This window comes from Cutibacterium equinum (assembly GCF_028021195.1).
Classification (GTDB): domain Bacteria; phylum Actinomycetota; class Actinomycetes; order Propionibacteriales; family Propionibacteriaceae; genus Cutibacterium; species Cutibacterium equinum.
Map to the genome: position 1 here is coordinate 287,343 of NZ_CP115668.1, position 113,699 is coordinate 401,041.

The window sequence follows — 113,699 nt, forward strand, 5'->3', positions numbered from 1 at the left end:
ATATCCCGGTGACCCGCTGAACGTGCCGGGCCTGCCCGGTGGTTCTCATCGCTCTAGACTTCACCCCATGATCTCCGTGGACCCCGCGAACACCAATCCGCATCCTGCCCGGACCCTTGTCATGGGCGTGGTCAACGTCACTCCCAATTCCTTCTCTGATGGAGGTATGTGGGCCGATCCCGAGGTGGCCATCCGCCATGCCCGTGACCTCGTCGCCCAGGGAGCCGACATCATCGACGTTGGTGGTGAGTCCACCCGACCGGGCACCGACCGGACTCCTGAGGATGAGGAATTGCGTCGCGTCATGCCAGTCGTCAAGGCCATGGTCTCCGACGGGGTCACTGTCTCTGTTGACACGATGCGTGCCGGTGTCGCCAAGGCGGTCGTCGAGGCCGGGGCCACAATCGTCAACGACGTCTCCGGTGGCAAGGCCGACCCGGGCATCCTCAACGTTGTTGCTGAAGCCGGCGTCGACTACGTGCTCATGCACTGGCGTGGCCAGTCGGCCACCATGCAGGATCTCATCCACTACGACAACGTCGTCGCCGACGTCATCAGCGAAACCTCCCAGCAGGTCGACGCCGCCATCGCCGCCGGAATCGCTCGCGAGCGCATCATCGTCGACCCGGGCATCGGATTCTCCAAGACCCCGGAGCAGAATTGGCAGCTCGTTGAGGCCGTCGACGCCTTCCAGGAAGGTTTTGAGGATCTGCGTGTGTTGTGGGGAGTCAGCCGCAAGCGCTTCCTGGGTGAACTCCTTGCCGACGACGGCCAGGACCGTCCTGCCCTGGAACGTGACGCCAGCACCATGGCCCTGTCGACCTACTTCGCCCTCCATCGTGCTTGGTGCGTGCGGACCCACGAGGTCCGCGCCAACCGTGACGCCATGGAGACCGTCGCCCGCATCCGGGCCTGAGACTGCGGGTTGAGTCTGGGCATCTCCTCGCAGTCGCCGCCGACAAGGCCGATTGTGGCTGTGCGGGTAATCTTCCGTCATGACCGACGGACAGATCACTCTGACGGGAATCCGCGCCCACGCCCACCACGGCGTCCTCGCCAGCGAGCGTGAACTCGGACAGCCGTTCAGTGTCGACGTCACCCTCGACGTCGACATGGACACTGACTCTGACGATCTCACCAAGGCCGTCAACTATGCGACGGTGGCGCAGCAGGTGCTCAACGTTCTCACCGGGGAGCCGGTGAATCTCATCGAAACCCTGGCTGGCAGGATTGCCGACACAGTACTTGCGATCAGCCAGCGAATTCGCCATGTCCACGTGACCGTCCACAAGCCACATGCCCCAGTCGGGATAGCTCTCGACGACGTGGCCGTTACGTGCCGAAAGGATGCCGAGTGAAAACTGTCTTCAGCCTGGGTTCCAACACCGGGGATTCTTTTGCCCATCTGCGTGACGCTGTCGGTCTCATCGCCGACACTCCCGGCATTGACGACGTCGTCGTCTCGCCGGTCTACCTCACCACGCCCGTCGGGGGAGTGGAGCAGGACGACTTCCTCAACATCGTCGTCGTCGCCACCGCAGAACTTCCGCCGTCGGTCCTGCTGGAACGCGCCCGCGTCATCGAGGAGGCCCACGGGCGCCAGCGCACCATCCCGAATGGTCCGCGTACCCTTGACGTCGACCTCATCGCGGTTGGCGACGAGACCATCTCCACCGACGATCTCACTTTGCCGCACCCCCGCGCCCACGAGCGTGCCTTCGTCCTGGTGCCGTGGTCCGACGTCGACCCTGAGGCCGAATTGCCCGGGTACGGCCGGATCGCTGATCTGCTGGCTGCCTTCGACGCCGACGAGCTCGCCGGGGCCGTCAAGCCTTATCCGCGCCAGATTGACGTGCCGGGTGTCACGGTTGCGAGAGGATGGGACGAGAGGAACGACGAGGAGGATGTATGACACGGAGCCTGCCACCTGACTGGGATGACGACCGACGCCCCGACGACGGCGATGATCCCCACGGCACTCTCGCTCCGACCGATTGGAAGATCATCATCGTGGCAGCCCTCTGCGGAGCTGCCTTGGGGTGGTTCGTCCTGAGCGTCTACAAGGTCAGCGACAACACCGCCCCGATCCTGCCCTGGTCACTCCCGGTGGTCGTCCTCGTTGTCGCCATCGCGACATGGGGTTATGCCAGAGCCTTCCGGGCCAAGGTCGTCGACCCCAAGCAAGAGGTTGAGGCCAACCAGGGCCTCGTCTCCCTGGCCCTCGGGAAGGCGATTGCCCTGTCGGGTGCAGCCCTCGTCGGGGCATGCATCGTGTACGTCCTCACCTACGTCTGGCACCTCAATATTCCTTACCCCCGTCAGCGGACGATCATCGGGGCCGTGACGGCTGTCGCCTGCGCGATCATGACGTGGGCCGGGTGGTTCCTCGAGAACGCCTGCAAGGTGCCGAAGGCCCCGAAGACTCGAAGAAACACCCCAAGGGGTGACGGCAACCACAAGATCGCGACTCGCCGGTATTCAATGCTTGACCACAGGCTCAAGGGGCTGTACTTATCGACGCTTCGTGAGATACGATGAATCGCGTGAGCGGCGTGCATGGTCTCAAACGGGTTGACAAGGATACTGGCGAGCGTAAAGGTGTGCTCGTCATTCTCATCGTGGCAACGGTTGTTGCCGTTGCGTGCGGAGTAATTCCCTCCATCTGGGCGGCCCGAGCTGGAGTGCTCGTGGCCCTCGTCGGGGCGTGGATCTCGGTGTTCATGGCATGGCGTCAGGTCGACGCCATTCGCCAGATGCATTACGAGACCCTCAAGGAGTTTCGTCACGCTGCTTCCGAGCAGGAGAAGCGTCACCATGCTGAGTCCATGGAGATGATCGACACCTTCTCGCGTCGTGTCGGCTCCATCTCGAAGACCCTCGCCGAGACCCGCGCCAAGCTGGACCGCGCCGAGAGCGAGCTGTCGACCCTTCGTGGTGACAAGGCTGCTCTGCAGTACAAGGTCACCGCTGGCAACAAGAAGGTCGCCGCCCTCGAGTCGCGTATCACCGAGCTGGAGACCGAGCTTGACGCCCTGCTGGCTGACGGGCGTTCCGGACGCATGGACACCCTGCGCACCGTCACTGACGCGGGCGTGCCCACCGCTGACGAGATCTGGGAGCGCGGAAACGACGCGACCATCGCTGATCTGTCCCGCGTCGCCTTCCCGCGTTTGTCTGACGAGACTCGCGCGGCCCGCCGCCAGGCCTGACACTCAGCCGCCCAAACCCTCATATGGGGCCCAGTCATGTGGCTGGGCCCCATGGGCGTTGTCCAAACGGGCTCCATGTAGGTGGCGTCCTCAGGAACCTTGATGGCTGTGGGCAGACGTGCCTCCAGCGCCCCGTCCAGGCGTGGCACCCGGTCCAGGATCTGACGGCACAGGTCTGAGGACACCTCCACGTCGCCGTGCAGGGTCGCCAGCCGGCAGTAAACGTCACCCTGGGGCCTGGCGGCAATAGGCGCCCTGGGTCCTTGCGGCAGTCTCAGCCCAGCTCAGCTCGTCGTAAACGGCGAGTCCTGACGGGTTCCCAGGTCGACGCCGTTGGCCCGGGAGACAGGCCTAGAGAGGCCGTGAGCGTCAACCATGTGTGTGGGAATGACGGCGACGTCTCGGGCCCCTGTGGCGCCATTGAGAACCTCGCACAGCCGGGGGAGGAGGGGCTCAGGCTTGTCGAGCCATTGTGCCAACGGGGGCACCAGTCCTGCTCCGGATGGGTCTTGAGTCCTCCGATGCGCGTGGTCATGGGATGAATGCGATTTTCTGAGCATGATTGCCGCATCGTCCGTGATTCTTCAATCGCGGAAGCGATCTGATTCTCCAAGTCTGGGTCACCACAGCGATGCCTCAGCCAGGACAAAAATGTGAGGTGGAAGGTGATTCTGCTGAACTCTACGAGCAAGGTCTGCAGCCATGTCACCGGAGTCGGTACAGTAATCCCCATCGCCTCTTCGATGGCATGTGTTGCGCCAGCCTCACCGGTGAAAGACGCCGTCCAGTCATGATGTGAGGCAACCCTGAGAACCTGTCGGTAATCCCGAACTCCGAAGAGTTTTTCCTCCCCGCGATGAAGGTTGCCGACATTCACCTGCGCCGAGGTGATGAGATCGTCGTCGACGGGTGTGGCAATGGTGGCCAGGCCAGGCCCGTGGGGGTGCGCACGCCCGAGATCAAGCCGAACCACCTCGTATTTTCCGCCAGATTTTGCTGTCGGAAGTTTCTGTGGAAGTTGTCAGCATCGTCGATGTGACGACGAACAAGATGTTTCGCGCGGAACTGAACACACCCCGAGGATGCGCCATTACGCGCTCAGATGCATCTCCTGGCCTCTCATTCGATAAAAAAACAGGAGTTGCCTTGTGGTTTTCTGCGTCATGAACATAAACTGTGACGAGAAGGCCGAGGTTGTATCTACGGCGCCAGAGTGAAAGGAATGCCATGGCACAGCGTGTGCGTGTTGATCTTGTCGATGATGTGGACGGAAGCCCCGCCGAGGAATCCGTCAATTTCGCCCTCGATGGCGTCAACTACGTGATCGACCTGTCTGCAGAGAACGCCTCCAAACTGCGCGACGATCTGTCCAAGTGGACTGCCAATGCTCGTCGCACTGGCGGACGCCGGACCCGTGGTCGTCGCCCCACCGGAGGCCCGACCGCCAGCGAGGTTCGTCAGTGGGCCAAGGAGCAGAATCTCGAGGTCTCGGAGCGCGGACGCGTCTCCAATGACATTCGTGAGGCCTACGATCGCGCTCACTGACCCCAGTCGTGGGAACGCCTGACAAGGCGTGTTGGTGGCGACGCCGGAGCAACAAAGCTCCGGCGTCGCGCTGTTGTGCCCCGGTTGTGCCAGTGGCGTAAGCGGGTATCCCAGATCTGTCGTTGGCGGTTATTAGACTGACCACACAGGCCGGCGGTCCAGTGCCGTCGGTTGGTTGCATGAAGGTTTCACGCGACCGCGGGTGGATCTTTCTGCCGGAGTCTTCCGGTGGTTGATCTGCGCCACATACAAGGAGAGTTCATGTTCGAACGGTTCACCGATCGGGCCCGTCGGGTCGTCGTCCTGGCCCAGGATGAGGCCAAGGCCCTGAACCACAATTACATCGGCACCGAGCACCTGCTGCTCGGGCTCATCAGCGAGGGGGAGGGCGTTGCCGCCAAGGCTCTCGAATCGCTGGACATTTCCCTGGAGGCAGTCCGCGCCCAGGTGGAGGAGATCATCGGTCACGGCACCTCGACGCCGACTGGTCACATTCCTTTCACCCCGCGCGCCAAGAAGGTCCTTGAGCTGAGCTTGCGCGAGGCCCTCCAGATGAATCACTCCTACATCGGTACCGAGCACATCCTGCTCGGCCTGATCCGTGAGGGAGAAGGTGTCGCGGCTCAGGTGTTGATCCGCCTTGGCGCCGACCTCAACACGGTGCGCAACAGCGTCCTGCAGTTGCTGCAGGGCTACCAGGGTGACGAACGTCAGGCCGCCACCTCCGGTGCCCCAGAGGCCGGCCCGCAGCAGTCCTCGGCGACCATCCTCGATCAGTTCGGTCGCAACCTCACCGACGCCGCTCGTGACGGCGAACTCGACCCGGTGATCGGGCGCGAGAAGGAGATCGAGCGGGTCATGGTGGTGCTGAGCCGCCGTACCAAGAACAACCCAGTTCTCATCGGTGAGCCCGGTGTCGGCAAGTCCGCCTGCGTCGAGGGCCTGGCCCAGGCCATCGTGCGCGGGGACGTCCCCGAGACCCTGCGCGACAAGAAGATTTACTCGTTGGACCTTGGCTCCATGGTGGCCGGATCGCGTTACCGCGGTGACTTCGAAGAGAGGATGAAGAAGGTCCTCAAGGAGATCAAGAACCGCGGTGACATCATCTTGTTCATCGACGAGATTCACACCCTCGTCGGTGCCGGTGCTGCTGAGGGGGCCATTGACGCCGCGAGCATGCTCAAGCCGATGCTGGCCCGTGGCGAGCTGCAGACCATTGGTGCGACGACCCTTGACGAGTACCGCAAGTACATCGAGAAGGATGCCGCCCTGGAGCGTCGTTTCCAGCCGATCCAGGTGGCAGAGCCGTCGATCCCGCTGGCCATCGAGATTCTCAAGGGCTTGCGTGATCGCTACGAGGCTCACCACAAGATCACCATCACCGACGAGGCCATCACCTCGGCGGCCAACCTCGCGGCCCGCTACATCCAGGATCGCTTCCTGCCTGACAAGGCCATCGATCTCATCGACGAAGCCGGCGCCCGGATGAACATTCGCCGCATGACGGCCCCGCCCGACCTTCGCGAGTTCGACGAGCGGATCGCTCACATGCGCGTGGAGAAGGAAGCCGCCATCGACGCCCAAGACTTCGAGCGTGCTGCCGGGCTGCGTGACGACGAGAAGAAGCTTCTCGCCGAGCGTGAGGCCAGGGAGGAGGAGTGGAAGCAGGGCGACGAGTCGGTTCCGGCCGTTGTCGGTCCTGACGAAATTGCCGAGGTGCTCTCCGGAGCCACCGGTATCCCGGTGTTCAAGCTCACCGAGGAGGAGTCCCAGCGACTGCTCCACATGGAAGACGAGATCGGCAAGCGTTACGTCGGCCAGGAAGACGCCGTTAAGGCGTTGTGCCGCTCCATCCGGCGCACCCGAGCCGGCCTCAAGGACCCGAAGCGTCCGGCTGGTTCGTTCATCTTCGCCGGCCCCTCCGGCGTCGGCAAGACCGAGCTCACCAAGGCACTCACCGAGTTCCTCTTCGGCGATGAGGATGCCCTCATCACGTTGGACATGAGCGAGTACTCCGAGAAGCACACGGCATCCCGGATGTTCGGTTCCCCGCCTGGATTCGTCGGTTACGAGGAGGGCGGTCAGCTCACCGAGAAGGTGCGACGCAAGCCGTTCAGCGTCATCCTCTTCGACGAGATCGAGAAGGCTCACCCCGACATCTTCAACTCGTTGTTGCAGATCCTCGACGAGGGCCGTCTCACTGACGCCCAGGGGCGCGTGGTGGACTTCAAGAACACCGTCATCGTCCTGACGACCAACCTTGGTACCCGCGACATCTCCAAGTCGGTCAACCTTGGCTTCTCCAAGGCCAACGACGCCGAGTCCAGCTACGAGAAGATGAAGGCCAAGGTCACCGAGGAGCTCAAGGGACACTTCCGCCCCGAGTTCCTCAACCGCCTCGACGAGATCATCGTGTTCCACCAGCTCACCCAGCCCGACATCCTGCGGATCGTCGACCTCATGGTGGGCCAGCTGGAGGAGCGTCTGGGCGACAAGGACATGGGCATCGAGGTCACCCCGGCCGCCAAGGAGTTGCTGTCCAAGCGCGGCTTCGACCCGCTGCTGGGTGCCCGTCCGCTGCGTCGCACCATCCAGCGCGACATCGAGGACGTTCTGGCCGAGAAGATCCTCTTCGGCGAGGTCAAGCCCGGTCAGATCGTGGTCGTCGACGCCGCCCCGGAAGGTTCCGAGGAGCCGTTCGTGTTCAACGGCACCCAGCGTTCCGAGCTTCCCGACGAGGTGCCGGAGGAACTCACCTCCTCGGCAGCCGACAACAACGACGGCCAGCAGGACTGATCGCCAGAGCACAACGGCTGCGGCCCGGCGCATGGAGCGTCGGGCCGCAGCTTTTTGTATGTGGTTGTCAGGGTTTGACCAGCACCGCCTGAAGGGCGAAGGACACCAGCCAATGGGTGGCCATGAAGTCGCCGTCAGTGATCTGGGAGGCCACCGCGCTGATCTGACGGTCGGTGGCCACCTCGATGCGACGACGGGCGTCGTCGTCAAGCCAGCCAGAGAGCACCCGCAGTTGCCAGGCCCGCGACAGGCTCAACCCGTACAGGTGGGCGAGCCTGCCGTCGGTACCGTCGGTCACCTCGGCGACGTCCAGCAGGTTGTCGTCAGCGTGTCCCAGTCTCGGCAGGAAGGCATGAAGCCAAGCCGCGAACTCATCGGAGCGGCCCTCAACCTGGTAGACCCGGGCCATGAGGTGAGCCTCACTCAACGCCGCCGACAAGAAGTCATTGCCGCTGGGCTCCCACGAGGACGGGTAGTCGGTGTCGGCGTCGAAGAAGCGATGTGAGTGCTCGACAATGGCCTCGACGACGTCTCCACGCCCTAGCGACTGGGCGGCATCGAGGCACAGGCCGACACCGAAAGCAGTGTTGTCATGGATTCCGGTGCGCACCGGGAAGGTCATCGTCGGCAGCCAGGCCAGCAGATTGTCGAAGATCTGCTGTTCGAGGATTTCAGTTGCGGCCGCCCACTGAGCCGAAGTGCTTGTCTTGGTGGCCAGAGCGGAGCACTTGGCGGACAACAGGGCCGCCCACCCCCAGCCGTAGGGACGCTCGTACCCGCGATGATCCCGCAGATACTCTGCCTCCACCTGAGCGTTCTCACTGGTCAGGCGCGTATTAAGAACAGCTACGAGCTCGTCTACAGTTGCGCGATCGATCGACTGCTCTGCGTGCTCGAGCAAGGTGAGGGCCGACCACTGCATGTGGGCCGAGGAATGCCAATCCAGGCAGCCGTGGAAACACGGGTGGAGACGCCAAGGGGTGACATCGACGTCGTCGGGCCCCTGGGATTGGTGGGCCGATCCCCACGGGAAGGGCCGGTTGAGGCCGTCAATGATCGTCCTGGCCCATCCTTGGGCGTAATCGTCAAGGGTCACAGCAAACCTCCTGGGAAGCAGCACAGATACATAATAAGAATGTTGCACAACAATAGGGGAACAGCAGTGGGGATCTGCGCCTTGATCGGACCATAGCTGTCGTCAAGTTCAAGCAGCGCTGCCGGGACCAAATTGAAGTTCGCAGCCATCGGGGTGCACAAGGTGCCGCAGAATCCAGCCAACATGCCGATCGCAAAGATGGCAGCCATGTTGCCGTCGAAGTGCTGGATGAGCAGTGGCCACCCGACGGCGCCCGTCATCACCGGGAAAGCCGCAAAAGCGTTGCCCATAATGAGGGTGAACAGGGCCATGCCGATGCAGTAGACGCAGACCGCGGCGAACAGGCTTCCCGAAGGGAGGATCCATGAGGTGACGCGTCCTACCGCGTCACCAACTCCGGCGTTGTTGAACAGTGTGCCCAAAGTTGCCAGGAATTGCGGCAGGATTGCCGCCCAACCGATATGTCCGAGCAGCCGGTCACCTTCCTTGAAGGCCACTATGGGGGAGCGCACCTTGAACATGATCATGGCAACGACCAGGGCGATCAGTGAGGCAGCTCCCAGGCCGATGATGGTCGCCATACCGGTCTCCAGCAGCGGATTCCCGCCAAAGGACAGGTCGCGCATGCCGGCCACCGCGAAGACAGCGGCGATGATCGGGATGATGAGGGCCGGCACGAAGAGTTTGTTGCCAAACGTCTCGGAGAGCTTCTCTCGCTCGGCGTCCGTGGTGGTGTCGGTAGATCCGTGTCCCGGGAAGCCGGAGGCTGCCAGCACCACCACCAGCAGTACAGCAATACCTTCCACGAGCGCCGGTGCTGTCTTGTTAACCACAAAGGTGCCGTAGCCAAAGCAGAAGGCCAGGATTGCCCAGAAAGCTGCTGATCCGAACCGCTTCGTGTCATCGCGGTCGCGCAATCGGATACCGGCGACGATGAGAAACAGGACTCCGCATAGCCAGTAGAACCATTCGACCTTGATCATTCGCGGATCCCCTGCTCGGGATTGCCGCCCGAGGGCAGGCTGACGGTGTGGCCGGGTTCAACAGTGGTGTCGACGTCGATGTCGTCGCCACCTTCGGCTGCCATCCGGGCGAGTTTGCGGTCCAGCAGCCACATCCGTGGAGCATGGATAAGGAAGGCGCAGATTGCCGTCGGGATGGCCCACAAGGCGATCTGGAGAGCCTCGAGCTTGAGGTTATAGGTGGCATCGACGAAGCCGGTAATGAGCAAGATCGACCCGATGGCGATGAAGACGTCCTCGCCGAAGAACAGTCCGATGGTGTCGGCCGAGGAGGCATACGAGCGCAGCGTCTCGCGCATCTTGCGGGTGTAGCGAGGGTGGTTGCGTCGGGCTGCGGCCTCAGCCATGGGCACGACGAGAGGACGCACCGCCTGGGCCGGTCCGCCGATGGACGACAACCCCAGTGCGGCGGTGATCTGACGGACCGCGAGGTAGACGGTGAGGAGCTTCCCGGCGGTCATCGACTTCATTTTCGACATGAGACGTCCGGCCTGTTGCATCAGACCGTGGCGTTCGAGCAATCCGATGACGGGCAGGACGACGACGAAAACCGTTACTGATCGAGAACTGGCAAACCCGGTTCCGAAGGTCTCGATTATTTTGACTGGCGACATGCCGGAAATGAGGCCGGCAGCGATACCGGCGATCGCGACCACGAGCATGGCGTTGAGCCGCAGTGCAAAGCCGATGACGACGATCGCCACGGCAAGTAATACCCACATGATGTGCTCCTCTCCTGGGTGTTTGTCGGGAACCTTGTCGTGTCACTTTAGAAGCGGAGTGTGTCACGAGTATTTCCGATCTCCACAGGCGGAACGGTCGAGACGATGAGGCAGAGTGCGGCAGTCTTAGATCATGGCAACTGTTGATCTCAACGCAGACATGGGGGAATCCTTCGGCTCGTGGACGATGGGTGACGACGAGTCTCTGCTGGAAATCGTCACCTCGGCGAATGTGGCCTGCGGGTTCCACGCCGGCGACGCCGTCGTCATGGGACGCACCTGCCAAGCTGCCGCAGAACACGGGGTGTGCGTGGGAGCCCACGTCTCCTATCGGGACCTTGCCGGATTCGGCCGTAACTTTATCGACGTTGACCCTGGACGACTCCGTGACGAGGTTATTTACCAGTTGTCAGCGCTGCGTGGGGTTGCTGCGGTTCATGGTGCATCGGTGCGCTACGTCAAACCTCATGGCGCCTTGTACAACACGATCGTCCACCATGAGGCGCAAGCCAAGGCCATTGTCGAGGCGATTGTGGCCGTCAATTCCGCCACGGATGCTGACCTGGCCATCCTTGGTCTGCCCGGTGCCCTCGTCCTTGACCTTGCCGAGCAGCAGGGGGTGCGAACCCTGCGCGAAGCTTTTGCTGATCGTGCCTACAACCCGGACGGCACCTTGGTGTCGCGCCGCCAGGAGGGGTCGGTACTGCATGACGCCGACGAGGTTGCCCAGCGGGTCGTCACACTGGTGACCCAAGGGACCGTGACCGCTGTCGATGGCACCGAGGTGAGCATTCAGGCCGATTCGGTGTGCGTCCATGGTGATACCCCGGGGGCTGTCACCATGGCCACCGCGGTGCGTGACCGTCTTGCCGCTGCCGGTGTCGACCTGCGAGCCGCTGCATGAGACTGTTGCCAGCTGGGCGCACGGCGGTCCTGGTCGAGTTGGACGACGCCGGTCAGCGGCGACGCCTGCACCACGCCCTGAGTGATCATCCGGCTGATGGAACGGTGGATCTCGTCCCGGCCCAGACGACGGTCCTAATCCAGGTGGAGTCTGCTGACCTGTTGCCGGGGGCCGTCGCCCATATTCAAGACCTGCTCTCGGGGGGATTGGACGCGGTTGAGGAGAGAGCACGCGAACCCATCCCCGTGTCGGTGCGATATGACGGACTCGACCTGTCCGACGTAGCAGAACTGCTAGAGGTGACCACCGACGAGCTCGTGAAGCGGCACACCGACCAGCTGTGGACAGTAGAGTTTGCCGGGTTTATGCCCGGGTTTGGATATATGTCTGGGTCTGACTGGCCGTACCGGATACCGCGTCGCTCCAGCCCTCGAACCCGGATCCCGCCGGGCAGCATCGCCCTGGCTGACGGTTTCACCGGGGCTTACCCGCAGGCATCCCCGGGTGGGTGGCAGATCATCGGGACCACGGACGCGAAACTATGGGACGAGAAAGCTGACCCGCCGGCCCTCTTGTTGCCGGGGGCTGTCATCACATTCGAGGCGGTGACCTCATGACGTACTTCGTCGTCGAGATGGCCGGCCCGAGAACCCTTATCGAGGATGCTGGACGTCGCGGTTGGGCTCATCTGGGGATCAGCGGCTGCGGGGCGTGGGATCGTCGCGCCTACCAGCAGGGCGCTCGTCTCGTCGGGAACACCGCTGGTCTCGGGTGCCTGGAAGTCCTGCTTGGACCGATACGTTTGAAGTGCGTCGGAGGACCCGTTCTTCTTGCTGTGACAGGGGCAGACGCCCAGGTCGATCTGAATGGATCACCCCGTCCCAGCGGCCGTGGTTTTCTTGTCACCGATGGTCAGACGGTGACGGTCGGTGTGCCCGCAACCGGGTTACGGAGCTATGTGTCGATCACCGGAGGAATCAGCGCGACTCCGACCTTTGCCAGCGTCTCGGCCGATCCGACCCGAGGAATGGGACCGGCCTCCCTCAAGACCGGAGACATCCTCCCCATTGGGGATGGGCTAGCTGGTGTCATTGCCACGGAGCCTGTCGACGTCGCTCCGGCGTCTCAAGAGCTTGTCTTGCACGGTGTCTGGGGGCCCCGCGACGACTGGTTCACGAGTGCTGGCCAACGTAGCCTCGAGGAGACGACGTGGCGGGTCGGAGAGGCGAGCGACCGCGTCGGGACGCGGCTGGTAGGGCCATCCCTAGAACGAGCGGTGACGGGGGAACTGACGAGTGAGCCGGTGGTGCGAGGGGCGATTCAGGTGCCCACCTCAGGGGTGCCATTGATCTTCGGACCGGATCATCCGACCACCGGTGGGTATCCGGTTATCGGGGTCATTGATCCTGACGACGCCGACCGGCTTGCCCAGGCCCGCGCTGGGGTCGTTGTGAGGTTCGCGATGTCCCACAGTGACGTTTAATGCGCTGACGTCTTATCTGAAAGCATAACTCCTAGTCAGGAGCCTATTTTGTGGCTCCTGAGCGCTCCTGTGGGGCTACGCTGGCGCCTTCCCAGGGCGATCCGCAGGGTATCATCGAGCTTCGGCTCAACCTGTTCTTCCATAGGAGACCTCTTGTCGTCCGAGCAATCGTCAGTTGCGAATGTCGATCACCTTGCCCGGGACCGAGATGGAAATGTCGTCACCGAGAAGCAGGCCTGGAATGCCCTGTGGGCCTTCCTCATCGGCTTCTTCATGATCCTCGTTGACACGTCGATCGTCACGACCGCTCTGCCAGCGACCATCCGCGCCCTCAACACCAACCTCAACCAAGGCGTGTGGATCAACAGTGCCTATTTGCTGACCTACGCCGTCCCTCTGCTGATCACCGGACGTATGGGTGACCGATGGGGTCCGCGTCGCATGTACCTCATCGGCATGGCCATCTTCGGGGCGTCCTCGCTGGCGTGCGGTCTGTCCCCGACAATCGGTCTCCTCATCGCTGCCCGCGCGGTTCAGGGCATCGGTGCTGCCTTCATGACACCGCAGTCCCTGTCTGTGATCACCCGGCTCTTCGCGCCGGAGAAGCGCGGAGCCGCTATGGGCATGTGGGGAGCTACTGCGGGTGTCGCCAGTTTCGTTGGCCCGGTCCTTGGCGGCATCCTGGTCGACACCCTGGGATGGGAGTGGATCTTCTTCGTCAACGTTCCGATCAGCATCGTCGGCCTGTGGCTGGTCGTCCGGAATGTCCCTGTGCTGGAGACTCACGGTCACTCCTTCGACTGGCTCGGTGTCGTCTTGTCGGGTATCGGAATGACCTTGCTGGTCTTCGGTATCCAGGAAGGTGAGCAGTACAACTGGGGGACGATCACCGGCATCATTTCGGTGCCCTTGCTCATCATCCTCGGCGTGGTTTTCATGGTGATCTTCGTCTTGTCCCAGGCCGAGTGGGCGCAGCCCTATCTGCATCCGCACGCGAGCGACTTCGAGCCGCTGGTCCCGCTGCGTCTGTTCACCAAGCGCAACTTCTCCCTCGCCAATGCTGCGACCTTCCTGGTCGGCATGCTCGTGAACGCCTACGTCTTGCCGACAGCCATCTACCTGCAGAGCGTGCGTGGCAAGTCCCCGACGATCGCTGCCCTTCTGCTCATACCGACTGCTGTCGTGTCTGGTTTGTTGTCTCCTCTGGTCGGACGAGTTCTCCAGCGTCGCCGGTCGGGCCGGATGGCCGCCATCGGCGTGGCTCTCTACGTGATTTCCTCGATCGGGTGGTGGCTGTTCACGGTGCCATCCACCCAACTGTGGGTATTCCCGGTGCTAGCTGCCATCGGCGGTGTTGGTGCGGCCCTCACCTGGAGCGCGATCTCCTTGGTGGGTACTGACGACCTCGGCCAGGCCGACGCCGGAGCCGGTTCGGGAGTGTTCAACGCCACCCGCCAAGTCGGTTCGGCCCTGGGTTCGGCCTTCATCGCCATGGTGATGGATGCCCGCATCAGGGCGCGTCACGATCTGGGGCGAGGCCTTGGCGAGTCCATGTTCGTCACCATCACCGCCGGCACGATCTGCGTCATCGTCTGTGCCTCGTTTGCGAACTTCAAACGTGCACGTGAGCACAATTCCTGACGGCGGCACTCGTGCTTGCGACTGATGGACGGTTCTGAGGTGCCTTTTCGCCTGCCCCGTAGGATGACTCCATGAGGATTGCTATCGGAGGTTTTGCTGGTCTTATCGGCACAGCGCTGGTTCAGCGGCTGCGCAAAGACGGACATGAGGTCGTCACGCTGACGCGTCATGAAGCCATTCAACCCTCTGATCGCAGGTGGGACCTCGACACCTTGTCCATCGCCCCGCCATTCCTCGACGATGTCGACGCCGTGGTGAACTTGGCCGGAGCACCCATCGCTGAGGGACGCTGGACCGACGAACGCAAGACTCGCATCCTGGCATCGCGCATCGACTCCACCCGTCTCATCGTGCGCGCCCTGGCATCCTCGCCACGCTGCCGGGTCTTCCTCAACGGATCGGCCGTGGGCTACTACGGCCCACATGGTGACGAATGGGTCGACGAGAATGACCCCGCTGGTGAAGGGTTCCTGGCCGAAGTCTGCCAGCGATGGGAAGCAGCCGCCTTCTCCGCCCCTGAGGGAGCGCGCGTGGCAACCCTGCGTACCGGTCACGTCATGAGCTCCTTCGGCGGCATCCTCGGCAAGCAGCGCCCGCTCTTCCAGTTCGGATTGGGCGGGAAGGTCGGTGACGGCAGTCAGTACATGTCGTGGATCAGCCTCCACGACCACGTGTCGGCCATGATGCGCATCCTCACTGACGATTCCATCAGCGGGCCGGTCAACCTCGTAGGGCCAAATCCGTGTACCAACGCCGAGTTCACCAAAGCGCTGGCCAAGGCGATGCACCGGCCTGCGGTACTGCCCTTCCCGACCCCGGCGGCGAAGATGGTCTTCGGATCCCAGCTCGTCGACGAGGCACTGTGCTCTGGGCAGAGGGTCAAGCCCGCCAAACTTCTCGATCACGGGTTCGAGTTCCGTGACACCTCCATCAGCGAGTCGATCGCCTCAGCACTTGCAGGACGCCGATGAGTCAGAACAACCAACGCCCAGACACCTTTTCCCGCCCCGACGAATGGGGTTCATGGGAGGACAAGCCGCAACAAGGCGAACCGTCCTGGGAACCTCCCCAGCCAGATGCCAGGCGGGTAGACCACAAGCCGAAACCGGAACCCGAGCCCTACCGCTCAGCCGAGGTCGATCCGTCATGGGAACCACCGTCGGCCTCCTACCAGCAGGCAGCCCCCAAGCCCGTCGCCCGCGCGAAGCGACCCAGTGACGCCCCGGTGGTCACGTGGACCCTCATCGGCATCTGTGTCCTGGTGTGGGCAGGAGAGTTGGTCAGCCCTCAGATCAGCGACGCCGTCGTCCTGGCACCGTCCCAGGCGTTCCATGAACCGTGGCGATTCGTCACCTCGATGTTCGGGCACGCGCCGAGCATCTTTCACATCGGGTTCAACATGTACGCACTGTGGGCCTTCGGTCGGTCGCTGGAACCCTTCCTCGGGCGGGCCCGCTTCCTCGCTGCCTACCTCATGTCCGGGCTGGGCGGGGGAGTGCTGTTCTGCCTGATGGCCTCGCCACACGGTGACGGCACCGTCCTACCGAATATGTACGACGGTGTCGTTGGTGCATCCGGTGCGATCTTCGGCCTGTTCGGAGTTCTGCTCATCGTCCAGCGCAGGCTCGGGGCGTCGACTCGTGAACTGTGGATCCTGCTGGCGCTCAACGTGGCACTGCTGTTCTTCATCTCCGGAATCGCATGGCAGGCCCATCTCGGCGGATTCATCGTCGGACTGGCATGCGGCGTCATTTTCTTCGACGATCCCAAACGCGTTCAGGCAGGCAAGTCACCCCAGACCTGGCCGAGGATGGCGATGGTGTTGGGTGCGCTCGTGGTCTTGGTGGTGCTGAAGTACTACATGCTCTGAGCTAATCGAGTAGGCCAGCTCGCTCTACGAGGACAGCTACCTGCACCCTGTTCGACATGCCGAGCTTGGTTTGGATGTTCGCCAGGTGGGACTTGACGGTCCCAGCAGCCAGATAGAGGCGTTCGCCGATCTCAGAGTTCGACAATCCTTTGGCCGCTTCAATAGCGATGTCGCGCTCCCGGTCGGTGAGCTGGGAGAGCTGCTTGGCGGCCGTACGACGCCGACGACGGGACGGATCGGTGCGCACGGTGTCGAGAAGTTGCTTGGCGCTGCGCGGTGACAGCACAGCATCTCCTGCGGCAGCAGCCTTGATGGCCGTGGTGATCTCCTGCGGAGCGGCGGACTTGAGAAGAAACCCTGAGGCTCCGGCATTGATCGACGACATGACGGCGGCGTCGACGTCCCAGGTCGTCAGAACGACAATCTGAGGTGGTTGCGGATCGGCTCGCAGTGTTGCCGTGGCTGCCACGCCGTCCATTCCGGGCATGCGCAGATCCATGAGAACGACATCTGGTCGCAATTCACGGGCCATGCGGACAGCGTCCTCGCCGTCTCCTGCTTGCCCCACGATCGTAATGGAGTCGTCGTGCCCGACGATTGTCGACACAGCACTGCGTGCCAACGGATCATCATCGACGAGGAGAACGGTAACCATGCAACGCATGGTATCCGCAGGGACTCCGGCGTCAGGCGCGGCGGTCTCAAGAAGCGTTGCGCCACGGGATGGAAACTCTGATGGAAAACACCCCGTTGTCGGCAGTCCAATGCACGGTGCCGCCGAGCAATTTGGCTCTTTCCGTGATACCTGGCAGGCCACGTCCTGAGCCCTCTGATTGCCTGCCTTCTACGACCGGGTTGGAGCATTCGATACGAACCCCGTCGGTGGGTGAAGCACGGACCTTGAGAGAGGCAGTTGTCCCTGGGGCGTGTTTGGCAGCATTGGTCAGCAGCTCCTGGACGGTTCGATACACAGCTCGGGAGAGAGCGGGATCAGCAGAGTCTGCCTCGGAGACGTAAATCGATGCCGTGATCGGCTGACCGGAACCAAAAGTGTCTTCCACGACTTCTGCAAGTTTTGACAACGGAAGATCTGGCGCCGGCGACATGGGTTCGGAGAGCAAGGAGAGCAAGGACCTCAGCTCAGACATCGCCTTGCCCGCTGATTCGCGCAGTGCCTTGGCGCTGTCTCCGTGGGGGGTGCCTTCGAGCTCAGTCTCCAAGGATGCGGCCTGCAGTGAGAGGAGGGACAGCGAATGCCCCAGTGAGTCGTGGACCTCTTGGGCAATCCTGTCGCGCTCTTGACGGCGTGAAACCTCATCATCGAGTCGGGCCGCGCGTTGGTGAGCTGCAGACAGGTTCCGACCCGTCATGACGGCTTCCCGGCGAGAACGGCGAATGAGACCAGCTCCTATCCCGATGACCACGAATGTTGCCGCAACAAGAAGAGCCGTGAGGATAGAAATGGTGTTGGGCGTCTGCGGTGAGGTGTTTGCCTGAAATGCCGACGCTGTGAGCGACGCCCCGACAGGTTGCGCCCGACTGTCAGCAATGACGTCGATAACGGTTGTCACAGCCACCAGACCGGTGCACCACCATGTCGCGGGACCACGCCGTCGGCCGAGTAGGGCTGCCAGGGCAATGAGGGTAGGTACTGGCCCAATGGGCAGAGCCGCGGTGCCGACCGCAGCGGCGATCGTCAATCCGAAGGGGAACCTGTGACGCCAGACCAAGGCCGTTGCCAGGGCGACGTCCAGGATCAGCGAGACAACGATCACTGCGGCGTCAATGTCGGATCCGGCCGGAGTCCCACTGCGATACCCTGCCGGCGAGAACACGATGCTGACCAAGCCAGCGAGGACACTGACCAGGACCAGAAGGATGGTCCGCCATATCGCTGGACGGCTGTCGTGACCGACCTTCTGAAACGTGAACACGGCAGTCATGTTACGGAGTCGACCTCTACTCGTGACACCGCCGTTCGGGTGAGGTGAGGCGGCCGATCGCCAGATACGGTTGTGGCCGTTTGGGCGATGTGGGACGGGGGTGTCCAGCGGTGGACTTGATACATCAATTGAGAACACCTCAGGAGTGATCGTGACCCAGTCCAATTGGAACAGCCAGTCCCAACCACAGCAACCGCAGTCTCCACAGCCCAAGCCAAAGAAGCCGCTCTACAAGCGTGTGTGGTTCTGGCTGCTCGTCATCGTCGTTCTCGTTGCCACCGTTAGTGCGCTGACAAGTGGCGGCGACAGCACCGACCCCACGACGAACGCTCCCGCGTCAGGTGAAGCCAAGACGGCCGACAAGACAGCCAAGAAGCCCGAGGGCAAGAAGGCCGCCGATAAACCTGCCGTAGAGACGAAGCCGACTGAGCGTCTCGTTCTGGAGAAGGGCTACAAGTTCGTAAACGATGAGTTCAGCCCAATGGTGACGGGCACAGTTTCAAACAACTCAGACAAGCCAGTGAAGCTGCTCGTGACGATTACCTTCAACGCCTACGACGAGTCGGGGGCCAATGTTGGCACGTGCACGGACTCGACAGAGAGCATTGACGCCAACGGGAAATGGAAATTCAAGGCGTACTGCCTCGACCAAGACGTCGCAAAGGTCAAGTTCAAGGATCTGTCGGGATTCTGATCCCGTCATTGTGGTTCTGGTGGCGGCCTCTTGTAGGAGAGGCCGCCACACCCATGCCGTCAGACCCCCAACAACATTGGTCCGGCAGGTCAATCATCTCCCTCCATCACCTCGCCGTAGAGACGGCTGGTGTGCAGTGCAATGTAATTGATCTCGGCCTTCGTCAGCTCGTCGCCTATCGCCGTCGAGATACTCTTGGCCACCTCAAGAGCCGCCGAAGTAGCCTGCGGGTAGCGATCCGACATGAGACCTATGATGTCCAGGTCGATCCGGGAGAGCTGCTTGTTATCCGCAGCCCGAGCGAATAGATAACGAAGATGCGTGACGAATCGTGAGGCACTCATGGATGACCGGTTGATCTCGACGTGCCATAGTTCCTCGAGCTTGGCGAAAACCTCCGAGATCGCCTGAGCCATCGTCACGGTGCGCGACAAACCTTTGCCATCCCACTGATGGTTGATGAAATGCAGCGCAAATGCCACCCACTCCTCGGATTGCAGGTGGATGCCAAGAGCACCATCAACAATCTCGACGGCCTTGCGGCCCAAGCTCGCCTCGTCGGGGTACAGCTGCTGAACCTCCCAAGTCAGGGGGAAGTCGATGACGACTCCGCGCTCGGCTCGCTGCACTGCCGTTACGAGGTGATCCAGCACCGGCAGCATCATGCGCTGTGCATTCGGGATCCTCAGCTCCTCCTGAGCCAGCTCGACGATCGCCTGTGCCACCCGCACCTGGGTGTGAGTGGCGTTGCACAGAAGCGAGGCAATCGCGGCCGTTCGGTAGGTGCCCTCCGCCAGATATCGCTGGGCCGATGAGGCGTCGACGACCTCGCCGCGGCGCCGGCCAAAACCGATCCCGCGAGCATTGACGACCATCTGCGTCCCGGAGCGGTCGACGCCGAGAAGGACATTGTTGTTGTAGACCTTCTCGACGACGACGTGCTCGGGACCAAGGTTGGTCAGGCAGTGTTCTGGAGGGAGCACGGGGTTATCCTGCGCTGACAGTCAGCACCGCCGCCGGGTCGTCGCTGCGCTCGGAGACGGTGAAGTCTGACCCATTCGTGATGACCACAGGAGAGATCATCGACGGCACCCGCGGCTTGACGTTGTCGAGGTCGACGCTCAAGAGCGGGTCGCCGACGCTGACGGTGTCACCGTCCTTGACGTGAGCGGTGAACCCTTCGCCCTTGAGGTCGACGGTATCGATGCCGACATGGACGAGGATCTCGGCCCCGTTGTCAGCCTTGAGACCGATGGCGTGCAGGGTCGGGGCCACCAGGGTGACCTCGCCGTCGATGGGAGAGGCAAACTCTCCCGATGCCGGGTCTACCGCGAACCCGGGACCCATGTGCTTGCCGGCGAAGACCGGGTCAGGCACTTCGGTGATGTCCAAAATGGTTCCCGACACGGGCGCCGCGACCTTCAGGGTCTTGTCCTTGTGGCGCTTGTGAAAGAGGGGCATGTCGATTCCTTTCAGTCGTCGATTCCCAGTTCGGCGTTGATGGCGTTCTTGTAGAGGATGGCCTTCGCTCCGTAGACGGCTTGGACGCCGCCACCGACGTCGAAGACCTCGGTCGCTCCCAGGTTCTTGAGCCTGGCCTTGTCGACCTGGTCAGCAGCCGTCACCGAGACGCGCAGACGGGTGATGCATGCATCGACGTCCTCGATGTTCTCGGGGCCGCCTAGGGCGGAGATGATCTGCGTCGCTGCCTGTTCAATATCGTCATTGCCCCGCTCAGACTTGTCAGCGGGCTTGCCGGTTGACTTGCCGACGCTCGGTGCGGCAGCAGCCATGGTGTCCTCAAGGTGTCCCGGAGTCGCGATCTTGAACTTCTTGATGAAGAACATGAAGGAGAAGTAGTACAGGGCGAACCAGATGGCGCCGATCGGCAGGACGTACAACCAGTGGGTCTTGGACTCGCCCTGCAGGACGCCGAACAGCAGGTAGTCGATGGCGCCACCGGAGAAGGTGTTGCCGATACGGATGTTCACGAGGTCGGCAACGAGGAAGGAGATGCCGTCCAGGAAGGAGTGGAACACGTAGAGCAGGGGAGCCACGAAGAGGAACATGTACTCGATCGGCTCAGTGATTCCCGTCAGGAAGGATGTGAAAGCCACAGAAGCGAACAGGCCGGTGTACTTGGCACGGCGTCCCTTCGGCACGCACTGCCACATCGCCAGACATGCGCCCGGCAGGCCGAACATCATGGTGGCAAAGCGGCCGGCGAAGTACCTGGTTGAATGGGTGAACAGTCCGACGTGGTTCGGGTCGGCAAGCTGCGCGAAGAAGATCTTCTGCGCGCCGACGACGGTGTGTCCGGCTACGGCCTCGGAACCGCCCAGTGGGGTGTACCAGAACATCGGGTAGATCATGTGGTGCAGGCCAACGGCGCCCGCTAGTCGCATCAGAAAGCCGTAGAAAAAGGTGCCGATGACTCCCCAACCAGCGATCGCGGTGCCAGCAGACACCATGCCAGCCTGGATAGGCGGCCACACCAAGAAGAACAATGCGCCGATGATAATGCCCGCGAAGGCCGTTGCGATCGGGACGAAACGCGAACCGCCGAAGAAACCCAGGAAAGCCGGTAGCTCGATGTTGTGGTAGCGGTTGTGAAGCCAGACGGCGACGGCGCCGATGACGAGGGACCCGATGACGCCGGTGTCAATTGAGCGGTCGGGGTTGCTGGACAATGAGACGAGCGCTTTGGTGGTGGCCGTCATGACGAGGAACCCAGTGATACCGGCGAGTGCGGCGGTTCCCTTGTCCCGCTTTGCCAGGCCGATGCACAGGCCGATTGACAGCAGAAGAGCGAGGTTTTCGAAGATGACACTTCCAGCCGCGCTCATCACCTGGAAAATGTCCTGGAGAATGGGATTGCCGAGAACGGGGTAGCTCTTGACGGTGGTGGGGTTCGACAACGCACCACCGATACCCAGCAACAAACCTGCCGCTGGGAGGATGGCGATCGGCAGCATGAATGCCTTACCGATCTTCTGCAGGGTCTTGAACATCTCAGTTCTCCAATGGGGTCTGGGCGAGGCGGGCGTGGATCGCGTCGACGAATCGGGTACAGATCTGGGCGGGACGGGTGATAGCGCCTGCGACGACGACGGCGTGGGCTCCGCTGTCGAGAGCAGCGACCGCCAGCTCAGGGGTCGAGATATTGCCCTCTGCGATGACGGGAATGGACAGGTCCGCAGCGAGACGGCTCACCAGTTGGAGGTTGGGTACGGGGGAGTCCGCAGAGGCGGCGGTATAACCCGACAAGGTGGTCCCGACCAGGTCGACACCGCACTTCGCAGCCATGACGGCTTCGTGGTAGGTGGAGATGTCGGCCATCAGAACAGCGGTCGGGTGGGCCTTGCGGATCTCAGTGATGAAGTCGGGGGTGGACATATCGTGTGGATGAACGCGGTCGGTGGCGTCAAAGGCGACGATGTCAGCCCCGGCGGACAGGACTGCCTCGACGTCGTCAAGGGTCGGAGTGATGTAAGGCTCGAAACCGTCGTATTCCTTCTTGAACAGGCCAATCACCGGCAATGGGACGGCTGCTCGGATTTCCTTGATGTCGCGGACCGAATTGGCGCGAATACCGACGGCTCCCGACTGAGCAGCTGCCCTTGCGAACAGAGGCATGACGCCACCGTCCTCGCAATACATGGGTTCGCCAGGTAACGCCTGACAGGAGACAACAAGTCCCTTTCGTAGGGACTCCAGCACTGGATTCATGAGTACCTCCGGCAACGTGTAATACCGGCGTGGACACACTCGTGCCCGCCGGTGGATCAGGTATTGCCGAAAGTTACAAGCCTGAGATCCATGAAGTGTTCTTGGAACCCTAGCACAGCGGTGGTGGAGTGTTGCTGAGGGGGTCTTACTCGGTGAGGGTGGTCAGATCCACGACAACGTCAGCGAGGTGCTCAGGGTCGTGACGGACCTGGTGAAGCCTCTCCTGGATGGCCCACATGGCCCAGGAGTCGACGAAGTATTCGTCACGCCCGAGAGCGCGGTCGCGGCGGGCTTTGTAAGGGCAGGAACACCACACCGTCATCGTGGCCTGCTTGGCATTCATCGCGGTGAGTACTCCGCAGCCCTCGATGACTAGGGGACGATGAGCGTCGAGCGTGAGCTGTTCGGCGAAGCGACCTTGGTGCCAGTCCCAGCGTCGGTATCGGTTTTTGACGGTGAGCTCGCTCAAGTCCCACACCGCTGACAGCCCGGTCCAGCCGGGGTAGAGGTCGTCACCGTGGACGACCTGGGCTGTTGGGCAGAGCTTGGTAAGGCGCTCAGCAAGAGTCGTCTTCCCTGACCCCGAGCCACCGTCAATGAGAACAACTGCCCGCCCCGACGTGGCGTCGATGTGGTCGGCAATCGCCCGGGCAGCGGCAACACTTCCCGTAATCGTCTTCACAGTGTCACCAACTCCCCGCTGCGATGCACCAAACCGTCATCGAGCAAGGATTCCAGGCACCTCGACGCTTGGTCAGACTTCGGCCAGGCCGACAGGGCCACCTCGACCGCGACTCCGTGCGGGCTGTTGCGCACCACGTCCATGATCACCCCGCGGCACTGGCGATCCGTTCCCTTCCAGGGCTGCCCGCGACGGGTCGGAGCGTTGTCGGGCTTACCGTCTGCCACCCACCGGCACTGGGCACAGATCGGGCAGACCTCGCACTGTGGCGAACGAGCCGTGCACACCAGCGCTCCCAGTTCCATGGAGGCCACCGCCCACTTGGCGGCTCGGGCATCTTCCTGGGGAACCAGCGCGTCGGCGACCACTCGCTCGGCCTTCGTCACCGAGGTGGGGCAATTTGCGATCCCGGACTCCGCTCGCGCAATGAGACGACGCACATTGGTGTCGAGCACCGTGGCCCGTCCACCAAAGGCAAAGGACACCACCGCAGCAGCGGTGTAGTCACCGATCCCGGGCAGGGCGATGAGCTCGTCGTAAGTGCTGGGTACGACCCCATCGTGTTCGGTGGCGATGGCGACCGCGCAGGCGTGCAGACGCAGTGCCCGGCGCGGATATCCCAAACGCCCCCACGCGGCGACGGCGACCCCGGACTCCTCCTCGGCCAGATCGTCTGGTGTCGGCCAACGATTCATCCACTCATGCCACGGACCAATGACACGGGCCACCGGCGTCTGCTGGCTCATCACCTCACTGACGAGCACCCCCCACGGTGAGGTCTCTGGTCGACGCCACGGCAGATCCCGTCCGTTAGCGTCGAACCAGTCGCAGACCGCCTCGACGGCCTCCGCAGTCAGCCCGGTCTCAGGCACCGATCATCCGATCTCAGCCAATGACCTTGGCCGCCGCTTCGGCAGCCTTCGGCAAGGCCTTGCAGAAGACGTCGAAGGCCTCGTCGTCATGGGCGTCGGAGAGGAACCATGCCTCGAAGCACGATGGCGGCAAGTTGACCCCGGCCTCCAACATGGCATGGAAGAAGGCGGTGTACGCCTGCGAGTTCTGGGCCTTGGCGTCGTCGTAGTTGCGCACCGGCCCCTCGACTCCGAAAAAGACGCTGAAAAGGTTCCCGGCGTTCTGCAACCGGTACGCCACGCCAGCCGCGTCAAGAGCCGAAGCCACCTCGGCGCGCCACTGCTCGGAGCGGGCATCGAGACGCTGATACACCCCGGCGTCCGCCAACTGCAGGGTCTTGACCCCGGCGACGGTGGCCAACGGGTTACCCGACAGGGTGCCAGCCTGGTAGACCGGGCCAGTCGGTGCCAACAGGTCCATGACCTCGGCGCGCCCACCCAGGGCAGCCAGCGGCATGCCGCCGCCCACGACCTTGCCGAAGGTGAAGATGTCGGGGGTGAACTCCTCGCCAGAGCGCTGTTGCACACCCCAGAACCCCGACGCGCTGCACCGGAATCCGGTGAGCACCTCGTCAGTGATCATGAGGGCGCCGTGGTCCCTGGTGAGCCGACGGATTGCGGCATTGAACCCAGGCTCGGGGGCGACGACACCCATATTCGCCGGGCAGGACTCGACGATCACTGCGGCGATCTGGTCACCACGCTCGGAGAACACGTCCTCGAGGGCCTTGACGTCGTTGTAATCGACGACAATGGTGTCGGCCGTCGAGGCCGCCGGAACGCCAGCCGACCCGGGCAGACCAGCAGTGGCCACACCAGAACCGGCGGCGGCCAACAGAGCGTCGGAGTGACCGTGGTAATTACCGGCGAACTTGATGATGACGTCGCGTCCGGTGGCACCACGGGCCAGTCGAACCGCCGTCATCGTCGCTTCGGTACCGGTCGAGACGAAGCGCACCTTCTCCACCGAGGACATGCGCTCGATGATCGCGTCGGCCAGCTCGGTCTCGGTGCGGGTAGGGGCGCCGAAGGACAACCCCCTAGACGCCGCATCCTGAACGGCAGAGACGACCTCGGGATGGGCGTGGCCTAACAGGGCTGGACCCCAGGTGCACACCAGGTCGACGTATCGGGTGCCCTCGGCGTCCCAAATCCACGGCCCCTGGGCCTTCTCGATGAAGCGAGGCACCCCGCCCACCGATCCGTAGGCCCGCACCGGAGAATCCACCCCGCCGGGAATGACAGCCTGGGCGGCGGAGAACAGTTCAGCGTTGGAGGTCATCTTTTCCTTCCGGTGTTTGGGCTTGTGGTGAGCATGATCGTCAAGGATCAGAACTCCTCGCGGAACATCTGGGCCGCCTCAATGGCCCAGTAGGTCAAGACGAGGTCAGCGCCAGCGCGCACGATCGAGGTCAACGATTCGTTGATGCAGCGGCGACGGTCGATCCAACCATTGGCTGCGGCGGCCTCGAGCATCGCGTATTCGCCGGACACCTGGTAGGCGGCCACCGGAACCTGGGACACCTCGGCGACGTCGGCCAGCACGTCAAGGTAATGAGAAGCGGGCTTGACCATGACGACATCGGCACCCTCGGCCAGGTCGAGCAGGGTCTCGCGCATACCCTCACGACGGTTCGACGGATCCTGCTGGTAAGCCTTGCGATCACCCTTGAGGGAACAGTCGACGGCGTCACGGAACGGTCCGAAGAAGGCAGATGCGTACTTGGCCGAGTAGGCCATGATCGACACGTCGGTGAATCCCTCGCGATCCAGGGCGTCACGGATGACAGCGATCTGGCCATCCATCATTCCCGACGGGGACACCATGTGGGCTCCGGCCTGGGCCTGTGAGACCGCCATTGCGGCATACAGCGGCAGGGTGGAGTCGTTGTCGACCCGGCCGTCAGGGGTCAGCGCCCCGCAGTGGCCATGATCGGTGAACTCGTCCAGACAGGTGTCGGCGCAGACGACCAGCTCGTCACCAACGGCCTCGCGCACCGCAGAAATACCGGCATTGAGGATGCCTTTGGGGTCCCAGGCCTGCGAGCCGATCTCGTCCTTGTGTTCGGGGATGCCGAACAGGTCGATGCCGCCGATACCGGCCTCGGCGGCCCGGGTGGCCAGTTCCTTGATGGACTCGGTGGAGTGCTGGTACTGGCCGGGCAGGCTGGTGATCTCGACTGGGGAGTCGATGCCCTCCTTGACGAAGACCGGCAGCATCAGCTGGGCTGGGGCGACCCGGGTCTCGGCGACCATCCGCCGCATCGCAGGGGTGGTGCGCAGTCGGCGCGGACGCGATACCGGACGAAGCCCCTCGGGCAGCGGCTTGACGCCGGCCATGCGCGGATCGCTGGAATCAGGCAGGTACAGGTTCATGATCATCTTCCTTCTCACATGGGCCGTCGATCAGGCGACCAGGGATTCGACCGCCTCGAGGACGGCCTGCGGGGTGGGGGAGGAGGCCACCGCGTCTGCCGGGTGGCCGAGCTCCTCAAGGGTCTGTGCGGTGGGCTTGCCGAGGGCGACGAGCCTTTGACGGCGCCATCCCAGCGGCTCGACGAGATCGACCAGGGCACGCCCCACCGAGGATGCAGTGACGACGACCACCCCGACCGACGGCCAGGACTGGGCGATCACCTCGGGCAGATTCTCGACGGCAGTGGTGGTGTAGACCTCGAGTCGATTGACCGTGCAGCCGAGCTGTGACAGTCCGTCCGAGACGGTGTCGGCGGCCAGTTTCGAGACCGGAAGCAGGACGTTCGCGGCCCCACCAGGCCATTGCGCAACCAGACCGGCCCCGCTGTGGTCCTGCGGGACGAAGGCGACGTCGATCCCGCGCTTGACAAGGGTGTTCGCGGTGGCCTCTCCCACGGCTGCCACTTTGATGTCAGGGTTTGGCAGGGGATCGGGTAGCAGCCCGACGGTGGTCTTCGAGGTGACGACCAGCCAGTCGGCCTGCCACAGTTCGGCGTCACACAGCTTGTCGGCCTCCGGTAGCTTGACGGTTCGGGTCAGCGCCTTGTGGATGACCCCGTAACCGGCCTGCTTCAACGTCGTCACAAACTTGTCGTGGGAGTCATCACGGGGGACGACGACCGGCGGCTTGATGAGATCAGCAGGGTTCGTGGTCATCGAGTGCTTCCTGAAGCCTTGAGGTCTGCGACGTCGGTGGCGCCGTCGTCCAGCAGCTCATCTGCGGCCGTCACTCCCAAGGTGTGCGCTGCGACCAGTGCCGGCTCGGCCTCCTCGGGCAACTCGACACTCACCTGTTCCCGAATGGTGCGTGACCCGTCAACGGCAGCCACCACGACGTCCAAGGTCAGCACGTCGGGGGACTCCCCGGAGGCTGGCTCGAGATGGGCCAACGCACCGATCGGGGCGGCACACCCGGCCTCCAGATGGGACAGCACCGCGCGCTCTGCGGTGGCCGACAACCGTGTGGCCTGGTCGTCGATATTGGCCAGGGCCTTGGCGAGGGTGCCGTGACGCACATCGGCGGTCCGGCACTCGACGGCCAGGGCTCCTTGGGCCGGAGCTGGCAGCATGATCGACGGGTCAAGGAACTCGGTAATGACGTTGCTGTGGCCCAGGCGAGCAAGCCCGGAGGCGGCCAGAATGACGGCGTCTAGGTCCTCCGTGCCGCCATCCTTGGAGTAGCGGCCTAGGCCCTTGACGCGACCAAGTCGGGTATCGACGTTGCCGCGGATGTCGACGATACTCAGGTCGGGTCGCACCGACAGCAGCTGAGCCACCCGCCGTGGCGAACCGGTCCCGACGCTGGCCGCCTGCGGCAACTGGTCGAGGGTCAAACCGTCACGGGCCACGAGGGCGTCGCGTGGGTCCTCACGGACGGGGACAGCCCCAATCGCCAGCCCGAGCGGGCGCCCCGTCGGCAGGTCCTTGAAGGAGTGGACGGCGATGTCGGCCGAATCCCCCAGCAGGGCAGCGCGGATCGCGGAAGCGAACACTCCGATGCCACCCATCGAGGCCAGCGAGGCCGTGGAGGTGTCACCGTGGGTGGTAATCGTCGTCAGATCGACGTCGAGCCCCTGTGATCTCAGCAGACTCGCAACCATCTCGGATTGAGTGGTTGCCAGCGTGCTGGCACGGGTTCCCAGACGGATTGCAGGCATGTCCCCCATTGTGGCACTCGCCTCCGACGCCACTTTCCGTTGCTCTCAGACCAGACGACGGGCCGTGCGGCGTGCCTGCGGCACCAGGGCGGCGATGCCAGAACCTGACGCCCACGCACCCGCCAGGCCGATACCTCCCCGGCCGGACTGGTTCAACTGCTCAAGTTGACGGTGTAGACCGTCACGCCACGCCCTGGTCTCGGGGGTTGTCGGGGCCAAAGAACCCGTCCAGTGGATGATCTGTGAGTCCACCACCTGATCCGACGCCAATTCCACGCCAAGCAGAATGGAGGCATCCTTCAGCGCCTGCTCGACGCTGAACTCGACATCGGTGTCCCCAGAGCGTCCGTAGGAGACCCGCAGCAGGTGCAGACCGTCAGGACAGGACTGCCCCAAGCTCGGCCATTTGGCAGACATGTGAGTGAGGGCCTTGGCCGCCACGCTCGTCGTCCCGGGAGCCACCAACATGCCATTTCCCCGCGGGCTGTCGTCCAGTTCCGGAGCCTGTAGAGCCAGATTGACGTGGCCGATGGGGGCGCCGGGGACCATCTCGGGCCCCGACACGTCGATGATGCTGCTCAGCAGCTCGGTAGCGGGCTCGGCAGAACAAGCGACGACGACCCGAGGGGTCAAGAAGGTGTGCACCTTGCCGTCAGGGACAGGAGGCAGGGACGGATCCGGGTTGCGCGAGGTGTCGGCGGTCTCGACGAGCCACTGGTCACCATTGCGGGTGATCGCTCGAGCACCCACCCGGGTCATGATCGTCGCCCCGGCTGCCTCGGCCTGACGACGCAGCTCGGCCGGCATGGTGAACATGCCGCCAGCCACCGATGCGACGACCGGCCCCGCAGGCATCCGGGAACGACACAGGGCCACCCCGGCTGCCAAAGACCCGGTGGCCTGGGCCGCAGTCCGCAGACCGGGGGAGACGACGTCGGCGGCGAGCAGGTGCGGATCGGCGGCATGGATACCACCGGCGATAGGAGCGACCAGACGTTTGAGCACCTGCGGACCCATCCTCGACTCCACCAGGCTTCCCAGATCGCGGGGGAGCTCATCGGGCATCGGGGCGCGGTCGAGCTCGGCTGCGCGGGCGGCCTCCTCGGCTCCCAGGGCGACGGCGACTGCCGGATCCGACAGGTCGGCGGGGATGCCCAGAATGGCATTGCCCGGCATCGGGAAACAGGCGTCGTCGAAATACACCCACGATGGAGCCGTCCTCGGCTTCTCCACCGTCAACCCCAGCTCCTCGGCCAGCTCGGCGGTGTCGGGAAGACGAATGGCCCACCCTTCGGCGCCGATGTCATAGCTGATCCCCGCCAGCTTCGACCCGGCCACCAAACCGCCGGTGTACCCGCGGGACTCCACCAACACCGGATGCAGCCCTTCCTGGGTGAACTGCCAGGCCGCAATGAGCCCGGCCATGCCACCGCCGATGACGACGGCGTCGACGTGGTGCGGATCAGGGGTGTTCATCGTCACTTCCTCGGAATCGTGGTTCACAGTGAGTGCACCAGCTCCACCAGTCGTGTCAGGACGTCGGGGTCGGTGTTGGCGGGCACGCCGTGGCCCAGATTGACCACATGGCCAGGAGCCTGACGCCCAGCCGAGACGACCTCGCGGGTAGCGGTCTCCAGCGGCTCCCAACCAGCAAAGAGCAGGGCCGGATCGATATTGCCCTGCACCGGCATCTCCATCCCGGAGACCATGAGGGTGGCGCAGGCCTCGTCGAGGCTGATGCGGTGGTCCACGCCGAGCACCGGGTAGCGCGAGGCGGTCGCGGCGACCTGCGCCAGCTCGGGGAGCAGGTGACTGGCATTGACGCCGAAATGCACCACAGGGGTGTTCGGGTCGAGTTCAGCCAGAGCGCGTTGGGAGAAGGGGGCGACGCTGGCGCGGTAATCAGCAGCACTCAGCGACCCAGCCCAGGAGTCGAAGAGCTGGACGGCACGGGCCCCGCCTCGTACCTGGGCGGCCAGGAAGGCGGCGTCCAGACCGGCCACCCACTCCATGAGCTTGGCCCAGGCCTGCGGATCCGCGTGCATCATCGCACGGGCGGCCAAGTGGTCACGAGATGGCCCGCCCTCCACCAGGTAGGCGGCGATGGTGAACGGGGCTCCGGCGAAACCAATCAGTGGAGTGGCGTCGCCGAGCTCTGCGGTCGCCAGTCGAGCCGCCTCCTCGATGGCTGAGGCGTCACCGGGGGTCTGCTGGGTGATTCGATCGACGTCGGTGCCGGTGCGAATGGGTTCGTCGAGAACCGGTCCAACTCCCGGCTCGATGCGCACCCCGACCTCGGCCAGGGCCAGCGGCACCATGATGTCGGAGTAGAGGACGGCACCATCAACATGGTGACGCCGCACCGGCTGGCAGGTGATCTCGGCAGCCAGCTGCGGATTGAGGCAGGACTCGAGCATCGAGGTGCCCTCGCGAGCGTCGCGATACTCCGGAAGCGAACGGCCCGCCTGACGCATGAACCACACCGGGGTGACGGCAGGGCGGTGCCCGGTCATGGCCTGCAGAAGGGGTGAATCGGCTGTGAAGGTGGTGGTTTCAGTCATCACCCCGATTGTGCCCCACGCCGTCGACAACCCCATCATGGGTCAGACGTTGGGGCCCACGAGAGCGCTGCAACTTCTGGGGTTCGTCGGTGCCGCATGGTTGAATAGCGTCCGTGGGATTGTGTGTCTTGACCGTCGATCATGCCGAGCAAGGACTCGGTGTCGTTTCCGAGGCTGCCGCGCAGGTTGATGGACTCGGCCTGGCGCTGACTGATCATCCCCACATCCGTGGCGCTCTCGTGTTGTCGACGTGCAACCGAGTGTGTCTGATCGTGGAGACGTCTCCCGACGCGGCCGCTCAAGGGTTTGACGAGGCCGCGCTGCGCGCCTGTCTGGCCGACCATGGGGCGAGCGTGTTGGCTGAGTCGGCCCAGATCTTCTGCGAGAACGACGCCGTCTGGCGAGTGTTCCGAGTGGCTGCCGGCTTGGAGTCGATGGTTGTCGGTGAGCGCGAGGTCGCCGGACAGATGAAGCGTGCTCTCAATGAGGCGCGCAAGGAACAGACGGTGTCGTACACCATCGGCCACGTCGTCGAGGAGGCGCTCAAGACCTCCCGTCAGGTCGCCACCGAGACCGCCCTGGCTGCCGAAGGGCGCACCGTGGTCGCCGTGGGCCTGGATCTCATCTCCCAGCAGATGGACCTTGAAGGGGCCCGAGTCCTCGTCATGGGAACCGGTTCCTACGCCGGCGCATCGTGCGCCCAGTTGAATGCCCGTGGGGTTACCGATATTCAGGTTCATTCCGCATCCGGGCGTGCCGCTGGCTTCGCCCGCCGTCACCAGGTCAACGAGGTCGTTGACCTGGATGCTGCGGTGGCACAGGCCGACCTCGTCGTCACATGTCGCGGCTCGGGCGTGCCCGCCTTGTCCGCCCAGGTCGCCCGACGAGCAGTGGAGGCTCGGGCTGGACGAGACCTGCTGGTCCTCGACCTCGCCGTCAGTGGTGACGTCGAGCAGCCCGTCCCCGCCGGCGTCAAGGTCATCAACCTGGAGACCATTCGCCAAGCCGTCCCTGACTCCGCCGAGGCAGAGCGTGCCGCTGCCGAGCACATCGTCGCCGGCGGGGTCCGGCACTTGGCCGTCGACCTCGAGCGTCGCCGGATGGCACCGGCCGTCGTCGCCCTGCGCGACGTCATTTCAGATCTCGTCACCGCCGAGCTCGACCGACTGCCCGAAGAGGGATCTGTGCCGGTCGACGAGGTGGCGGCGTCGTTGCGTCGGCTTGCTGCGTCCATGGCGCACATCCCGTCGGTGCGAGCCAGGATGGCCTCTGAGAAGGGTCTGGGGGATCGCTGGATCAACTCGCTGTCGGATGTGTTGGGGATCGATGTTGAGATCGCCGCACCCGTCATCGACATGTCAGCCTTCACGAACGCCGACTGCATGGCCTGCCCGGTCACCGGTCTGCGGGTGGAGGACCTTGCTGCAGCCGCGGCACCCCGAGGTGAGGAGAAGAATTCATGACCGCCAATCCTTACGCAGCCCCCACGGATCCACTGGCTCCCTATGATGCGCTGCTCATAGCGTCTTTCGGTGGGCCGCGTGGGCCGGAGGAGGTCATGCCCTTCTTGAGGAGAGTGTCCAACGGTCGCATTCCAGACGAGCGGTTGGCTGAGGTTGCTCACCACTACGACCAGTTCGGCGGAACGAGTCCCATCAACGCGGCGACGGACACCTTCGTCAATGCCTTGCGCAATGAGCTTGGCCAGCACGGAGTCCGAGTCCCGATCTTGTTGGGCAACCGCAACGGTACGCCCTTCCTCGATGATGTCCTGCCTGAGATGCACCAGCACGGCGTGCGTCGAGTGCTCGCCGTCGTCACCTCCGCATACGCTTCCTACTCGGGTTGTCGTCAGTACCGTGAGGAGATTGCTGCCTCCCTCGACAAGGCCGGCATCACCGACATGCAGGTTGACAAGGTGCCTCCCTTCAACGAGGCCCCAGGGTTTGTTCGCGCCAACGCAGAAGCCCTCATGCAGTCGTTCATGCGTATCCCGCCGACTCCACTCGAGGCCACCCGAGTCGTTTTCGTCACCCACTCCATCCCCACTCCCATGCAGGATGCCTCTGGGGCCGGGCAGCCGGGGACCGATTACATCTCCCAGCACAAGGCGGTCTGCGAGAAGATTGCTGACCAGGTGCGTCGTGCTTTCGGCAACATGCCGCAGTGGGACCTGGCCTTCTGCTCACGGTCGGGACGCCCGAGCGATCCCTGGCTGGAACCTGACATCAACGACCACCTGCGCGCTCTCCCGGAGCAGGGAGTCAAGGCTGTCGTGGTGGCGCCGATCGGTTTCATCGCTGATCACATGGAGGTCGTCAATGACCTCGATCATGAAGCCGCTGAGACGGCGGCTGGTCTCGGGCTCGCCTTCGCCCGGGCTGCTACCGCTGGCACCCATCCGGCCTTCATAGCCGACCTGGCGGGCTTGATCATGGCCCAGGCTGCAGCTGCTCGAGGAGAGGGCGAGAATCTGACCTCGTGGCCCACCCCCTGTGCCCCGGGGTGCTGCCGACGCTGCCCGGACGCCAAGGACATTCCGGCTGTTTCCGGCAGTGACGTTGCCGAGCCTGACGAGACGCCGACCTCCGAGCCGGCGGTCGCAGCCGTGGCGTCGACTGGTACGGCGAGCGCAGTGGACGCCGTGTACGCAGAACCTGAGGTCTCCTCGGATCCTGAATCCGCCACGGTCGATGAACCTGATGCCGCCGCTGAGGCTGTCGAGCCGGAGCCGGAATCGTCGTCGCACGGTCTGCTGGCTGGGGGGACTCCCGAGGTTGTCGAGCCGGAGCCGGAATCGTCGTCCCACGGCCTGCTGGCTGAGGAGACCCCCGTGGCTGAGCATGTCAGCACCGACTCGGTGATCGAGGGACCTCGCGACGACGAGGCTCCCGCCGGTTCCTACACCGCGCCGACTGATGCGCGTGACCACGCCGTTGTCCCGGAGGAGGTCAACGCCTCCAGCAAGTGGGCGATGTACTCGGTGTTCCGTATTGCGACCCCGCTTCCCGCCGACGACACGGCGCGCCATCAGCTCATCGAAGGTTCCGTTGAGTGGGTGGAACAGTCCGGGGTCCAGACTCGTGGCTGGTACGACCTGTCGGGTCTGCGTGCCGACGCCGACCTGCTGGTGTGGTGGCTGAGCGACGATCCGACGGCTCTGCAGGACGCCTACCACCGGTTCCGCGGGTCCGGCATGGGCCGCTACCTCGATCCGGTGTGGTCCAACGTGGGAGTGCACCGCCCGGCAGAGTTCAACAAGTCCCACCTGCCCTCCTGCTTCGCCGGAGTCGCTCCGCGGCGCTGGGCTGCCTTCTACCCCTTCATCCGCTCCAAGGAGTGGTACCTGCTCCCGGCCGCCGACCGTTCCCGCATGCTTCGCGAACACGGCATGGTCGGTGCCGCCAGCTCCGATGTCAAGGCGTCCACCCTGGCTGCCTTCGCCCTGGGCGACTACGAGTGGATTCTCACGTTGGAAGGTGACGACCTCGCCCGCGTCGTCGACGTCATGAAGGACCTGCGCTATGTCGAGGCTCGTCGTCACGTTGACGTCGACACCCCCTTCTTCACCGGCGAACGCGTCTCCCCGGAGGCTTGGGCTGACCGTCAGATGAGAGCCTGATCGTGGCCTTGCGTGGCCTCACCAACCCGGTGGGACCGGAATCGCCACGGACCTACTGGGTACGGCGTCTGGTCCTGCTCATCGCCCTGGTGGCCGTCATCGCCCTGATGGTTGCCGGTATTTCCAGGCTCATGTCCGGCCCGAAGAAGTCGGCGACGCCCGCAGTGCCGTCCTTGACCCCGAACCCGTCATGGACTGACACTGCCTGGGGTCCGGGGACTGCGACTCCCTCGGGTTCGGCTGGCCCCAGTACGTCCGCTTCCCCCGGGAAATCTCGCCGGGCATCGGCCGCATCAGCTTCGACGTCTCGATCCGCGTCGCGTGTTGGCGAACTGTGTGAAGGGTCCCAGCTTGTGGTGAAGGTCACGGGAGATACCAAGAAACCCAAGGTGGGTGACACCGAGACGTTCACCGTGGAGGTGAAGAGTTCTGCTGACTGCCGCTGGGACACCCAGAAGGTGAAGCAGGCCCTCACCGTCACCTCAGGAACGGACCGTATCTGGTCGACCGAGGACTGTGGCTCATGGGGGCCGAAGGGTGTCCATGAGATCAAGTCCAAGGAACCGTGGACCTACGAGGTTTCCTGGCCCACCAAACGGTCCACCGGTAAGTGCAAGCTGTCGAAGGACGACCTGGGCAGTGGCTACTACATCGCCACCGTCGGCATTGACGGCGGTTCCAGCGATCGATTCATCATGCAGATGAGCGACTGATTCGCCAGGGTTCCGGCCCCTCCTGCTCGGTGACACGGGTGGGTTCGGGCTGCCAGTGTGGGGCCGAATCCCTTGTCAACCCCGGTCAGCGCAAATGATGGGTGCGCTGGTCGTTCTCGAAGACTGATTCCAGACTCTGCCGGATCTCGCGGGCCCGCCTCAGCCCCACTCCCTTGATGTTGCCAAGTTCTGACGTGGAGGCCGACACCAGGGTCTGTAGGTTCGAGAAGTGATCGACGACCGCTTGAATCGTTCGGGATGACAGATCAGTGGTCGATGCCAGTTGTCGGTGGCCGCGCGCCTGCATGGCAGCATCGAGAGGATGCTGGGCGGGGTCGAGATCGAGCGCCTGCGCCACCTTGGCGACGTCGAGAAGGTCCTCCCAGGAGAGTTTTTGCAGACCGGACAGGGAGAACCCGCCGGGGGCGACGGAGTCTGGTCGGTAATCCTCGGTCAGCAGACGCCCCAGGTCCTCCACGCCGAGGCACAACTCGTTTCGCTGCAACTGGACCAGGCGGCCCTCGACGCCGAGCGCGGAGACATAGCTGAGGACCTCGGCGTCGATCCGACGCCACATCTCGACGCGTTGGGCCACGGCTGCCACGTCACGGACCTGGACTTGGTCGCGGACCTCCAACAAGGTGAGGTTTTCAGCTTCCTCGACCAGACGGGTGCGGTAGCTCGACAGGGTCGCCAGCGCTTGGTTGGCGCGAGCCAGCAGTTGCTCGGGCCTCTCAATGGCGTAACGACGGCCATCGAGGAACAACGACATCACCGACATCGACGCCGAGACGACGACCACCGGTGCACCGGTCTGTTGGGAGATACGGTCGGCGGTGCGGTGGCGGGTGCCGGTCTCCATCGTCGGCAGGCTGCCATCCGGGACGAAGTGGACCGCAGCGGCCGTGATGCGCTCGTGGTCACTCGAGACGACCAGCCCGCCATCCATCTTCGACAGCTCGCGAAGCGCCTGCGGAGTGAGGCGGACGTCGAGCTTGAAACCGCCGGAAGACACCGCGTCAATCTCCGGGCCGTTACCGAGGACGATGAGACCGCCGGTACGTCCGTTGATGATCCGGTCGAGTCCCTCCCGAATGGGTGTGCCAGGGGCAAGCAGGGCCATCAAGTGACGGACCCGTGCGGCCTCCATCTCCCGGTCGTTCTCGGGGGTCGGCTGGTCGTCGGTCATGAGACGACTCTAGTTCTACCCACCAAAGTTCTCACCTTGGATTTCCTCGTCATGACTGGCCTGCCTTGCGCTGCCGACGCAGGTTGAGCACCGACAAGGCCTCGGACACGCTGCCGACCTCGATGACATGGAGACCGTGCATGGTCGGGATCTTGGTGTGTGCCTCACGGGAATTGCGTGGCACGACGGCGAGGTCGAAGCCCAGACGGGCTGCTTCCCCCACCCGTCTTTCCAAGCCGGGGACTCGTCGCAAGTCACCGGCGAGTCCCACCTCACCCAAGGCCACGACTCGCGTCGGGAAGTTGGTGTCCAGAACAGCCGAGGCCACCGCCACCGCGATCGCCAGATCGGCTGACGGGTCCGACACCCTCGCCCCACCCACTGTCGAGACGTACACGTCTCGGTTGCTCAGGGGCAGGCCTGCCTTGCGTTCCAGAACGGCCAGAATCATGGCGACCCTGCCGCCCTCAACCCCGTGGGTGGTGCGGCGCGGGTACTTCTCGGAGGACGATGGGGCCACCAGCGCCTGCACTTCCGAGAGCAGGGGACGACGGCCCTCCATCGTCACCGTCACACAGGTGCCCGGCTGAGGGTCGGCATTGTCCGAGGTGAACAGCCCCGACGGATCGGGCACCTCCATGATCCCGCTGTCGGTCATCTCGAAGCAGCCCACCTCGTCGGCTGGACCGTAACGGTTCTTGGTGGCCCGGACCATGCGGAACCCGGAGTGACGGTCGCCCTCGAAGTTGAGGACCACATCGACCAGGTGCTCCATGGTGCGCGGACCGGCGATCGACCCCTCCTTGGTGACGTGACCGACGATGATGACGGCCATGCCACGCCGTTTGGCCACCCGTACCAACGCCCCGGTGACCTCCCTCACCTGGGAGACGCCACCGGGGGAGCCATCAGCCTGACTCGTCCCCACCGTCTGAACCGAGTCCAACACCATGAGAGAGGGCTCTGTCTGCTCGATGTGCCCCAGAACCGTCCCCAGATCGGTCTCGGAGGCCAGATAGAGCTCATCGGCCAGGCAGTTCGTACGGCCAGCGCGCAGCCTCACTTGGGCCGCCGACTCCTCGCCCGTGACGTAGAGGGTGCGTCGCCCCGCCTGGGCCCATTTGGCAGCAACGTCGAGAAGCAGGGTCGATTTTCCGACCCCCGGTTCACCGGCGAGCAGGATGACAGCCCCAGGAACCAGGCCACCGCCGAGCACTCGGTCCAACTCACTGATCCCGGTGAGATGACGATTGGCGGCCTGCTCGCTCACCTCGCCGATGGGCACGGCCTTGGACGTGGGCGTCGACGAGACAATGTCAGTGAGCTTCGGTGCTCCCTTCTCGATCACCGAACCCCAGGTCTGACACTCCCCGCAGCGACCGACCCATTTGGTCGTCGTCCAACCGCACTCGGTGCACACCCACGTCGGAGTCTGCGTCTTCTTCGCCATGGCTCATACCCTGCCAGCGCGAGCCGACAGGTTCGACGGCGGTGGTGTTCCGGTGTTGTTCTCCTCGGGGGTCGGGAGGTCCGTCAATGACCGCGACGTCAGATGCGAACTCGTCCGCGAGATGGGGTGTCGAAGGTCACGGCGTCAATGCCGGGGTGTCCATTCGGGCTGGTGAACTCGAAGGTGATCCCCTCGACCTCGTCGGGAATGGTCTCTCCCAGCCAATCCTCGACGCGCTGACGCGAACCGGACACCTCGACCGAGGCCAGGGTGACATTGCCGCACAAGCTGGAGGGAAGCAGTTCGGCCGGGGAGGTCCACTTGATGAAGAAAGGAAGCTGCGGGTCGGCCATCAGTCCCTTGATGCCGATCTGGCGCCACTCGAGATGACGGCCGTCGGGGAAGGTGCGCTTACCCGGCACCGACTCACGCTCGAGACGCTTCTCATAAGGGGCGAGGTCGTCGACGGAGACGGCCCACCCCATCCATCCGCCGCCCTGTTCCTGTCGGGCGCGCACGGCCTGGCCAAAGACGGCCTTCTCCGCTGCGGGATGGTCAAGCACCTCCACAACCTCGATGTAACGCGGCCCGGCCAGCGGCAGAATGCGGTTGCGGGTGCCGAAGCTCGGATGGATTCCGCCGTTGATGAACGAGGTCCCCAGGATGTCTCCGAGGCGAGCGGCATCCTCATCGAGACCAGCAGGGCCAGCGGCGAACATGAGATGGTCGACATGCATGGCAGTATTGTCCCCTCCGTCCTTCCAATGATGAAATCCGCCCCCCAGTTGGCGGCCTTGAAGGGGGTCAGAGAACGTCGTCGGGCGGATGCCGAAGAGGTGAGTGAGCACGCACTCGGTGTGCGTTCCCAGGCTCGTCGCACACCGTCGACCTCGACAAGGTAGGTTGAGTATGTGCCTGACAGTGTCGGACCTGACGATCCCTTGACCCCGGCTGCTTCCAGTGTTCCTCGCGTGACGTTGTCGACGACCTCGGTCTACCCCGAGTCGACCGCCGACGCCTTCGCCCGTGCCAAAGCCATCGGTTATGACGGTGTGGAACTCATGGTCGGGATCGACCCGGCTGCCGCTGATGTCGACCGGATCGTCGACCTCTCGGAAGAACATGACGTCAAGGTCTGGTCGATCCATGCGCCGTGCCTCCTCGTCACCCCGAATGTGTGGGGTAGCGACTCCTGGGGCAAGTTGGACAAGGCTGCCGAAGCCGCCGGACGACTTGGCTCCCAACTCGTCGTCGTCCACCCGCCCTTCCGTTGGCAGCGTGATTACGCCAGCCGGTTCGAGGAGGGCATTGCCGAGCTCAACGAGAAGTACGCCCCACTGGTCTTCGCCGTGGAGAACATGTACCCCTGGCGTACCCCTGCCGGACGTTTTGCCGCATACCTGCCGGGGTTCGACCCCACCCAGTTCAGCTACGACCACCTCGTGTTGGACCTGTCTCACGCCGCCACGGCGCAGATGGATTCCCGGCACCTCGTTGACCTGTGGGGGTCGAGGCTTCGCCACATCCATCTGACTGACGGATCAGGCACCTTCAGGGACGAGCATCTTCTGCCCGGCCAGGGCAATCAGCATGCCTGGGAGGTCGTCGAGAAAGCCGTCGCCAACGGATTCAACGGGGACATTGTCCTGGAGGTCAACACCCGTAAGCTCTCCGGGCGAGGGGCAGGACACGGCGCCCGGTTCGATGCGCTGTCCGAGGCCCTGATGCAGACCCGGATGACCGTTGATCGTGGCATCTTCGCGCGTCGCGACGCCCAGGTGCGGCAGGAGGCTCATTGGTGACCGAGAATCGGCACGATTTCCGTGGCGGAACCCTGCTGGCATCTGGTCGACGTCTCGCGATGAAGCTGGCAATGGATGCCACGATCGCCGACAAGGCCTCCCAGTCCAAGCTGGCCAACGACATCGCCACCACCTATGTCGCAGGAGAGGACGCCGAAACAGCCATCGAGAAGGCTGCCGACCTGGTGTCCAAGGGGCTGGACGTCAGCCTGCATCCCCTCGACCCCGTTGCCGTCGATGTGGCCCAGGCCCGGCGAGCGATGGTCGGCTTGTGCGCAATGATCGAGAAACTCGATACCAACCCGGCCTTCAGAGGCCACAGCGAGGTCTCCATCAGCCTCGCAGCTCTGGGCCTGCGAGTCGACGACGATCTGGCCTTGGACAATGCCAGGCAGATCTGCCAGATTGCCCGCGACAACCATGTCGCCGTGACCGTGGACGACGAGGGCCCCGACATCCACGATCGTTCCCACCGCATCGTCATGGACCTGCTCGAGGACTACGAGGACACCGGCATCGTCATCCAGGCAGCTCGTCACGACTCCCTCACCCAGGTCAGAGAACTGGCCGTTGCGGGCAGGCGCATCAGACTGTGCAAAGGCTCCTACACCGGCCCCCGTTCGGTCACCCTGATTCGTCATCATGACGTCGATCTGCGGATGGCGGCATGTCTGCGCGCCCTCATGACCGGCCCCTCGACGGTGATGCTGGCCAGCCATGATCCGGTCTTCATCGCCCTCGGTGAGCAGCTCATGGCGAGCTTGGACCGCCCCTTGGAATTCCAAATGCTGCAAGGAATTCGTCCCTTGGAACAACGCCGGCTGGTGGACATCGGCCACCGAGTGAGGGTGTATCTGCCCTATGGCCACGATTGGTACCGGTATTGCACTCGCCGGATTGTTGAGCGACCGAGCAATATGTGGCTGTTCGGAAGGTCACTGGTGGAGAGGCGTTAAGGATGGGGAATGGCACGAGCAGCGTCCCCCCTCGTCGGATGTTGCACCATACTCCTCGGCGGGGCATGGCGGGGGAGCGCTCGGGGGATCGACGCCTGCTGTGGGAGACGATATTCGTCCTGGCCGTGAGTCTGGGGCAGTCCGCGTGGTACTCGATTCTGCGGATGATCGAGAGGCTCACCCGTGGTGTCCCCATGGATCAGCAGACCTCGAAGCTCAACTCCTCAGTGACGCCTGGGCGCCCCTGGCTTGATCTGCTCTATCAGCTCTCCGACATCGTCTTTGGTGTCGCACCGGCCCTGTTGGCGGTGCTCCTGCTCGCTCAGGTGAAACCGCCTCGCGACGGTGTCCGTCAGACCCTCGGCCTGCACGGGCCGGGGTGGGGACGCGACGTCGGTGCTGGCGCCATCCTGGCAGCCATCATCGGTATTCCCGGGCTGGGTTTTTACCTTGCTGCTCGCGCATGGGGTCTCAACACGACCGTTCAGGCCTCCCAGTTGCAGCACGTCTGGTGGACGGTTCCCGTGCTCATCGGGCTGGCTGTCATGAACGCGGTCCTGGAAGAGACCGTCATGGTTGGCTACCTCTTCACCCGGTGGCGTCAGATTGGCTGGTCGACGGCGACGGTCATCGTCACCTCGGCGGTCATTCGCGGCACCTACCACCTCTACCAGGGCTGGGGCGGGTTCGTCGGCAACATCGTCATGGGTCTGTTCCTGGGGTGGGTGTTCTCCAAGAGGAGTCGACTCCTGCCCCTGGTCGTGGCTCACAGCCTGCTCGACATCGTCTCCTTCATCGGGTACGCCTATCTGGCTGGTCACGTCAGCTGGTTGTGAGCCGTTCGGACGCTCAGCGGACCTGAGGTGGCATGCCCCTACCATGGAAGGCATGAAGCTTGGAGTCTTCGGAGCCACTGGACAGGTCGGCCGGGTCATGCGCACCTTGCTGGCGGAACGTCATTTCCCCGCTGACGAGGTGAGGTTCTTCGCCTCTTCCCGGTCAGCCGGTCAGAAGTTGCCGTGGGGGGATGGCGAAGTTGTCGTCGAGGACACCGCCACGGCCGATTTCGCAGGCCTTGACATCGCGATCTTCTCGGCAGGTGGGGGCACGTCTCGCGAGTTCGCCCCCCAGGTGGCTGCGGCCGGCGCCGTCGTCATCGACAACTCCTCAGCCTGGCGACGCGACCCTGACGTCCCGCTGGTTGTCAGTGAGGTCAACCCCGAGGACATCGCCAAGCGTCCCAAGGGAATCATCGCCAACCCGAATTGCACGACGATGGCTGCCATGCCGGTACTCAAGCCGCTGCACGATGCGGCCGGCCTGACCCGCCTCGCCGTCGCCACGTACCAGGCCGTCTCCGGGTCGGGACTTGCAGGGGTGCGTGCCCTGACCGAGCAGACCGCAGCCATCGATGATCCCTCCGCCCTGTCCCTGGACGGCCGGGGAGTACCGGTCGGTGATCTGGGGCCCTATGTTGCCCCGATCGCCTTCAATGCCGTCCCGGTTGCGGGCAATGTCGTTGACGATGGCACCGGGGAGACCGACGAGGAACAGAAGTTGCGCAACGAGTCGCGCAAGATCCTCCACATCCCGGATCTGCTGGTCGCGGGGACGTGTGTTCGGGTGCCGGTCTACAGCGGCCACGGACTCGTCGTACACGCGGAGTTCCGTGACGACCTGAGCCCGCAGAAGGCCACACAGCTGTTGACGACGGCTCCTGGGGTCAAGGTCGTTGACGTCCCGGATCCTCGCTCGGCTGCCGGAACCGATCCGTGTCTGGTCGGGCGTATCCGTGCTGATCAGTCCGCGCCGGCTGGCAAGGGTTTGGTGTTCTTCTGCACCGCGGACAACCTGCGCAAGGGCGCTGCCCTCAACGCCGTGCAGTTGGCTGAGCTGGTGGCCGCCGAATGAGGGGGAAGATTGCGGTCCTGGGCTGCGGGACGATGGCTGGAGCCCTCATCGGTGGGCTCATCGACGCTGGGACGATCACGGCTGACGATGTCGTGGCGACGGCGCGATCGCAGTCCCATCGTGACGAGGTCGCCACGACTCTGGGTGTGAAAACCACGCCGGACAATGCCGAGGCCGCCCGCGACGCCGACCTCGTCATCCTCGGGGTCAAGCCCTATGCGACCGTCGAAGTGCTTCAGGAGGTCTCGGAGGTCCTCAAAAAGGACGCGACCGTCGTCTCCATCGCCGCCGGGGTCACCACCGCGACATTGCTGGGGGCCTGGCAGGGCAAGGTCGTCCGCGTCATGCCGAACACCCCCGTCCGAGTGGGTGAGGGTGCCTTCATCGTCAGCCCTGCACCGGGTGCGCAGAAGGCCGGCGAGAAGGTCGTCGAGATGCTGGAGACGGTCGGTACGGTCGTCGAGGTGCCCGAAAAACTCCACGACGCCGCCACGGCCGTGTCGGGTTCCGGCCCGGCCTACATCTTCCTGGTGGCCGAGGCGATGATTGACGCCGCCGTCGCCATGGGATTGTCGCGCGATGATGCAAGCCAGTTGACCGTGGCCACTCTGGCCGGATCAGCTGAACTGTTGGCCACGGGTGAGCATCCGGCAGTGCTGCGATCCCAGGTGACGAGTCCCGGTGGGACTACCGCAGCGGCTCTGGCCGAGTTGGAGGCCGGGGGAGTTCGATCCGCCTTCGCCGATGCGATGACGGCATGCCGAGACCGCGCGGCTGGCCTGTCCTGACCGGTCAATGAGCCGTTTTTTGGCTCGATGGCGGATCACAGCGTACAGTAACCCCTTGTCCGCCTTGTCGGTGGGCCACGAACTTCGTACCCGACCGGGTGCATCACACTTTTCAGTTCCAACGAAAGAGGTTGACCGTGGGATCCGTGATCAAGAAGCGTCGCAAGCGCATGGCGAAGAAGAAGCACCGTAAGCTGCTCAAGAAGACGCGTATTCAGCGTCGTCGCGCCGGCAAGTGACGCTTTGGGCGGTTGTGCATGTGGCGACGACATCGGCATGACACGACTGCCCCTCGCGGTGGTGAATCACGGCCCCTCGACCCGCCGGTCGAGGGGCGCGTCGTCATTGTCACCCGCCAGGGCTGTCATCTGTGCGATGAGGTTGTCGACCTAGTGGCACACATGAGACAGCATCACCGCGATCTCGTGCCCGAACCGACGATCGTCGACGTCGACACCGACGAGGACCTGAGCTCCCGCTGGAGCGATCACGTCCCGGTGACCTTCGTCGACGGCACCCTCATCGCCTACTGGACCCTCGACGCCGACACCTTGATGTCGGCCCTGCGTGATGGCCCCAGCCTCCCCGAGGTGCTGCCCTGACAGCCCGAATGCCCAGTGGACGAGCAGGTTTGCGCCTTTCCTCACAGACCAGCACTATTGACCTCAATGCCCATTGTTGGAGCACACCGCCCGGCATGACGGCAGACACCGGAAGGATTCCAGATGACTGACGAGGCTCACCAGCTGACGCCGCCAGCCGGTGATCTGGGCACCGCGTCGGCCCAGGCCAGAGTGCGGTTCGTGGGCACTGGCCCGGGAGATCCGAATCTGTTGACCCTGGGAGCCGTCGACGCCATCAATCGCGCCCAGGTCATCGTCATCTCATGCCCCGGGCACCGCATTCTGCTCGGCAGTGACTTCCTTGAGCTTCGCCCCGACGTCAGGATCGTTTCGTCCTCCAGTGCCGACGACGAGGCGGATATCCTGCCCAGCCAGCCTGGAACGGGTGCGCCCACCCCGGTCGAGGTCGATGAGCACTGTGCTGACGTCACCGCCACCATCATCGATGCAGCCTCCCAAGGAATTGAGGTCGTGCGCCTGGTCAGCGGGGACCCCTTCCTCGATGGCGACATCGGCGCCGAGGCTGCCGCTGTGGCCCGCGCTGACCATGACGTCGACGTCGTCCCCGGTGTCACCGGCATGACGGCAGTCCCGGAGTACGCCGGACTGACCCTCCACGGCCATGACGTCCAGCTCGTCGGTGATGCCGCCTGTCAGCGCGACATCGCGGGCGAGGGGTCAGCCTGGTCGGCCAACGGACTCATCGTCGTCAACACCCCGGCTGGACGAATCAAGGAGGTCGTCAGGCACGCGGTGGCCTCTGGCCGAGGTGAGGACGAGCCGGCAGCCCTCATCTGCCACGGCGCGACGACCCAGCAGACCACCCACACCACCACCCTCGGCGCGCTGCCGCAGACCGCCAAGACCGCGCGTCTGGCCGATGCCGAGTCAATTCACATCGCCATCGGTAAGGTCGCCGAAGCTCCCGAGCGCGAACAGCTCGACTGGTACGAGTCCAAGCCGCTGTTCGGCTGGAACATCCTCATTCCGCGCACCCGCGATCATTCCGCGACCCTGCCCTCTCGCCTGCAGAGCTACGGCGCTCACTCCCTCGACGTCCCGACGATCTCGATGGAGCTCCCGCGCACCCCGCAGCAGATGGACAAGGCCATTCGCGGTCTCGTCGAGGGACGCTACGAGTGGGTCGTCTTCACCTCCGCCAATGCCGTGCGGGCCGTCTCCGAGAAGCTGGAGCAGATCGGTCTGGATGCTCGTGCCTACTCAGGACTGCGTATTGCAGCGATCTTCGAGTCGACGATCAATGCCCTGGCTGAGTGCGGAGTGCGACCCGATCTGGCGCCGTCGGGGGAGCAGTCCACCAAAGCCCTGGCCGCAGTGTTCCCGGCCTTCGACGAGGCCCTTGACCCCATCAACCGGGTCTTTGTCCCGCGTGCCGACATTGCCACGGAGTCCCTGTCGGCTGACCTGTCCGAACTGGGCTGGGATGTCGAGGACGTCGTCGGATATCGCACGGTGCGTGCCGCCCCGCCGCCAGCCGAAACTCGCGAGGCCATCAAGACCGGCAAGTTCGACGCCGTCGTCTTCACCTCCTCGACGACCGTGCGCAACCTCGTCGGTATTGCCGGCAAACCGCACAAGCACACCGTCGTCGCTGCCGTGGGTGCGCGCACTGCCGAGACCTGCCGCGAGCATGGTCTGACCGTCGACGTCATCGCCCCTGAGCCTACTGCGTTGAGCCTTGCCGACGCCCTCGCCGATTTCGCCGCGAAGCGTCGTGACGAGATGGTCGCCAAGGGTCTGCCGGTTGTTCGGCCTTCCCAGCGCAAGCGCCGGGGCCGTCACCCATCACGCTGACCCTTTCCCATGACGTAGGGTCATGGGCAGGGGGCTCTGCGGCCCGAGAGGTATGAGAAGGGGAGACGATGGGCGCCACGACGACTGTCCACCTGCTGCGCCACGGTGAAGTCGACAACCCGACCGGGGTCTTGTACGGGCGTATGCCCGGATACCACCTGTCATTGTTGGGACGACGGATGGCTGCTCGCGCTGCCGAGCACTTCGCAGGTGTTGAGCTGTCGGCACTGGTGAGTTCCCCGCTGGAACGCGCCCAGGAGACGATGGCCCCCATCGCCGCCTTGCACCCGAAGCTCCAGGTGCGCATCGACCCCGACGTCATCGAGGCGGACAATGTTTTCGAGGGCCAGGTCTTCGGCAAGGGGAACAAGGCCCTGCGCAACCCCCGGAACTGGCGTCATCTGTCCAATCCGTTCACCCCGAGCTGGGGAGAGCCCTATGTCGACATCGCCGAGAGGATGACCCGCGCGATCATGCGTGTGGCGCAGGAGGTTCCTGAGGGTGGCCAGGCCCTCGTCGTGTCTCACCAGCTTCCGATCTGGATAGCACGGTGCGCGGCCGAGGGGCGACGTCTTCCCCATGATCCGCGTTCGCGTCAGTGCACGCTCGCCTCGGTGACGAGTTTTGGAGTGCTCGACGGGCGCATCGTGCGCGTCGATTATTGCGAGCCCGCTCGCGACCTCATCCCTGCCAAGGATCGTCGGGCCAACATCTCGGCAGGCGGTGCACCACAGTGAGGACTCGATTCATCGCCGTCCTTGCTGCGGCAACCGTCATGGCCACGGGGGTTTCGGCCTGCTCGTCGACCTCGGCCAGCGACGACAAGGGATTCGCGGCCGGGGACGGCTCCTGGTCGAAGGTTCCGGCCGACAAGCGCGAGACTGCCCCCGTCCTGACGGGGAAAGACCTTGACGGCAAGCAGATCAGCTCCGCCGATGCCAAGGGCAAGGTCATCGTGTTCAATGTCTGGGGCTCGTGGTGTGCTCCCTGTCGTCACGAGGCCCCCGCCCTGACCAAGGCGGCCGATCGCACCAAGGACGTCGCCGTGTTCTACGGGATCAACACCCGAGATCTGGACCCAGGCCCGGCGCAGGCCTTCTCCCGCGCTTTCGACGTGACCTACCCGAGCTTCTACGACCCGGACGGGACGATGCTTCTCACGTTCAGTGAGTTGCCTCCCAAGGCCATCCCCTCCACCCTGGTCATCGACCGCAAGGGTCGCTCCGCCGCTCGCTTCCTGGGCGAGGTGAGCACCGCCACCCTTGTCCAGGCGATCAATGACGTTGCCAAGGAGGGCCAGTGAGGCCCCTTGACCTGGGAACCTGGGCGGCAGAAGTATTGACGGGAGCGATGGCCGGAGCGATCCCGGTGGCGGTCCTCGCTGGTTTACTGTCCTTCTTCTCGCCGTGCGTCCTGCCCCTCGTTCCGGGCTACCTCAGCTATGCGACGGGTTTGGGTGCAGCCGACGTCATCGAGGGACGACGCCGGGCCCGCACCGTGGTGGGCACGATCCTGTTCGTCGTTGGTTTCACCGTCGTCTTCGTCGCGACCGGAACTGTCATCGGCAGCCTCGGTCGAGCCCTCATGGTCCATCATCGCGCCATCGAGATCATCGTCGGAGCCCTGACGATCCTGCTCGGCGCGATGTTTGCCGGCCTCGTTCCACTGGGGCGACGCGAACTGCGGATCCATCGTCTCCCTCGGGCCGGGTTGGCAGCCGCGCCGATCCTGGGAATCGTCTTCGGACTGGGGTGGACCCCGTGCATTGGGCCGGCCCTCTCGGTGGTCTACGGGATGTCACTGACTCAAGGATCAGCGACGCGGGGCGCAGTGCTGGCCACCTGCTACTCGCTGGGTCTGGGTCTGCCGTTCATCGCCGCCGCTGGGGCCTTGGTGTGGATCGGTCGCACGATTGACGCGGTGCGTGCCCACCAACAGGCTGTTCAGCGGGTGGGGGGAGCGCTCCTGATGGCCATTGGCGTGCTGTTGGTCACGGGATGGTGGGAGTCGATGATGGCGGTGCTGCGAACCTGGGCGGCTCAATTCGGGTCCGTGATCTGATGGGTGATTCGGTGAAGGATGCGAAAGTGACCGGCTCGAAGACCGCAACCTCTCCCCGTGGTGGTGGCGGACTGGGGCTGCGTGCCTCCCTGCGGTGGGTGTGGGGTCAATTGACGAGCATGAGGACGGCCCTCATTCTGCTCTTCTTGTTGGCGTTGGCAGCGATCCCGGGCTCGATGGTGCCCCAGAGCGCCAGCAGCGCGATCCAGGTTTCTGATTTCGCCGCCAATCACCCCACCTTGGACCGCATCTATCGACCGCTGGGGATGTACCACGTCTACACATCGGTGTGGTTCTCGGCGATCTACCTGCTGCTGTTCATCAGCCTCATCGGCTGCATCATTCCGCGCATCACCAGCCATGTGAAGTCGCTGCGCCGGCAGCCTCCGCGTGTGCCCGCCAGGCTCGACCGGCTGGCTGCCTACGCCTCGACGATCACCTCTGATTCCGCCGAGGAGGTCGGCGAGCGAGCCCAGCGGTGGTTGAAGTCCCGGCGGTTTCGGTTCATCGTTGACGACGACGGGTCCATTCGTGCCGAGGCAGGACGCCACCGCGAGACGGGCAACCTCATCTTCCACGTCTTCCTGGTCTTCCTGCTCATAGGTGTGGGGTGGAACACCTTGTGGGGGTTCAAGGGAACCTCGGTCGTCGTGGCGGGTCAAGGGTTTTCCAACAACATCACCCAGTACGACGACTTCAAGGCCGGGGCGATGGTCGACACGGACAACTTGGCCCCGTTCTCCCTGAAATTGCGCAGTTTCACGGCCTCCTTCGAGACGGGGACGGTCCAGCGCGGTGCTGCCCGCAGCTTCGATGCCACCGTCGACTTCACCGTGGATGGCAAGACTCAGACTCGCGACTTGCAGGTCAACCATCCGCTGTGGATCGGCTCGACCAAGGTTCACCTGCTGGGGCACGGGTACGCCGCAGACGTCAGCGTCCGTGACGGGAACGGCAAGGTGGCCTATTCCGGCCCGGTGGTCTTCCTGCCCCAGGACGGCAACTTCACCTCCGTCGGCGTCATCAAAGCTCCCGACGCCCGCCCGAGCCGTCTGGCCTTCCAGGGATTCTTCCTGCCAACCGGAGCGATCACGGCTGGTGGCCCGACCTCCCTGTTCCCCGACGCCTTGAATCCGCAGTTGTATCTGACCGCGTGGTACGGCAAGCCAGCCGTCGAGACGGGGGTTCCGTCGAACATTTACACCCTTGACACCACCGGAATGACGCAGTTGATCAGTGGCAAGGACAAGACCCGCTTCGTGCTGTCGCCGGGGCAGGAATACACCCTGCCGGAGGGTAAGGGGACGATCCAGTTCAACGGCTGGCAGCGCTGGGCTAAGATCCAGGTGTCCCAGACCCCCGGTCTTCCGCTGGCTTTCCTGTCCGTGTTGCTGGCAGTGGCGGGCCTGTGCCTGAGCTTGTTCTCGCGGTCGCGACGGGTGTGGGTGAGAACCATTCCCGACGACGATGGCCTGAAGGTGGAGATCGGCGGTTTGGACCGCAACAGTTCCCGATCCGGCGCGGTGGACGATGTCAACTCGCTGTTGGCTGCGATAGGCGGTTCACGCATGTCTGGCGATATCAAGGAGGACCAGTCGTGAGTGTGGAGAATCTGTCGGCCGTCGGTATCGTCACCGCGGCGGTGCTCTACATGCTTGCCTTTCTCGCCCACGTCGTGGAATGGGCCAGCGTGCGTGGAGCCGAGGAGCCCAGCGACAAGGCGCGGCTGCGATCCGAGACGTGGGGTCGGATGGGTCTCAACGTCACCATTCTGGGTGCCGTCTGCGCGGCCATCGGCGTCGTCTGCCGTGGTATTGCTGCTCGCCGGTTGCCCTGGGGCAACATGTACGAGTTCGTCACCTCGGCCCTGCTCTTCGTCGTCATCGCCTACCTCGTGCTCGTCGCCGTCCGCCATGTCAGATGGATGGGCATCGGAGTCACCCTGTTGCTCGCTGTTGGTAACGGCCTGGCGGCGACCGTGTTCTACGTGGCCGTCGCACCGCTGGTGCCGGCCCTGCACTCGGTGTGGTTCATCATTCACATCGTCGCGGCCTGTATTGCTGCAGCGGCCCTCAACGTCGGCGCCATCGCCTCGATCATGTACCTCGTGTCCATGAACGCCCAGGCCAAGGCCGAGAAAACTGGACGTAAGGTCACGGGATTGCTCGCAAAGCTGCCCTCCTTGGAGGCCATGGACACCCTGGCCTACCGCGCCCATGCCGTCGGCTTCCCGATCTGGACCTTCACCATCGCTGCCGGATCCGTCTGGGCCGACTACGCCTGGGGACGCTTCTGGGGGTGGGACCCCAAGGAGACCTGGTCCCTGGTGACGTGGGTGGTCTACGCGGCCTACCTGCACGCCCGTTCCACCGCCGGTTGGCGCGGACGCCCGGCTGCCATCATCGCGATCATCGGGGTGGCCTGTTTCTGGTTCAACTTCATCGGCGTCAACCTGATCTTCAACGGCTTGCATTCCTACGCGGGCATCTGACATGAAGGGCTCATTCTCCGAATCGCGTGACGATTGGCTTCCGCAGCTCTACCAAGACCAGTGGGACGCCTTCGTCAAGCTGGCCACCCTGTTGCTGGCAGATCAACAGGTGGCCGAGGATGCGGTCATCGCGGCCTTCGTCACCAGTTACCGGCGAGACCCACGGCTGCACTCGTATCAGCATGCCGTGTCGTATCTGCGTACCGCCGTCGTCAACAAGGCCAGGGGGCGGCAGTCAGCACAGCGCGACACAACCGTCCCCCAGACCCCCGAGGAGTTGGCGTACTGGTGTCTGCGCGGGCTGCCGGCCCGACAACGCGAGGTGTTGATTCTCAAACTGGCGACGGCAGATCTGTCGGACGACGAGATCGCCGAGACCTTGGGCATGAGTGTCAACGGTGTGCGCAACAATGAGGCGAAGGGGTTGACCACCATTGGTGAGACCCTGCGTCCTGGCACCCACACGAACCCCGGCCATGCCGATCCTCGGGTCGAGGCGGTCGTGCGTTCGGGGCTGGAAACCATCATGGAGTCGATTCATCCGACTTCCCGCTACGACGCCATCACCTCTCAGATCTCTCGGAAACCGGGTCGTGGCCGTCCGGCCAACTGGATGGTCGTCCTGGCCTGTCTGGTAGCACTGGGACTGGGCATCATGTTGCCCGTGTTGAGTTCGGACAGTATCTCGGCAACCAGTGACGAGGACGTGCAACCGGCGGTCGAGACCCCGCAGGCCAGCAATCAGTCCCTGTCGACCGTTCAAACCGGGCTGAATGTGTTCTACCTGGGCCGTGACGATGGGCTCATCCACCGTGAGCTGCGTGACCTGCCGACCCTCGGTGACCGATTGGGGACAGCCGTTGGAGCAGTTCTCAACGTCGCGCCCCTCGATCCGAATTACACCTCCGGCTGGGCGGCTGGCCAGGTGAACCGGGCATCGGTGGAGGGCAAACGCATCACCCTCGACTTGTCGGCATCCGCTTTCAGCCAGTTCAAGAATGGCGAGCAGGTGCAACGGGCGATCCAGCAGCTCGTCGTCACCGCGACGGCGGCGGTGGGTGACCGAACCGGTGACAAGTCGGTGCGCATCCTCGTCGACGGTTCGCCCAATCTGCCGATCATCGGCAAACCTGTCACGGATTTCGTCGACGAGGGTCTTGCCCAGTGCGCGCGGGTGTGGGTCGATACGCCGCAGGCCGGTGCCACGGTGTCTTCCGGCAAGATCACCATCAGTGGCCTGGCTCAACCGACGGTTTCTATCATGACGTACGAAGTAAAATCCCCGCGTGGCAAGCAGATGGTCAGTAGCGGACAGGTCAATATCTCCGCCACCAACGGTGACAAGTGGCGCCCGTGGAACGCCACCGTCACCATGCCCAAGGGCGAATATGACGTGGTGATCCGGGAGGGGAACCGGATTGCTGACGAGAAGGTTGTGACGGCGAAGTAGTCGTCGGCCACGTGGCCGTCAAACCTTGAGGTACTTCTCTGCCTCGTTCATCACCAGACGCGGTGGCAGGTGCGGAGCCAGCCGTGCGACGGTGCGGTTGATGAATCCGTCGATGGCGTAAGGACGATGATGGGCCAGGGCGTCGAAGGCAGTGCGCACCACGTCGTCGGGCTGACGACGCATTCCAGCTCCCATCTTCGGCACACCGGCGACGTCGAAGAATCCGGTCTCTGTCGGGCCCGGGCAGATCGCCGTGACACGCACCCCGGTGCCGTTCGTCTCGGACCACAGCGCCCTCGTGAAGGACAGCACGAAGGACTTGGACGCGCCATAGGTGGCGAACTGGGGGATGGGTTGGAAGGCGGCTGTGGAGGCGACATTGATGATCGACCCCTGCTTGGCCGCAATCATGCCCGGTAGTAGCAGCCCACACAGGTGGACGACAGCCTCACAGTTGACCTGTACCTGAGAGGTCTGATGCACCGGATCGGTCTCGGCCACCCGGCCGACGGCACCGAACCCAGCATTGTTGATGAGGGTGTCGATGACGATGCCGCGGGCAGCGATGTCCTCCACCAAGGCCAACCGCTCGGATGCCGAGGCGATGTCGCATGGGTGGACGATGGTGCGGATCCCAAACCGGGTGGTGAGGGTGGCGGCAAGCTCGTCGAGGACGTCTTGACGGCGTCCCGTCAGGACGAGGTTGACCCCGCAGCTGGCCAGGTGACGGCTGAAAGCCTGTCCCAGACCGCCACTGGCCCCGCTCACCAGTGCCCATGGGCGTTCGTCGCGAGTCGCATCCTTGTCTGTCATGTCCCAAGTGTTCCACGCACATCCCAACGCTCCACGACGAACGCATGAAACGCTGGCGAGACGGTGCTCACGGGTGCAGGTGGGCCATGAATGGCATGACCGGGGCGAGGAGACCGGTGCTCATCCAGAACATGCCGAAAGCCATGGCGAAATCAGCCAGACCCGAGAGACGAATGGCCCGTGGCTCGGTGGCCACCACGTGACAGGTCGGGACCTTGCGGGGGTTCTCCGCCTTGCCGGTGATGGCTCGGAGCAGGCCAGCGATGGCCAGGGCCAGCAGAGCGACGACGAGGGGGATCCCGACGACGGCGAAGTTATGCATCGCGGCGTTCATGGCTGTCTGCGCTGGGTGGCCCATGTGGGCATGGTCCATGCCGTGATCCATGTCGGTGTGGTTCATGGTCCCCATGCCAGTGTGGTTGGAAGCCGTCATGGACATGGTGCGCATGGCGGCGAGGTGCCAGACCATCGCGGCGAACATGGCAGCGTGACCCCACGACGACCACGAGGACCGCCAGGCGGCCATGAACACCATCCATGCCGTGCAGATGGCGAAGATGATGATCGGGGTCGTTGGTCCGCCAATGGCCACAACGAGGGGTTGCCACCATGACATGGGCACCATGAGGATCATGGTCGCCGCCATGACGACGTGGACCCAGGTGGAGATCTTCGTGACGACGGTCGGTGCCTTGACGGCGTCGCGCACGGACCACACGAGTGACCATGAAAAGAGGATGAGAAGCCCGACGAAGGTGACGGGGGCCGAGGTCAGGGTGAACATTCCGCTCCTGGGTTAGGATCCAGCCCTGCGCCGAATCACGCGATTCGTAAGGCTACCCTCTGCGACGTCGCCAGCGGGGTGGCGCGATGGGTCACTGCTCAGGATGGCACACTGGGGGCATGGAGCACTACGACATCGTTGTCATCGGTTCGGGCTCGGGAAACACAATTCTGGATGAGGAATTTGCCGAGCGACGCGCCGCCATCATCGACTCGGGCATCTTCGGAGGCACCTGCCTCAACGTTGGCTGCATACCGACAAAGATGTTTGTGCTCCCGGCTGATCTTGCGACCTCACCGTCGGAGGCTGCCAAGCTGGGGGTCAATCTGCAGTTCCGTGGGGCATCCTTTCCCTCCATCCGTGACCGAATCTTCGGACGCATCGATCCCATTTCGCGCGGTGGGCTCGAATACCGTCAGGGTTTGGACAACATTGACGTCTACACCGACGAGGCGAGGTTCGTCGATCCTCACACCCTCGAGGTCGGGGGCACTCGTATTACGGCTGACCAGATCGTCCTGGCAGCCGGATCGCGGCCCCGAGTCCCCGACATTCTCGGCCTCGACGACCCGAGCCTGGCGGGATCGATTCACACCTCCGACACCATCATGCGGTTGGAGGAGTTGCCCCAGCGCCTGGTGATCCTCGGTGGTGGATTCATTGCTGCTGAGTTCGCCCACATCTTCTCCGCGCTGGGGTCCAGCGTCACGGTCATCAACCGGTCCGGGCGGATGCTGCGGCATGAGGACCGGGAGATTTCTCGGCGGTTCACCGAACAGATTGGCCACTGTGTGAGGCTGCGGATGTCTGAGGATGTACTGGGTATCGATCGTGATCCGGGCGGTCACCTCGTGGTCCTGACGGTCGACGGTGACGGGGTCGACTACGACTATCCCGCTGATGTCGTCCTCAATGCCATGGGTCGGGTGCCCAATGGTGATCGTCTCAACCTGACCGCTGCCGGGGTCGACGTCGACGAGGACGGATTCGTTGTCGTCGATGAGCACCAGCGGACCAGCGTCGAGCACATCTGGGCCCTTGGCGACGTCTGCTCTCACTGGGAGCTCAAGCATGTGGCCAACCATGAGGCCCGGGTGGTGCGTCACAACCTGCTACACCCTGACGACCTGGCCAGTTCTGATCACCGGTTCGTGCCTCATGCGGTGTTCTCGAATCCTCAGGTCGCCTCGGTGGGTGCGACCGAGCAAGAATTGTTGCAGTCCGACACCCCCTACGCCGCATACCTTCAGGAGTACGCGGGCGTCGCCTACGGCTGGGCGATGGAGGACGAGGGGCACTGCGTCAAACTGCTGGGAGACCCACGGACGAGGACGCTGCTGGGCGCCCACATCATCGGGCCGCAGGCATCGACGCTCATCCAGACCTGCATTCAGGGGATGAGCGCCGGCCAGACGGTCGGTGAGATGGCACGGGGACAGTACTGGATACACCCCGCCCTGCCCGAGGTCGTGGAAAACGCCCTCCTCGGCCTCGACAAGAAGTTTGACGACGCCGAGTGATTCCCGAGCCGAACGGTAGCGGCGAGTCCTGGCCTACCCCGGGGTTCTGACGACGATGACGCGGTCGCCCGTGCCCGTCACATCGGCATCTTGCCCATGACGATCCGGTCGTCGAACCACTGCCAGATCTGAGCGGTCTCGGTGAACCCGGCTGCACGCATCGACGCGAGATGGAACTCGGTGTTGACCTTCGGCGTGACGGCCTTGTCAGACCAGCGTCGTCGGTATTCCTCGGCCTCCGCATCCCATCCCGGCATGGCCAGGGCCGCGTCCCACCACTCCTGCCAGGACATCGCCCCGTCGTTTCGCATCTGCGCTGCGACGCGATCCCGTTCCGCTGGTGCCAATTCGGCCAAGAACGGCTCAGTGGCCTTGTCGAAGAACAGGTGGTCGGCATTGAGCAGGATCCCGCCGGGAGCCAGCACGGAGGCAATCTCTCTGTGCACTCTGGTCAGTTCATCGGGTGTGAACCAGTGCAGGGCCGTCGCGCTGATGGCGGCGTCGAAGGGGTCCTCGGCCCACCGGGCCGCCCATCCGGGCTCCCGCAGGTCAACATCGACGATCTCAACCCGGTCTGGGTGCGGCGTCGTCTCCCGGAACAACCGCATGAGCACGGGGTCGCGATCAACTCCGACGCACCTGGCGTCCCCAAATCGCTGCGTGACTGCGTTGGACAAGGATCCTGGGCCACAGCACACGTCGAGGACGCGCAACGGATGATCGAGTTTCGTGGCCAATCCGGCCAGGACGTCCATCATGCAGCGGGTACGAGCCTCGCGGAACTCAACGTAGACCCTCTGCTGGGCGTCCCAGGCCTGGAGAAGCTGGTGGGGTGTCAGTGAGGTCACTTTTTCTCCACGAGCTCGTGCAGCTTCTTGGCACCTGTGATGGACGAGGGGGACGGCGGGTCAGTCAGAGAGAACGGCAGCACGACAACACGGCCATTCTTGACGGCGTCGAGCTCCTTGGCACCCTTGAATCCCAGGAAGGTTGGCTCGACCTTCGAGGCATCTCCGTCACCAGCGAGCAGCACGATCCACTTCGGGTTCTTGTGCAACACGTCCTCCATGGAGGCGTCGAAAACCCGCGTGGAATTGTCACTGTAGAGGTTCTTCAAGCCGTTCGCTTCCAGGATGGGCTGCACCATGCTGGACGAACCGTAGGTGTAGAACTCGGTGCTACCCGGTGTGATGTAGAGGGCGGCCGCACCGTCCTTGGCTCCCGACCCGGCCTGGGACTCGATCTTCTTGATGTCGCCGTCGAGGTTCTTGTTGACCTCCTTGGCCTTGTCCGAGACGTTGAAGATGTTCGCGATTTTCGTCACCTCCTGGGTCACCAGGGAGAAGGTGGCCGGCGATGCGGGGGCCTTGTCAGTGCACAAGGCGTCAGGGCTGTACATCTTGACGCCGGCCTTGCGCAGAGCTGCCCTGTCGACACCGGTGTCATAGCCAATGACCAGATCCGCGCGCTGGTCGAGGATCGTCTCAGTGGACACCTTGGCGCCGCCGGTGTCGAGCTCCTGGGAAGCGATCTGCGGAATGGCCTTGATCTTGGCCAAGGAGTCGGCGTCGAAGGCACTATCCTTGATCTGTCCAGCGCGACCAATGACGTGGTCAAGCACGCCGAGGGCTGCCATAGTCGAGGCGTCGGTGTCTCCCAACATGATGACCCGCTTGGGGACGTCGGTGAAGGTCAGTTTCTCGTTGCAGCTCATGACTGTCCTGGCCGGTGCGGAGGAGGACGAGGCCGACGGAGAGGGTTTCTGGGTCGAGGACCCAGCGCAGGCGCTCATGGACAGGCCGCACAGTCCTACAAGGGTTGCCGCTAGTGCGCGAGTTGCGCGGCGGGTTCGAAGCGTGGACATGGTGTTCTCCTTCATCGTGGTGGATTGAACAAAAGATGGATGTGGCCGTTGTGGGAAATGCGGTCCACGTCAACCCGGTATATCCGTGACAGCAGATCGGGTTGGAGGACCTCCTCGCAAGGGCCTGACGCGACGAGGCGGCCTTCATCGAGCAAGATCAACTGGTCGCAGGCCCGAGCAGCCAGATTGAGGTCATGGAGCACGATGACGGTGGTGGCGTCAATGGTTTTGACCAAGTCGAGTAGGGCGAATTGATGGCCGATGTCGAGGTGATTGGTGGGCTCGTCAAGGAGCAGATGTCCGGCCTGTTGGGCGATGGCTCGGGCAACGAGAACCCGCTGGCGTTCTCCTCCTGACAACTGGGTGACGAGTCGCTCGGCAAGGTTCGTCAAGTCGGTTCTGGTCAGGGCATCCTCGACGATCTCGCGATCGGCTGCGTCCCCATAACCCATGAGGGATCTGTGGGGGAGTCGTCCCAGGGCGACGGTGTCTCGTACGGTCAGTGGCAGGGCTTGATCGGGGATCTGCGAGACGACGGCGATCTCGCGGGCGATCTCGCGGCGGCTCATGGCTGACAGGTCATGGTCGCTGACGGTGACGTGCCCAGAGGCAATCGTGACGTTGTGGTACAGGGCAGACAACAAGGTCGACTTTCCTGCGCCATTGGGGCCGACGACCCCGATCGTCACGCCTTGGTCCGCGGAAAGATCGACGCCATCGAGGACAACCCGTTGTCCACGGCGAATGACCAGGTCAGATGCGGTGATCATGCCAGGGCCTCCCGTCTGACCAACACGAGGAGGAACGGCGCACCGAGCAGGCCCGTGATGACTCCGATGGGCAGCTCGGCGGGGCTGAACACGGTGCGCGAGAAGGTGTCAGCCCACACCAGGAAGACCGCCCCAGCCATCGCTGAGGAGGCCACCAGGTGGCGGTGGCCGTGCCCGATGAAGGACCGCATGAGGTGGGGGATGACCAGCCCGACGAAGCCAATACCTCCGCTGATCGCCACCGCGACGGCCACCCCGGCCGATACGGGGATCAGAAGCAGGATACGGGTCACCGCGGGGTCGATTCCCACGGCGGTGGCAGTGGAATCCCCGGACGCCAAGGCGTCAAGCCAGGGGGCGCAGGCCCACAGCAGCCCTGCGAGCACAACTGCCACGACGATCATCGTCCACCCTTGCGCCCAGCTGGCTCGAGACAGGTCGCCGAGGGTCCAGAACATCACGGCGCGGGCGGTCTCGGCCGAGTCGGAGGAGAAGATGATGAAGTTGGTGACGGCTTGGAAGATGAATCCCACTGCGAGGCCGGCGAGGACGAGGCGCAGGGTCGACGAGTTACGACCGCCTCCCATGAACAACACGATCGCGGTGGACAGGAGTGCTCCCACAAAAGCCATCCCGGCTACTGCGAATGAGGAGGTGACCCCGATGATGATGATCGCTGCGGCGGCTCCCGATGAGGCTCCCGCACTGACGCCCAGGACGTAGGGTTCCGCGAGGGGGTTACGAACCACGGCCTGCAGGGCGACTCCGGCGACACCGAGGGTGGCGCCGACTCCCAGCCCAGTGACGATGCGAGGCATCCGGTTCTGCCACACGATCGCGTCAGTAATGCCATCCCATGTCAGGTGAACCGGAATGCCGCAGTGATCGGCCAAGACTCCCAGGACCTGATCGATGGGTACCGGCGCGGCACCAAAGGCGATCGAGAGCACCGGGGTGAGCACGAGGAGAGCTACGAGCAGGGCAAAACGCGCCGGGGTATGGCGGTGAAGTCGAGCCAAGGACAAGCCGTTCTCGTCAGGGCCGAATCGCGCGGCCGTCGGGTAGATGCGGGCCGGGAGGTTTTCGGACTTGGCCTCGACCGAACGGGCGCCTTCCCGGTTTCCCAGTGGCTTGTCTGCCCGCCCGTCCGCCTTACCGCTGCGCGTCAGTCCCCGATTTGCACGAGGTTCCCTACGCCGGACGCGGTTAGCTTAGCATTGGCTGACGCGAGATATTCGGCTGACCTCACATTCTTACTTCGGCCGCCTTCAGCACCCTCATGAGAGCGATGTGGCAGCCTCGGCCCTTTCCTGAGCATCGTCAGCGGGGAGAAGACGACGAAGCCCCAGGGCGTCGTGCCTGGGGCTTCGAGATTGAAGGGCGGATCGACTCAGCCGAAACGACCGGAGATGTAATCCTCGGTGGCCTTCTCCTTGGGGTTGGAGAAGATCTTGTCGGTGCTGTCGATCTCGACCAAGCGGCCAGGCTCGCCCTGGGCCTTCAGGTTGAAGAAGGCGGTCTGGTCGGAGACACGAGCGGCCTGCTGCATGTTGTGGGTCACGATGACCACGGTGAAGCGCTCCTTGAGCTCACCGATGAGGTCCTCGATGGCCAGGGTCGAGATCGGGTCCAAGGCCGAGCAGGGCTCGTCCATGAGAATGACCTCGGGCTCGACGGCGATAGCGCGAGCAATGCACAAACGCTGCTGCTGGCCACCGGACAGGGAGGCACCGGAGCGTTCCAGACGATCCTTGACCTCATCCCACAGGTTCGCACCGCGCAGTGACTTCTCGCAGGCCTCGTCGAGCAGTTTGTTGTCGCGCACGCCATTGAGTTTCAGACCGGCCACGACGTTGTCACGAATCGACATCGCCGGGAACGGGTTTGCGCGCTGGAACACCATGCCGATGTTGCGTCGCACGGCCACCGGGTCAACTCCCTTGCCGTAAAGGTCGACGCCGTCGAGCTCCACCTTGCCGGTGCAGTAGGCGCCGGGGATGACCTCGTGCATACGGTTGAGGGTGCGCAGCACCGTCGACTTGCCACAGCCGGATGGGCCGATGAAGGCCGTCACGGTACGGGGCTCGACGGTCAGGTTCACCGACTCAACGGCGTGGAAGGAGCCGTAGTAGATGTTGAGGTCCTTGACCTCGATCCGCTTTGCCATATTCAGCTCTCTTTCGTGTCACTTGCCCATGCGACGCATGTAGCGGCGGGAGACGCCACGGGCAATGAGGTTGAGTCCCATGACAAGGATGATGAGGGTGATCGCAGCGCCCCAGACCATCGGGGTGTCCACGCCGCCCTGGATGTAGGCGTTCGTGATGACGGTCGGCAAGGTCGCGAAGTTCGGGGTCGACGGGTTGAAGGTCAACTCGGTGTTGAACTGCAACAACACGATCAGCGGTGCCGTCTCACCCATGACTCGGGCCAGGCCGAGCACGATACCGGTGAGAATGCCGGTCATCGAGGTAGGCAGGACGACCCTCACGATCGTCTTCCACTTGGAGACTCCCAGGGCGAAGGAGGCTTCGCGCAGTGAGTCTGGCACCAGCTTGAGCATCTCCTCGGTGGATCGCAGCACCGTCGGCACCATGAGGATCATGAGGGCCAAGGATGCGGCCCAGGCCGACTGGGTCCCGCCGAGAGTGGTGACGACCACGGCGAAGATGAACAGGGCGGCAACGATCGAGGGCACACCGGTCAACACGTCGACGGCAAAGCTGACGACTTTGGCGATTTTCGTGCCTCGCGCGTACTCGACCAAGAAGATGGCGGTCAGCAGAGCGATCGGCACGGAGATGATCGAGGTGATGAGACCGATCTCGATGGTTCCGACGATGGCGTGGATGGCTCCCTGCTCGACGAGTTCCCAGGACGGGTCCATCGAGTGGCTCCACCACGAGGCATGGAACAGTGACCCAATACCGCGTCGGATGGCCGCGAATAGCAGCCAGACCAGCGGGATGACGGCCAGCAAGGTGGCGACGATCATGAAGACCGAGGCGCAACCGCTCTTCGTGGTCCGTTTGCCGGACGGACGGGAGAGGTCCAGCTTGCCGGCCTCCGGAGCGTTCTCGGCGTGTGCAGGAATGTGTTCGGGGGTGGTGGCGCTCATCGCTTGACTCCCTTCGCCGCGATCATGCGGGCAGCCGCGTTGACCACGAAGGTAATGACGAACAGGGCCAGGGCCGACGCCACCAAGGCGCCCAGCGAGGTGGGATCGCTGATGGCCTCGGAGAAGTTACCGGCGATCTTCGAGGCGAAGGTCTCGCCGCCGACGAAGATCGACAGATTGAGCTTCTGTTTGAGAGCCATGGGGCTGATCGTCTGCAAGATCAGGGTGACGGCCAGTGTCTCGCCCAGAGCACGTCCCAGACCGAGCATGGCTCCCGAGATGATTCCGGAGCGGGAGTGGGGGAGCACCGCGAGCTTGATGACTTCCCAGCGCGTCGATCCCAGAGCCAGCGCAGCCTCAACCTGGTCGTGCGGGGTCTGAGCCATGACATCGCGGCTGACGGCGGTGATGATCGGCAGAATCATGATGGCCAGAACGAGGCTGGCGAGGTAGACCGTGCCGGTGGCGGAGGACCAGGACTCGTCCTCAGCGAAGATCGGGATCCAACCGAGCACCGAGATGATGGCGGTACGCAAGCCGTTGACGATGCTTGAGGATCCGAAGACGATACCGCCCCACAGACCGAAGACGATCGAGGGCACAGCGGCCAGCAGGTCGACGACGAACGCGACGGGGCTGGCGAGCTTCTTGGGTGCCAGTTGGGTGATGAAGAGGGCGATGCCCACGGAGAGAGGAACCGCGATGAGTAGGGCAAGCAGGGACGAGATGACCGTCGTCCACAGCAGGGCCTGAATACCGAAGGCCGGTGGATTCTGGTCGGTCGTCCAGGCGCGAGAGGTGAAGAAGTTGTCGGTGTTTGCCGACAGGGTCGGTGCCGCCGTCTTGATGAGGAAGATGAACATCAGGATGACGATGATGGCCAGCGCAATGGCGATGACCGACGAGGTGCCGGCGAAAATCCTGTCCCCGACTCTGGACACCGGCTTCATACGGGACGCGGCTGTTGGTTTCCGCTGCGCCGTCGATGTGGTTTCAGCCATGGGCTTCCTTCGTCGCGTTCATGGTTGTTGTCGTAGGTGGGGCGGGAGGACGTGTGCGTCCTCCCGCCCCAGAGTACCGGGATCAGATGACCCGGGCGAAGTTGATCAGGAGAGGGCCTGAGCAGAGGCCAGAACCTTGGAAGCGACGTCCGAAGGCAGCGGAGCGTAACCAGCGTCCTGGATCTTCTTCTGCTCCTGCTCGGAGGCGTAGAAGGAGAGGAAGTCCTTCAGGAGGGCAGTCTTACCGGCATCCTCGCCCTTCGAGCAAGCGATCTCGTAGGTCACGAGGACGGCGGGGTACACGCCAGCCGGGGTGTCCTTGTACTGCAGCTCGAGCTGCAGGTCGTTGCCCTGGCCCACAACCTTGGCGGCAGAGACAGCCTTACCAGCGGACTCACCGGTCAGCTTGACCGGACCGTTGCCGTTGTCGATGGCAGCCATGTCGAGGTTGTTCTTGGTGGCGTAGGACCACTCGTCGTAAGAGATCGAGTTCTTGGTGTCCTTGACGGCCTGGGCGATACCAGCCGACTTGTCAGCACCCTTGCCAGCACCCTTCCAGGTCTTGGAGTGCTTCTCGGTCCAGATGTCGCCAGCAGCCTTGTTGAGGAACTGGGTGAAGTTGTCGGTGGTGCCCGACTCGTCCTTGCGGTAGAAGACCTCGATCTGAGCGGACGGCAGCTTGGCGGAGGGGTTCTCCTTCTTGATGGCCTCGTCGTCCCACTTCTTGATGGCGCCGGAGAAGATCTTGGCGAGGGTCGGGGTCGAGAGGGTCAGGTCCTTGACGCCCTCAACGTTGTAGACGACGGCGATCGGGCCGGCAGCCATCGGCATGTGCCACGGCTCAGCGTTGCAGCGCTGCTTGGCCTTGTCGGGCTCGCCCTTGTCCTTGTTGAGGACGGAGTCGGAACCAGCCCAGTCGGTCTGCTTGCCGATGAAGGACTTCACACCAGCGCCGGAGCCGGTGGGGGAGTAGTTGATGGTGGCCGAGGAGCAGGCAGCCTTGTAGTCAGAGATGACCTGGTTGATGGCGTTGAGCTGAGCCGAGGAGCCAGCGCCGGAGATGCTGCCACCGGGGCAGGCCGGCTTGAACGAAGCGGCGTCAGCTGCGGAGTCGCTGGACTCAGAGGCCTCGCTGGTCGCCGAAGAAGCGTCGGAAGCAGCGGCCGAAGTGGCCTCGGACGACGAGGGGGAGGGGCTGGCCTCCTTGTCGCCGTCGGCGCCACAAGCGGTGAGGGAGATGGCGCTAATAGCAGCCAGAGCAGTGATCTTGGCGAGACGGTTCGTCACGGCACATCCTTTTCGAGTGATCTCCTGGAGCCGCCGGTGCGGTCCTTGGTACAGGGATGACGCTAGGGCTCGAAAATGTCTCAAGAACCGCGTGAAGGTTAACGGAAGGTGAATACCGGCGGCATCCTGATTGAAGAACCGCGCCCAGACGGCCCGAATGTCCACGCTGCTGTCAGTACTGTGAGGCGTACCACTCTTCGCGGATGGCGTGGCCCGCCTCATCCAGGTGAACGACGAGACATTCCGCAGTTGACATTGGGTGATTCGCCCCGCCGAGAGCCTGCCGCATGGTTGGCAGGACAGGCCTGTGACCGCACACCGCGATAGGCCGTGAGAGGTCCGACATGGCACGATGGGCGATTGTCCTCATGGCGGACACCGTCCCTGCGGGATCGGCGTCGTGAGCCTCTTCGCTGAGTGCGTCCATCGCGGCGATGTCGGCCCCGATACTCTTGGCATACGGTTCGAAGGTCTGCATGCACCGCGCAGATGGCGAGCTGGCAAGGCGAGATACCCCATATGCGCCAAGTAGGGCAATCAAGGCCTTGGCCTGACGACGACCCCGCTTTTCCAGGGGACGATCGGCGTCCCTGGTTTTCTGAGAACTCCATTCCTTGCGCGAGACGGCCTTGCCGTGACGTACCAGGACGACGGTCGACGTCGTCGGTAGGGCGAGAGCCTCCTCAAGGACCTGGACGTCAGTGGCATAGCTGAGCTGCTTCAGAGCCTGTTGCGTGGGCATCCACAACGCACCGTCAATTTCTTCTGGGCTGGCGGTCGCCTCGTCGATTGATCCGCCGACGACGACTCCCAGCCACCATGACACCACCTTTGCGCGCGACTTCGGCTTGCCGCTGGCGGTGGTGTACGTGACGGTGTATTCGGTGGGCTGCAGGGGCATCGACAATCGAATGGCGATTCCGGTTTCCTCAGCCACCTCGCGCACGGCGGTGATGGGGAGGTCCTCTCCCCGCTCGACCTTTCCCTTGGGCAAGGAGAGATCGTCATAGCTGGGGCGATGGATGACGAGCACCTCGCGGGCGCCCTCGGTGCCATCAATGGTGCGCAGCACGACGGCGCCAGCGGCCTGGATGGGGCCGTGGTGTCCTCCCATCTCGGTTCATCGCCTCCTGTCGCGGGTCCGTCGGATGAGTTCCTCCTGAAGGCCGGTCAGGACTTTGCCGTCAGGGCCGCGGGAGACCTCGGTCCAGGTGCGGTCGTGCAGATGCCAGGACACGGTCCCCGGATCGAAGGCCATCTCGAACATCTCCTCGACCTCGGCCACGTGGTGCTTGTTCGACAGCCCGACTAGGGCCTCCACACGTCGGTCGAGGTTGCGGTGCATGAGGTCGGCCGATCCGATGGCGACCAGCGGACGACCGCCATTGGCGAACCAGAAGATGCGAGAGTGCTCGAGGAATCGTCCCAACACCGAGATGACTCGGATGTTCTCACTCAGACCGGGCACCCCGGGGCGGATCGCGCAGATGCCGCGCACCCACAGGTCCACCGGAACCCCGGCTCGAGAGGCTCGGTAGAGGGCGTCAATGACGCGCTCGTCGACGATCGAGTTGACCTTGATCTTCACACCGGCCGGCAGACCAGCCTTCTTGTTCTCGATCTCGTGCTCGATGGCGTCGACGATGCCGGTGCGAATACCCTCGGGGGCCACGAGCAGGCGGCGGTACTGCTTCTCGGCGGTCATCCCGGACAGGTGGTTGAACAGCCGTGCGACGTCCTCGGTGATGATCGGATTGGACGTCAGCAGTCCCATGTCCTCGTACTGACGAGCGGTCTTGGGGTTGTAGTTGCCAGTGCCGATGTGGGCGTAGCGACGCAGCCCCTCGCCCTCGTCACGGATGGCCAGGGCCAGCTTGCAGTGGGTCTTGAGTCCGACCATGCCGTAGACGACGTGGACTCCGGCGCGTTCCAGCACCCGTGCCCAGGCGATATTGGCCTGCTCGTCGAATCTGGCCTTGATCTCCACGACGGCCAACACCTGCTTGCCTGCCTCAGCGGCGTCAACGAGGGCGTCGATGATGGGGGAGTCGCCAGAGGTCCGGTACAGAGTCTGCTTGATTGCCAACACCTGGGGATCGTGGGCCGCCTGCTCGACGAACCTCTGCACACTGGTGGCGAAGGAATCGTACGGGTGGTGCACCAGGACGTCACGACGACGAATGGCCGCAAACATGTCTGCCGGACGAGCCGTCTCGACCTCGGCCAGGTGCGGGTGGGTGATGGGCAGGAAGTTCGGGTAGGACAGGTCGTCACGGTCGACGTCAGCCAGGGAGAACAGACCCGTGAGGTCCAGAGGAGCAGGAAGGTGGAAGACCTCCTTGTCCTTGATGTCGAGCTCACGGGTGAGCAGGGTGAGCATCTCTTCGGTGATGTCGTCCTGCACCTCAAGGCGCACCGGGGGGCGTCCCACATTGCGGCGCAGCAATTCCTTCTCCAACGCGAAGAGCAGGTTCTCCGCGTCGTCCTCCTCGACCTCGAGATCCTCGTTTCGGGTGACGCGGAAGGTGGTGTGCTGCAGCACATGCATGCCGGTGAACAGTTGGTCCAGGTGTCTGCTGATGATCTCCTCCAGGGGGAGGAATCGTCCGTGGCCGAGGTTGACCAGACGTGGCAGCACCGACGGCACCTTGACCCGGGCGAATTGTTCGGCGCCGGTGATGGGGTTGGCCAGCATGACGGCCAGGTTGATCGACAGGCCGCGAATATAGGGGAAGGGGTGTGAGGGGTCGACGGCCAACGGGGTGAGGATGGGGAAGATCCGCTCCGAGAAGAGGGTGCGCATCCGGCCCTTTTCGTCGTCGGTCAACTCCGACCAGCGCAGAATCTCAATGCCTTCGGCGGCCAGGCCGGGGCGGACCTCCTCGGCGAAGACGCGGGACTGCTCGGCGACGAGGTCATGGGTCCGGGCGAGGATCGCGTCATGAAGCTCGCGTGGCAGCAGACCGGCAACCGATGGGACGGCGACCCCGGCGTCGATACGGCGCTTGAGGCCAGCGACGCGCACCATGAAGAACTCGTCGAGGTTGGACGAGAAGATGGCCAGGAATTTCGCCCGTTCCAACAGCGGAATACGCTCGGCATCCCGGGCAAGATCCAGCACCCGCTCATTGAAGGCGAGCCACGACAGCTCCCGATCACTGTAGCGATCCTCCGGCAGCTCGTCGGGGGAGCTCGGGGGGACCCCGGGGTTGGACTTCTTGGCCATGGACACACTCCTTCAGTCCGCCCGCGTCATGGTGGGCGTAGCAGGAGACAATCTATCGGACGACAGGTGTCCACAATGGGCCTAACTCGACGTCAGCTCGCAGAATGTGAACGAACTCAGCGTTCTGCCTGCAACCGGTAGCCGACCGATCTCACCGTCTGGATGTGTCCCTCATACTCCGGGCCAACCTTGGCTCGCAGGCGACGGATGTGGACGTCAACGGTTCGGCTGCCGCCGTAGTAGTCGTATCCCCACACATCTGTCAGCAGGATGCCGCGACTGAGCACTCGACCGGGGTGAGCGACGAGGTACTTCAACAGCTCGAACTCGGTGTAGGTGAGGTCAAGGTCCTTGCCCCCGACGGTGGCGGTGTAACCATCTTCGTCAACGGTGAATGGCCCCGCGACAAGCTCATTGGCCACCTGGGCGGTGAACAGACATCGCAGCCGGGTCTCCGCCTCGAGCGGGGTGGCCGAGTCACAGAGGAAATCATCGTGGCCCCAGTCCGGACTGATGACCGACAGCGTCTCCTGGCCAGCCAGCACCAGGACCGGGACTCGTCTGTCCAGACATGACAGCTGTAGGCACGCCTCCCGAGCCTTGGCAGGTTCGTCACGGCAGTCGACCAGGACGACGTCGGCCCCGTCGAGGTGAGACAGACATTCCTGCAGACCCTCGTAGCGGGTGATGGTGTGAGGAAGCAGCTCGAGGGCCTGGGGAAGCGGGGCGTCCACGGGGCCCAGCAAGGACAGTCGTGCCATCCGGATGCCCTCCATGTCGTCGAAATACCACAGCCGTGACGCGCCCCATCATCCTACGGTCATCTGGGCCGTCTCATGATGCCAGCACTATCATGGCTGAAGTGACGAGGATGCCTGACGAGTGGTTCCGTCCGGACGAGGAGGAGCCCGGACCCGATGAGCCTCGCCATGCAGACGAGTCCGAGTCGTCAGATTCAACCCCTCGGCGCGCTGATCGGCCGGACAATCCCCTCACCACGACAAGCGGATCGATTCGCGTCGTCAACGATGACACCGGGCCTAGCGTCGTCGTCGGACATGCTCGCGAACCCGGTGTGATCGCTGTTGCCCGACGTCACCGATTCCCCGTGTGGATACTGATGGTGGCGGCAGCCCTCGTCGTCGGTCTGGTACTTGGCACCTTCATCACCGGGTCCCGCGATGACACCGGTGCCGTGAACGCGGCTGTGCCCCCCGCCTCACCTGCCTCGAGTGTCTCGGCTGCGATGCCCTACCACGGGCCGGGCAAGCCGATTCGCGGTCTCAAGGCGACAGCCTCGTGCGTTGCAGACCCGGCCGTCGACTCTGAGCACCATGTCGTGCATTACGACCCCAGGCTCTTGGTCGATGACAAACCCGATACCGCCTGGAGGTGCAACGGATCCGGGGAAGGTCAACAGATCACCCTCACCCTGCCGCAGTCGTCCCGGATTGTCGGAGTGGGAATGATCAACGGCTACGCCAAAGTCTATGGCGACGTCGATCTCTATCCCCAGTACCGGCGAGTGCGGACAGTGCGTTGGACGCTGCCAGACGGCACGTGGTTCAACCAGGACTTCACCGATGACGACGAGTCGATTCAGAAGGTCATGATCTCCCCCCATGCCGTCCGCGGAGACATCACGGTGACCATTGTTGCCACGACTGAGCACGGGCTGCTCGGGGAGCCAACTCGCGACGCCGTCCTCATCTCGACCATCCAGGTCTACGAGGAAGACTGACGGGCGGGATCAGCGCCAATCGTCGGTGTCGATGAGGATCGTCATCGGTCCGTCATTGACCAGGCTGACCTTCATGTCGGCGCCGAAAACACCGGTCTCCACGTGCGCTCCCAGTCCGCGCAGGTGAGACACGAAGTGGTCGACCAGAGGCTGGGAGACCGGTCCGGGGGCGGCCGCGCTCCACGACGGGCGGCGACCCTTTCGAGTGCTGGCATACAGGGTGAACTGGCTGACGACGAGGATCGGGGCATCGATGTCGCTGGCGGACTTCTCGTCGTCAAGGATGCGCAGACCCCAGATCTTCTCGGCGAGTTTCTCGGCGTCGGCAGCGGTGTCCGTGCCGGTCACCCCCACCAGCACGACGAGCCCCGGGCTACCCAGAGCTCCGACCGTCTGGCCGTCGATGGCGACCTGCGCACTGCTTGCTCGTTGAATGACGACTCGCACGGAAATCGAGTCTACGCAGCCAATCTCGTAGAATCAGGGTGTGGCTGTGGCTGATCTCGTGGTTCTGGTGACCGTCGCCGTGATAGGCGCCGTGTTGCCGCTCGTTGCTGTGACGCGGGTTCTCATCTCAGCCTGGCGCGGCTGAACCCGCCCTCTCAGTACTTGACGAAACTCCTACTCGACACGAGGACTCATGCCCTTCCACATTCCTGACAACCTGAATCGTGATCTCATGCCCCTGGCCTGGATGATTGGCCACTGGGAAGGAGAAGGACACGGTAATACCCCCGAGGACGGTGAGTTCAGCTTCGGGTGCCAGGTCGACTTCACCGACAACGGCGGGGACTACCTGCACTACATCTGCCAAACCTTCACCATGAACCCTGACGGCACGCCGGCTGCGCCACTGCGTATGGAGACCGGGTTCTGGCGTCCCAACGTCGAGACCCGCAAGATTGACGTCCTCATGGCTGCTCCGGAAGGTTGGGCGGAAGTCTGGACCGGAAATATCGATGGAGCCAAGATTGAACTCGTGACGGATGCCGTCGCCCGTACCGAGGACGCCCTCGTGCCCTACACCGGTGGTCAACGTCTCTACGGCCAGGTTGAGGGTGACCTGCTGTGGACCTTCGATCGTGCGACCACCCAGGCCCCGTTGCAGCCTTACATGTGGGCTCGCCTCAAGAGGGCTTGAGATGGCCGATCCAGTGCTGCTGGTCGACGGGCCTGACGCCGGTCTGGTCTCTCATGTGGCCAATCCCCTGGCCGAGCAGCGGCTCATGATGGACGGCGGCGGGTGGTTGGAGTTGTCCAACCGTGAGGTCTTCACGGTGACCGGCGCTGACCGGCTGTCGTGGTTGCATTCCCTGACCTCCCAATACCTCGACGGTCTGGAGGCCGGACGTACGACGACGAGCCTGGTGCTCTCACCGACTGGGCACGTCGAGCACGTCATGCACGCAGTCGACGACGGGCAGACCTTCTGGGGCTGGACCGAGCCCGGCAGGGGAGCGGACTTGGTTGCCTGGCTGGATTCGATGCGCTTCATGATGCGGGTCGAGGTGGCATCGCGACCAGACATGACCGTTCGCTGGCTCGGGTCAAAGGTTGCGACGCCGACAAATGCCATTGTTGTCGACTCCCAGGTGGCCGGCGGGCATGAGGTCATCGTCTCCGCCGACGCCGCTGAGCCGGTGGACACTGGACAGGTCGGTGTGCTGGCGTGGGAGGCGCTGCGTATCGCCGCTGGGATTCCTCGTATCGGCATCGACACCGACGATCGCACCATCCCCAACGAGATCGGCCTGTACGGAACCCACCTAGACAAGGGGTGTTACCGAGGTCAAGAGACCGTGGCCCGGGTGTACAACCTGGGCCGACCGCCACGTCGACTGACATTGCTACAGCTTGACGGTTCCCGGACTGAGCTTCCGGTTGTCGGCTCCGAGGTCCGCGCTGGTGGACGTCGTGTCGGCATCATGGGATCGTCTGCTACACATCATGTCGACGGCCCGATTGGCCTTGCCCTGGTGCGTCGTGGTGTCGACGTCAACCTGGACTTGGAGGTTGACGGGATTGCTGCTGGTCAGGAACCGCTCGTCGACCCAGAGGTTGGCTTGCATGTTCGCCCGGTAGTGTGAGCCTGTGCTCCTGTCGTCAGCAGGGCCGAGGAGGAAAATACGTGAAGAAGGATTATTTCAACCGCACGCAGAAATTGGTGACGGTCGTTATTGACGTCGTCGTCTTCGTGGCTGGAATTTTCCTGTCATTCTGGATGCGTTTTGGGATGGTCATCCCGCAGCGAAACCTGGACGACGGAAAAGCCGCGCTCATGGCGTCGGTGATCGCGTTCCTCATTATCAATGTGTTGTCGGGTGTCTACGTTTTGTACAACAAGACACTCCTGGACATTGGGATTATCACGGTCGTCGACCAGGTCATGGTGACGATCGTCATCATGGCGCTGACCTTCTTTGGTCGCTGGTTTGCCTTCCCGCGCTCAGTCCTCCTCATCAACCTGCTGGTTGGCATAGTTCTGCTGTTCATCTGGCGCAGCATTGAGTTTGTTGCCTATCGCCGCTTGCGAGGGGCCAAACGAGTGATGCTGCTCGGCCCCCCGGAGACCCTCAACCGCGCCGTCATGAATTACATGGCCAACAAGGCAACCCGTCATCGCCTCACCCATGTGGTCCATGGTCACTACCTGGAGCAGATTCGCGCCCATATTGACGAATTCGACACAGCCCATGTCTCTGACGATCTTCCGGCACCGGAGCGAGTCGCTATTTATGACCTGCTGCTGAGTGAGGACAAAGAGATCTTCATGTCGACCTCGTTTGAGCACATGATGCTCATCAATCCGACAATCATGTCGATTGAGGACGAGACGATCATTGCTGCCAGCCCATTCAGCATTCCGGCGGAAATGGACATCGTCAAGAGGTTCTTTGACATCGTGCTGTCCCTGATAGCCCTGGTTCTCCTCTCGCCCATCATGCTCATCACCGCGATCCTGGTGAAGGCCAGCTCTCCCGGCCCGGTGTTCTACCGTCAGACCCGTATCACCAAGGACGGCAAGGAGTTCAAGATCCTCAAGTTCCGCTCCATGGGAGTGACAGCCGAGAAGGAATCCGGGCCGATGCTGGCGACCTCCAATGACCCGCGCGTCACCCCGGTCGGCAAATATTTGCGGAGCTTGCGTATCGACGAGATCCCCCAGCTCATCAACGTGCTCATCGGTGATATGTCGATCGTGGGGCCACGCCCGGAGCGCCCCTTCTTCGTCGATCAGTTTCAGGAGCAGAACGCCCACTACAAGCTGCGTCACAACGTGCGTGCCGGCATCACGGGCTACGCACAGGTCTACGGCAAGTACGCCTCTGACTTTGCCGCCAAGCTCAACTTCGACCTCATCTACATCAAGCAGTACTCGCTCATCCTCGACGTCAAGATCATGATCCAGACGATCAAGATCCTCTTCGACAAGGTGTCCTCACGAGGGGTCGACGAGACGGCTGAGCCGGATGAGAACATCGAGTTGCCCCCCGAGGTTCAGCAGTTGGACTGACGGGTGGGCAACCCGCTACCTCACGACTGGCGGGCGACCTTGTACTGGGCCGCCTGGGCACGGGGTCGAACAATCATGCGGTCGATGTTGACATGGGCGGGAAGCCCGGAAATCCACCGCACGCACTCGGCAACGTCCTCGGCCACCAGGGGAGAGTCGACGCCGTGGTACACCTTGTCGGCCTTGGCCTGGTCGCCGTGGAAACGGACGAGGGAGAACTCCTCGGTGTGGACCATGCCGGGGCTCACCTCGCACACTCGCACCGGATGCCCACACAGCTCCAGGCGCAGGGCCTCGACGATGGCGCGCTCACCGGACTTCGCCGCACAGTATCCGGCGCCGCCCTCGTAGCCCCATTCGGCGGCGGTGGAGGTGATCGTGACGATGGTTCCTTCCGCGGCCTCAAGAGCCGGCAGGAGGGCCTTCGTGACTCGTCCCATGCCGAGCACGTTGGTCTGGTACATCGTCGTCCACGCGTCGAGGTCGGCCTCGCTGACCGGCTCCTGACCGACGGCCCCGCCGGCATTGTTGACGAGAAGGTCAAGCGTGCCGTCAACGGTCTCGACAAGGTTGGCGACCGACTCGTCGCTGGTGACATCGCAGACCACTGCGCGTCCGCCGATCTGGGCGGCGAGGGACTCGATGCGCTCAGAGCGGCGAGCCGCACAGATGACACGCCAGCCGTCCTTGGCCAGGGCGCGTGCCGTGGCAGCGCCGATTCCCGAACTCGCTCCTGTGACGATTGCAGTCTTTGCCATGGCCCCATTGTGCTGCAGGTCATGAGCGTGCGAAAACCCCCTATCCTTCGGGACAGGATCCGTCGGGGTAGGGGGCTTTCACGAAACGGGTAATGTCAGCTGACGAGGACCTCGACGCTCGGGTCTGCCAGATCCAGAGCAGCCTTGCGGGCTTCTTCAGGGCTGGAGCAGGCCAGCGCGGCCTGAGCGATCTGACGGCACTGATCCAGGCTGTGTCGAGACAGGGCGGCCTTGACGGCGGTGATCTTGCCGGCAGCCATCGACAGCGAACGCACCCCGACGCCGACGAGGACCAAGGCCAGCAGAGGATCGCCGGCAGCCTCGCCGCACACTCCGATGAGACGTTCCCCGGCGCCGTCGCAGGTGGTCTTGACCAACTCGATGACGGCAGGCTGCCACGGCGTCAACAGCTCAGCCAGCTCGCCCTGCAGGCGGTCGGCAGCCATCGTGTACTGGGTGAGGTCGTTGGTGCCGATGGATGCGAAGTCCACCGGCTCCAGTACCTGGGCTGAACGCAGGGCCGTCGAGGGCACCTCGACCATGATGCCCACCGTCTTGATCCCGGCGGCGCGGGCACGCGAGGAGAACCACTCGGCCTCAGCCTTCGTGGCGACCATCGGAGCCATGACGTAGGGGTCACGACCGGTCTGCTCGGCGGCCTTGGCAAGGGCCTCGAGCTGGGCGTCAATGAGGTCGGTGCGCACCTGGGACAGGCGCAGTCCGCGTCGTCCCAGAGCCGGATTCTCCTCCGGGCCGAGGTCGGCGAAGGCCAGTGGCTTGTCGGCGCCGGCGTCGAGGGTGCGGAAGACCACTTTGGCTGTCTCGTCGAAGGTCTTGAGCACGGTGGCGTAGGCCTCCGTCTGCTCCTCGACGCTCGGGGCGTCCTGGCGATCCAGGAAGAGGAACTCGGTGCGGAACAGGCCGACTCCCTCGGCCCCCTTCTTCCTCGCAGTAGGGGCGTCGGAAGGGTTGCCGATGTTGGCCAGGACCAGGATGCGCTGTCCATCAGACAGCGTGGCGTCGCCCTCAGGAGCCGAGGCCAGCACCTCGGCGCGACGATTGGCGCGCTCGGTGAGCTCGCCAACGGCGGCCTCATCAGGCTCGACGAGAACCGTTCCGGTGACACCGTCGAGGGCCAGCGGTGTGCCGTCCTCGATGTCGCGGGCCTCGCTGCATCGGACCACAGCCGGGATACCGATCTGGGAGGCAAGGATCGCGGTGTGGCTCGTCGGTCCGCCAGCAGCGGTGATGAGGCCGCGGACCAGCTCGGGATTGAGAGTCGCGGTGTCGGCCGGGGCCAGGTCCTCAGCGACAAGGATCACGGGCGAGTCGAAGGCCGGAACGCCAGGCTCAGGCAGACCTTGCATGACCGCAACGGCGCGGTCGCGGACGTTGCGCAGATCGGTGACTCGCTCAGCGAGGTAACCGCCAGCAGCACTCAACTGGGCGCAGAAGTCGTCGAAGGCCGCCCACAGAGCATGGGCAGGTCCGTGGCCGTCAGCCAGGTGGGACTGGATGCTGGTGAGCAGTCCCGGGTCGCGGGCCATCATCGCGGTGGCCTGCAGCACGGCCAGTGCCGACGGATCGGCGTGGAGGGAGCGCTCGTCGAGTCGATCGGCGACCTTGTTCAGCGCCGACTCGATCCGGGCCATGTCGGCCTCGGTGCCCTGGCTGGGATCGGAGGCGGGCAGTCCGGGGGCGGGGGAGACGAGAAGGGCATGTGCCTGTCCCACTCCGGCCGATACCCCGAGCCCCGAGAGGGTCCGCATAGGTATCAGGCCTCCGGGTCCGTCTGCAGGTTGGCGACGAGGGCGTCGAGCACCTCATCGGCATTGTCGCCCTCGGCGGTCAGCTCGACGGTCTCGCCGTGCTTGGCTCCCAGACCCATCACGGACAGGATCGAGCGAGCATCGACCGGCTTCTCGCCAGGTCGGCCGATCGTGACGGCCAGGCCGGACTTCGAAGCGGCCTGGACGAACATGGCGGCGGGACGGGCGTGCAGGCCGCTCTCGGCTGCAATCGTGGTGGTACGACTCGGCATGGTGTGCCTCCTTGGTGGGGTGAAAATGTCAGGGTCGACGATAGCCGACGACAGGAAAACGCGAACTGGTGGGTCGGTGCCGATAGAGTGCAGATCATGGTTGATGAGCACAGCTTGCCTGTCGTCGCGGTTGTTGTTGCAGCCGGTCTGGGGACACGGTTCGGTGGACCCGTTCCGAAGCAGATCACCTCACTGACTGGAAAAGCCGTTGTCGCGGTCGCGGTGGAATCCCTGGCCGCAGGCGGTTGCGATGAGGCCGTCGTGGTGATGAAGGAAGGTATGCACAACCATTTGCAACTGGCCCTGGCGGCATCTCCCATTCCGGTTCATTTCGTGACGGGAGGGGACACTCGTCAGGATTCGGTGCGCCGTGGGCTGCGATACATCGCTGAGGATGAGCGTCTCAGCCAGGCCACCACCGTTCTCATTCACGACGCCGTCCGACCGTTGGTGCCGGCCTACATCGTCGAGGACGTCATTGCTGCCGTTGAGGCCGGTGCCGTCGCAGTGACCCCAGTCATCGAGGTCACCGACACCATCCGCCAGATTGACGGTGAGGGGTCGCGCGTCATCGACCGTTCTACTCTCCGCGCAGTCCAGACCCCGCAGGGATTTGATCGTGCCGTCATCACGCAATGCCATGACCAGTTGCTGCGCGATGGTGGAACGGTCACCGATGACATTTCGTGTTGTGAGCGTTATGGCCATCACGCCACCTTGGTGGAGGGCTCCCGAATGGCGCTCAAGATCACCGAACCGATCGATCTCGACATCGCCGAGGTCTTGGCCAAGGCTGCGGCCGGGGCCGGTCACCACTCCGGCCGCCGAGTCGGGCGGATGTTGCGGGCCGTCTCCCCGAGCAACGTCGTCGACAAGCTGAGTAAGGGGGGCAAGGACTGATGGATATTCGGACCGGTATCGGGACCGACGTCCATCAGCTGTGTGAGGGTGTGCCGATGTACATGGCTGGCCTGCACTTTCCTGACGAGACAGTTGGCCTGGCTGGCCACTCCGACGGTGACGTCGCTTGCCACGCGATGTGTGATGCCTTGCTGTCGGCCACCGGGCTGGGAGATGTTGGCGCTGTCTTCGGAACCTCGGACCCACAGTGGGCCGGAGCTGCCGGAGTGGCCCTGCTGGGCCATGTCGTTGAACTCGTCACCGCCGACGGATGGACGATTCAGAACGTCGCGGTGCAGATCGTGGGGCAGCGTCCGCGCATGGCAGCCCGGCGGGCTGAGGCACAAGCGGTGCTGACGGCAACGGTGGGAGCCCCGGTGTCAGTGTCCGCGACGACGACCGATCACCTTGGATTTACCGGCCGCGGTGAAGGAGTAGCGGCGATAGCGACAGCCCTCGTCACTCGGCAGGCTCGATTGCCAGGATCGCTCCCTGATCGGGCACCTGCGGTTTAGGGCCAGACACCTTGATGGCTCCGGCGAGCAGCGACTGGTCGGGGGAGTTGAAGTACAACACGACGTGGCCGAGGTCACCGAGATTTGACGTGGCGACCTCGCCGACCTCATCGATGGTGTAGCGGGTGCCGGCAAGATTGAGGACGTCGCCGGGAACGATCTGGCGCTTGGGCGACATGGGGGAACGCCCGTCCCGGTTGTGGACCACGCAGATGTCGGACAGGGCGTCGGGTACCGGCTCCCCGAACAGGACGATGACGCCAGTGTCCAGCATGTCCTGAGTTTCCTTGCCGGAGCGCAGCACGACGGCATTCCACAGTGTGCCGGACGTAGTCGCCATGGCGGACCCCCTTGAGATGGACGCTGTGCCTTCGACGGCACGGTACCATCCCTGCCAGCCTCTCGAGAGCCTGCGATCGCCGGGGGACCCACCCCCGTCGAAGGCCGGGGACGGGATGTGTTTACCATCGTGGAAGAACCCCTTGGTGGACCACATCCGGGGGCAACGAGGTTTCCCAGAGAAGGGGTGGTCACCATGATCGAGAAGAAGATTCTCGTTTGCTGTGGTACCGGTATCGCGACATCGGTGCAAGTCGCCAACAAGATTCAGCGGCTGCTGCGTGAGCGTGGCGTCAACGCCACGATGCAACATTGCCGTGTGGCGGAGGTGCCGCGGGTCGTCGAGGAGTTCAATCCTGACGCGATCGTCTCGACGACGGCAGTGAAGCAGCCCAATGAGAACGTCAAGATGTTCCGCGGTGTTGCATTCCTGACCGGTGTTGACGAAGGTCGGCTGGCTGACGAGATCGCAGATGCGCTGAAGTCATGACAATCCTGCGACGACACCGCAGGATGTGAGAAACGGGGGTTCACCGCATGCGGTGAACCCCCGTGTCATGTATCAAGGTGAACTCAGGATGCGAGAACCTCGTCGAGCATTTCCTCAGCCTTGTCGTCCTCCACCTTCTTGGCGAGGGCGAGTTCGGAGACGAGGATCTGGCGGGCCTTCGAGAGCATCCGCTTCTCGCCAGCCGACAGACCGCGGTCGCGCTCGCGGCGCCACAGGTCACGAACAACCTCGGCGACCTTGAGGACGTTGCCGGAGTGGAGCTTCTCGAGGTTGGCCTTGTAACGACGAGACCAGTTGGAGGGCTCCTCGACATTGGTCTTACGGAGAACCTCGAAAACGTTCTTGAGTCCCTCGTCGTCGACGACGTCGCGGACCCCGACAAGATCAAGATTGCTGGCTGGAACTCGTACAACCAAATCGTTCTGTCCAAGAATTCTCAGAACGAGGTAGAGCTTTTCCTCGCCTTTAATAGTGCGAGTCTCGATGTCCTCGATCACAGCAGCGCCGTGATTCGGGTAGACAACGGTTTCACCAACGTTGAAAGTCATGTGTGCTGCCCCTTTCAATCGTTAATTATATCACATAATATTCATCGAAGCCAATGATTATTTCACGGGGGCATTTGAAAGGGCGTCGTGGTTCACCGCCACGCCGGCCACGCCAGGGGCCAGGGTGTCGTCAAGTGTCTCGATTGGTCAGGGGCGCCCCAGGCGGCGCCACTTCAGCTAAACTCAGCAGCGATCATGCATCCCGGAAGAGGAGATTCCACGATGATCTATCGTCTCCGGACGACTGCTGCCCTCGCTGCCGTGGCGGTTCTTGGTTTGACGGCGTGTGGCGCTGATCCCAAGGTCCTCACCAGTTACACCCCTGCGGCCGGTGTCAGCGGCGAGTCCGACACCGTCAAGGTGCAGAACCTGGTGCTCATCAATGGTGACGGTCAGGCTCGTGTCTCCGCCGCCGTCGTGTCCAACAAGAACGACAAGGTCGTCGGCATCGCTGGTCAGCCGCTGTCACCGAACAATTCCCTGTCCGGAAAGCCCTTCACCGTGACCCCGGTCGACGTCGATCTTCCGGCTCGGACCGCGGTGAACCTCACCGAGACCGATCTCGAGGCTCCCGTCGAGGGGCTGTCGGATGGTTTGTTGGCCAAGGTGACGATCACGTTCGCCAACTCTGCGCCCATCACCCTGGATGCACCCGTCGTGCCGTCCAGCCACCCGGATTTCGAGAAGTACGCTCCCTCTCAGTCCCCGTCGGCTCAGTCCTGACGAGTTTTCGACCGGCGGTTTTTTGACTGACGAGTCTTCTGGCCACGCAATTCGGCCCCCGGTCAACACCGGGGGCCGAATCGTCATGTCGTGGACAGCGTGTCAGGCCTGGAACTTGTAGCCCAGGCCCCGCACAGTGATGATCCGGACCGGATGCGAAGGGTCCTCCTCGATCTTCGCGCGCAATCTCTTGACGTGGACGTCGAGGGTCTTGGTGTCACCGACGTAGTCGACTCCCCAGACGCGGTCGATGAGGGATGTTCTGGTCATGACCCGTCCGGCATTGCGCAGCAACACCTCGAGCAGGTCGAACTCCTTGAGGGCCAGGCGGACGGTCTTGCCGTCGACGCTGACCTCATGGCGCTCGACGTCCATTCGCACCCCGTTCTCCTCGAGGACGTCGGGGGAGGTCTCGATCTCGGGGCCACCTCGACGGGTCACGGCACGGATGCGTGCCACCAGCTCACGGTGACTGAATGGCTTGGTGACGTAGTCGTCAGCTCCTAACTCGAGGCCGACGACCTTGTCGATCTCGGAATCCCTGGCCGTCACCATGATGATTCCGACATTGCCACGCTGGCGCAGTTGGCGGCAGACCTCGGTTCCCGGCATTCCCGGCATCATGAGGTCGAGCAGAACAATGTCTGCTCCATTGCGGTCGTAGTTCTCCAGCCCGTCGGAGCCGTTGGCTGCGGTGTCGACCTCGAATCCCTCCTTGCTGAGCATGAAGGCGGTCGCCTCGCGATAGGACTCCTCGTCCTCGATGATGAGTACGCGGGTCATGACTCCTCCTGATCGGATTCGTTGTAGTGGTCTGCGTCAAGGGTGGGAAGCCGAAGGGTGAATGTGGATCCTTGGCCCAGCTTGCTCCACACGTTGACCGACCCTCCGTGCGCCTGGCAGGTGTGCTTGACCAGCGACAACCCCAGACCCGTTCCACCATTGTCCCGAGACCGGGAGTAGTCAACCCGGTAGAACCGTTCGAAGATGCGTTCCTGGTCGGCCTCGCTGATGCCGATTCCGTTGTCGGCTACCGCGATCTCGATGACGTCGGTGTCGACGTCGCGGAATCGCTTCGCCGAGACTGCCACTCGTGCCTTCGGCTCGGAGTACACGATGGCGTTCTGGACGAGGTTGGCGACGGCCTCGGTGAGCTGACTCTGGTCTCCGAGAACCCACAGATCGTCGTCACACCGGGCTACCAAGGAGACCTCGCGGGTGGTCGCAAGCTCCCGATGGCGAGAGACGGCCTCGTCGATGATGTCAGCGACGGACACCGGCTCGGCGCGCAGCAGGGGCTCGTCGGCCTGCAATCGGGACAGGTCGATGATCTGCGTCACGAGGGAGGACAGCCGTGCAGACTCGGCGGTCAACCGCTGCGAGAAGTGTCGGACGGCTTCTGGGTCATCGGCGGCGCCTTCGATGGCCTCGGCGAGGATGGAGACGGCGCCGATGGGGGTCTTCAATTCATGGGAGACGTTGGCGACGAAGTCCCTACGGGTCTCGGCAAGCCTGATGTGTCGTGAGTTGTCCGTCGCAGAGATGATCGTGTTGCCACGGCTGTCAAGAGGTCCGACGCGCACGGTGAGGATGAGGTTGGCACCGGTGGACGCCCGCTTCAACTCCATCGAGTCGACGATGTCGCGGTCCTCTCGTCGGGCGGTGCGGACGGCATTGAGGAGGGCCTCGTCGGCGATACGTGAGCCGCGCACGAGTTCCATCGACCGTGCACCCACCGTGGTGTGGAGCACTTCGTCATGGGGGCCGACGATGACGGCGGCTTCAGTGGCCAGGTCGAGAGCCCGGGCCAGGGTTGGATCGACATCAAGGGCTGCAATGTCAGTGGCAAGGGTGTCGACGGGGTGACGAGATGATTGCACCGCGCGGGTGATGAGGGCCGTCAGCCCGGCGCCGACAACGGCACCAATGATCGCGGCCAGAATCATGCTCACGGTTCGCATAATAGAGGGCAGGCCGTCATCGTTGTCACCCGCGTGTCATGAAGGGGCATCGACGTTACTGGTCGTTCACCCAAGGTTCACGACAGGTCCACGCGGGGGAAATGTCGCGATGGACAGGGTGGATAGGCTTGTGGAGACACCACTACGGAAGGACACGGCATGCGTGAGAGCTACCACGACGAGCTCAATGCCACCAGCGGTAGGATTCTGGCGATGGCCGAGTTGGTTCGGGCTGCCGTCAAGGACGCCACTGCGGCTCTCATCGGTGCGGATCTGAACACCGCCGAGCGCGTCATCTCCGATGATTCCAAGGTTGACGCCCTGAACGAGGAGATCGAGCGTCGTTGCTTTGACCTGCTCGCCCGTCAGGCCCCGGTTGCCGGCGAGCTGCGCACTGTTGTCGCAGTGCTGAGGATGTGTTACGAGCTGGCTCGTATGGGTGACCTCGCTGCCCACGTCGCCAAGATTGCCCGTCTGCGCTTCCCCGAGGTCGCTGTGCCGCCGGTCGTTGCCGATGAGTTCGTCGAGATGTCGAAGATCGCCGACTCCATGATCGCCACGTCTGAGAAGACCCTCGCTGATCGTGACGCGGAGGCTGCCCAGCGTCTGGCTTCGGAGGATTCCAAGATCGATGAGCTGCGACGTGATCAGTTCCGTCTGCTGCTGAGCGACGACTGGACCTACGGTGTCGAGAGCGCTGTTGACACGGCCCTGCTCGGTCGTTACTACGAGCGCATCGCCGACCATGCTGTTGCCGTCGGTTCTCGCGTCATCTACATCGTCACGGGAGTGGCCCCGGCCGGCGAGGACTGGCCGACCGTTTACTGATTGCATCGATTGATCGCACCGCAACCCCCAAATCGTCGCTGTCGTGCGGCGACACGGGGGTTGTCGTGTCGCCCATGTGAGATACCTTGGGCTACGTACAATCAAGATGCCCAACCTGCCGTGGTAGACGGCTGGTAGTTGTCAGCGAGGTCTCGTCACATGGCTTTTGCCTTCCGTAGAACAACGATAGCTGGTGCTGTCGTTGCCGTCACGACCGTTTCCATGGCCATCGCCGGGTGCGCCAAGACTGATCCGGAACTTGCCAGTTCCCCGGTGGCGTCGCCTTCCAATTCCTCCCAGGCCGCATCGAAGGCCCCCGTGTCCAAGACTCCTGGAGCCACTCCGAGCGTCTCGAATGGCTCCAGCAGTGCTAGCAGCCCCAGCAATGCGGGTGCTCCGGCGGACATGCCAAGTGGCCCGGTGCCCGCCGGTAAGTATGGTGTCGGTGCCGCTGTGACGAAGCCGGAGTGTGAAGAGCCGCCGTCGGATTACTCGTCCTTCGAGGCCCCAGGTAACGTCGTCGAGGACATTGACGGACTGAAGCCCGGAACGAACCATGGCCCGTCTTCCGACAAGTACGCCTACCCGGCTTCAGTGGTGAACGAGTGGTTGACGAAGCCTTCCACCCAGCCCAAGGACAAGAAGATCGTCTTCGTCACCTTCGACGATGGCCCGACGACCAAGTTCACCGGTGAGCAGCTTGACAACCTCGAGAAGGCTGGAGCCCGCGCCACGTTCTTCATGATCGCGCCCCAGCTGCGTGACGTGGACAAGGCCATGCTCAGCCGTTCTCTCAAGATGGGCAACGCGCTGGCCGTGCATTCCTACTCGCACGACTACAAGTACCTCTATCCCGACGGTGTTGCCGACGCCAAGCACGTTGGCTGTGACTGGGATTGGGCCACCGCCCAGTCGCGGGCGATCCTGGGATCGAACTATTACTCCTCGGCCTTCCGCTACCCGGGCGGTCATATGTCGTGGAAGAAGTTGTCCCCGGCAGACGAAGCCCTGGCCAAGCGTGGTGCGGCGTGGATCGACTGGAACGCCATGAGCGGCGATGCGGACGTCGAGCGTCCCGAGACCGTCGACGGTTACTGGAAATGGTCAAGAAGACCATCAAGCAGTCTGGTGATCCGAATGTCGTCGTCATTCTCAACCATGACACCTTCGGCAAGCAGATGACAGCTGAGGCCATGCCGTCAATCCTCACGTGGCTCAAGAGCGAGGGCTACGAGTTCGGAGTCATCGCCTGACCCAACCCGTCTGACGACACAGAGGCGTCCCGGAGATGATCTCCGGGACGCCTCTTCTCGTGGTTTCAGGCTGAAGCAGCCGTCACGAACTCACTTGTTTCCCTGGTTGGCGACGGCCTTGGCGCCGGCGGCAGCGGCCTCCGGGTCGAGGTAACGGCCACCCTTGGTGACGGGCTTGAGGTCGTCATCCAGCTCGTAGAGCAGCGGGATACCGGTCGGGATGTTGAGCCCGGCGATGTCCTCGTCGCTGATCTCGTCGAGGTGCTTGACGAGGGCGCGCAGCGAGTTGCCGTGCGCAGCCACCAGCACCGTCTTGCCGGCCTTGAGGTCAGCGGCGATGTCAGACGTGAAGTACGGAACCATGCGGGCCACGACGTCCTTGAGGCACTCGGCGACCGGACGCTCAGACTCCGGGATGTCGGCGTAGCGCGGATCGTTGAACTGGCTGAACTCGCCGTCGTGCTCGAGGTCTGGCGGCGGCACGTCGTAGGAACGACGCCACGCCATGAACTGTTCGTTGCCGTACTTCTCCTTGGTCTCGGCCTTGTTCAGACCCTGCAGGGCGCCGTAGTGACGCTCGTTGAGGCGCCAGGAGCGACGCACCGGGATCCAGTGACGATCGCAGCCGTCCAGAGCCAGGTAGGCGGTGTGGATGGCGCGACGCAGCAGGGAGGTGTGAACGACGTCGGGGAGGAGGTTCTCCTCCTTGAGCAGGTCAGCGGCGTGGCGGGCCTCGCCCTCGCCCTTCTCATTGAGATCGACGTCCACCCAACCGGTGAAGAGGTTCTTGGAGTTCCACTCGCTCTCGCCGTGGCGGAGCAGGATGAGCTTTGCAGTCATGCTTCCACCATAGTGGGCTTAGGTGACGAGCTGTCAGGGGGCCTGTGCCCTGGTCACGGAATCAGTGCGGACATCACTCCTGTGCAGCGCCGTCAATCCGCCCCGTCGGCAGAACATCTGAGACCCTGTGAGCGACCTCTTCCGGGGCGCCGTGAAGCAAGGCCTGATAGGACGACTCGTCCTGGACGAGGGAGATGACTGCGCTGAGCATCTCGACCTGGTTGGCGGGATCGGTGACCAGAGGCCAGATGCTGAGGCGGACGTCGAGGCTGCGCTCGGGATCGTCCATGGCATGAAAAACTGTCGTTTCGCTGTTGCGGCAGACCAACACGGCTGGCGAGATGACGTGCTCGGGATCGACATGGGGAATGGCGATGGACACGTAACTGAAGTCCAGCCCGGTGGGGAACGTCTCTTCCCGGGCGCGGGCGGCCGCGAGGAAGCTGGGCTTCACCATGGCGTCAGAGAGGAGACGGTCATTGACCTGGGTGAAGAGGTCATCCCGGGTGGTGGCCGTCACGTCGGCCACGATGAGACGGGGCGCTTGCATGGGATGTCGGGACGGAGAGGGAAGTCTCACGCCTTGAGGTCGTCAGCGATCTGATCGGCGAGCTCGTCGGCGCCCACGCCGGTCAGCAGCGGGGTGCCCCGATAGATCGTGATCTGTGAGCCGGGGAGGCTGACAGCGGTGGTGACGACGATGGCGTCGGGTTGGAAGGATTCCACCTGGTCAGCGACGGCGGCAGTCTTGCATTCCTTCATCGTCGCGGAGACCCCACGATCACGAAGCATCTGCTGGAGCTTGTTGGCCACCTGGACGGACGTGGCGATGCCAGTTCCGCAGCAGACCAAAATCTTCTTGTTGACCATCGATACTTCTCCTCGCGTAGATGACGAGCCCACCTCGTCAGTCGGTCTGGGATGTGGCGACGAAGGGGCCACGGTGCCCCCCATAACCACCTGTGATGCATCCATGATCGTCCACGTCGAGGGCCACAGCCAGCGGCAGCGGGAAAAGTCACACCACTTTGCGACGAACGTGCACCCGTCTGTGGTGCGGGATGGGAATGTGATGTCTTCAAAGACTGATTTCCCCGGCGATGTCGGTCTCGATCCATCGTCCCAACTCCTCGCCGTGCAGCCCCTGGGAGAGCAGGAAAACGAGCTTGGCGTAGAGCGCCTCGAGGGTCATGTCATGGGCGCTGATGGCTCCTCCCTCGGTCAGGGCATGGCTGGACTGGTATCGGCCCAGCAGGACATCGGCCTGCATGCATTGGGAGGCGACGACGACGGGGGTGCCGGCGTTGATGACGTCGAGGATGACGTCGACCAGGCCAGGTTCATCGTTGGGAATGTTCCCGACTCCGAAGGCCCGCAGGATGACTGCCTCGGGCAAGGGGTCAAGGACAGCGCCCAGCCGTGCGGCGCTGATGCCGGGGGACAGGTCGACGACGAGGACGTCATGACGTCGGTAGGGTTTCGGATCCATCCATCCGCAACCAGTGGAGGCGTTCTCGACCCACTGCCACGGTGCACCGGTGCGAGCCAGCTGGGGCACTGCGGGGGAGTCGAACCCGTTGTAGGCCCACGAGGACAGCTTGGTGACGCGGTTCCCGCGCAGCAGTTTGTGGCCGAAGAACACCGCGACGCCGTCGAGACGGCCGCTGGTGACAGCGCGTAGGGAGCCAGTGACATTGGGGGCGGCGTCGGTTCCGACGACCCCGAGCGAGTACTGCGCGCCAGTGACGACGACAGGCTTGCCGAAACTGGTGAGGGCGTAGGACAGGGCGGCCGAGGTGTAGGCCAGGGTGTCGGTTCCGTGCAGGACGACGAAGGCGTCGGCCTCCTCCCGGTGCGCCCACAGATCGTCAACGATCCGACGCCAGTCATCTGGGGTGGCATTGGCGGAGTCGATGAGGCGCTCGAAACTCAGGGTCTCAAATGTGCCTGCCAGTTCAGTGCCTGAGAGCAGCTGATCGAGCCATCCAGTCAGGTCGGCCCCAGGTGCCAGTCCGTCGGAAGTGGGGACCATGCCGAGGGTTCCCCCGGTGTAGAGGATGTGGGTACGCATGATTCAATCCGCTAGGGAGTCCTTGTCAGCGTTGTCAGACAGAACATTGTCTCGCACGCAATACCAGCCTACGACCATCGCTATCGCCACGAGGGCGAATAGGAGAAGAGTCCAGCGGCCTGATTCCGTCGCGACATTCGACAAGACGACGATGATGAGGAAGGCCAGACAGACGTAATTCGTATATGGTGCCCCCGGCATGCGGTACTCGGGTCGCGTCACTTCTCCTCTCTTGACCTGACGCAGGAAACGGGTATGGGTGAGAAGTACCATGCACCAGGTTCCGGCGATACCGATGCCGGCCAAGTTGATGACGATGTCGAATGCGCTTCCGGGTAGGAATGCGTTGAGGGCCACCCCAAGAAGGCCTAGCGACGTCGTAATGACGATCGCGCCAGCAGGAACGTGATGTCGGTTGAGCTTTGCGGCGACCTTTGGAGCCTCGCCAGCCATCGCCAGGGACCGCAAGGTGCGTCCGGTGGAGTAGAGGCCTGCATTGAGTGAGCTCAGAGCCGCAGTGAGCACGATGATCTGAATGACGTCCCCGGCGTGGGGAATGCCGATCCTTGTGAAGAAGGTCACGAACGGCGACTCACCGTCTGAGTAGGCGGTGTAGGGCAGAACGAGGGTCATGAGGACAACAGACCCAACGTAGAAGACGAATATTCGCAAGATCATCGAGTTGATGGCCTTGGGCAAGATTTTGGCAGCGTCCTTGGCCTCCCCAGCGGCGACACCAACCATCTCTGTGCCGCCGAAGGCAAAGATGACGCCGAGGGTCAGGGCAACGACCGGCATGAAGCCTTTGGGGAAGAACCCGCCATGAGCGGACATGTTGTGGAATCCCGCAGTGTCGTGGCCTACCGGCGCTCCGGTGACGACGGCCCAGATGGCCGCGATCATGAACGCAACGATGGCCGCCACCTTGATCGCTGCGAACCAGAACTCTGCCTCGCCGAAAACCTTGACGCTGAGCATGTTCAGGGTAAACACCGCAGCAAGCGCGATAAGGGCGAGGACCCACTGTGGAACAGGCTGGAATGCTCTCCAGTAGTGCAGGTACAAGGCCACGGCCGTGATATCCGCCATGACGGTGACCGCCCAGTCGAGGAAGAAGAACCATCCGGTGACGTAGGCGCCCCTCTCGCCCATGAATTCGCGGGCGTAGGACACGAAAGCGCCCGAAGATGGCCTTCGAATGGCCATCTCTCCCAAGGCGCGAACCATGAGGAAAGCGAAGATGCCGCACACCGCGTAACTGAGAGCCAGTCCAGGACCGCCCTGGGCCAGGCGTCCACCTGTTCCCAGGAACAGTCCAGTGCCGATGGAACCTCCGATGGCGATCATCTGCAGGTGCCTGTTCTTCAGGGCCTTGTCGTAGCCAGCATCACCCTTGTCGGTGGTGGTGTTGGTTGGCGTATCGACGCGATCACCTTCCTGCATCGCAAACCTCCTTGTATCAGGGCCGTCCAGCCCAGCACGGGAATGCTAGCGCCCTGGCCGGGTCACACTGCGAGGCAGGCCACAAGATCGATGTGGCCTGCCCTGCTGTGGCGCTCGAGGTTCTGTCAAGAATTACAGAGGGTGGACGTCACAACCCTCAGGCCAAATCCAACCCTGGGTAGAGCGGGAACTTTCCGAGCAACTCGTCAGCGGCATCATGGACCTTCTGGGCCACGCCGTCGGCAATCTGGTACTTGGCCTTGCCCGGCTTGCCGGTGGAAGCCGTGACCGGGGTGGTGGCCTGCAAGGCGGTGACGATGAGTTCAGCGACACGATCGAACTCATCGGCCCCGAATCCACGCGAGGTCAATGCCGGGGTGCCGATACGCACGCCCGAGGTGTACCACGCCCCATTCGGGTCGGCCGGGATGGAATTACGGTTGGTCACCACTCCCGAATCCAGCAGAGCAGCCTCGGCCTGGCGGCCAGTCAGCCCGAAACTCGTGGTGACGTCGAGAAGGTTGATGTGGTTGTCGGTGCCATCGGTCACGAGCTTGACGCCACGCTTCATGAGTCCCTCGGCCAGAGCCTTGGAGTTGTCGGCGACGCGCTGGGCGTAGTCGCGGAAAGCCTGGGTGCGGGCCTCGGCCAGGGCCACAGCCTTGGCGGCCATGACGTGGGACAGCGGACCACCAAGGACCATGGGGCAGCCACGATCAACGTCGTCGGCGTACTCCTTGGTCGTCAGGACCATGCCGCCGCGCGGACCACGCAGGGACTTGTGGGTCGTCGTCGTCACCACCTGGGCGTGGGGGATGGGGTCCTCGTCCCCGGTGAAGACCTTGCCAGCCACCAGGCCAGCGAAGTGAGCCATGTCAACCATGAGCACGGCACCGACCTCGTCGGCGATCTCGCGCATCTTCGCGAAGTTCACCCGGCGCGGGTAGGCCGAGTATCCGGCGACGATGACGAGAGGCTTGAACTCGCGGGCCAGCTCGGCGACCTTGTCGTAATCGAGCAGGCCAGTCTGCGGGTCAGTGCCGTAGGAGCGCTGGTCGAACATCTTGCCGGAGATGTTCGGACGGAAACCGTGGGTGAGGTGGCCGCCGGTGTCCAGGCTCATGCCGATGGCGCGCTGGTCGTTGAAGCGGTGACGCAGGGTGTCCCAATCGGCCTGGGTGAGGTCGTTGACGGTGCGAGCTCCGAACTCCTCGAGGGCCGGGGTCTCGACGTGATGGGCGAGGATCGTCCAGTAGGCGGTGAGGTTGGCGTCAATACCGGAGTGCGGCTGCACATAAGCGTGCTCGGCGCCGAACAGGGCGCAGGCGTGCTCGGCAGCGATCGTCTCGACGGTGTCGACGTTCTGGCAACCGGCATAGAACCGGTGACCGGCGGTGCCCTCGGCGTACTTGTCGGAGAACCACGTACCCATCGTTGCCAGAACTGGCAAGGATGCGTAGTTCTCCGAGGCGATGAGCTTGAGGGAATGACGCTGGTCGGTCAGCTCGGCTCGGGTGGCTTCCGCAATTCGGGGCTCAACCTGTGCGATCGCGTCGAGCATGGTGCGGTAGGCCGGGGCCACCTTCTCGGCGATGTCGCGGGCTGTGGGATCGACGGCACTGGGCTCACTCACGGATAGCTCCTGTCATGACGGGATGGTGAGCACGAATCTACCCGTCCTCGGACCTCCTTGTTGCCAGGGGCCACGAGGACGGCGGTCCTCAGCCCTCCGACGCACTGCCGCGCACCCTCGACGCCTCATACAGCGCGATCGACGCGGCCACTGAGGCGTTGAGGGACTCGACGTCGCTACTGATGGGGATTGAGGCCAGCACGTCACAGGATTGCCGGGTGAGACGGGCCAAGCCCTCTCCCTCAGAACCGACGACGAGCACCAGCGGACCATCCAGACCGGGAGCCGCGGTGATGTCGGAGTCAGCCTCACCAGCCAGACCGACGATCATCCATCCGGCCTCGGCGAACTTGCCGAGGGCCTGGTTGAGGTTCGACGCCATCGCCACCGGGATTCGCGCAGCAGCACCAGCGGATGTCTTCCATGCCGCCGCCGTCATCGAGGCCGAGCGACGCGACGGGATGAGCACCCCCTGAGCGCCGAAAGCGGCTGCCGAGCGGATGATCGCTCCCAGATTCCGCGGGTCGGTGACCTTGTCCAAGGCGACGACGAGTCCGCCGCGGTAGGCCTGGGTGCCGGCGTCAATGAGGTCGTCGACGCTGGCGTACTCGTACTCGGGAAGGCGCAGGGCCACGCCCTGATGGTTGGACCCGCCCGTCATACGGTCGAGTTCGCCACGGGTGGCCTGCATCAGCGCGATGCCATGGTCAGCGGCGAAGGAGAGGATCTCTCGCAGCCGAGAGTCATGCTCGGCTCCCTCGGCGACGTAGGCGGTGCGCACCGGAAGACCGGCGTGCAGGGCCTCCAGTACCGGATTTCGGCCGATGACCCACTCCGGGCCGGCACCCTTGGCCGCCTTTTCCGCGGGCTTGCGGTTACCGCCCCGGGCCAGCTTCTCCTGCTTGGCCTTGTATGCCTTGTGATAGGTGCGATCCTCCGCCTTGGGGGTGGGGCCACGTCCCTTGAGACCTTTGCGGACTCGGCCACCGGACCCGGCTGCCGAACTCTTGCCCTTGTGACCTGCGCCGCGGCGCTGGGAGTTTCCTGCCATCTCAGTCTCCGTGTCAGCTCAGCGACCAGTGGGCGCCGGTTGGGGTGTCCTCGATCGTCAGTCCGAGGTTGGTCAAGGTGTCGCGAATCGCGTCAGCAGTCGCCCAGTCCTTGCGGGCACGGGCCTCGGCACGCTGATCGAGCATGGCCTGCACCAGCCCGTCAACGACCGGCTCGAGACGCGTGTCGCTGTCGGCGGCGTCTGCCCATTCCGGTGCCTGGGGATCGAGCCCGAACACCGCGAGCATGGCTCGCACCCGGGCCATGTGCTCACGGGTGGCGTCAACATCGTGGGCCGAGATGGACTTGTTGCCCTCGGTGATCTCGCTGAAGAGAGCGGCAACTGCCTGCGGGGTTCCCAAGTCGTCGTCCATGGCTGTGACGAAGGCTTCCGGCAGATTCTGCGACGCCGCGACCTCGCCGCCGACGAGTTCACCAGCGCGCTCCAGGAAGGAATCGATGCGCTCGATGGCCTTGGTGGCCTCGTCGAGGGATCCCTTGGTCTGTTCGTCGGAGGGGCTGAACTCGATCATGGAACGGTAATGTGGGGCGAGCAGGAAGTACCTGACGGCTCGTGGGCTGTAGGTTTTCGTGACCTCGGTCACCTGGGCGGTATTACCCAGCGACTTGCTCATCTTCTCCCCGGACATCGTCACCCATGCGTTGTGCATCCAGTAATGGGCAAACGGACGGCCAGCGGCTGCTGACTGGGCCAACTCGTTCTCGTGGTGAGGGAAGCGCAGATCGATGCCGCCGCCATGAATGTCGAAGGCATCACCCAGGTACTTCCCGGACATGGCCGAGCACTCCAAGTGCCAACCGGGACGACCACGCCCCCAGGGGGAGGGCCAGGACGCCGTCTCCGGCTCATCCTCCTTGCGTCCCTTCCATAGGGCGAAGTCGCGCGGGTCACGCTTGCCGCGCGGGTCTGCGTCCTCGGCTGGGGCCATCTCGTCGACGCGCATCCCGGACAACTCCCCGTATCGGGGCCAGGACTGGACATCGAAGTAGACGTCTCCAGAACCGTCAGGAGCGGGGTAGGCGTGGCCCTTGGCGATGAGGGTCTCGATGAGCTCGATCATCTCCGGGATGTGGCCGGTCGCGCGCGGCTCGTAGGTGGGCGGACGGCATCCCAGCGCTTTGTATGCCGCGTGCAACTCGTTCTCGTAGCGGTAGGCGTGGGCCCACCACGGCACCCCGGCAGCAGCGGACTTGGCGAGGATCTTGTCGTCGATGTCGGTGACGTTGGCGACGACGCTCACCTGGTATCCGGAAAACTCCAGCCAGCGCCGCAGCACGTCGAAGACGACCTCCTTGCGGATGTGACCCAGGTGTGGGCTGGACTGCACCGTCATCCCACAGTGGTAGATAGACACCTGACCCTCACGCAAGGGCTCGAAGGTCTCGACGCTGTGGGTAGCGGTGTTGTAGAGCTTGAACGTCACGCCTCAAGGCTACCGGGGGACCCCGACACATCGCCTACCATGGCCGCATGGCCGAGATTCGCAAGCACAAGCCGTCGTCGAGCCCCATCTCCCGGGCCCTGGAGGCCGCGATGGGTGAATCCATCAAACCGGTCGTCCCCGGATCGCGTCCTGACAAGGACACTGAGGAGCCCAAGGAGAAGCCCGAGGCTGGCCCCTCGGCAGCATCCGCTCCCACCCAGTGGGGCTCGTTCACGGTGACGATGCCGCCGAAATCCTCACAGTGACGAGGACGTCCTAACCCTTCATGCGAGCGCGCAGGGCGTCAATATCCAGACGAGAGGCCGATTCCACGTCAATGGCGTCGGCATTGGCCTCCCACGGGTCGTAGGGGGCATCCTCCTCCTCGTCCTCGACATATCCGAGGGACGGGTCGTACACATTGACCAGCTCGTGACCGTTTCTGGGCTGTGATCCGTCGACGGACACGATCGACTCCGCGCTTATGGCCTCGTCAGGAAGCTGGGTGAGGATGTCGCGAACATATCCCTGGGCCGCCTCGATATGGGGGACCTCGCGTTGCTGGCGCTGGGACTCATACCAGCGATAGTCGAGCACCTCGTGATAGAACTGCGCGAGCTCGCGTTTGCGCGACAGTTCCGGGGGAATCTGCTCGACGACGGGCTCGAAGCACTCGGTGAGCCAGCGGTGGGCCGCCACCGCCTCGTCAACTCCATGCAGGCCGTTGCGGGCTCGGAAGGTGTCGAGGTCGTTGAGGAGGCGTCGTGCCTGAAATTCCTCGGTGTCCAGACCAGTGAGGCGCAGTAGACGCCGCTGGTGGTGCCCGGCGTCGACGACCTTGGGCTGGATGCGCAGCCGCTGTCCGTCCGAGGAGGTCTGAATGTCCAACTCGGCGACGTCGAAACCGAGGGCATTGAGACGACGCACCCTCGACTCCACCTGAGAATAGTCACCGCCAGCGAACTCCTCGGCTGCGGTGAGTTCATCCCACAGGTCGTGGTAACGGTCCTCGATCGTGGTCACCAGGCCCAGCGGATCAAGGGCGTCGTCGAGCATGTCGCCTTCTTCCAGGTCGAGGAACTCGCCGTAGAGGTTGGTGCGGGCGATCTGCAGATCGTGTTCCCGCTGGCCAGTGGTGAGATGGTCATGAAGCTCACCGGTCTCGGCGTCGACCAGATAGGCCGCGAAGGCCTCGGCGTCGCGTCGGAACAACACGTTCGACAGCGAGATGTCGCCCCAGAGGAATCCCACCAGGTGCAGCCGGACCAACAGCACGACGAGGGCGTCGAGCAGCCGCATGACGGTTTCCTGACGCACACCGGAATGGAAGAGGGACCGGTAGGGCAGCGAGAACCGCAGGTGTCGGGTGAGGATGATCGGTTCGAGGGGCTGCCCGTCGGCGGAGTAACGGTCAGTGATGACGCCAATGGGTTCGACGGACGGGGTGTCGAGACGTGTGAGGTCGTGCAGTAATCGGTACTCGTGGATCGCCAGGTGCTCGACGACCTCCTTGGCGGCGTAGACACCGTCGCCAACGGTGATGAATCGCACCACGTGACGGGAGATGCCTCGGGGCAGCGCGACCAGGAGGTCCTGGGGCCACTGGTCCAGCGGTGTGCTCCACGGCAACGGAAGCAGGCGGGAGTCGGGCTTCGCGCTGAGGAAACGTGTCACGGCAGACAGTTTGCCACCTGGCGACGTGCTGATGGGCTTGGGGCGCAGTCAGCAGGCCATCGAGCACGTCAGCGAACCATGCGGCAGACATGCTTGTGACCACTGGCGAGGGAACCGTCGATGGCGGCCGGGAAGTTTTTTCGCCCAATTTTCGGATTCGTCGTGACGATTCGGCTCGCAGAACATCTGAACATGTGACAGTCCTCACAGATCGAATGGAGATGAGCCGACATGGCTGACACCAAGAACACTTCCGCCAAGACCGACGACACCAAGACCGAGAATCTTCCCGACACCACCAAGGAGACCCTCGCTCCGTCGCCCCTGCACACCGAACACGGCTCGACCCTCATTGCCGAGCAGGTTGTCCAGAAGATCGCCGGCATCGCTTGCCGCGAGGTTCCTGGCGTTTACGCCATGGGCTCCACCGGACGTCGCATGCTGAGCTCCATCACTGATCGCATTCCGGGCTCCACCACCAACGTCTCCAACGGCGTCCAGGTTGAGAAGGGCGAGCGTCAGTGCGCCATCGATCTCTCCGTGGTCATCGAGTACGGCTACTCGGTCGTCGAGGTCGCCAACAAGCTCCGCGAGACCATCATCGACGCTGTCGAGTACGGCACCGGCCTTGAGGTCGTCGAGGTCAACGTCCAGGTCACCGATGTGCACATCCAGGGTGACGACGAGGGCGACGACCAGCCGGTCCAGGCGCCTGTGCAGCGCAAGAACGCTGAGCTTTCCTGAAACGCCGGGCTTCCCTGAAAGGTCACAGTATGAATGCATCGCGTATCGGAGCGCTCGTCGGTCTGTTGCTCGGCGTCATCGCAGTCTGTGTTGGTGTCTGGCAGGCCATCATCGTGCTGGTGCTGGGTCTGCTCGGCCTGATCGTGGGGCGGATCATTGACGGCCAGCTCGACGTGCACGACATCTTCGGCAAGCCAAGTCAGCGGAACCGTTGATGTCTGCCGGCACCACACGCGTACGTTCGGTGTCGTCGCTGGCGGTCCACAACCGTGAGAAGGCCAGCCGTGGAACCTTGACGGTGACCACGGCGGTTGTTGAGAAGGTGGCCGCCCATGTGGCGGCCCAGAGCGAGGGTTTTGGGGCTCCCACCTCGTCGTTCTTCGGATCGGGGTCGCGCGCCGACTTCGATCGAGGCCCGAAGGTCAGAGCGGTTCTCGTCGGCAGTACTGCAGATCTCGAGGTGGAGGTTGCCATTGGCTACCCTGCCCCCGTCCAGGCTCAGTGCGACGATCTGAGAGCTCGTTTGACCGAGCAGGTCCCGAAATTGTCTGGGGTCCAGATCGGCACCATCGACATTCTGGTGAGTCGAGTCGTCAACCAGACATCGACGACGAAGGAGTTGAACTGACATGAGTCATCGATACATGTCTCCGCCACTCGTTCGTCGTCCCTCGCGGACGGCCCCGGTGACGATCCTTGGTGTCCTGCTCGTGGCGGGTGGGGTGGTGGCCATCATTGCTGCCATTTACCGTCTCCAGAACGGATCCTTGCCTCAGTGGTTGGCGTGGGGTCGCGGCCACATGACCACCGCCTCGTGGCTCAGCAACATCGCCCTGACGGTTGCCATCGTCATCGGCGTCATCGCCCTGTTGTTGGTGATTTGGGCATTCAAGCCGGGACGCACCTCCGGTGTCTTTCTCAAGCCGGCTGAAGGTGCCCCGGACAATCGCGAGATCGTCATGGACAACTCCGACTTGACGGGCTGGGTGTCCCGCTGGATCAACGAGGAGGACGGGGTCGCATCCTCGTCGGTGAAGCGGCGTGGCAACACTCTCAAGATCAACGTCAAGACCGACGTCAATGATCCTGAGGTGATGCGGGACCAGCTCACCAGACGGGTTGCGGACCGTGTCGAGTCGCTGGGCTTGGAACAGTCCCCGAACCTGAAAGTGAGGTTGCGATGAGGGGGCGCGCAAACAGAACACGACTTGCCGTCGTCGGGATCATCTTGTTGCTGGTGGTCGCGTGGTTCATGCTGGTGCGGTTCGGCGTCGTCTCCTCGTGGGGATGGTGGCAGCCCAGCCTTGACTCGCCCATGGTTGATGTGCCGAAGGCATGGCGCACGGACTACGCGTCCTGGGCCCTGCTCATCGTGGGCGTCCTGGCTGTGGTGATTGGTTTGATGTGGCTGCTTCGGCAGTTCTCGTCAAGCAATCGTGCTCACAGCTACGGCATCAGCCACGAGTCGGACCATGGATCCACCGTGCTGTCCACCGACGCCCTGGGGCGAGCTGTCGAGGAGCAGATCGAGGAGTTTGCCGGGGTCAGCAGCGCCAGCGTCAGGTTCTTCGGGGCCCGTGTCGCTCCCGAGATGATGGTTCAGATCGACATTGATGATCGTGCTGACGTGCGAGAGCTCGTCACGCGGTTGGAATCTGAGGTGGCTCGCGATGTCGAGACCGCCCTGGATGCCAAGCTGGTGCGTTTCGCAACGAAGTTGCGGACGGGGGCACATGTCGCCGGAATGGGCGTGAGCCGCGTCGGCGTGACCGACGTGCCCAATGTCGACGAATCCGAGGACAGTCTTCCCGACAATCCGATGCCCAGGCCGACCTTCCTCGACGAGAAGTCCGAACGGGCCAAGCCGCGCAGTCGTGACGGACAGGTGCTCGCGTGATCTGTGCGCCAGCGGTCGAGGACACGGTTGTTGTCCTCGACCGCTGCTAGCGTCGAGGTCATGGTCAGCACAGTCGAAGGTGACGGCGGCGACGAGATCTGTCTTGCGGACATCAGTGCTGCTCAGGACGGAGATGCTGCGGCATACGCGCGCCTTGTCGAGTCATGGGGCGGGCCGCTGTTGAGGTTTTGTCACCACCACTTGCCGGCCACGATGGACGCCGAGGATGTCGTCCAGGATGTTCTGTTGACGGCGTGGCAGAAGTTGCCCGATCTCGACGATCGATCCCGGTTCAGGGCGTGGATGTATACCATTGCTCGAAACCGTTGCCGAGAGGTCATTCGGACCGCCGGGCGACGCGCGACCGATCCGGTAGCTCCTGACGACGTTCCGGTGAGGATCGATACCCGTCAGGATCCGGCGAGGGCACATGCCAGGGACGCCGCGATGACGGCGTTGAGGAAGTGTGTCGACCGGCTGCCTGGCAACCAGAGGCGTATCTGGGTGATGGCCCACCTTGACGGCCTCGGATACGCCGAAATCGCTGACATTGAGGAATTACCGGTGTCCACCGTCCGTGGCCGTTTGGCCCGGGCGAGAGCCACCATTGCAGAGGAGATGGAACCATGGAGGTGAGTCTCGTGTGTGGCGCGGACATGAACCGCGTCTGGGACAATGCACTGGAGCCTCCCACCGAGCACGAGGTTGAGTGCCCGGCCTGTCAGGCGGTGCGCACCGAGGCTCTTCGTGCCGGTCAATTGCGTGACGACACGGTTGCCGAGGACGCCCAGACCAGGGTTGTCGTCGATCCGCTGAAATTGTCGTCGGTGTGGAGGTCCTACAGCGCTGACCTCTCACCGCGTCACTGCATCGTCAGCGATGATGGTGGCGACGTCGAGGTCAGGGAGACCGTGTTGGCCACGATCGTGCGCGAGACCCTGGCTGACCATGAGGATGGCAGGCTGGGGCGGGTCCGCTTCTCGATACCCCAAGCGCCGTTGAGATTGCGTATTGATCTGGAGGTTGCGCACGGCGTTCGGATCCCCGAATGTGCCGATCGGGTACGTCAGCGAGTCTCCTCGGAAATGTATCGACAACTGGGCGGGCGCCCGGAAGCCATTGACATCGCAGTGGAGGACATCCATGCCTGAGCCCGAAAACGACGTTGTCGTCTCCGGAACTGTCCTGACCGGCGACGACACCACCGATGATCTGGAAGGGGTCATCGTCACGACCGTCCTCAACACCCCGGGAGTGACTCGACTCGTTCGGCCGTGGTGGCGGCGGGTCGGCATGTCTGATGACCGCAGCGCAGTGCGGATCAGCGAAGAGGACGGACGTACCGACGTGGGAATTGAGGTCACTGTGGATCTGACGGTGCCCATCGTGCGGCTCACCCAGGACCTTCGTCACCGGGTTGCCACGGCCATGACCCAGGCCGGACGCACTCCGGGGAAGGTGGATGTCATCGTCTCCAGGGTTGAGCGCAGCGGTGGGTGACGGCGAGGGGCTGCGATTCTTGGGAATGGCTCCATGAGGCGGGGAAGTAGCCGCGTAGGTGACCATTCCAGGGAATCAGAGTTGGTCCCGTGGCTGTTTCGTGCTGAGGTATTTTCCGAGTCTCATGCTTGGAAATCCGGTGCGATTGCCTCCATCTGTTCGAGCACCAGTTTCACCGCTTCGGGCTGTTTGCTGGGCGGATACTTGTGCCGGCGCAAAAGGCGTTTCACCGAGCTGCGGAGCTTGGCCTGTACGTCGTCGCGCCTGGTCCAGTCGGTGCGGGAGTCCTTGCGCACGATGGCGAGCAGATCGCGGGCCATGGCTGCCAGCACATCGTCGCCCATGGTCTCCAACGCTCCCGGGTCATTGGCGAGCGCGTCGTAGAAGGCGATCTCCTCGTGGTTGAGCGGCGGGTCGAACTTCGCGCCGCGAGCGTTCTCCTCGCTGATGCTCTTGGCTAGCTCGGCAAGTTCGCTGATCACCTGGGCGGAGGTTAGTTGCTGATTGGTGTAGCGCAGCATCAGTTCGTTGATGCGCTCGCTGAAGTCGCGGTTGCGCACTAGGTTCTTGCGGGTGGCCTTGTCGGCTTCCGCAACGAGCAGATCGCGCAGGGCCTCGATGGCCAGGTGCGGGTTGGTGGCATCCTTGAACTGCTGCACCATTGCCGGCGTGAGGTTCTGCAGGCTGGGCTTGGGGATGCCTGCGGCCTCATAGATGTCGGTGATGCCGCTGCTGACAGTGGCGTCGGCGACCAGACCGCGCAGCAGTCGCAGGACTTCGTCGGGGACGGGCTGGCCGTTGGCCTCGCGTTCCTTGGCGTCATACTTGGCCATCCAGACCCGCACCTCCTCGTAGAAATTGACGTGGATGCGCTTGTCGTCGAGGGTCTGGCTGCCCGCGGACAGCGCCCACATGCGGGCGAGCCTGGCCGACAGTTTGCGGTAACGATCGGCCAGGGTCTCCTCGCCGTCGTCGACGCGGTTACCCGGTGTGCTGGGCGAGCGGAGGTATTCCACCGCGCCGGCTACGGCGTCGCGTCGGGCGCTTTTGGTTCCGGAGCGGAGCACGCCCATCCAGTCGTAGCCGGACAGTAGCCGGTCAAGGGCATTGAGGAGGTCGCGGGTGGCCCCGGCGGCCTCGTCGACGTCACGACCGACGGGGCGGGTGGTCTTGTCGGTCTCGGTGTACTCGTCGAGTGCCTCGCGCAGGTTCTCGGCCAGGGGTGCGTAACCGACGAGCAGGCCGTCTTGTTTGCCGCGGAAGGTGCGGTTGACCCGGGCGAGGGTCTGCATGAGCAGGGCACCCTTGAGCGGCCGGTCGAGGTAAAGGGTGTGCAGGGGCGGGGCGTCGAAGCCGGTAAGCATCATGTCCTTGACGATCACCAGCTCGATCTCATCATTGACGTCGGTGAGGCGTTTCTTAATGACCTGGTTTTCGGAGTCGCGGCGCACGTGGTTGCGGATCGGCTCCGTGTCGGTGGCATTGCCGGAATAGACGACCTTGATGCGCCCCTTGGTGATGTCGTCGTTGTGCCACTCGGGTCGCAGCCGAGTGATCTCGGTGTAGAGGTTTGCGCAAATCTCGCGGGTTGCGCCGACGATCATCGCCTTGCCGTGCGGGGTGGTCGCGGAGTCTCCGTCGCGTAGGGCAGGCTCGACGGTGGCGCGTCGGGCTTCCCAGTGTGCGACGATGTCGGCGGCCAAGGCGTGCAGGCGCTCGGGGGCGCCGTAGATGGCGTTGATGACCAGCACGGATTTCTCGATGCGGCTGCGTTCGGCGTCGTCGAGGCCTTCGGTGGTCTCGTCGGCGATGCGGTCGAGGTCCTCGGAGGTCATGTTGGGGGTGAGTCCGACGTTGATTAACCGTTGCTCGAAGTAGACGGGCACGGTGGCACCGTCGTCGACGGCTCGGCTGAGGTCGTAGACGTCAATGTATTCGCCGAAGACCGCGCGGGTGTCATGGTCGGCGGTGCTTATGGGGGTGCCGGTGAAGGCAATCAGGGTGGCGTTGGGTAGGGCGTCCTTGAGGTGTCGGGCGTAGCCGTCGAGGTCGTCGTAGTGGCTGCGGTGGGCCTCGTCGACCATGACGATGACATTGCGCCGGTCGGTGAGCATGGGGTGGTCGAGGCCGGAGTCACGTTCGGCTGCGGAGCGGCCGAACTTTTGCAGGGTGGTGAAGTAGATGCCGCCAGAAGCGGTGTTGGCGAGCCGTTCGCGCAGCTCGGACCGGCGGGTGACCTGCACGGGCGTCTCGGGTAACAGGGTGGAGCGACGGAAGCCGGCGAACAGCTGTCCGTCGAGCTCAGTGCGATCGGTGATGACGACGATCGTGGGGTTGAGTAGCTCGGGGTGGGTCATCACCAGGTTGGCGTAGAGCTCCATTTCCATGCTCTTGCCGGACCCCTGGGTGTGCCAGACGACGCCGGCCTTGCCGGTGGAGTCGATGGCCTTGAGGGTGGAGTCGACGGCCTTGCGCACGGCGAAGTACTGGTGGGGTTTGGCAATGCGCTTCGTGACGTGGCCGGAGTCCTCGTCGAATGCGGTGAAGTTGAGGACCATGTCGAGGAATCGGCGCAGGTCGAACAAGCCGTAGGTGAGGGTCTCCAGCTCGGGGGTGTTAGGGCCGGTCTCGACGGGGGTGCCGAAGTCGTCCACCTTCCACGGCGAGTAGTGGTTCAGCGGGGTGAACGGCGTGCCGTACTGAGCGCTGATCCCGTCGCTGATGACGGTGGTGACCACGCTGCGGAAGGCGGTGCCGAATTCTGCCAGGTAGGTTCCGATCTGGGCGTGGGCCTTGGCGATGGTGGCATTGGCTGCGCCGGCCTGCTTGAGCTCGACGATGGCCAGCGGCAGACCGTTGACGTAGAGGACGACGTCGAAGCGACGGCTGTTTTGGCCGTGCACGATGCGGACTTGTTGTACCGCATGGAAGGTGTTCTCGTCGGGGTTGGGGCTGACCAGGCGCAGGGTGGGGGTCTGTTCGGCACCCGAGGAGTCGACATAGGCGAGCCCGTGGAAGCCGTGCGCGAGCAGGGCGTGGAAGGCCTTGTTCTCGGCCAGTGCATCTTGGCTCTTCGGGGTAAGCATCTCGGCCTGCGCCTGGGCGAGGAAGGTGTCAGGTACCCCCGGGTTGAGGCGGCGCAGGGCGTGCAGGAAGACGTCGCCCAGCACCAGGTCGTCGAGGCCGTTACGCTGGGACTCGACGGCGGAACCGGTGGTCGGCTCCCAGCCGAGCTCACCGAGCCAGTCAAGCATGGTGGTCTCCCACTCGGATTCCAGGATCATGGGTTGTGCCTTTCATGTGCGGGGGTGGTGCGGGAATGACGCCGGCGTGTGGCCAGATCGATGATGTCGGCTCCGGAATCGGCGGGATTGGTAGGCGGGTCCAAACGGGCCCAGTGACGGACTAGGTGTGGAGGCAGGCCTGTGTAGGTGCCCAGTCCCGGGCCGCCGGTGGGGGTGGCGCGTTCCAGGGCCTGTTTGAGTAGTAGGGGGCGTTCGTCGGCTACGGGGACGGGTTCGATGTCTGGATCCCGCCATCCCAGGGAGGAGAGCTGGATCTGGAGGCTTCGCGCGCGGTTACTGCTGATAATCCCGAGGTTTCGGCAGCGCATGATGATTGCACCGACGCTGACTCCGTAATCGGCCTTGACCGGGAGGTATCCGCGCAGCGTGGTCTGCTCTGTGATGCGGGCAATAACCTGCTGTTTGGGGAGTAGGAACGCTCCGGCGAAGTGGTGGGCGCGTAGTTCGCGGTGGTCTTTGGTACTGGTGATCGGACTGGGCAGGTCCTGGTCCCAGATATGGTGGGCAGCCTCGTGGGCGAGCGTGAAGCGGGCGACGGCGCCGGGCAGGTTGCTGACCAGGGCGACGAGCGGCCGCTGGTCGTGGCGGGTTGGCAGGCTGATGCCGGACAGGTCGAGGGTTCGTTCGGTGTTTGGGTCGAGGCCGTTGATGACGGCGATGCCCTGGCGTTCGAGGGCTCGTGTGACATTGGGAACAGGGGCGTCGTCGGCAATACCAGCGGCACGTCGTACTTCGAGGGCGACTTGTTCGACGTCGTCGAGGAGATCTTTGTCGTCGGTGAAGACAAAGGGCTTGTAGCCGGTCTGAGTTGAAGCCTGGGTGAAGACCCGGGCTGCTTCGCGGGCAAGGCGGGTGATGCGCTTCTGGTCGAGTGCGGAGGCGCGGGCTTTTTTGCGGAAAGTGGGCACGGCCGCCTCGTGTGCGGGGTCGTTCTGGGTGAAGAAGGCGAGTGGGACGCCGTGCTTCTCGGCCATGGCGGCAGCGAGGTCGAGCGGGAAGCGTTGAATGCCGCTCTCGATCTTGGACAGCTGTGCCGGGGTGGCGCCGACGCTCTCGGCGAGCCGCGTGCGCGACATGCCGAGTAGCTCGGCGAGCGCCCGGATGCGCTGGCCGACGAGATCTTGGTCGGTCACTGTCCTGCGAGCCCTTCGGTGTCGTTTTCGTCGGGGATGTCGAAAATGAAAAGGTCGCTGTCCTCGTCCGAGCCAACGAAGCGAAGACCCTCCTCATTGACGAGGCCGCCGCGGGGGATGACAAGGTCGAGGTCACACGGGGTGGCCTTGCCGAATGCGCCGGGGGCGCGGGTGTGGACGATTCGCAGGTCGTATCCGCTCTCCCGGTCTGACGGGTCCCTCCAGGCCCAGATCAGCAGGAAGGTCTCGCCGTGCAGGTCGTCGGTGCGCTTGGCGAGCGTGCCGGCATCGCCGAGCGAAGGTATGGCGGTCTGCAGGCTGGTGTCGAGCGGTTCATTGCTCCACGCCTCGCGACGGGCAGGGTTGTATCCGGCATGCGGTACGTGGTCGGGCTGGGTGTAGGGCGCCTTGAGAAAGCGCACGGTCATCCCAGTCTCGCTGTCAACGAGCAGCAGCTGGCCCATCTTTCGTGGGTCGCCCTCGACCCGCCAGCCGCCGGGAAGAGGCTCTGCTTCGAGAGAGAGGCGGACGTCCTGGCGGATGTTGAGCGGCCGGATGTACGGAAAGCGATCCTGCTCGAAACCCTGGGCGCGGGTCTCGGCCTGGATGATGGCACTGGCCATGGCCTCGTCGATCCGCGGGGCGATGAGTTGGACGCGGTTCAGTACGAGGTTGGTTACGGGGCTCATGGGCAACTCCAATCAGAGGATACGAAGAAATTTTTGCATACAAATGAAAGGAGGGCTAGAGAGCCTCGCTGACTGTCGTCTCAGCATCCTTAACGCGCAGCGTTCCGTCCATGAGAGCGGGTAGCAGGGTGTCGCGTAGAGCGGCGAGGGTGGAAGACTCACGGAGTGCGGAACTTGATGTCGCATGCAGAGGCCCGGCGAGCGAGTCGAAATGTTGCAACGCCGCGTTTTCGGGTAACGCGAAACTCATCTTCCGGAAAGCCTTCCTTGGCAATTCGAGGAAGGTAGCGCCGTTGGCCATAGCGACGAATTCAGGCACCCTCTGTTGCATCTCGGCGAGTAGCCACCAGCGTAAGGTCGGATCGTGCGGCTGGACGACGATGAAACCCTGGTTCACCGCAGTGGGAACTTGCGCGATGGCAAAGGCCCCGATGGTTGCCCGTGAGGTCATGAGGATGGATCCAACGGGATAGAGCGGAGAAGAGCACGCAGTCAGTCCCGCCTTCGTGATCTTGCGCGGTGTGTCCTCGAGATACGGTGCCGGAAGAGCCGTGATGTCGCTAGGGGCTGCCCACGGAATGTCACCCTCCCAGTAGGCATCCACCTTCGTGCTGGGGGTGGCGCCACCACCGATCTCAGCGACATCGGTGAAGGCGGTACGTGTACAGACTCCGCCCGATTTGATGTGGCGGTGGTGGGCTCCAACCAACTCAAGCGAGGTCGCGACAAGGGCGCGGTTGGCGGCGATCTTGTCGTCCAAGGCGCCCAGGACTTCCGCGATTGCCTGTTGCTTTGGAAGCGGCGGAAGAACCAGTGGAACTTCACGAAGAATCTGGGTATTCAGGTTCAGCATCGTCGCGCCCACAGCATGACCGCGGACCCACTTGCGAACTTCGTCGGTCTGCAAAAGATAAGCGAGGAACGTGGAGTCTGCGAAGTGTGACTTTGGCACGCGAACTAGCAGGGAACCAGTTCCGCACATGGCTGGTAGATCGGTTTCCAAGACCAAGGCGCACTTCTCCACGTCGCCGCGCCGCGAATACACGATGTCTCCAGCTTGGAGCGTGTGGCGACTGAGGCCTGATGCTCTGCGCGTAGTCACATGGGCGATTGAGGAGTGATCGAGTCTGCCGTTGCGGATATCTTGAGGCATAACGACGGCGACACCGGAATTTGAATAATCGTGCGCGTGAAGTTGGCTACCAAACGGGCCCGTTTGAACAATTCCGCCCGCTTCATCGACCAATTCGCCTAGCGTGGTGGTTCGCATCACAGCCTCCCCAGTTGCTCACGCACAACCGCTTGCAAGCGGTCGGACTCGGCGAACTGTTCCCGGAGTTGCGTAGTGAGGCGGGCGATCTTCTCGTCGAGCGGCTCGTCGTCAGCCTCGGCCTCGGCCATGCCGACATAACGACCCGGGGTCAGCGCGTAGCCGGCCTCCTTGATCTCGGCGAGGCTCACCGAGCGGCAGAAGCCCGGGATGTCGCGGTAGGCTCCGTCCGGGAAAGTGGTCTCGACAGGCTCAGTACCTGTTCCCGTCCCCTCGGCGGACTCAGGAGCCGGGGAGGAAGACTCGGTCGCCGTGGCGTCCTTGGTGCCCAGATCGAGCACTTCCATGCCGCGCCACAGGTGGTAGGCGTCGGCGATCTGCTTGATGTCGGCGTCGCTGAAGGCGCGCTCGGCGCGGGTAACCATGTGGCCTAAGTTGCGCGCATCGATAAACAGCACCTCGCCGCGGCGGTCCACGGAACCTCCCCGACCGGCCGACTTGTCCTTGGCAAAGAACCAGATGCACACCGGAATCCCGGTGGAGCGAAACAGCTTCTCGGGCAACGCCACCATGCAGCTCACCAGGTCGTTTTCCACCAGCTGGGCGCGGATCTCACCTTCGCCGCCCGACTTCGATGTCATCGACCCATTGGCCATCACCACGCCCGCCGTGCCAGTGGGCTTCAACTTCGAGATGATGTGCTGAAGCCAGGCGTAGTTCGCGTTCTTAGCCGGTGGTACGCCGTAGGTCCAGCGGCTGTCCGACTCCACCCGGTTCCAGTCCTTGATGTTGAACGGCGGGTTGGCCATCACGTAGTCCATCTGCACGCCCTGGTGCAGGTCCAGCGAGAAGGTATCGCCCCAGCGCGGCCCCAAGTTGCCGTTCAGGCCGTGAATGGCGAGGTTCATCTTCGCCATCCGCCAGGTGCTCTCCACGTTCTCCTGCCCGTAGACCGACAGCTTCATCGGGTCGTCATCGTGCGCGGCCAGGAACTTCTCCGCCTGCACGAACATGCCGCCCGAACCACAGCACGGGTCGTAGACCCGGCCTTCGCGGGGCTGCAACACCTCGACGATGGTGCGCACCACGCTGGCCGGTGTGTAGAACTCGCCACCCCGGCGTCCCTCCGATAAGGCGAACTTCGCCAGAAAATACTCGTACACCTCGCCCAGCAGGTCACGCGCCCGGCTAGCACCCTGTCCGCTGAACCGCAGCGAGTTCAGCAGGTCCAGCAGTTCTGCCAGCCGACGGTGGTCGACGCTGGAGTTGTTGAAGACGCGCGGCAGCGTGCCCGCCAACGACGGATTGTCTGACATCAACAGGTCCATCGCCTCGTTGAGACGCTGGCCGATCGTCTTGGCGTCGTTCACCTTCGCCATCTGCACCAGATGGGGCCAGCGGGCATCCTCGTCCACCCAGAAGACGTTCGAGGCGGTGTACTCGTCACGGTCCTCCAGAGTCTCGGCGATCGCCTCGGCGTCATAGCCTTCCTCGGTCAGCTCGGCGGTCAGCGCGCTAGCCCGCGCCGTGAACGCATCCGAGACGTACTTGAGGAAGACCAGCCCCAGCACCACGTCCTTGTACTGAGAAGCATCCATCGAGCCGCGCAGCTTGTCGGCAGCCTTCCACAGGGTGTCCTTCAGCTCCTTGTCGGTGCTGGGTAACAGTGCGTCCTGTTTCTTCCTGGGTGCCATCACTGGCCCTCCTTCTTCTCGGTCGTGGTGAGCGTCACTGCGCCACAGGGCACGCAACGCATCACCACGCGGCGGAGCTCGTCCACCACATTCTGTCGGTCCTGCAACTGGCGCTCGCACCGCTCCAGCAAAGCCAGCGTGTCGTCGGTAGCCCTGCGGTCCCGGGCTATGGGGACCTGCCAAGTACGCCACGCACCGCACCCGGCAGGAAGCTCATTGATGACGGCCGCGACGGACCGCGGTGAGATGGGCGCACGGGAATCGAGACGGAGTACCCGCGCTGGATAAGCGACGACTGCGCTACCTTCGTCGTCCACCTGGGCGACCGGCTTCCCGGTCGAGCAGAAGACCACGTCGCCAGGCTGGGTCACCTTCGCCTCGGGAGCCTGCCGGGTCAGCTGCAGCATGTCGACGGGTTGCGGTGCGCGGCGGGCTAACCCGGCAGCGGTCCACAGCCTGGACGACCCCTCGGGGAGCGCCTCGACGTTGAGTCGTGTACCGGACACCACCTTCGCCAGCCGCTGCTGGGCCAGCTCACCCAGCACCGCCACCGACGGTGTGCGGCCGGTGGCCACCCGCGCCGTGATGCCCTTCATCGGACTCGGCTCGGAAACCGTGAGCCTGGTGAGCAATTGCTGGATTTTGGCCGCGTCATCACCGGGTGCACTGGGCAGCCCCACCGGCACGGTCTGGCCCAGCGTTACCAGCGACCTGGAGCGCGTTAGGAGGGAGGGGAGTGCCACCGGGTGCAGCAACTCGATGCAGCGGCGACTATCTTGCTGGGCCACAGCCACCAGATCATCCAATAGCCGCTGGCGTAAGGCGCTGTTCAACGGGGTGCCACTGAGGTCACCGACGAAGGGGCGGGCATCCGCCGTTCCATCCATCAGCCACAACGCCAGATGCCCCCGCGCCCCATCGGCCAAGAGACCCTGGGGGAGTCGCACCACAGCGCGCACCAAGTGGTCACGCAGGACAGCGTCGCGACGCCTCGTGGAGCTGCCCAGCGGGTCGACGAGGATCTGGGCTGGACCAATCACGAGGGCCCGTGTGCCCGGCGCGAGTTGGAGCGAGAGCTGGTCGAGGTCATCTAGTGCTGCGTGCACGTCGGACTCCAAGCGGGCGAGGATGACGCTGCCTTCGGCTAGCTGCCAGTCGTCGTCGAACGAGGGTGTGCGCGCGACGAGGTGGCGCACCGCCAGACGCTGTCGCGCCATCCGATGACCGGCACCCTCGCCGGGCAGGACTAGCCCGACATCCTGGAGGTCCTCGTCGCGCATCAGGTTCACCAGCACGTCGTTGGCGGTCCCGTTAACGTCCACGAGCTCCCCGCCCGAGGACAGCAAGGCCTTGGCGGCTGTGCTAACCAGGGCGACGAAGTCTTCGGCGAGGCGGGGTGTGTTCGCGGTCCGACGCGTCACCTCCTGCACCAGCCGGTCGTGGGCGTCGGAGGTTGTCCAGGCTGCCTCGACTAGCGCGTCAGCCTCATGAGAGAGCCTCTCGACGTCGAGCGCCTCGACCTCCGACCAGAGCCAGTCATCGTCGGGGTCGGCCTCCTCGACGGCATCGAGGAGATCCTCGGTGTCCATGCTCACCAACGGGCAGTCGACGATGCTCCGCGCAGCCACCATCGCGGTCAGGGCTTGCATTTCCTTCGTGCCACGGCCCGCGTTGAAGGTGGTTTCGAGGGCGAGGTCGAGTCGGGGCTGGGGATTGTTGCCCCGGCCGGTCCGCTCCAGCCAGTCGAGCACCTCGTCGGCTGCATAGCGGCCCGTGGGGGACGGGGAAGGAAACGGGGCGCCGGCGACAGGGCGCTTGAGCCACATCGTCGCCACGGCGCGCTTGACGTGGCACAGCCGGGCGATCTGCCCCAGAGACAGCGTCTGCTGAGTTGTCATGGTTCCTCCTTCCGCTGCAAGCAGCTTACTGGAGTAGACGCCTTTGATATATGAAGTAGCTGATAAGGAGACTTATCAGAGTGATGTAAATTGAAATAAGCGCAGGCTACATCGACGTTCGGACATAGCCGCAGCAGCTCGCTGAGGGGCCGTGTCACACAAGCAGAGATGAAAGAGTTCGCTGCGTTCGACGGCGAGAATCAGGGCACGCCCCCCATGGCCACACAGAACACGACGAGGCCCTCGGAAGAACCGGGGGCCTCGTCGTGTCTGCGGAAACCGAGGCTCAGGAGATGCGCTCGGTGGTCTCCTGGCTGAAGACGTGCACGGCAGCCGGATCGATACCCAGGCGCACCTGCTCGCCGCGCTGCGGAGGACGACGCGAGGAGATACGAGCGACGACCTGGTGGGCCTCGCCATCCTCGATCGAGGCTTCCTTGCCGGAACCGACGAGGGAGCCGTAGAGGTAGGCGTCAGCGCCGAGTTCCTCGACGACGGCAACGTCGAGTCCGACGCCCTCGCTGGCGAGGGTGAAGGACTCCGGGCGGATACCGAGGGTGAGCTTGGTCTCGTTCGGGGCCTTGGCGAGAACCTCGCGGGCAACCGGGATGACATAGTCACCGAGCTTGACGCCGCCGTCGACGACCTCGCCCTCGACAAGGTTCATGGCGGGAGAGCCGATGAACCCGGCGACGAAGAGGTTCTTCGGGGCGTCATAGAGGGCCAGCGGCGAGTCGACCTGCTGCAGGATGCCATCCTTCATGACGGCAACGCGGTCGCCCATGGTCATGGCCTCGACCTGGTCGTGGGTCACGTAGACGGTGGTGACACCGAGGCGCTGCTGCAGGGCAGCGATCTGGGTACGGGTCTGGACGCGCAGCTTGGCGTCGAGGTTCGACAGCGGCTCGTCCATGAGGAAGACCTGCGGGTTACGGACGATGGCGCGGCCCATGGCGACGCGCTGACGCTGACCACCGGAGAGTGCCTTCGGCTTGCGGTTGAGGAAGTCTTCGAGGCCCAGGAGCTTGGCGGCTTCGAGAACGCGCTGCTGACGCTCAGCCTTCGGCACGTTCTGCATCTTGAGGGCAAAGCCCATGTTGTCGGCCACGGTCATGTGGGGGTACAGGGCGTAGTTCTGGAAGACCATGGCGATGTCACGGTCCTTCGGGGGCAGGTCGGTGACGTCGCGGTCACCGATCCAGATGGAGCCGGCGTTGACCTCTTCGAGGCCGGCCAGCATTCGCAGGGAGGTCGACTTACCGCAGCCAGACGGTCCGACGAGGACCATGAACTCGCCATCGCCGATGTCGAGGTTGAGTTTGCTGACGGCTGCGCGATCGGTGCCCGGGTAAACCCGAGTCGCCTCCTTGTACTGCACGGTTGCCATGACCGTTGTTCCTTTCCACGGGCAGGTACGTGCCCGACGATCCGTTGTGGAAATCCGGCGAGCTGAGGTTGCCGCCGGGATCCCCGCGAGTGTTGCGAGGACCTGGTGTCGATCATAAGGGACATTGCCCGCGATGGTGGCAAGAGGCTGGCCGAAAGGAGTGTTTTGCCTTGTCGGCTGGTGCACCTCGGGGCTGAGCCGTGGGCCACCCTGCGTGTGGGTCCGGCCCACGGCCCGGTGGGCTGGGCCTCATCGCACCGGGCTACGAGCTGGGGGTCAGGGCTGCTCCCACAGCGGGCCCCTGCACTTGAGCCCCGCAATGATCGTGGCGTCGTACCACCAGCACATCACTGCCAAGAGGATGACTTCGATAATCAAGATGATCATTATTTTCTTTGACATTTCACAGCCTCACTGGAGCCGTTGTCCAAGCATGAGCCAATTCCATTGACTTGGCCCCAGAGGGACAATACAAACAATACCATGACGACCGTTCCCAGAACCCATGCGAGAATGGTCCAGTTCTTTTCATTCTTCATTCGAGCACCAACTTGGCTTCATATGGTGATGTCATGGAGTGCCGGCCTTCGGTTGTAGCTCTCACTACAGCCGCAACCGTCGTTTTTCCTGTGTTGGGCATCGTGTCCTTCCTCTGCACCAGAGCACGACATCAGGTTGAGCAGGCAGATCGTCCTTGCTCAATCTGGTCGCTGGGTGATGCCATCACGCTACTGCGGTGCCCCAGCTATTGATACGGTGCATCGCGTTTTCTTAGGCGGTTTTCAGTTCTCTTGGACAATTTTAGGGATGTGCGTCAAGAATTGATGTGCGCAGTCGTCAGCACTCGACGATATTGACCGCGAGGCCACCCCGTGCCGTCTCCTTGTATTTCACCTTCATGTCGCGCCCGGTCTCCATCATCGTCTTCATGACCTGATCCAGGCTGACGATCTGGGAGCCGTCACCTGCCATGGCCAGACGGGCGGCCGTCACGGCCTTGATAGCACCCAGGGCATTGCGCTCGATACACGGAATCTGAACCAAGCCACCGACGGGATCACAGGTGAGACCAAGGTGGTGCTCGAGACCGATCTCGGCGGCGTTGCAGACCTGGGCAGGCGTCCCGCCCATGACCTGAGCCAGACCGGCCGCCGCCATGGAACATGCCACGCCAACCTCGCCCTGGCAGCCCACTTCAGCTCCCGAGATGGACGCCGACTGCTGGTAGATCTCGCCGATGGCCCCGGCAGCCAGCAGGAAGTCGACGATGAGGTCGTCGTCACCGGTGTTGACGCCGGGAGTACCCGAGTCAATGTCGGAACCGGGGGAGAGGAACTTCACCGCAAAGTGCAGACAGGACGGGATGATGCCGGCTGCGCCATTGGTGGGAGCGGTGACGATACGACCACCCGCGGCGTTTTCCTCATTGACCGCCAAGGCCCACACCGTCAGCCAGTCGACTGATCCGAAGGGTTCCGGCTCGCCAGGGGTGATCTGCTCGCGAGTCACAAGGTCGCGATGCATCTTCATGGCGCGGCGACGCACGTGCAGCCCGCCCGGAAGCACACCAGCGCGAGAACAACCGCGTTCGACGCATTCGTGCATGACGGTCCAGATGTCCAGCAGCTCGCTACGCACATGTTCCTCGTCGCGAATGGTCATCTCATTGGCCATGGCGACCTCGGGGATGCTCATCCGGTAGTCAGAGCACTGCTCCAGCAGCTGCTTGCCGGTTTTGAAGGGGTAGGGGACCGGGGCCGAGTCGCGGACGATGGCGGGGTGCTCGTCCTCGCCGTGCTCAACGACGAAGCCGCCGCCGATGGAGTAGAAGGTGCGCTCGGCGACAACCTCCTGGCCGGACCATGCCGTGAACGTCATGCCATTGGGATGGAAGGGCAGGGAACGGTTGCGATACAGGATGAGGTCCGCCGTGACGTCGAAGGGGATCTCCCGGCCGCCGTGGACGGCGTCAAGGGTGATGCGTCCGTCATTGGTGATGGCGGCGGCCCGACTGGGAGTCTCGTCCGTGTCGACGGTGGCGGGGTCTTCTCCCTCCAGGCCCAGCAGTACGGCTGCCTCCGATCCGTGCCCGTGTCCGGTTGCACCCAGGGAGCCGAAAAGTTCGGCGCGTACTCGGGTGACGTGAGGCCACGCCGGTGACTGAGCCAGATCCGTCACGAAGACCCGGGCGGCTCGCATGGGGCCGACGGTATGTGAGCTGGACGGACCGATGCCGACCTTGAAGATGTCGAAAACACTGACTGCCACGACATCAATGGTGCCAAAGACTCAGGGGCGGCATCAGCAAGTTTCGCCGAACCCCTTGATTTATTCGTCAGGGTGGTCCAAGCTACTGCTCAAGCACAAAGTGAAACCATCTTTTGAAAGATGCCGTTACAAGGACCGTGAAGGCGTCTCGAGACGGGAGTGTTGACAGTGGCGAAGCGTGATCGACGCAGTGAGCGAGCTGACGACGTCCTGGTCGAGTTGCGTAGCGGCGATGCGATGAGCGCTGCTGATCTCGTGGAGGCGACGGGGTTGTCCCGCCCGACCGTCATCTCGATCCTCAACGACCTGGAGTCGTCCGGGTGGGTGAACCATGGCGCCGTCGACTCCGGTGGTGTGGGGCGGCCTGCCACCACGTGGACCCTGGGCGACAACGTCGGAATTGTCATCGGGGCCGACATCCTCGTCGATTCCATGCTGCTGGTGGCAGTCACCTTTGGCGGAACCATCCTGGCCGCGCGCAGTTCACGGCTCGGCCAGCACCAATCTGACGCTCGTCTTGAGGCCGTCGTCAGCGCCGTAGAGTCGCTACGGGACTCCTACCAGGACAAGGGGCCCCTATTACACCTGGCGGTCTCCACCACCGGAATTGTCGACGGTGATGGGCGCGTCGTCCGAAGTGACCTGGTACCTCAGTGGACCGGGATGGACCTGGGGCAGCGGCTCTCTCGGCGTCTGGACGTCACCGTCAGCGTCGACAACGACATCAACATGGCCGCCTATGGCGAGTTCTGTCAGCGTCGCCAACGTGGGCGCCTTGACGCCGACGCCGACATGCTCCTGGTGAGGATGACCCGCGGTCTGCACACCGGTCTGGTGCTCAACGGACAGCTCCATCGCGGACGGGCGTGGAATGCCGGTGAAATCAGCGATGTGCTCGATCTGCGCTTGGAAGGTGACGAGACTCCCGGCGACGACTGGATTGATCGGGCAGCCCTGACAACTGGGTCCGTGGCGGCGGTCATAGATCCAGACCTCATTGTCATGTCCGGGCCTACGGATGCGTCGGTCTCAGTGATTCGCCGAATCATCGCGCGACTTGTGTCCAGGCGTCCCCGTGATGCCGAATCGATGACCGCTGAGGTCGAAGAGCTGGGCCGGGCCGCATCCGTCGTGGGGGCACTCAACACCGCACTGGAAATGGTGACGAGGACGGCTGTCGGGGTCGAGCATCCACATCCGGTGACCCTGCAGGGCATGGACAAGATTATTTCCGAGGTTGAGAGAGGACAGCACAGCGTCATGAAGACAACTCATCGAGAAGGACACACAGGTGATGGCATGAGGGTGGGCATCGTCGGCGTCGGCGCGCGCTCCCGACTGGCTCTCAACGCCGAGCTGGAGGGCAACGATGGCGTCGTCACAGCTGTCTGCGAGCCTCACCATCTAGCCCGCAAGCGAGTGGCCGACCGGCTCGGGAAGGATCCCGACTCCATCACGATCACTTCTGATGTCGCCGGACTTATCGCCTCGGGAATTGACGTCGCCTTCGTCACCTCCCCTGACGACACCCACGCCGAGGTCACCTGCCAGCTGTTGGAGGCCGGGATCCCGGTGTACCTCGAGAAGCCCCTGGCCATCACGATGGATTTGGCGACGAAGGTCCTCACCACCGCCTACCAGACCGGCACGAAACTGTACGTCGGTCACAACATGCGTCACATGAATGTCGTGCGGTCGATGCGTGACCTCATCCGGACCGGCCGGATCGGTGAGGTCAAGGCCATCTGGTGTCGTCACTTCGTTGGGTCGGGCGGTGACTTCTACTTCAAGGACTGGCATGCCACCCGAGAGCACGGCACGGGCCTGCTGCTGCAGAAAGCCGCACACGACATCGACGTCATGCACTGGTTCGCTGATTCCCACACCACTGACGTCGTCGGTATGGGTGGGCTGACCCTCTACGATCAGATCACTGACCGTCGTGACAATTCCGATCAGCTCATGGGGGATTGGTACTCGCTGGACAACTGGCCACCGTTGACCCAGAAAAATCTCAACCCGGTCATTGATGTTGAAGACATCTCGATGATGCTCATGCGGATGGAATCGGGGATTTTCGCATCGTATCAGCAGTGCCATTACACGCCTGATTACTGGCGTAACTACACGGTCATCGGGACTGAGGGGCGGATTGAGAACTTCGGTGACGGTGAGGGAGGCGTCATCCGACTGTGGAACAAGCGAACCCACTACAACGCCGACGGTGACGAGACATACCCGATTATTGGGGATGCCAATGGGCATGGTGATGCTGACGTGTTGACGGTCACCGAGTTCCTGAACTTTGTGAGGAACGGAACCCCAACGGATACCTCGCCACTGGGGGCCTGGTATGCCGTCGCTGCGGGTATTGAGGCCACCGAGTCGCTGCGTCAGGGCTCGGCACCGCGTCAGGTGCCAACTCTGGATGGCCAGATCATCCAGTATTTCAACAATAACCAGATCAAGTGATCGAGGGGCTTGCCAGCTCTGGTCTGAAGGGTTGAGCCGGTAGTTGCCCACCCGGCGTGCAGCCCGGTTCAGGTAGTGGCACAGTGGTGTCGTCGCGACGATGTGGTTGAGGGGGTCATGCCCCGGAAAGAGGAGGGGCCATGAAGGCCTTGGCGAAGACCCGGCCGGAGCCGGGGCTTGAACTCATTGACATTCCCGACCCGACCCCGGGACCGAACGATGTCGTCGTCAAGGTGTTGCGCAGTGGGATCTGCGGCACCGACGTTCACATCGACAAATGGGACGGGTGGGCCTCCAAGACGGTGCACACCCCGCTGGTCCTCGGGCACGAGTTCTGCGGCGAGATCGTCGAGCTCGGGTCCGAGGTCAATGACCTGGAGGTCGGCCAGTTCGTCTCGGGTGAGGGCCACTATGTCTGCGGACGCTGCCGTGCCTGCCTGGCTGGCAAACGTCACCTGTGCCGCAACACCCAAGGCATCGGATACGCCGTCGACGGGGCCTATTGCCAGTATTTCGTCATGCCGGCCAGCAATATCTGGGTCCACCACATCCCGAATCTCGACCCGGATGTCGCGGCGATCTTCGACCCCTTCGGCAATGCCGTTCACACGGCGTTGCAGTTCCCCTGCCTGGCCGAGGACGTCCTCGTCTCGGGGGCCGGACCGATTGGGATCATGGCGGCCCTCGTCGCCCAGTTCCAGGGGGCGCGCAACGTCGTCGTCACCGATCTGTCCGACGAGAGGCTTGAACTGGCCCACAAGCTCGGCCTGCACAACACCGTCAATGTCTCACGCGAAGGCCTCGAGACGGTGTGGGACCGCTTCGACATGAAGGAGGGTTTCGACATCGGCTTGGAGATGTCTGGATCGGGTGCCGCCCTGACGTCCATGATCGCCAATATGACCCACGGTGGACGGATCGCGCTGCTGGGAACCCCGAGCAAGGACATCACCCTCGACATGTCCAAGATCATCTTCAACATGATCACAATTCAGGGAGTGACCGGCCGTCAGATATTCGAAACCTGGTACGCCATGGCATCCCTGATCCGTTCCGGTCTTGACATTTCCGGAATCATCACCGATCGATACCCAATCACCGAATTCCGTGAAGCCTTTGATGTTGCAGGCTCGGGTCATGGCGGCAAGGTCGTCATGAACTGGGAATGCCTCGACTGACAAGCGATGTATTAGGAGGACAACGATGTACGGATCCATGAAGGACGAACTCAACGCCAAGATCGCAGCCCTCAAGGAGGAAGGACTGTACAAAGCTGAGGCCCCGCTTACCAGCCCCCAGGCCGGAAAGATCACCGTCGACGACGGACGCGAGGTCATCAACCTGTGCGCCAACAACTACCTCGGGCTGGCTGACTCCCCGGTGCTCATCGAGGCTGCCAAGAAGGCCCTCGACGAGTGGGGCTTCGGCATGGCCTCGGTGCGATTCATCTGCGGTACCC

113 protein-coding genes, 4 pseudogenes and 1 riboswitch (2 of these 118 cut by a window edge) are annotated in these 113,699 nt (G+C 63.6%); of the genes and pseudogenes, 58 read left to right on the forward strand and 59 right to left on the reverse strand.

Annotated elements, in window-relative coordinates:
- The 9 genes and pseudogenes from O6R08_RS01205 to O6R08_RS01245 form a co-directional block, all read left to right on the forward strand.
- A pseudogene (locus O6R08_RS01205) lies at positions 1–20 on the forward strand (hypothetical protein); it begins 455 nt to the left of the window's first position.
- A 47-nt stretch (positions 21–67) separates the two neighbouring features.
- Positions 68–916 carry a dihydropteroate synthase gene (gene folP, locus O6R08_RS01210; protein ID WP_271418384.1) on the forward strand — a complete coding sequence of 283 codons (849 nt, stop codon included), beginning with the start codon at positions 68–70 and terminating at the stop codon, positions 914–916.
- A gap of 79 nt (positions 917–995) precedes the next feature.
- Complete coding sequence (folB, locus tag O6R08_RS01215) at positions 996–1,358, forward strand: dihydroneopterin aldolase (RefSeq protein ID WP_271418385.1); 363 nt, start codon at positions 996–998, stop codon at positions 1,356–1,358.
- Positions 1,355–1,912: a 2-amino-4-hydroxy-6-hydroxymethyldihydropteridine diphosphokinase gene (gene folK, locus O6R08_RS01220; protein WP_271418386.1), complete on the forward strand. Its 558-nt coding sequence runs from the start codon at positions 1,355–1,357 to the stop codon at positions 1,910–1,912. The genes folB and folK overlap by 4 nt, the downstream gene beginning before the upstream one ends.
- Positions 1,909–2,447, forward strand: a pseudogene (locus O6R08_RS01225) (DUF3180 domain-containing protein). The gene folK and the pseudogene O6R08_RS01225 overlap by 4 nt, the downstream one beginning before the upstream one ends.
- An 87-nt stretch (positions 2,448–2,534) precedes the next feature.
- The gene (locus tag O6R08_RS01230; protein WP_271418387.1) at positions 2,535–3,209 is read left to right on the forward strand and encodes a cell division topological specificity factor MinE; all 675 of its coding nucleotides are present in this window, start codon (positions 2,535–2,537) and stop codon (positions 3,207–3,209) included.
- An 856-nt stretch (positions 3,210–4,065) separates the two neighbouring features.
- Positions 4,066–4,248, forward strand: coding sequence for a hypothetical protein (locus O6R08_RS11360; RefSeq protein ID WP_271418388.1), 183 nt, complete (start codon positions 4,066–4,068; stop codon positions 4,246–4,248).
- Between the two features lie 188 nt (positions 4,249–4,436).
- Positions 4,437–4,754, forward strand: coding sequence for a histone-like nucleoid-structuring protein Lsr2 (locus tag O6R08_RS01240; protein ID WP_271418389.1), 318 nt, complete (start codon positions 4,437–4,439; stop codon positions 4,752–4,754).
- 261 nt (positions 4,755–5,015) lie between these two features.
- Positions 5,016–7,550 (forward strand): ATP-dependent Clp protease ATP-binding subunit, encoded by a 2,535-nt coding sequence (locus O6R08_RS01245; protein WP_271418390.1) that lies wholly within the window; start codon positions 5,016–5,018, stop codon positions 7,548–7,550.
- A 67-nt stretch (positions 7,551–7,617) separates the two neighbouring features.
- Here O6R08_RS01245 and O6R08_RS01250 read toward each other — a convergent pair whose 3' ends face one another.
- Genes O6R08_RS01250 through O6R08_RS01260 form a run of 3 tightly spaced genes read right to left on the reverse strand, consistent with a single transcriptional unit; the run spans position 7,618 to position 10,390 of the window.
- Complete coding sequence (locus O6R08_RS01250) at positions 7,618–8,646, reverse strand: DUF2891 family protein (RefSeq protein WP_271418391.1); 1,029 nt, start codon at positions 8,644–8,646, stop codon at positions 7,618–7,620.
- Positions 8,643–9,629: a DUF979 domain-containing protein gene (locus O6R08_RS01255; RefSeq protein ID WP_271418392.1), complete on the reverse strand. Its 987-nt coding sequence runs from the start codon at positions 9,627–9,629 to the stop codon at positions 8,643–8,645. The genes O6R08_RS01250 and O6R08_RS01255 overlap by 4 nt, the downstream gene beginning before the upstream one ends.
- On the reverse strand, positions 9,626–10,390 hold the full coding sequence (locus O6R08_RS01260) for a DUF969 domain-containing protein (protein WP_271418393.1): 765 nt from the start codon (positions 10,388–10,390) through the stop codon (positions 9,626–9,628). The genes O6R08_RS01255 and O6R08_RS01260 overlap by 4 nt, the downstream gene beginning before the upstream one ends.
- Positions 10,391–10,523: 133 nt before the next feature.
- Here O6R08_RS01260 and O6R08_RS01265 point away from each other — a divergent pair, with 133 nt between their 5' ends.
- The 6 genes from O6R08_RS01265 to O6R08_RS01290 all read left to right on the forward strand — a co-directional run bounded on the left by O6R08_RS01265 (position 10,524) and on the right by O6R08_RS01290 (position 16,288).
- Positions 10,524–11,294: a LamB/YcsF family protein gene (locus O6R08_RS01265; protein WP_271418394.1), complete on the forward strand. Its 771-nt coding sequence runs from the start codon at positions 10,524–10,526 to the stop codon at positions 11,292–11,294.
- Entirely contained in the window at positions 11,291–11,911 is a 621-nt protein-coding gene (locus tag O6R08_RS01270) for a 5-oxoprolinase subunit B family protein (RefSeq protein ID WP_271418395.1), read from the forward strand. Before O6R08_RS01265 ends, O6R08_RS01270 begins: the two co-directional genes overlap by 4 nt.
- Complete coding sequence (locus O6R08_RS01275) at positions 11,908–12,777, forward strand: 5-oxoprolinase subunit C family protein (protein ID WP_271418396.1); 870 nt, start codon at positions 11,908–11,910, stop codon at positions 12,775–12,777. The genes O6R08_RS01270 and O6R08_RS01275 overlap by 4 nt, the downstream gene beginning before the upstream one ends.
- Before the next feature lie 153 nt (positions 12,778–12,930).
- Positions 12,931–14,418, forward strand: a complete 1,488-nt coding sequence (locus tag O6R08_RS01280) for a DHA2 family efflux MFS transporter permease subunit (RefSeq protein ID WP_271418397.1) — start codon at positions 12,931–12,933, stop codon at positions 14,416–14,418.
- A 71-nt stretch (positions 14,419–14,489) separates the two neighbouring features.
- Positions 14,490–15,389, forward strand: coding sequence for a TIGR01777 family oxidoreductase (locus tag O6R08_RS01285; RefSeq protein WP_271418398.1), 900 nt, complete (start codon positions 14,490–14,492; stop codon positions 15,387–15,389).
- A complete protein-coding gene (locus O6R08_RS01290; protein ID WP_333907904.1) occupies positions 15,386–16,288 on the forward strand; it encodes a rhomboid family intramembrane serine protease in 903 nt (300 codons plus the stop codon). Before O6R08_RS01285 ends, O6R08_RS01290 begins: the two co-directional genes overlap by 4 nt.
- A gap of 1 nt (position 16,289) precedes the next feature.
- Here O6R08_RS01290 and O6R08_RS01295 read toward each other — a convergent pair whose 3' ends face one another.
- Together O6R08_RS01295 and O6R08_RS01300 are read right to left on the reverse strand one after the other, a co-directional pair.
- Complete coding sequence (locus O6R08_RS01295) at positions 16,290–16,943, reverse strand: response regulator (protein ID WP_271418399.1); 654 nt, start codon at positions 16,941–16,943, stop codon at positions 16,290–16,292.
- Positions 16,944–16,989: 46 nt separating this feature from the next.
- Positions 16,990–18,222, reverse strand: coding sequence for a sensor histidine kinase (locus O6R08_RS01300; protein ID WP_271418400.1), 1,233 nt, complete (start codon positions 18,220–18,222; stop codon positions 16,990–16,992).
- Positions 18,223–18,382: 160 nt separating this feature from the next.
- On the opposite strand from O6R08_RS01300, the gene O6R08_RS01305 reads away from it, so the two are divergent.
- Positions 18,383–18,925, forward strand: coding sequence for an FxLYD domain-containing protein (locus O6R08_RS01305; protein WP_271418401.1), 543 nt, complete (start codon positions 18,383–18,385; stop codon positions 18,923–18,925).
- Between the two features lie 89 nt (positions 18,926–19,014).
- Here the strand turns inward: O6R08_RS01305 and O6R08_RS01310 are convergent, their stop codons facing one another.
- The 12 genes from O6R08_RS01310 to hemE all read right to left on the reverse strand — a co-directional run bounded on the left by O6R08_RS01310 (position 19,015) and on the right by hemE (position 30,941).
- On the reverse strand, positions 19,015–19,908 hold the full coding sequence (locus tag O6R08_RS01310; RefSeq protein WP_271418402.1) for a PRD domain-containing protein: 894 nt from the start codon (positions 19,906–19,908) through the stop codon (positions 19,015–19,017).
- Between the two features lie 4 nt (positions 19,909–19,912).
- The gene (locus tag O6R08_RS01315; RefSeq protein ID WP_271418403.1) at positions 19,913–20,386 is read right to left on the reverse strand and encodes a PTS sugar transporter subunit IIA; all 474 of its coding nucleotides are present in this window, start codon (positions 20,384–20,386) and stop codon (positions 19,913–19,915) included.
- Between the two features lie 11 nt (positions 20,387–20,397).
- Complete coding sequence (locus O6R08_RS01320) at positions 20,398–21,936, reverse strand: PTS transporter subunit EIIC (protein WP_271418404.1); 1,539 nt, start codon at positions 21,934–21,936, stop codon at positions 20,398–20,400.
- Between the two features lies 1 nt (position 21,937).
- Complete coding sequence (locus O6R08_RS01325) at positions 21,938–22,654, reverse strand: N-acetylmannosamine-6-phosphate 2-epimerase (protein ID WP_271418405.1); 717 nt, start codon at positions 22,652–22,654, stop codon at positions 21,938–21,940.
- Positions 22,655–22,799: 145 nt separating this feature from the next.
- The gene (locus O6R08_RS01330; RefSeq protein WP_408640116.1) at positions 22,800–23,336 is read right to left on the reverse strand and encodes a nucleoside/nucleotide kinase family protein; all 537 of its coding nucleotides are present in this window, start codon (positions 23,334–23,336) and stop codon (positions 22,800–22,802) included.
- A complete protein-coding gene (locus tag O6R08_RS01335) occupies positions 23,333–24,208 on the reverse strand; it encodes an HhH-GPD family protein (RefSeq protein WP_271418406.1) in 876 nt (291 codons plus the stop codon). The genes O6R08_RS01330 and O6R08_RS01335 overlap by 4 nt, the downstream gene beginning before the upstream one ends.
- 13 nt (positions 24,209–24,221) lie before the next feature.
- A complete protein-coding gene (hemL, locus tag O6R08_RS01340; protein WP_271418407.1) occupies positions 24,222–25,529 on the reverse strand; it encodes a glutamate-1-semialdehyde 2,1-aminomutase in 1,308 nt (435 codons plus the stop codon).
- Positions 25,530–25,576: 47 nt separating this feature from the next.
- A complete protein-coding gene (hemB, locus tag O6R08_RS01345; protein WP_271419150.1) occupies positions 25,577–26,512 on the reverse strand; it encodes a porphobilinogen synthase in 936 nt (311 codons plus the stop codon).
- A gap of 141 nt (positions 26,513–26,653) precedes the next feature.
- Entirely contained in the window at positions 26,654–27,379 is a 726-nt protein-coding gene (locus O6R08_RS01350) for a uroporphyrinogen-III synthase (RefSeq protein WP_271418408.1), read from the reverse strand.
- Complete coding sequence (hemC, locus tag O6R08_RS01355) at positions 27,376–28,380, reverse strand: hydroxymethylbilane synthase (protein WP_271418409.1); 1,005 nt, start codon at positions 28,378–28,380, stop codon at positions 27,376–27,378. The genes O6R08_RS01350 and hemC overlap by 4 nt, the downstream gene beginning before the upstream one ends.
- 45 nt (positions 28,381–28,425) lie before the next feature.
- On the reverse strand, positions 28,426–29,856 hold the full coding sequence (locus O6R08_RS01360) for a protoporphyrinogen/coproporphyrinogen oxidase (RefSeq protein WP_271418410.1): 1,431 nt from the start codon (positions 29,854–29,856) through the stop codon (positions 28,426–28,428).
- Positions 29,857–29,879: 23 nt separating this feature from the next.
- Positions 29,880–30,941 carry a uroporphyrinogen decarboxylase gene (hemE, locus tag O6R08_RS01365; protein WP_271418411.1) on the reverse strand — a complete coding sequence of 354 codons (1,062 nt, stop codon included), beginning with the start codon at positions 30,939–30,941 and terminating at the stop codon, positions 29,880–29,882.
- Positions 30,942–31,069: 128 nt separating this feature from the next.
- Between hemE and O6R08_RS01370 the strand changes: the two genes are divergently transcribed.
- The 3 genes from O6R08_RS01370 (at position 31,070) to O6R08_RS11365 (ending at position 35,276) form a co-directional block, all read left to right on the forward strand.
- Complete coding sequence (locus tag O6R08_RS01370; protein ID WP_271419151.1) at positions 31,070–32,404, forward strand: glutamyl-tRNA reductase; 1,335 nt, start codon at positions 31,070–31,072, stop codon at positions 32,402–32,404.
- Positions 32,405–32,499: 95 nt separating this feature from the next.
- Positions 32,500–34,563: a hydrogen peroxide-dependent heme synthase gene (gene hemQ, locus O6R08_RS01375; protein WP_271419152.1), complete on the forward strand. Its 2,064-nt coding sequence runs from the start codon at positions 32,500–32,502 to the stop codon at positions 34,561–34,563.
- Complete coding sequence (locus O6R08_RS11365; RefSeq protein ID WP_408640142.1) at positions 34,563–35,276, forward strand: hypothetical protein; 714 nt, start codon at positions 34,563–34,565, stop codon at positions 35,274–35,276. Before hemQ ends, O6R08_RS11365 begins: the two co-directional genes overlap by 1 nt.
- Before the next feature lie 85 nt (positions 35,277–35,361).
- Here O6R08_RS11365 and disA read toward each other — a convergent pair whose 3' ends face one another.
- The 3 genes from disA to O6R08_RS01395 form a co-directional block, all read right to left on the reverse strand.
- Complete coding sequence (gene disA / locus O6R08_RS01385; RefSeq protein ID WP_271418412.1) at positions 35,362–36,465, reverse strand: DNA integrity scanning diadenylate cyclase DisA; 1,104 nt, start codon at positions 36,463–36,465, stop codon at positions 35,362–35,364.
- A gap of 49 nt (positions 36,466–36,514) precedes the next feature.
- Positions 36,515–37,915, reverse strand: coding sequence for a DNA repair protein RadA (gene radA, locus O6R08_RS01390; RefSeq protein ID WP_271418413.1), 1,401 nt, complete (start codon positions 37,913–37,915; stop codon positions 36,515–36,517).
- 98 nt (positions 37,916–38,013) lie between these two features.
- Complete coding sequence (locus O6R08_RS01395) at positions 38,014–38,652, reverse strand: VOC family protein (protein WP_271418414.1); 639 nt, start codon at positions 38,650–38,652, stop codon at positions 38,014–38,016.
- A gap of 234 nt (positions 38,653–38,886) precedes the next feature.
- Here O6R08_RS01395 and O6R08_RS01400 point away from each other — a divergent pair, with 234 nt between their 5' ends.
- The 14 genes from O6R08_RS01400 to O6R08_RS01465 all read left to right on the forward strand — a co-directional run bounded on the left by O6R08_RS01400 (position 38,887) and on the right by O6R08_RS01465 (position 51,812).
- The gene (locus tag O6R08_RS01400) at positions 38,887–39,717 is read left to right on the forward strand and encodes a sugar phosphate isomerase/epimerase family protein (RefSeq protein ID WP_271418415.1); all 831 of its coding nucleotides are present in this window, start codon (positions 38,887–38,889) and stop codon (positions 39,715–39,717) included.
- A gap of 59 nt (positions 39,718–39,776) precedes the next feature.
- Complete coding sequence (locus O6R08_RS01405) at positions 39,777–40,673, forward strand: proline dehydrogenase family protein (RefSeq protein WP_271419154.1); 897 nt, start codon at positions 39,777–39,779, stop codon at positions 40,671–40,673.
- A 38-nt stretch (positions 40,674–40,711) separates the two neighbouring features.
- Positions 40,712–41,509 carry a CPBP family intramembrane glutamic endopeptidase gene (locus O6R08_RS01410; RefSeq protein WP_408640117.1) on the forward strand — a complete coding sequence of 266 codons (798 nt, stop codon included), beginning with the start codon at positions 40,712–40,714 and terminating at the stop codon, positions 41,507–41,509.
- A gap of 52 nt (positions 41,510–41,561) precedes the next feature.
- Positions 41,562–42,584: an aspartate-semialdehyde dehydrogenase gene (locus O6R08_RS01415; RefSeq protein ID WP_408640118.1), complete on the forward strand. Its 1,023-nt coding sequence runs from the start codon at positions 41,562–41,564 to the stop codon at positions 42,582–42,584.
- The gene (proC, locus tag O6R08_RS01420; protein ID WP_271418417.1) at positions 42,581–43,372 is read left to right on the forward strand and encodes a pyrroline-5-carboxylate reductase; all 792 of its coding nucleotides are present in this window, start codon (positions 42,581–42,583) and stop codon (positions 43,370–43,372) included. Before O6R08_RS01415 ends, proC begins: the two co-directional genes overlap by 4 nt.
- 137 nt (positions 43,373–43,509) lie before the next feature.
- Positions 43,510–43,611: a 30S ribosomal protein bS22 gene (locus O6R08_RS01425; protein ID WP_002550589.1), complete on the forward strand. Its 102-nt coding sequence runs from the start codon at positions 43,510–43,512 to the stop codon at positions 43,609–43,611.
- 18 nt (positions 43,612–43,629) lie between these two features.
- The gene (locus tag O6R08_RS01430; RefSeq protein WP_271418418.1) at positions 43,630–43,974 is read left to right on the forward strand and encodes a glutaredoxin family protein; all 345 of its coding nucleotides are present in this window, start codon (positions 43,630–43,632) and stop codon (positions 43,972–43,974) included.
- Between the two features lie 123 nt (positions 43,975–44,097).
- A complete protein-coding gene (locus O6R08_RS01435) occupies positions 44,098–45,810 on the forward strand; it encodes a bifunctional uroporphyrinogen-III C-methyltransferase/uroporphyrinogen-III synthase (RefSeq protein WP_271418419.1) in 1,713 nt (570 codons plus the stop codon).
- A 68-nt stretch (positions 45,811–45,878) separates the two neighbouring features.
- Positions 45,879–46,547, forward strand: coding sequence for a histidine phosphatase family protein (locus tag O6R08_RS01440; RefSeq protein ID WP_271418420.1), 669 nt, complete (start codon positions 45,879–45,881; stop codon positions 46,545–46,547).
- Entirely contained in the window at positions 46,544–47,113 is a 570-nt protein-coding gene (locus tag O6R08_RS01445; RefSeq protein WP_271418421.1) for a TlpA family protein disulfide reductase, read from the forward strand. Before O6R08_RS01440 ends, O6R08_RS01445 begins: the two co-directional genes overlap by 4 nt.
- Positions 47,114–47,160: 47 nt before the next feature.
- On the forward strand, positions 47,161–47,871 hold the full coding sequence (locus tag O6R08_RS01450; protein ID WP_271419156.1) for a cytochrome c biogenesis CcdA family protein: 711 nt from the start codon (positions 47,161–47,163) through the stop codon (positions 47,869–47,871).
- Positions 47,871–49,472, forward strand: coding sequence for a cytochrome c biogenesis protein ResB (gene resB / locus O6R08_RS01455; protein WP_271418422.1), 1,602 nt, complete (start codon positions 47,871–47,873; stop codon positions 49,470–49,472). The genes O6R08_RS01450 and resB overlap by 1 nt, the downstream gene beginning before the upstream one ends.
- Positions 49,469–50,362, forward strand: a complete 894-nt coding sequence (gene ccsB / locus O6R08_RS01460) for a c-type cytochrome biogenesis protein CcsB (RefSeq protein ID WP_271418423.1) — start codon at positions 49,469–49,471, stop codon at positions 50,360–50,362. The genes resB and ccsB overlap by 4 nt, the downstream gene beginning before the upstream one ends.
- A gap of 1 nt (position 50,363) precedes the next feature.
- The gene (locus O6R08_RS01465; RefSeq protein ID WP_271418424.1) at positions 50,364–51,812 is read left to right on the forward strand and encodes a Gmad2 immunoglobulin-like domain-containing protein; all 1,449 of its coding nucleotides are present in this window, start codon (positions 50,364–50,366) and stop codon (positions 51,810–51,812) included.
- Between the two features lie 18 nt (positions 51,813–51,830).
- On the opposite strand, the gene O6R08_RS01470 is transcribed toward O6R08_RS01465, so the two are convergent.
- The gene (locus O6R08_RS01470; protein WP_271418425.1) at positions 51,831–52,625 is read right to left on the reverse strand and encodes an SDR family NAD(P)-dependent oxidoreductase; all 795 of its coding nucleotides are present in this window, start codon (positions 52,623–52,625) and stop codon (positions 51,831–51,833) included.
- A gap of 67 nt (positions 52,626–52,692) precedes the next feature.
- The gene (locus tag O6R08_RS01475) at positions 52,693–53,106 is read right to left on the reverse strand and encodes a hypothetical protein (protein WP_271419157.1); all 414 of its coding nucleotides are present in this window, start codon (positions 53,104–53,106) and stop codon (positions 52,693–52,695) included.
- A gap of 43 nt (positions 53,107–53,149) precedes the next feature.
- Here O6R08_RS01475 and O6R08_RS01480 point away from each other — a divergent pair, with 43 nt between their 5' ends.
- Complete coding sequence (locus O6R08_RS01480) at positions 53,150–53,425, forward strand: hypothetical protein (RefSeq protein ID WP_271418426.1); 276 nt, start codon at positions 53,150–53,152, stop codon at positions 53,423–53,425.
- A gap of 103 nt (positions 53,426–53,528) precedes the next feature.
- The gene (locus O6R08_RS01485; protein ID WP_271418427.1) at positions 53,529–54,929 is read left to right on the forward strand and encodes a mycothione reductase; all 1,401 of its coding nucleotides are present in this window, start codon (positions 53,529–53,531) and stop codon (positions 54,927–54,929) included.
- A gap of 77 nt (positions 54,930–55,006) precedes the next feature.
- Here O6R08_RS01485 and O6R08_RS01490 read toward each other — a convergent pair whose 3' ends face one another.
- Both O6R08_RS01490 and O6R08_RS01495 read right to left on the reverse strand, forming a co-directional pair.
- The gene (locus tag O6R08_RS01490) at positions 55,007–55,777 is read right to left on the reverse strand and encodes a class I SAM-dependent methyltransferase (RefSeq protein ID WP_271418428.1); all 771 of its coding nucleotides are present in this window, start codon (positions 55,775–55,777) and stop codon (positions 55,007–55,009) included.
- The gene (locus O6R08_RS01495) at positions 55,774–56,643 is read right to left on the reverse strand and encodes an ABC transporter substrate-binding protein (protein WP_456298778.1); all 870 of its coding nucleotides are present in this window, start codon (positions 56,641–56,643) and stop codon (positions 55,774–55,776) included. Before O6R08_RS01495 ends, O6R08_RS01490 begins: the two co-directional genes overlap by 4 nt.
- Between O6R08_RS01495 and O6R08_RS01500 the strand changes: the two genes are divergently transcribed.
- A complete protein-coding gene (locus O6R08_RS01500) occupies positions 56,591–56,821 on the forward strand; it encodes a hypothetical protein (RefSeq protein WP_271418430.1) in 231 nt (76 codons plus the stop codon). The genes O6R08_RS01495 and O6R08_RS01500 overlap by 53 nt on opposite strands.
- Here the strand turns inward: O6R08_RS01500 and O6R08_RS01505 are convergent.
- The 9 genes from O6R08_RS01505 to O6R08_RS01545 all read right to left on the reverse strand — a co-directional run bounded on the left by O6R08_RS01505 (position 56,805) and on the right by O6R08_RS01545 (position 66,956).
- Entirely contained in the window at positions 56,805–57,563 is a 759-nt protein-coding gene (locus O6R08_RS01505) for an ABC transporter ATP-binding protein (protein WP_271418431.1), read from the reverse strand. The two genes, O6R08_RS01500 and O6R08_RS01505, sit on opposite strands and share 17 nt — an antisense overlap.
- Positions 57,560–58,582 carry a FecCD family ABC transporter permease gene (locus O6R08_RS01510; RefSeq protein WP_271419158.1) on the reverse strand — a complete coding sequence of 341 codons (1,023 nt, stop codon included), beginning with the start codon at positions 58,580–58,582 and terminating at the stop codon, positions 57,560–57,562. The genes O6R08_RS01505 and O6R08_RS01510 overlap by 4 nt, the downstream gene beginning before the upstream one ends.
- Positions 58,583–58,640: 58 nt before the next feature.
- A riboswitch (cobalamin riboswitch) is annotated at positions 58,641–58,756 on the reverse strand.
- A gap of 197 nt (positions 58,757–58,953) precedes the next feature.
- On the reverse strand, positions 58,954–59,730 hold the full coding sequence (gene pstB, locus O6R08_RS01515; protein WP_271418432.1) for a phosphate ABC transporter ATP-binding protein PstB: 777 nt from the start codon (positions 59,728–59,730) through the stop codon (positions 58,954–58,956).
- Positions 59,731–59,748: 18 nt separating this feature from the next.
- Positions 59,749–60,681, reverse strand: a complete 933-nt coding sequence (gene pstA, locus O6R08_RS01520; protein ID WP_271418433.1) for a phosphate ABC transporter permease PstA — start codon at positions 60,679–60,681, stop codon at positions 59,749–59,751.
- Entirely contained in the window at positions 60,678–61,682 is a 1,005-nt protein-coding gene (pstC, locus tag O6R08_RS01525) for a phosphate ABC transporter permease subunit PstC (protein WP_271418434.1), read from the reverse strand. The genes pstA and pstC overlap by 4 nt, the downstream gene beginning before the upstream one ends.
- 105 nt (positions 61,683–61,787) lie before the next feature.
- Positions 61,788–62,969, reverse strand: a complete 1,182-nt coding sequence (pstS, locus tag O6R08_RS01530; RefSeq protein ID WP_271418435.1) for a phosphate ABC transporter substrate-binding protein PstS — start codon at positions 62,967–62,969, stop codon at positions 61,788–61,790.
- Positions 62,970–63,141: 172 nt separating this feature from the next.
- The gene (locus O6R08_RS01535; protein ID WP_271418436.1) at positions 63,142–64,083 is read right to left on the reverse strand and encodes an NUDIX hydrolase; all 942 of its coding nucleotides are present in this window, start codon (positions 64,081–64,083) and stop codon (positions 63,142–63,144) included.
- Between the two features lie 6 nt (positions 64,084–64,089).
- On the reverse strand, positions 64,090–66,195 hold the full coding sequence (locus tag O6R08_RS01540; RefSeq protein WP_271418437.1) for an RNA degradosome polyphosphate kinase: 2,106 nt from the start codon (positions 66,193–66,195) through the stop codon (positions 64,090–64,092).
- Positions 66,196–66,311: 116 nt separating this feature from the next.
- Complete coding sequence (locus O6R08_RS01545) at positions 66,312–66,956, reverse strand: winged helix-turn-helix transcriptional regulator (protein ID WP_271418438.1); 645 nt, start codon at positions 66,954–66,956, stop codon at positions 66,312–66,314.
- Positions 66,957–67,066: 110 nt separating this feature from the next.
- Between O6R08_RS01545 and O6R08_RS01550 the strand changes: the two genes are divergently transcribed.
- Positions 67,067–67,936, forward strand: a complete 870-nt coding sequence (locus O6R08_RS01550) for an NADase-type glycan-binding domain-containing protein (protein WP_271419159.1) — start codon at positions 67,067–67,069, stop codon at positions 67,934–67,936.
- A 9-nt stretch (positions 67,937–67,945) separates the two neighbouring features.
- On the opposite strand, the gene dtd is transcribed toward O6R08_RS01550, so the two are convergent.
- A complete protein-coding gene (gene dtd, locus O6R08_RS01555; protein ID WP_271418439.1) occupies positions 67,946–68,383 on the reverse strand; it encodes a D-aminoacyl-tRNA deacylase in 438 nt (145 codons plus the stop codon).
- 193 nt (positions 68,384–68,576) lie between these two features.
- On the opposite strand from dtd, the gene O6R08_RS01560 reads away from it, so the two are divergent.
- Genes O6R08_RS01560 through O6R08_RS01570 form a run of 3 tightly spaced genes read left to right on the forward strand, consistent with a single transcriptional unit; the run spans position 68,577 to position 71,450 of the window.
- Positions 68,577–69,077 carry a nitrobindin family protein gene (locus O6R08_RS01560; RefSeq protein ID WP_271418440.1) on the forward strand — a complete coding sequence of 167 codons (501 nt, stop codon included), beginning with the start codon at positions 68,577–68,579 and terminating at the stop codon, positions 69,075–69,077.
- Position 69,078: 1 nt separating this feature from the next.
- On the forward strand, positions 69,079–70,023 hold the full coding sequence (ygfZ, locus tag O6R08_RS01565) for a CAF17-like 4Fe-4S cluster assembly/insertion protein YgfZ (protein ID WP_271418441.1): 945 nt from the start codon (positions 69,079–69,081) through the stop codon (positions 70,021–70,023).
- Positions 70,024–70,064: 41 nt separating this feature from the next.
- Positions 70,065–71,450, forward strand: coding sequence for a sugar transferase (locus tag O6R08_RS01570; protein WP_271418442.1), 1,386 nt, complete (start codon positions 70,065–70,067; stop codon positions 71,448–71,450).
- Positions 71,451–71,470: 20 nt separating this feature from the next.
- Here O6R08_RS01570 and O6R08_RS01575 read toward each other — a convergent pair whose 3' ends face one another.
- From O6R08_RS01575 to O6R08_RS01585, 3 genes are all read right to left on the reverse strand, one after another.
- Positions 71,471–72,208, reverse strand: a complete 738-nt coding sequence (locus O6R08_RS01575; protein ID WP_271418443.1) for an SDR family NAD(P)-dependent oxidoreductase — start codon at positions 72,206–72,208, stop codon at positions 71,471–71,473.
- 95 nt (positions 72,209–72,303) lie between these two features.
- A complete protein-coding gene (gene ptsP, locus O6R08_RS01580; protein ID WP_271418444.1) occupies positions 72,304–73,977 on the reverse strand; it encodes a phosphoenolpyruvate--protein phosphotransferase in 1,674 nt (557 codons plus the stop codon).
- 5 nt (positions 73,978–73,982) lie between these two features.
- Positions 73,983–74,249 carry an HPr family phosphocarrier protein gene (locus tag O6R08_RS01585; RefSeq protein ID WP_271418445.1) on the reverse strand — a complete coding sequence of 89 codons (267 nt, stop codon included), beginning with the start codon at positions 74,247–74,249 and terminating at the stop codon, positions 73,983–73,985.
- 96 nt (positions 74,250–74,345) lie between these two features.
- Between O6R08_RS01585 and ispD the strand changes: the two genes are divergently transcribed.
- Complete coding sequence (gene ispD / locus O6R08_RS01590) at positions 74,346–75,149, forward strand: 2-C-methyl-D-erythritol 4-phosphate cytidylyltransferase (protein ID WP_271418446.1); 804 nt, start codon at positions 74,346–74,348, stop codon at positions 75,147–75,149.
- Positions 75,149–75,664 (forward strand): 2-C-methyl-D-erythritol 2,4-cyclodiphosphate synthase, encoded by a 516-nt coding sequence (gene ispF / locus O6R08_RS01595; RefSeq protein ID WP_271418447.1) that lies wholly within the window; start codon positions 75,149–75,151, stop codon positions 75,662–75,664. The genes ispD and ispF overlap by 1 nt, the downstream gene beginning before the upstream one ends.
- Here ispF and O6R08_RS01600 read toward each other — a convergent pair.
- Positions 75,609–76,004 (reverse strand): PTS glucitol/sorbitol transporter subunit IIA, encoded by a 396-nt coding sequence (locus O6R08_RS01600; RefSeq protein ID WP_271418448.1) that lies wholly within the window; start codon positions 76,002–76,004, stop codon positions 75,609–75,611. The genes ispF and O6R08_RS01600 overlap by 56 nt on opposite strands.
- Before the next feature lie 195 nt (positions 76,005–76,199).
- On the opposite strand from O6R08_RS01600, the gene O6R08_RS01605 reads away from it, so the two are divergent.
- Positions 76,200–76,493, forward strand: a complete 294-nt coding sequence (locus O6R08_RS01605) for a PTS sugar transporter subunit IIB (RefSeq protein ID WP_271418449.1) — start codon at positions 76,200–76,202, stop codon at positions 76,491–76,493.
- A gap of 83 nt (positions 76,494–76,576) precedes the next feature.
- Here the strand turns inward: O6R08_RS01605 and O6R08_RS01610 are convergent, their stop codons facing one another.
- Positions 76,577–77,062, reverse strand: a complete 486-nt coding sequence (locus tag O6R08_RS01610) for a CarD family transcriptional regulator (protein ID WP_271418450.1) — start codon at positions 77,060–77,062, stop codon at positions 76,577–76,579.
- Positions 77,063–77,196: 134 nt separating this feature from the next.
- Between O6R08_RS01610 and O6R08_RS01615 the strand changes: the two are divergent.
- Positions 77,197–77,785 (forward strand): annotated as a pseudogene (locus tag O6R08_RS01615) (hypothetical protein).
- A gap of 102 nt (positions 77,786–77,887) precedes the next feature.
- Here the strand turns inward: O6R08_RS01615 and O6R08_RS01620 are convergent.
- Positions 77,888–78,568 (reverse strand): response regulator transcription factor, encoded by a 681-nt coding sequence (locus tag O6R08_RS01620; protein ID WP_271418452.1) that lies wholly within the window; start codon positions 78,566–78,568, stop codon positions 77,888–77,890.
- Entirely contained in the window at positions 78,565–79,746 is a 1,182-nt protein-coding gene (locus tag O6R08_RS01625) for a sensor histidine kinase (protein ID WP_271418453.1), read from the reverse strand. Before O6R08_RS01625 ends, O6R08_RS01620 begins: the two co-directional genes overlap by 4 nt.
- A 159-nt stretch (positions 79,747–79,905) precedes the next feature.
- Here O6R08_RS01625 and phoU point away from each other — a divergent pair, with 159 nt between their 5' ends.
- Entirely contained in the window at positions 79,906–80,574 is a 669-nt protein-coding gene (gene phoU / locus O6R08_RS01630) for a phosphate signaling complex protein PhoU (protein ID WP_271418454.1), read from the forward strand.
- Positions 80,575–80,729: 155 nt separating this feature from the next.
- Here phoU and O6R08_RS11370 read toward each other — a convergent pair whose 3' ends face one another.
- The gene (locus O6R08_RS11370; protein WP_408640143.1) at positions 80,730–80,939 is read right to left on the reverse strand and encodes a hypothetical protein; all 210 of its coding nucleotides are present in this window, start codon (positions 80,937–80,939) and stop codon (positions 80,730–80,732) included.
- 55 nt (positions 80,940–80,994) lie between these two features.
- Here O6R08_RS11370 and O6R08_RS01635 point away from each other — a divergent pair.
- Positions 80,995–81,827, forward strand: a pseudogene (locus O6R08_RS01635) (polysaccharide deacetylase family protein).
- Between the two features lie 90 nt (positions 81,828–81,917).
- Here O6R08_RS01635 and O6R08_RS01640 read toward each other — a convergent pair.
- From O6R08_RS01640 to cysS, 8 genes are all read right to left on the reverse strand, one after another.
- A complete protein-coding gene (locus O6R08_RS01640) occupies positions 81,918–82,667 on the reverse strand; it encodes a phosphoglyceromutase (protein WP_271418455.1) in 750 nt (249 codons plus the stop codon).
- Between the two features lie 73 nt (positions 82,668–82,740).
- Positions 82,741–83,217: a PTS sugar transporter subunit IIA gene (locus O6R08_RS01645; protein WP_271418456.1), complete on the reverse strand. Its 477-nt coding sequence runs from the start codon at positions 83,215–83,217 to the stop codon at positions 82,741–82,743.
- Positions 83,218–83,243: 26 nt separating this feature from the next.
- Positions 83,244–83,537, reverse strand: coding sequence for a PTS sugar transporter subunit IIB (locus tag O6R08_RS01650; protein ID WP_271418457.1), 294 nt, complete (start codon positions 83,535–83,537; stop codon positions 83,244–83,246).
- 208 nt (positions 83,538–83,745) lie between these two features.
- A complete protein-coding gene (locus O6R08_RS01655; RefSeq protein WP_271419160.1) occupies positions 83,746–84,741 on the reverse strand; it encodes an asparaginase in 996 nt (331 codons plus the stop codon).
- On the reverse strand, positions 84,742–86,181 hold the full coding sequence (locus tag O6R08_RS01660; RefSeq protein ID WP_271418458.1) for an amino acid permease: 1,440 nt from the start codon (positions 86,179–86,181) through the stop codon (positions 84,742–84,744). It lies immediately after the preceding gene.
- Positions 86,182–86,338: 157 nt separating this feature from the next.
- The gene (locus tag O6R08_RS01665) at positions 86,339–87,814 is read right to left on the reverse strand and encodes a glycine hydroxymethyltransferase (protein WP_271418459.1); all 1,476 of its coding nucleotides are present in this window, start codon (positions 87,812–87,814) and stop codon (positions 86,339–86,341) included.
- Positions 87,815–87,902: 88 nt separating this feature from the next.
- Entirely contained in the window at positions 87,903–88,865 is a 963-nt protein-coding gene (gene rlmB, locus O6R08_RS01670; RefSeq protein WP_271418460.1) for a 23S rRNA (guanosine(2251)-2'-O)-methyltransferase RlmB, read from the reverse strand.
- Positions 88,866–88,878: 13 nt separating this feature from the next.
- Positions 88,879–90,309, reverse strand: coding sequence for a cysteine--tRNA ligase (cysS, locus tag O6R08_RS01675; RefSeq protein ID WP_271418461.1), 1,431 nt, complete (start codon positions 90,307–90,309; stop codon positions 88,879–88,881).
- 47 nt (positions 90,310–90,356) lie between these two features.
- Here cysS and O6R08_RS01680 point away from each other — a divergent pair, with 47 nt between their 5' ends.
- Positions 90,357–90,575, forward strand: a complete 219-nt coding sequence (locus O6R08_RS01680) for a hypothetical protein (protein ID WP_271418462.1) — start codon at positions 90,357–90,359, stop codon at positions 90,573–90,575.
- A gap of 10 nt (positions 90,576–90,585) precedes the next feature.
- On the opposite strand, the gene O6R08_RS01685 is transcribed toward O6R08_RS01680, so the two are convergent.
- Positions 90,586–91,983, reverse strand: coding sequence for a DUF4032 domain-containing protein (locus O6R08_RS01685; protein WP_271418463.1), 1,398 nt, complete (start codon positions 91,981–91,983; stop codon positions 90,586–90,588).
- A gap of 231 nt (positions 91,984–92,214) precedes the next feature.
- On the opposite strand from O6R08_RS01685, the gene O6R08_RS01690 reads away from it, so the two are divergent.
- The 8 genes from O6R08_RS01690 to O6R08_RS01725 are packed head-to-tail and all read left to right on the forward strand — an operon-like array spanning position 92,215 to position 96,124.
- On the forward strand, positions 92,215–92,727 hold the full coding sequence (locus tag O6R08_RS01690) for an Asp23/Gls24 family envelope stress response protein (RefSeq protein WP_271418464.1): 513 nt from the start codon (positions 92,215–92,217) through the stop codon (positions 92,725–92,727).
- 29 nt (positions 92,728–92,756) lie between these two features.
- Positions 92,757–92,942 carry a DUF2273 domain-containing protein gene (locus O6R08_RS01695; RefSeq protein WP_271418465.1) on the forward strand — a complete coding sequence of 62 codons (186 nt, stop codon included), beginning with the start codon at positions 92,757–92,759 and terminating at the stop codon, positions 92,940–92,942.
- Complete coding sequence (locus O6R08_RS01700; RefSeq protein WP_271418466.1) at positions 92,942–93,355, forward strand: Asp23/Gls24 family envelope stress response protein; 414 nt, start codon at positions 92,942–92,944, stop codon at positions 93,353–93,355. Before O6R08_RS01695 ends, O6R08_RS01700 begins: the two co-directional genes overlap by 1 nt.
- A 1-nt stretch (position 93,356) precedes the next feature.
- Positions 93,357–93,911 carry a DUF6286 domain-containing protein gene (locus tag O6R08_RS01705; RefSeq protein ID WP_271418467.1) on the forward strand — a complete coding sequence of 185 codons (555 nt, stop codon included), beginning with the start codon at positions 93,357–93,359 and terminating at the stop codon, positions 93,909–93,911.
- Positions 93,908–94,624: an alkaline shock response membrane anchor protein AmaP gene (gene amaP, locus O6R08_RS01710; RefSeq protein ID WP_271418468.1), complete on the forward strand. Its 717-nt coding sequence runs from the start codon at positions 93,908–93,910 to the stop codon at positions 94,622–94,624. The genes O6R08_RS01705 and amaP overlap by 4 nt, the downstream gene beginning before the upstream one ends.
- A 60-nt stretch (positions 94,625–94,684) precedes the next feature.
- Entirely contained in the window at positions 94,685–95,260 is a 576-nt protein-coding gene (locus O6R08_RS01715; RefSeq protein ID WP_271418469.1) for an RNA polymerase sigma factor, read from the forward strand.
- A complete protein-coding gene (locus O6R08_RS01720; RefSeq protein WP_271418470.1) occupies positions 95,251–95,775 on the forward strand; it encodes an Asp23/Gls24 family envelope stress response protein in 525 nt (174 codons plus the stop codon). The genes O6R08_RS01715 and O6R08_RS01720 overlap by 10 nt, the downstream gene beginning before the upstream one ends.
- Positions 95,768–96,124: a hypothetical protein gene (locus O6R08_RS01725; protein ID WP_271418471.1), complete on the forward strand. Its 357-nt coding sequence runs from the start codon at positions 95,768–95,770 to the stop codon at positions 96,122–96,124. Before O6R08_RS01720 ends, O6R08_RS01725 begins: the two co-directional genes overlap by 8 nt.
- Positions 96,125–96,246: 122 nt before the next feature.
- On the opposite strand, the gene O6R08_RS01730 is transcribed toward O6R08_RS01725, so the two are convergent.
- From O6R08_RS01730 to O6R08_RS01765, 8 genes are all read right to left on the reverse strand, one after another.
- Entirely contained in the window at positions 96,247–99,408 is a 3,162-nt protein-coding gene (locus tag O6R08_RS01730) for a type I restriction endonuclease subunit R (RefSeq protein ID WP_271418472.1), read from the reverse strand.
- Entirely contained in the window at positions 99,405–100,562 is a 1,158-nt protein-coding gene (locus O6R08_RS01735; protein WP_271418473.1) for a helix-turn-helix domain-containing protein, read from the reverse strand. The genes O6R08_RS01730 and O6R08_RS01735 overlap by 4 nt, the downstream gene beginning before the upstream one ends.
- Positions 100,559–101,251, reverse strand: coding sequence for a hypothetical protein (locus O6R08_RS01740; RefSeq protein ID WP_271418474.1), 693 nt, complete (start codon positions 101,249–101,251; stop codon positions 100,559–100,561). The genes O6R08_RS01735 and O6R08_RS01740 overlap by 4 nt, the downstream gene beginning before the upstream one ends.
- A gap of 55 nt (positions 101,252–101,306) precedes the next feature.
- Positions 101,307–102,521, reverse strand: coding sequence for a restriction endonuclease subunit S (locus tag O6R08_RS01745; RefSeq protein WP_271418475.1), 1,215 nt, complete (start codon positions 102,519–102,521; stop codon positions 101,307–101,309).
- Complete coding sequence (locus O6R08_RS01750) at positions 102,521–104,215, reverse strand: class I SAM-dependent DNA methyltransferase (RefSeq protein WP_271418476.1); 1,695 nt, start codon at positions 104,213–104,215, stop codon at positions 102,521–102,523. Before O6R08_RS01750 ends, O6R08_RS01745 begins: the two co-directional genes overlap by 1 nt.
- A complete protein-coding gene (locus tag O6R08_RS01755; protein ID WP_271418477.1) occupies positions 104,215–106,113 on the reverse strand; it encodes a hypothetical protein in 1,899 nt (632 codons plus the stop codon). The genes O6R08_RS01750 and O6R08_RS01755 overlap by 1 nt, the downstream gene beginning before the upstream one ends.
- A 286-nt stretch (positions 106,114–106,399) precedes the next feature.
- Positions 106,400–107,500, reverse strand: coding sequence for an ABC transporter ATP-binding protein (locus tag O6R08_RS01760; protein ID WP_271418478.1), 1,101 nt, complete (start codon positions 107,498–107,500; stop codon positions 106,400–106,402).
- 837 nt (positions 107,501–108,337) lie between these two features.
- The gene (locus tag O6R08_RS01765) at positions 108,338–109,768 is read right to left on the reverse strand and encodes an L-serine ammonia-lyase (RefSeq protein WP_271418479.1); all 1,431 of its coding nucleotides are present in this window, start codon (positions 109,766–109,768) and stop codon (positions 108,338–108,340) included.
- Between the two features lie 168 nt (positions 109,769–109,936).
- Here O6R08_RS01765 and O6R08_RS01770 point away from each other — a divergent pair, with 168 nt between their 5' ends.
- The 3 genes from O6R08_RS01770 to O6R08_RS01780 all read left to right on the forward strand — a co-directional run.
- On the forward strand, positions 109,937–112,240 hold the full coding sequence (locus O6R08_RS01770; RefSeq protein WP_408640119.1) for an ROK family protein: 2,304 nt from the start codon (positions 109,937–109,939) through the stop codon (positions 112,238–112,240).
- 140 nt (positions 112,241–112,380) lie between these two features.
- On the forward strand, positions 112,381–113,418 hold the full coding sequence (gene tdh / locus O6R08_RS01775; protein WP_271418481.1) for an L-threonine 3-dehydrogenase: 1,038 nt from the start codon (positions 112,381–112,383) through the stop codon (positions 113,416–113,418).
- A 37-nt stretch (positions 113,419–113,455) separates the two neighbouring features.
- A protein-coding gene (locus O6R08_RS01780) for a glycine C-acetyltransferase (protein ID WP_271419161.1) crosses the window boundary here: on the forward strand, positions 113,456–113,699 show its 5' portion. Its footprint extends 947 nt past the window's final position; the window shows 244 of its 1,191 coding nt (coding positions 1–244); it begins with the start codon at positions 113,456–113,458; its stop codon lies beyond the right edge, outside the window.

Bases quoted from the DNA above. Each gene is read 5' to 3' on its own strand.
- O6R08_RS01560 (WP_271418440.1), top strand. From the start codon at position 68,577: ATGCCCTTCCACATTCCTGACAACCTGAATCGTGATCTCATGCCCCTG.
- O6R08_RS01495 (WP_456298778.1), bottom strand. From the start codon at position 56,643: ATGAGCTGCAACGAGAAACTGACCTTCACCGACGTCCCCAAGCGGGTC.
- ptsP (WP_271418444.1), bottom strand. From the start codon at position 73,977: ATGCGGACCCTCTCGGGGCTCGGGGTATCGGCCGGAGTGGGACAGGCA.
- O6R08_RS01760 (WP_271418478.1), bottom strand. From the start codon at position 107,500: ATGGCAACCGTGCAGTACAAGGAGGCGACTCGGGTTTACCCGGGCACC.
- O6R08_RS01715 (WP_271418469.1), top strand. From the start codon at position 94,685: ATGGTCAGCACAGTCGAAGGTGACGGCGGCGACGAGATCTGTCTTGCG.
- O6R08_RS01270 (WP_271418395.1), top strand. From the start codon at position 11,291: ATGAGACTGTTGCCAGCTGGGCGCACGGCGGTCCTGGTCGAGTTGGAC.
- O6R08_RS01435 (WP_271418419.1), top strand. From the start codon at position 44,098: ATGACTGACGAGGCTCACCAGCTGACGCCGCCAGCCGGTGATCTGGGC.
- O6R08_RS01535 (WP_271418436.1), bottom strand. From the start codon at position 64,083: ATGGGAGGACACCACGGCCCCATCCAGGCCGCTGGCGCCGTCGTGCTG.
- O6R08_RS01475 (WP_271419157.1), bottom strand. From the start codon at position 53,106: ATGTTCGCCGCGATGGTCTGGCACCTCGCCGCCATGCGCACCATGTCC.
- folB (WP_271418385.1), top strand. From the start codon at position 996: ATGACCGACGGACAGATCACTCTGACGGGAATCCGCGCCCACGCCCAC.
- ispD (WP_271418446.1), top strand. From the start codon at position 74,346: ATGGTTGATGAGCACAGCTTGCCTGTCGTCGCGGTTGTTGTTGCAGCC.
- O6R08_RS01575 (WP_271418443.1), bottom strand. From the start codon at position 72,208: ATGGCAAAGACTGCAATCGTCACAGGAGCGAGTTCGGGAATCGGCGCT.
- tdh (WP_271418481.1), top strand. From the start codon at position 112,381: ATGAAGGCCTTGGCGAAGACCCGGCCGGAGCCGGGGCTTGAACTCATT.
- O6R08_RS01285 (WP_271418398.1), top strand. From the start codon at position 14,490: ATGAGGATTGCTATCGGAGGTTTTGCTGGTCTTATCGGCACAGCGCTG.
- O6R08_RS01605 (WP_271418449.1), top strand. From the start codon at position 76,200: ATGATCGAGAAGAAGATTCTCGTTTGCTGTGGTACCGGTATCGCGACA.
- O6R08_RS01695 (WP_271418465.1), top strand. From the start codon at position 92,757: ATGAATGCATCGCGTATCGGAGCGCTCGTCGGTCTGTTGCTCGGCGTC.
- O6R08_RS01350 (WP_271418408.1), bottom strand. From the start codon at position 27,379: ATGACCACGAACCCTGCTGATCTCATCAAGCCGCCGGTCGTCGTCCCC.
- O6R08_RS01325 (WP_271418405.1), bottom strand. From the start codon at position 22,654: ATGAATCCAGTGCTGGAGTCCCTACGAAAGGGACTTGTTGTCTCCTGT.
- O6R08_RS01255 (WP_271418392.1), bottom strand. From the start codon at position 9,629: ATGATCAAGGTCGAATGGTTCTACTGGCTATGCGGAGTCCTGTTTCTC.
- O6R08_RS01545 (WP_271418438.1), bottom strand. From the start codon at position 66,956: ATGGCACGACTGTCCTTGCTGGGCCCCGTGGACGCCCCGCTTCCCCAG.
- resB (WP_271418422.1), top strand. From the start codon at position 47,871: ATGGGTGATTCGGTGAAGGATGCGAAAGTGACCGGCTCGAAGACCGCA.
- O6R08_RS01740 (WP_271418474.1), bottom strand. From the start codon at position 101,251: ATGAGCCCCGTAACCAACCTCGTACTGAACCGCGTCCAACTCATCGCC.
- O6R08_RS01745 (WP_271418475.1), bottom strand. From the start codon at position 102,521: ATGCGAACCACCACGCTAGGCGAATTGGTCGATGAAGCGGGCGGAATT.
- O6R08_RS01645 (WP_271418456.1), bottom strand. From the start codon at position 83,217: ATGCAAGCGCCCCGTCTCATCGTGGCCGACGTGACGGCCACCACCCGG.
- O6R08_RS01260 (WP_271418393.1), bottom strand. From the start codon at position 10,390: ATGTGGGTATTACTTGCCGTGGCGATCGTCGTCATCGGCTTTGCACTG.
- O6R08_RS01585 (WP_271418445.1), bottom strand. From the start codon at position 74,249: ATGCCGAGTCGTACCACCACGATTGCAGCCGAGAGCGGCCTGCACGCC.
- O6R08_RS01415 (WP_408640118.1), top strand. From the start codon at position 41,562: ATGAAGCTTGGAGTCTTCGGAGCCACTGGACAGGTCGGCCGGGTCATG.
- O6R08_RS01465 (WP_271418424.1), top strand. From the start codon at position 50,364: ATGAAGGGCTCATTCTCCGAATCGCGTGACGATTGGCTTCCGCAGCTC.
- O6R08_RS01540 (WP_271418437.1), bottom strand. From the start codon at position 66,195: ATGGCCAAGAAGTCCAACCCCGGGGTCCCCCCGAGCTCCCCCGACGAG.
- O6R08_RS01290 (WP_333907904.1), top strand. From the start codon at position 15,386: ATGAGTCAGAACAACCAACGCCCAGACACCTTTTCCCGCCCCGACGAA.
- amaP (WP_271418468.1), top strand. From the start codon at position 93,908: ATGAGGGGGCGCGCAAACAGAACACGACTTGCCGTCGTCGGGATCATC.
- disA (WP_271418412.1), bottom strand. From the start codon at position 36,465: ATGACCGACGACCAGCCGACCCCCGAGAACGACCGGGAGATGGAGGCC.
- O6R08_RS01315 (WP_271418403.1), bottom strand. From the start codon at position 20,386: ATGCCCCTCTTTCACAAGCGCCACAAGGACAAGACCCTGAAGGTCGCG.
- folP (WP_271418384.1), top strand. From the start codon at position 68: ATGATCTCCGTGGACCCCGCGAACACCAATCCGCATCCTGCCCGGACC.
- hemE (WP_271418411.1), bottom strand. From the start codon at position 30,941: ATGACTGAAACCACCACCTTCACAGCCGATTCACCCCTTCTGCAGGCC.
- O6R08_RS01690 (WP_271418464.1), top strand. From the start codon at position 92,215: ATGGCTGACACCAAGAACACTTCCGCCAAGACCGACGACACCAAGACC.
- O6R08_RS01640 (WP_271418455.1), bottom strand. From the start codon at position 82,667: ATGACTGCAAAGCTCATCCTGCTCCGCCACGGCGAGAGCGAGTGGAAC.
- O6R08_RS01680 (WP_271418462.1), top strand. From the start codon at position 90,357: ATGGCCGAGATTCGCAAGCACAAGCCGTCGTCGAGCCCCATCTCCCGG.
- O6R08_RS01705 (WP_271418467.1), top strand. From the start codon at position 93,357: ATGAGTCATCGATACATGTCTCCGCCACTCGTTCGTCGTCCCTCGCGG.
- O6R08_RS01600 (WP_271418448.1), bottom strand. From the start codon at position 76,004: ATGGCGACTACGTCCGGCACACTGTGGAATGCCGTCGTGCTGCGCTCC.
- O6R08_RS01500 (WP_271418430.1), top strand. From the start codon at position 56,591: ATGATGACCCGCTTGGGGACGTCGGTGAAGGTCAGTTTCTCGTTGCAG.
- phoU (WP_271418454.1), top strand. From the start codon at position 79,906: ATGCGTGAGAGCTACCACGACGAGCTCAATGCCACCAGCGGTAGGATT.
- O6R08_RS01320 (WP_271418404.1), bottom strand. From the start codon at position 21,936: ATGTTCAAGACCCTGCAGAAGATCGGTAAGGCATTCATGCTGCCGATC.
- O6R08_RS01395 (WP_271418414.1), bottom strand. From the start codon at position 38,652: ATGCATGTCGACCATCTCATGTTCGCCGCTGGCCCTGCTGGTCTCGAT.
- O6R08_RS01750 (WP_271418476.1), bottom strand. From the start codon at position 104,215: ATGGCACCCAGGAAGAAACAGGACGCACTGTTACCCAGCACCGACAAG.
- O6R08_RS01725 (WP_271418471.1), top strand. From the start codon at position 95,768: ATGCCTGAGCCCGAAAACGACGTTGTCGTCTCCGGAACTGTCCTGACC.
- O6R08_RS01470 (WP_271418425.1), bottom strand. From the start codon at position 52,625: ATGACAGACAAGGATGCGACTCGCGACGAACGCCCATGGGCACTGGTG.
- ispF (WP_271418447.1), top strand. From the start codon at position 75,149: ATGGATATTCGGACCGGTATCGGGACCGACGTCCATCAGCTGTGTGAG.
- O6R08_RS01480 (WP_271418426.1), top strand. From the start codon at position 53,150: ATGAACACCATCCATGCCGTGCAGATGGCGAAGATGATGATCGGGGTC.
- O6R08_RS01410 (WP_408640117.1), top strand. From the start codon at position 40,712: ATGTTGCACCATACTCCTCGGCGGGGCATGGCGGGGGAGCGCTCGGGG.
- hemB (WP_271419150.1), bottom strand. From the start codon at position 26,512: ATGCGGCGGATGGTCGCCGAGACCCGGGTCGCCCCAGCCCAGCTGATG.
- O6R08_RS01625 (WP_271418453.1), bottom strand. From the start codon at position 79,746: ATGCGAACCGTGAGCATGATTCTGGCCGCGATCATTGGTGCCGTTGTC.
- O6R08_RS01265 (WP_271418394.1), top strand. From the start codon at position 10,524: ATGGCAACTGTTGATCTCAACGCAGACATGGGGGAATCCTTCGGCTCG.
- O6R08_RS01230 (WP_271418387.1), top strand. From the start codon at position 2,535: ATGAATCGCGTGAGCGGCGTGCATGGTCTCAAACGGGTTGACAAGGAT.
- O6R08_RS01505 (WP_271418431.1), bottom strand. From the start codon at position 57,563: ATGATCACCGCATCTGACCTGGTCATTCGCCGTGGACAACGGGTTGTC.
- O6R08_RS11360 (WP_271418388.1), top strand. From the start codon at position 4,066: ATGAAGGTTGCCGACATTCACCTGCGCCGAGGTGATGAGATCGTCGTC.
- ygfZ (WP_271418441.1), top strand. From the start codon at position 69,079: ATGGCCGATCCAGTGCTGCTGGTCGACGGGCCTGACGCCGGTCTGGTC.
- pstC (WP_271418434.1), bottom strand. From the start codon at position 61,682: ATGGCTGAAACCACATCGACGGCGCAGCGGAAACCAACAGCCGCGTCC.
- pstB (WP_271418432.1), bottom strand. From the start codon at position 59,730: ATGGCAAAGCGGATCGAGGTCAAGGACCTCAACATCTACTACGGCTCC.
- hemC (WP_271418409.1), bottom strand. From the start codon at position 28,380: ATGCCTGCAATCCGTCTGGGAACCCGTGCCAGCACGCTGGCAACCACT.
- O6R08_RS01620 (WP_271418452.1), bottom strand. From the start codon at position 78,568: ATGACCCGCGTACTCATCATCGAGGACGAGGAGTCCTATCGCGAGGCG.
- O6R08_RS01720 (WP_271418470.1), top strand. From the start codon at position 95,251: ATGGAGGTGAGTCTCGTGTGTGGCGCGGACATGAACCGCGTCTGGGAC.
- O6R08_RS01700 (WP_271418466.1), top strand. From the start codon at position 92,942: ATGTCTGCCGGCACCACACGCGTACGTTCGGTGTCGTCGCTGGCGGTC.
- O6R08_RS01610 (WP_271418450.1), bottom strand. From the start codon at position 77,062: ATGACTTTCAACGTTGGTGAAACCGTTGTCTACCCGAATCACGGCGCT.
- hemL (WP_271418407.1), bottom strand. From the start codon at position 25,529: ATGACCTCCAACGCTGAACTGTTCTCCGCCGCCCAGGCTGTCATTCCC.
- pstA (WP_271418433.1), bottom strand. From the start codon at position 60,681: ATGAGCGCCACCACCCCCGAACACATTCCTGCACACGCCGAGAACGCT.
- O6R08_RS01660 (WP_271418458.1), bottom strand. From the start codon at position 86,181: ATGCAGGAAGGTGATCGCGTCGATACGCCAACCAACACCACCACCGAC.
- O6R08_RS01295 (WP_271418399.1), bottom strand. From the start codon at position 16,943: ATGGTTACCGTTCTCCTCGTCGATGATGATCCGTTGGCACGCAGTGCT.
- hemQ (WP_271419152.1), top strand. From the start codon at position 32,500: ATGCCCTTCTTGAGGAGAGTGTCCAACGGTCGCATTCCAGACGAGCGG.
- O6R08_RS01430 (WP_271418418.1), top strand. From the start codon at position 43,630: ATGTGGCGACGACATCGGCATGACACGACTGCCCCTCGCGGTGGTGAA.
- O6R08_RS01755 (WP_271418477.1), bottom strand. From the start codon at position 106,113: ATGACAACTCAGCAGACGCTGTCTCTGGGGCAGATCGCCCGGCTGTGC.
- rlmB (WP_271418460.1), bottom strand. From the start codon at position 88,865: ATGGCAGGAAACTCCCAGCGCCGCGGCGCAGGTCACAAGGGCAAGAGT.
- O6R08_RS01485 (WP_271418427.1), top strand. From the start codon at position 53,529: ATGGAGCACTACGACATCGTTGTCATCGGTTCGGGCTCGGGAAACACA.
- radA (WP_271418413.1), bottom strand. From the start codon at position 37,915: ATGGCGAAGAAGACGCAGACTCCGACGTGGGTGTGCACCGAGTGCGGT.
- O6R08_RS01550 (WP_271419159.1), top strand. From the start codon at position 67,067: ATGCCTGACGAGTGGTTCCGTCCGGACGAGGAGGAGCCCGGACCCGAT.
- O6R08_RS01450 (WP_271419156.1), top strand. From the start codon at position 47,161: ATGGCCGGAGCGATCCCGGTGGCGGTCCTCGCTGGTTTACTGTCCTTC.
- proC (WP_271418417.1), top strand. From the start codon at position 42,581: ATGAGGGGGAAGATTGCGGTCCTGGGCTGCGGGACGATGGCTGGAGCC.
- O6R08_RS01275 (WP_271418396.1), top strand. From the start codon at position 11,908: ATGACGTACTTCGTCGTCGAGATGGCCGGCCCGAGAACCCTTATCGAG.
- O6R08_RS01405 (WP_271419154.1), top strand. From the start codon at position 39,777: ATGAAGCTGGCAATGGATGCCACGATCGCCGACAAGGCCTCCCAGTCC.
- O6R08_RS01730 (WP_271418472.1), bottom strand. From the start codon at position 99,408: ATGATCCTGGAATCCGAGTGGGAGACCACCATGCTTGACTGGCTCGGT.
- O6R08_RS01245 (WP_271418390.1), top strand. From the start codon at position 5,016: ATGTTCGAACGGTTCACCGATCGGGCCCGTCGGGTCGTCGTCCTGGCC.
- O6R08_RS01650 (WP_271418457.1), bottom strand. From the start codon at position 83,537: ATGGTCAACAAGAAGATTTTGGTCTGCTGCGGAACTGGCATCGCCACG.
- O6R08_RS01360 (WP_271418410.1), bottom strand. From the start codon at position 29,856: ATGAACACCCCTGATCCGCACCACGTCGACGCCGTCGTCATCGGCGGT.
- O6R08_RS01440 (WP_271418420.1), top strand. From the start codon at position 45,879: ATGGGCGCCACGACGACTGTCCACCTGCTGCGCCACGGTGAAGTCGAC.
- O6R08_RS01240 (WP_271418389.1), top strand. From the start codon at position 4,437: ATGGCACAGCGTGTGCGTGTTGATCTTGTCGATGATGTGGACGGAAGC.